Source organism: Pontibaca methylaminivorans (assembly GCF_900156525.1).
Classification (GTDB): domain Bacteria; phylum Pseudomonadota; class Alphaproteobacteria; order Rhodobacterales; family Rhodobacteraceae; genus Pontibaca; species Pontibaca methylaminivorans.
Genome location: NZ_FTPS01000001.1, coordinates 330693 through 442532 on the forward strand (window position 1 = coordinate 330693; position 111840 = coordinate 442532).

109 protein-coding genes, 2 tRNA genes and 2 riboswitches (2 of these 113 running past the window's edge) are annotated in these 111840 nt (G+C 67.1%); of the genes, 48 read left to right on the top strand and 63 right to left on the bottom strand.

Annotated elements, in window-relative coordinates:
- Positions 1-1089, bottom strand: the 5' portion of a protein-coding gene (locus tag B0B01_RS01705) for a hypothetical protein (protein ID WP_076646708.1). It extends 249 nt beyond the left edge of the window; only the first 1089 of its 1338 coding nucleotides appear in the window; it begins with the start codon at positions 1087-1089; its stop codon lies off the left edge, out of view.
- A 32-nt stretch (positions 1090-1121) separates the two neighbouring features.
- A complete protein-coding gene (locus B0B01_RS01710) occupies positions 1122-2711 on the bottom strand; it encodes a S8 family peptidase (protein WP_076646710.1) in 1590 nt (529 codons plus the stop codon).
- A gap of 375 nt (positions 2712-3086) precedes the next feature.
- Between B0B01_RS01710 and B0B01_RS01715 the strand changes: the two genes are divergently transcribed.
- Positions 3087-3752 carry a trimeric intracellular cation channel family protein gene (locus B0B01_RS01715; protein ID WP_076646712.1) on the top strand — a complete coding sequence of 222 codons (666 nt, stop codon included), beginning with the start codon at positions 3087-3089 and terminating at the stop codon, positions 3750-3752.
- A 44-nt stretch (positions 3753-3796) separates the two neighbouring features.
- Here the strand turns inward: B0B01_RS01715 and B0B01_RS01720 are convergent, their stop codons facing one another.
- Positions 3797-4690 carry a LysR family transcriptional regulator gene (locus B0B01_RS01720; RefSeq protein ID WP_076646714.1) on the bottom strand — a complete coding sequence of 298 codons (894 nt, stop codon included), beginning with the start codon at positions 4688-4690 and terminating at the stop codon, positions 3797-3799.
- Positions 4691-4827: 137 nt separating this feature from the next.
- Here B0B01_RS01720 and dctP point away from each other — a divergent pair, with 137 nt between their 5' ends.
- From dctP to truA, 12 genes are all read left to right on the top strand, one after another.
- Complete coding sequence (gene dctP / locus B0B01_RS01725; RefSeq protein WP_076646716.1) at positions 4828-5838, top strand: TRAP transporter substrate-binding protein DctP; 1011 nt, start codon at positions 4828-4830, stop codon at positions 5836-5838.
- A 70-nt stretch (positions 5839-5908) separates the two neighbouring features.
- Positions 5909-6517: a TRAP transporter small permease gene (locus tag B0B01_RS01730; protein WP_076646718.1), complete on the top strand. Its 609-nt coding sequence runs from the start codon at positions 5909-5911 to the stop codon at positions 6515-6517.
- Entirely contained in the window at positions 6514-7794 is a 1281-nt protein-coding gene (locus tag B0B01_RS01735) for a TRAP transporter large permease (protein ID WP_076646720.1), read from the top strand. The genes B0B01_RS01730 and B0B01_RS01735 overlap by 4 nt, the downstream gene beginning before the upstream one ends.
- A gap of 39 nt (positions 7795-7833) precedes the next feature.
- On the top strand, positions 7834-8799 hold the full coding sequence (speB, locus tag B0B01_RS01740; protein ID WP_076649988.1) for an agmatinase: 966 nt from the start codon (positions 7834-7836) through the stop codon (positions 8797-8799).
- A 170-nt stretch (positions 8800-8969) separates the two neighbouring features.
- Positions 8970-9488 carry a hypothetical protein gene (locus B0B01_RS01745; protein WP_076646722.1) on the top strand — a complete coding sequence of 173 codons (519 nt, stop codon included), beginning with the start codon at positions 8970-8972 and terminating at the stop codon, positions 9486-9488.
- 233 nt (positions 9489-9721) lie between these two features.
- The gene (locus tag B0B01_RS01750; RefSeq protein ID WP_076646724.1) at positions 9722-10345 is read left to right on the top strand and encodes a hypothetical protein; all 624 of its coding nucleotides are present in this window, start codon (positions 9722-9724) and stop codon (positions 10343-10345) included.
- A gap of 64 nt (positions 10346-10409) precedes the next feature.
- A complete protein-coding gene (locus B0B01_RS01755) occupies positions 10410-10877 on the top strand; it encodes a carboxymuconolactone decarboxylase family protein (protein ID WP_076646726.1) in 468 nt (155 codons plus the stop codon).
- Positions 10878-10956: 79 nt separating this feature from the next.
- Positions 10957-11571 carry a glutathione S-transferase N-terminal domain-containing protein gene (locus tag B0B01_RS01760; protein WP_076646728.1) on the top strand — a complete coding sequence of 205 codons (615 nt, stop codon included), beginning with the start codon at positions 10957-10959 and terminating at the stop codon, positions 11569-11571.
- A gap of 81 nt (positions 11572-11652) precedes the next feature.
- A complete protein-coding gene (locus tag B0B01_RS01765) occupies positions 11653-13197 on the top strand; it encodes an FAD-dependent oxidoreductase (protein WP_076646730.1) in 1545 nt (514 codons plus the stop codon).
- On the top strand, positions 13194-13634 hold the full coding sequence (locus B0B01_RS01770) for a CopD family copper resistance protein (RefSeq protein ID WP_076646732.1): 441 nt from the start codon (positions 13194-13196) through the stop codon (positions 13632-13634). The genes B0B01_RS01765 and B0B01_RS01770 overlap by 4 nt, the downstream gene beginning before the upstream one ends.
- Before the next feature lie 51 nt (positions 13635-13685).
- Positions 13686-14102: a DUF1284 domain-containing protein gene (locus tag B0B01_RS01775; RefSeq protein WP_076646734.1), complete on the top strand. Its 417-nt coding sequence runs from the start codon at positions 13686-13688 to the stop codon at positions 14100-14102.
- 74 nt (positions 14103-14176) lie between these two features.
- Positions 14177-14944, top strand: a complete 768-nt coding sequence (truA, locus tag B0B01_RS01780) for a tRNA pseudouridine(38-40) synthase TruA (protein WP_076646736.1) — start codon at positions 14177-14179, stop codon at positions 14942-14944.
- 39 nt (positions 14945-14983) lie between these two features.
- Here the strand turns inward: truA and gcvP are convergent, their stop codons facing one another.
- The 3 genes from gcvP to gcvT all read right to left on the bottom strand — a co-directional run bounded on the left by gcvP (position 14984) and on the right by gcvT (position 19523).
- Entirely contained in the window at positions 14984-17833 is a 2850-nt protein-coding gene (gcvP, locus tag B0B01_RS01785) for an aminomethyl-transferring glycine dehydrogenase (RefSeq protein ID WP_076646738.1), read from the bottom strand.
- A 184-nt stretch (positions 17834-18017) separates the two neighbouring features.
- Complete coding sequence (gcvH, locus tag B0B01_RS01790; RefSeq protein WP_076646741.1) at positions 18018-18377, bottom strand: glycine cleavage system protein GcvH; 360 nt, start codon at positions 18375-18377, stop codon at positions 18018-18020.
- 30 nt (positions 18378-18407) lie between these two features.
- On the bottom strand, positions 18408-19523 hold the full coding sequence (gene gcvT / locus B0B01_RS01795) for a glycine cleavage system aminomethyltransferase GcvT (RefSeq protein WP_076646743.1): 1116 nt from the start codon (positions 19521-19523) through the stop codon (positions 18408-18410).
- 107 nt (positions 19524-19630) lie between these two features.
- A riboswitch (glycine riboswitch) is annotated at positions 19631-19691 on the bottom strand.
- A 3-nt stretch (positions 19692-19694) separates the two neighbouring features.
- A riboswitch (glycine riboswitch) is annotated at positions 19695-19782 on the bottom strand.
- Between the two features lie 193 nt (positions 19783-19975).
- Between gcvT and B0B01_RS01800 the strand changes: the two genes are divergently transcribed.
- On the top strand, positions 19976-20866 hold the full coding sequence (locus B0B01_RS01800) for a fructose bisphosphate aldolase (protein WP_076649989.1): 891 nt from the start codon (positions 19976-19978) through the stop codon (positions 20864-20866).
- A 102-nt stretch (positions 20867-20968) separates the two neighbouring features.
- Here B0B01_RS01800 and B0B01_RS01805 read toward each other — a convergent pair whose 3' ends face one another.
- Entirely contained in the window at positions 20969-21448 is a 480-nt protein-coding gene (locus B0B01_RS01805) for a bacterioferritin (protein ID WP_076646745.1), read from the bottom strand.
- A 79-nt stretch (positions 21449-21527) separates the two neighbouring features.
- Entirely contained in the window at positions 21528-23162 is a 1635-nt protein-coding gene (locus tag B0B01_RS01810) for an acyl-CoA dehydrogenase family protein (RefSeq protein WP_076646748.1), read from the bottom strand.
- 120 nt (positions 23163-23282) lie between these two features.
- Between B0B01_RS01810 and B0B01_RS01815 the strand changes: the two genes are divergently transcribed.
- The 4 genes from B0B01_RS01815 (at position 23283) to B0B01_RS01830 (ending at position 27536) form a co-directional block, all read left to right on the top strand.
- Complete coding sequence (locus B0B01_RS01815; RefSeq protein ID WP_076646750.1) at positions 23283-23582, top strand: FtsB family cell division protein; 300 nt, start codon at positions 23283-23285, stop codon at positions 23580-23582.
- Positions 23583-23712: 130 nt separating this feature from the next.
- On the top strand, positions 23713-24723 hold the full coding sequence (gene pdhA, locus B0B01_RS01820; protein ID WP_076646753.1) for a pyruvate dehydrogenase (acetyl-transferring) E1 component subunit alpha: 1011 nt from the start codon (positions 23713-23715) through the stop codon (positions 24721-24723).
- A gap of 16 nt (positions 24724-24739) precedes the next feature.
- The gene (locus B0B01_RS01825) at positions 24740-26176 is read left to right on the top strand and encodes a pyruvate dehydrogenase complex E1 component subunit beta (protein WP_076646755.1); all 1437 of its coding nucleotides are present in this window, start codon (positions 24740-24742) and stop codon (positions 26174-26176) included.
- Between the two features lie 13 nt (positions 26177-26189).
- Positions 26190-27536 (top strand): pyruvate dehydrogenase complex dihydrolipoamide acetyltransferase, encoded by a 1347-nt coding sequence (locus B0B01_RS01830; RefSeq protein ID WP_076646756.1) that lies wholly within the window; start codon positions 26190-26192, stop codon positions 27534-27536.
- Positions 27537-27651: 115 nt separating this feature from the next.
- On the opposite strand, the gene cysE is transcribed toward B0B01_RS01830, so the two are convergent.
- The 6 genes from cysE to B0B01_RS01860 all read right to left on the bottom strand — a co-directional run bounded on the left by cysE (position 27652) and on the right by B0B01_RS01860 (position 32914).
- Positions 27652-28461, bottom strand: coding sequence for a serine O-acetyltransferase (cysE, locus tag B0B01_RS01835; protein WP_076646758.1), 810 nt, complete (start codon positions 28459-28461; stop codon positions 27652-27654).
- Between the two features lie 169 nt (positions 28462-28630).
- The gene (locus B0B01_RS01840) at positions 28631-29704 is read right to left on the bottom strand and encodes an alpha/beta fold hydrolase (protein WP_159438951.1); all 1074 of its coding nucleotides are present in this window, start codon (positions 29702-29704) and stop codon (positions 28631-28633) included.
- Between the two features lie 149 nt (positions 29705-29853).
- A complete protein-coding gene (gene modC / locus B0B01_RS01845) occupies positions 29854-30978 on the bottom strand; it encodes a molybdenum ABC transporter ATP-binding protein (protein ID WP_076646759.1) in 1125 nt (374 codons plus the stop codon).
- On the bottom strand, positions 30975-31670 hold the full coding sequence (modB, locus tag B0B01_RS01850; RefSeq protein WP_076646761.1) for a molybdate ABC transporter permease subunit: 696 nt from the start codon (positions 31668-31670) through the stop codon (positions 30975-30977). Before modB ends, modC begins: the two co-directional genes overlap by 4 nt.
- 7 nt (positions 31671-31677) lie before the next feature.
- Complete coding sequence (gene modA / locus B0B01_RS01855; protein WP_076646762.1) at positions 31678-32439, bottom strand: molybdate ABC transporter substrate-binding protein; 762 nt, start codon at positions 32437-32439, stop codon at positions 31678-31680.
- Positions 32440-32554: 115 nt separating this feature from the next.
- A complete protein-coding gene (locus B0B01_RS01860) occupies positions 32555-32914 on the bottom strand; it encodes a winged helix-turn-helix domain-containing protein (protein WP_076646764.1) in 360 nt (119 codons plus the stop codon).
- 202 nt (positions 32915-33116) lie between these two features.
- Between B0B01_RS01860 and B0B01_RS01865 the strand changes: the two genes are divergently transcribed.
- The 3 genes from B0B01_RS01865 (at position 33117) to B0B01_RS01875 (ending at position 37801) form a co-directional block, all read left to right on the top strand.
- Complete coding sequence (locus B0B01_RS01865; RefSeq protein ID WP_076646766.1) at positions 33117-35663, top strand: membrane-bound PQQ-dependent dehydrogenase, glucose/quinate/shikimate family; 2547 nt, start codon at positions 33117-33119, stop codon at positions 35661-35663.
- 186 nt (positions 35664-35849) lie between these two features.
- Complete coding sequence (gene cobO / locus B0B01_RS01870) at positions 35850-36470, top strand: cob(I)yrinic acid a,c-diamide adenosyltransferase (RefSeq protein ID WP_076646769.1); 621 nt, start codon at positions 35850-35852, stop codon at positions 36468-36470.
- Positions 36470-37801, top strand: coding sequence for a cobyric acid synthase (locus tag B0B01_RS01875; RefSeq protein ID WP_076646771.1), 1332 nt, complete (start codon positions 36470-36472; stop codon positions 37799-37801). Before cobO ends, B0B01_RS01875 begins: the two co-directional genes overlap by 1 nt.
- On the opposite strand, the gene B0B01_RS01880 is transcribed toward B0B01_RS01875, so the two are convergent.
- The 3 genes from B0B01_RS01880 to B0B01_RS01890 are packed head-to-tail and all read right to left on the bottom strand — an operon-like array spanning position 37791 to position 40398.
- The gene (locus B0B01_RS01880) at positions 37791-37934 is read right to left on the bottom strand and encodes a DUF2474 domain-containing protein (RefSeq protein ID WP_076646773.1); all 144 of its coding nucleotides are present in this window, start codon (positions 37932-37934) and stop codon (positions 37791-37793) included. The genes B0B01_RS01875 and B0B01_RS01880 overlap by 11 nt on opposite strands.
- Complete coding sequence (gene cydB, locus B0B01_RS01885; protein ID WP_076646775.1) at positions 37934-38938, bottom strand: cytochrome d ubiquinol oxidase subunit II; 1005 nt, start codon at positions 38936-38938, stop codon at positions 37934-37936. Before cydB ends, B0B01_RS01880 begins: the two co-directional genes overlap by 1 nt.
- Positions 38935-40398 carry a cytochrome ubiquinol oxidase subunit I gene (locus tag B0B01_RS01890; RefSeq protein WP_083945986.1) on the bottom strand — a complete coding sequence of 488 codons (1464 nt, stop codon included), beginning with the start codon at positions 40396-40398 and terminating at the stop codon, positions 38935-38937. The genes cydB and B0B01_RS01890 overlap by 4 nt, the downstream gene beginning before the upstream one ends.
- Before the next feature lie 327 nt (positions 40399-40725).
- Here B0B01_RS01890 and ehuB point away from each other — a divergent pair, with 327 nt between their 5' ends.
- The 4 genes from ehuB to ehuA all read left to right on the top strand — a co-directional run bounded on the left by ehuB (position 40726) and on the right by ehuA (position 43863).
- Positions 40726-41607, top strand: coding sequence for an ectoine/hydroxyectoine ABC transporter substrate-binding protein EhuB (gene ehuB / locus B0B01_RS01895; RefSeq protein ID WP_234967682.1), 882 nt, complete (start codon positions 40726-40728; stop codon positions 41605-41607).
- A 115-nt stretch (positions 41608-41722) separates the two neighbouring features.
- Positions 41723-42394 carry an ectoine/hydroxyectoine ABC transporter permease subunit EhuC gene (gene ehuC / locus B0B01_RS01900; RefSeq protein WP_076646779.1) on the top strand — a complete coding sequence of 224 codons (672 nt, stop codon included), beginning with the start codon at positions 41723-41725 and terminating at the stop codon, positions 42392-42394.
- Positions 42395-43087 carry an ectoine/hydroxyectoine ABC transporter permease subunit EhuD gene (ehuD, locus tag B0B01_RS01905; protein ID WP_076646781.1) on the top strand — a complete coding sequence of 231 codons (693 nt, stop codon included), beginning with the start codon at positions 42395-42397 and terminating at the stop codon, positions 43085-43087.
- Entirely contained in the window at positions 43084-43863 is a 780-nt protein-coding gene (gene ehuA, locus B0B01_RS01910; RefSeq protein WP_076646783.1) for an ectoine/hydroxyectoine ABC transporter ATP-binding protein EhuA, read from the top strand. Before ehuD ends, ehuA begins: the two co-directional genes overlap by 4 nt.
- 7 nt (positions 43864-43870) lie before the next feature.
- On the opposite strand, the gene B0B01_RS01915 is transcribed toward ehuA, so the two are convergent.
- The 7 genes from B0B01_RS01915 to B0B01_RS01945 all read right to left on the bottom strand — a co-directional run bounded on the left by B0B01_RS01915 (position 43871) and on the right by B0B01_RS01945 (position 52501).
- Positions 43871-45067 carry an acetate/propionate family kinase gene (locus B0B01_RS01915; protein WP_076646785.1) on the bottom strand — a complete coding sequence of 399 codons (1197 nt, stop codon included), beginning with the start codon at positions 45065-45067 and terminating at the stop codon, positions 43871-43873.
- A complete protein-coding gene (locus B0B01_RS01920; RefSeq protein WP_076646787.1) occupies positions 45064-46467 on the bottom strand; it encodes a bifunctional enoyl-CoA hydratase/phosphate acetyltransferase in 1404 nt (467 codons plus the stop codon). The genes B0B01_RS01915 and B0B01_RS01920 overlap by 4 nt, the downstream gene beginning before the upstream one ends.
- A gap of 118 nt (positions 46468-46585) precedes the next feature.
- Positions 46586-46813 carry a formate dehydrogenase subunit delta gene (locus B0B01_RS01925; RefSeq protein ID WP_076646789.1) on the bottom strand — a complete coding sequence of 76 codons (228 nt, stop codon included), beginning with the start codon at positions 46811-46813 and terminating at the stop codon, positions 46586-46588.
- Complete coding sequence (gene fdhD, locus B0B01_RS01930) at positions 46803-47618, bottom strand: formate dehydrogenase accessory sulfurtransferase FdhD (protein ID WP_076646791.1); 816 nt, start codon at positions 47616-47618, stop codon at positions 46803-46805. Before fdhD ends, B0B01_RS01925 begins: the two co-directional genes overlap by 11 nt.
- 4 nt (positions 47619-47622) lie before the next feature.
- Positions 47623-50517 (bottom strand): formate dehydrogenase subunit alpha, encoded by a 2895-nt coding sequence (gene fdhF / locus B0B01_RS01935; RefSeq protein ID WP_076646793.1) that lies wholly within the window; start codon positions 50515-50517, stop codon positions 47623-47625.
- Positions 50514-52034, bottom strand: a complete 1521-nt coding sequence (locus tag B0B01_RS01940) for an NADH-ubiquinone oxidoreductase-F iron-sulfur binding region domain-containing protein (protein ID WP_076646795.1) — start codon at positions 52032-52034, stop codon at positions 50514-50516. The genes fdhF and B0B01_RS01940 overlap by 4 nt, the downstream gene beginning before the upstream one ends.
- Positions 52034-52501 (bottom strand): formate dehydrogenase subunit gamma, encoded by a 468-nt coding sequence (locus B0B01_RS01945; RefSeq protein WP_076646797.1) that lies wholly within the window; start codon positions 52499-52501, stop codon positions 52034-52036. The genes B0B01_RS01940 and B0B01_RS01945 overlap by 1 nt, the downstream gene beginning before the upstream one ends.
- A 270-nt stretch (positions 52502-52771) precedes the next feature.
- Between B0B01_RS01945 and B0B01_RS01950 the strand changes: the two genes are divergently transcribed.
- Positions 52772-53542, top strand: coding sequence for a TOBE domain-containing protein (locus B0B01_RS01950; RefSeq protein WP_234967683.1), 771 nt, complete (start codon positions 52772-52774; stop codon positions 53540-53542).
- Between the two features lie 22 nt (positions 53543-53564).
- Here the strand turns inward: B0B01_RS01950 and B0B01_RS01955 are convergent, their stop codons facing one another.
- Positions 53565-54755 (bottom strand): MFS transporter, encoded by a 1191-nt coding sequence (locus B0B01_RS01955; protein ID WP_076646801.1) that lies wholly within the window; start codon positions 54753-54755, stop codon positions 53565-53567.
- 417 nt (positions 54756-55172) lie between these two features.
- Between B0B01_RS01955 and B0B01_RS01960 the strand changes: the two genes are divergently transcribed.
- Positions 55173-56297: an OmpP1/FadL family transporter gene (locus tag B0B01_RS01960; protein WP_076646803.1), complete on the top strand. Its 1125-nt coding sequence runs from the start codon at positions 55173-55175 to the stop codon at positions 56295-56297.
- A 75-nt stretch (positions 56298-56372) separates the two neighbouring features.
- Entirely contained in the window at positions 56373-57254 is an 882-nt protein-coding gene (locus tag B0B01_RS01965) for an ATPase (protein ID WP_076646805.1), read from the top strand.
- 23 nt (positions 57255-57277) lie between these two features.
- On the opposite strand, the gene B0B01_RS01970 is transcribed toward B0B01_RS01965, so the two are convergent.
- The 5 genes from B0B01_RS01970 to B0B01_RS01990 form a co-directional block, all read right to left on the bottom strand.
- Entirely contained in the window at positions 57278-57910 is a 633-nt protein-coding gene (locus B0B01_RS01970) for a TetR/AcrR family transcriptional regulator (protein WP_234967684.1), read from the bottom strand.
- Positions 57911-58038: 128 nt separating this feature from the next.
- On the bottom strand, positions 58039-58956 hold the full coding sequence (locus B0B01_RS01975; RefSeq protein WP_076646807.1) for a homoserine O-succinyltransferase: 918 nt from the start codon (positions 58954-58956) through the stop codon (positions 58039-58041).
- Between the two features lie 124 nt (positions 58957-59080).
- Entirely contained in the window at positions 59081-59569 is a 489-nt protein-coding gene (gene rpsI, locus B0B01_RS01980; RefSeq protein ID WP_076646809.1) for a 30S ribosomal protein S9, read from the bottom strand.
- Positions 59570-59571: 2 nt separating this feature from the next.
- A complete protein-coding gene (rplM, locus tag B0B01_RS01985) occupies positions 59572-60033 on the bottom strand; it encodes a 50S ribosomal protein L13 (protein ID WP_076646811.1) in 462 nt (153 codons plus the stop codon).
- Positions 60034-60197: 164 nt separating this feature from the next.
- The gene (locus B0B01_RS01990; RefSeq protein WP_076646813.1) at positions 60198-60632 is read right to left on the bottom strand and encodes a PaaI family thioesterase; all 435 of its coding nucleotides are present in this window, start codon (positions 60630-60632) and stop codon (positions 60198-60200) included.
- A gap of 159 nt (positions 60633-60791) precedes the next feature.
- Here B0B01_RS01990 and trmFO point away from each other — a divergent pair, with 159 nt between their 5' ends.
- Both trmFO and gluQRS read left to right on the top strand, forming a co-directional pair.
- A complete protein-coding gene (trmFO, locus tag B0B01_RS01995; RefSeq protein ID WP_076649992.1) occupies positions 60792-62159 on the top strand; it encodes a methylenetetrahydrofolate--tRNA-(uracil(54)-C(5))-methyltransferase (FADH(2)-oxidizing) TrmFO in 1368 nt (455 codons plus the stop codon).
- Positions 62160-62163: 4 nt separating this feature from the next.
- On the top strand, positions 62164-63018 hold the full coding sequence (gene gluQRS / locus B0B01_RS02000) for a tRNA glutamyl-Q(34) synthetase GluQRS (RefSeq protein ID WP_076646815.1): 855 nt from the start codon (positions 62164-62166) through the stop codon (positions 63016-63018).
- A 4-nt stretch (positions 63019-63022) separates the two neighbouring features.
- Here gluQRS and hisI read toward each other — a convergent pair whose 3' ends face one another.
- A complete protein-coding gene (gene hisI / locus B0B01_RS02005; RefSeq protein ID WP_076646817.1) occupies positions 63023-63382 on the bottom strand; it encodes a phosphoribosyl-AMP cyclohydrolase in 360 nt (119 codons plus the stop codon).
- A gap of 71 nt (positions 63383-63453) precedes the next feature.
- On the opposite strand from hisI, the gene B0B01_RS02010 reads away from it, so the two are divergent.
- The gene (locus B0B01_RS02010) at positions 63454-63915 is read left to right on the top strand and encodes an iron-sulfur cluster assembly scaffold protein (protein ID WP_076646819.1); all 462 of its coding nucleotides are present in this window, start codon (positions 63454-63456) and stop codon (positions 63913-63915) included.
- 201 nt (positions 63916-64116) lie between these two features.
- Here the strand turns inward: B0B01_RS02010 and B0B01_RS13505 are convergent, their stop codons facing one another.
- Complete coding sequence (locus B0B01_RS13505; RefSeq protein ID WP_268802037.1) at positions 64117-64239, bottom strand: hypothetical protein; 123 nt, start codon at positions 64237-64239, stop codon at positions 64117-64119.
- A 200-nt stretch (positions 64240-64439) separates the two neighbouring features.
- Here B0B01_RS13505 and B0B01_RS02015 point away from each other — a divergent pair, with 200 nt between their 5' ends.
- From B0B01_RS02015 to grxD, 4 genes are all read left to right on the top strand, one after another.
- The gene (locus B0B01_RS02015; protein ID WP_076646821.1) at positions 64440-64835 is read left to right on the top strand and encodes a metallopeptidase family protein; all 396 of its coding nucleotides are present in this window, start codon (positions 64440-64442) and stop codon (positions 64833-64835) included.
- A gap of 91 nt (positions 64836-64926) precedes the next feature.
- Positions 64927-67089, top strand: a complete 2163-nt coding sequence (purL, locus tag B0B01_RS02020; RefSeq protein WP_076646823.1) for a phosphoribosylformylglycinamidine synthase subunit PurL — start codon at positions 64927-64929, stop codon at positions 67087-67089.
- Between the two features lie 87 nt (positions 67090-67176).
- Complete coding sequence (locus tag B0B01_RS02025; RefSeq protein ID WP_076646825.1) at positions 67177-67419, top strand: BolA/IbaG family iron-sulfur metabolism protein; 243 nt, start codon at positions 67177-67179, stop codon at positions 67417-67419.
- A gap of 40 nt (positions 67420-67459) precedes the next feature.
- Complete coding sequence (grxD, locus tag B0B01_RS02030; protein WP_076646827.1) at positions 67460-67819, top strand: Grx4 family monothiol glutaredoxin; 360 nt, start codon at positions 67460-67462, stop codon at positions 67817-67819.
- Between the two features lie 471 nt (positions 67820-68290).
- Here grxD and B0B01_RS02035 read toward each other — a convergent pair whose 3' ends face one another.
- Both B0B01_RS02035 and B0B01_RS02040 read right to left on the bottom strand, forming a co-directional pair.
- Positions 68291-68704 carry a cell division protein ZapA gene (locus tag B0B01_RS02035; protein ID WP_076646829.1) on the bottom strand — a complete coding sequence of 138 codons (414 nt, stop codon included), beginning with the start codon at positions 68702-68704 and terminating at the stop codon, positions 68291-68293.
- A 2-nt stretch (positions 68705-68706) separates the two neighbouring features.
- Entirely contained in the window at positions 68707-69351 is a 645-nt protein-coding gene (locus B0B01_RS02040; RefSeq protein ID WP_076646831.1) for a hypothetical protein, read from the bottom strand.
- Between the two features lie 233 nt (positions 69352-69584).
- Between B0B01_RS02040 and tkt the strand changes: the two genes are divergently transcribed.
- Positions 69585-71603, top strand: coding sequence for a transketolase (tkt, locus tag B0B01_RS02045; protein ID WP_076646833.1), 2019 nt, complete (start codon positions 69585-69587; stop codon positions 71601-71603).
- Positions 71604-71625: 22 nt separating this feature from the next.
- Here the strand turns inward: tkt and B0B01_RS02050 are convergent, their stop codons facing one another.
- A complete protein-coding gene (locus B0B01_RS02050) occupies positions 71626-72597 on the bottom strand; it encodes a DUF808 domain-containing protein (RefSeq protein WP_076646835.1) in 972 nt (323 codons plus the stop codon).
- Positions 72598-72764: 167 nt separating this feature from the next.
- Here B0B01_RS02050 and gap point away from each other — a divergent pair, with 167 nt between their 5' ends.
- Positions 72765-73769, top strand: a complete 1005-nt coding sequence (gene gap / locus B0B01_RS02055) for a type I glyceraldehyde-3-phosphate dehydrogenase (protein WP_076646837.1) — start codon at positions 72765-72767, stop codon at positions 73767-73769.
- A 115-nt stretch (positions 73770-73884) separates the two neighbouring features.
- Positions 73885-74028: a hypothetical protein gene (locus B0B01_RS13245; protein ID WP_200805399.1), complete on the top strand. Its 144-nt coding sequence runs from the start codon at positions 73885-73887 to the stop codon at positions 74026-74028.
- A 73-nt stretch (positions 74029-74101) separates the two neighbouring features.
- Here B0B01_RS13245 and coaD read toward each other — a convergent pair whose 3' ends face one another.
- Positions 74102-74599 (bottom strand): pantetheine-phosphate adenylyltransferase, encoded by a 498-nt coding sequence (coaD, locus tag B0B01_RS02060; protein WP_076646840.1) that lies wholly within the window; start codon positions 74597-74599, stop codon positions 74102-74104.
- 113 nt (positions 74600-74712) lie between these two features.
- The gene (locus B0B01_RS02065; protein ID WP_076646842.1) at positions 74713-75147 is read right to left on the bottom strand and encodes a CBS domain-containing protein; all 435 of its coding nucleotides are present in this window, start codon (positions 75145-75147) and stop codon (positions 74713-74715) included.
- 173 nt (positions 75148-75320) lie between these two features.
- Between B0B01_RS02065 and B0B01_RS02070 the strand changes: the two genes are divergently transcribed.
- The 4 genes from B0B01_RS02070 (at position 75321) to B0B01_RS02085 (ending at position 80164) form a co-directional block, all read left to right on the top strand.
- Positions 75321-76820, top strand: coding sequence for a CoA-acylating methylmalonate-semialdehyde dehydrogenase (locus B0B01_RS02070; RefSeq protein WP_076646844.1), 1500 nt, complete (start codon positions 75321-75323; stop codon positions 76818-76820).
- A 162-nt stretch (positions 76821-76982) separates the two neighbouring features.
- A complete protein-coding gene (locus B0B01_RS02075) occupies positions 76983-77597 on the top strand; it encodes a L,D-transpeptidase (protein ID WP_076646846.1) in 615 nt (204 codons plus the stop codon).
- Between the two features lie 197 nt (positions 77598-77794).
- A complete protein-coding gene (locus B0B01_RS02080) occupies positions 77795-78892 on the top strand; it encodes a flagellar motor switch protein FliG (protein WP_234967685.1) in 1098 nt (365 codons plus the stop codon).
- Between the two features lie 348 nt (positions 78893-79240).
- On the top strand, positions 79241-80164 hold the full coding sequence (locus tag B0B01_RS02085; RefSeq protein WP_076649994.1) for a lysophospholipid acyltransferase family protein: 924 nt from the start codon (positions 79241-79243) through the stop codon (positions 80162-80164).
- Positions 80165-80227: 63 nt separating this feature from the next.
- On the opposite strand, the gene B0B01_RS02090 is transcribed toward B0B01_RS02085, so the two are convergent.
- Complete coding sequence (locus tag B0B01_RS02090) at positions 80228-80974, bottom strand: DUF1223 domain-containing protein (RefSeq protein ID WP_083945988.1); 747 nt, start codon at positions 80972-80974, stop codon at positions 80228-80230.
- Positions 80975-81200: 226 nt separating this feature from the next.
- Here B0B01_RS02090 and acnA point away from each other — a divergent pair, with 226 nt between their 5' ends.
- Complete coding sequence (gene acnA / locus B0B01_RS02095) at positions 81201-83966, top strand: aconitate hydratase AcnA (protein ID WP_076646848.1); 2766 nt, start codon at positions 81201-81203, stop codon at positions 83964-83966.
- A 529-nt stretch (positions 83967-84495) separates the two neighbouring features.
- Here acnA and tsf read toward each other — a convergent pair.
- The 4 genes from tsf to B0B01_RS02115 form a co-directional block, all read right to left on the bottom strand.
- The gene (gene tsf / locus B0B01_RS02100; protein WP_076646850.1) at positions 84496-85371 is read right to left on the bottom strand and encodes a translation elongation factor Ts; all 876 of its coding nucleotides are present in this window, start codon (positions 85369-85371) and stop codon (positions 84496-84498) included.
- Between the two features lie 101 nt (positions 85372-85472).
- Positions 85473-86333: a 30S ribosomal protein S2 gene (gene rpsB, locus B0B01_RS02105; protein ID WP_076646852.1), complete on the bottom strand. Its 861-nt coding sequence runs from the start codon at positions 86331-86333 to the stop codon at positions 85473-85475.
- Positions 86334-86497: 164 nt separating this feature from the next.
- Positions 86498-87364 carry a lyso-ornithine lipid O-acyltransferase gene (locus tag B0B01_RS02110; protein WP_076646854.1) on the bottom strand — a complete coding sequence of 289 codons (867 nt, stop codon included), beginning with the start codon at positions 87362-87364 and terminating at the stop codon, positions 86498-86500.
- The gene (locus tag B0B01_RS02115) at positions 87361-88125 is read right to left on the bottom strand and encodes an L-ornithine N(alpha)-acyltransferase (RefSeq protein ID WP_076646856.1); all 765 of its coding nucleotides are present in this window, start codon (positions 88123-88125) and stop codon (positions 87361-87363) included. Before B0B01_RS02115 ends, B0B01_RS02110 begins: the two co-directional genes overlap by 4 nt.
- Before the next feature lie 241 nt (positions 88126-88366).
- On the opposite strand from B0B01_RS02115, the gene B0B01_RS02120 reads away from it, so the two are divergent.
- Positions 88367-88981, top strand: a complete 615-nt coding sequence (locus B0B01_RS02120) for a histidine phosphotransferase family protein (protein ID WP_076646858.1) — start codon at positions 88367-88369, stop codon at positions 88979-88981.
- A 15-nt stretch (positions 88982-88996) separates the two neighbouring features.
- Here B0B01_RS02120 and B0B01_RS02125 read toward each other — a convergent pair whose 3' ends face one another.
- The 7 genes from B0B01_RS02125 to B0B01_RS02155 form a co-directional block, all read right to left on the bottom strand.
- On the bottom strand, positions 88997-90262 hold the full coding sequence (locus tag B0B01_RS02125) for a glutamate-5-semialdehyde dehydrogenase (protein ID WP_076646860.1): 1266 nt from the start codon (positions 90260-90262) through the stop codon (positions 88997-88999).
- A gap of 110 nt (positions 90263-90372) precedes the next feature.
- Entirely contained in the window at positions 90373-91479 is a 1107-nt protein-coding gene (gene proB / locus B0B01_RS02130; protein WP_076646862.1) for a glutamate 5-kinase, read from the bottom strand.
- Positions 91467-92495 (bottom strand): GTPase ObgE, encoded by a 1029-nt coding sequence (gene obgE / locus B0B01_RS02135; protein ID WP_076646864.1) that lies wholly within the window; start codon positions 92493-92495, stop codon positions 91467-91469. Before obgE ends, proB begins: the two co-directional genes overlap by 13 nt.
- A 27-nt stretch (positions 92496-92522) precedes the next feature.
- Positions 92523-93065, bottom strand: coding sequence for a GNAT family N-acetyltransferase (locus B0B01_RS02140; protein ID WP_076646866.1), 543 nt, complete (start codon positions 93063-93065; stop codon positions 92523-92525).
- 144 nt (positions 93066-93209) lie between these two features.
- The gene (gene rpmA, locus B0B01_RS02145) at positions 93210-93482 is read right to left on the bottom strand and encodes a 50S ribosomal protein L27 (protein ID WP_076646867.1); all 273 of its coding nucleotides are present in this window, start codon (positions 93480-93482) and stop codon (positions 93210-93212) included.
- 11 nt (positions 93483-93493) lie between these two features.
- Entirely contained in the window at positions 93494-94120 is a 627-nt protein-coding gene (locus tag B0B01_RS02150; protein WP_076646870.1) for a 50S ribosomal protein L21, read from the bottom strand.
- 196 nt (positions 94121-94316) lie between these two features.
- Positions 94317-95186, bottom strand: coding sequence for a DUF2059 domain-containing protein (locus tag B0B01_RS02155; protein WP_076646872.1), 870 nt, complete (start codon positions 95184-95186; stop codon positions 94317-94319).
- Positions 95187-95389: 203 nt separating this feature from the next.
- On the opposite strand from B0B01_RS02155, the gene B0B01_RS02160 reads away from it, so the two are divergent.
- Positions 95390-95479: transfer RNA gene (locus B0B01_RS02160), tRNA-Ser, on the top strand.
- A gap of 197 nt (positions 95480-95676) precedes the next feature.
- On the opposite strand, the gene phoB is transcribed toward B0B01_RS02160, so the two are convergent.
- The 10 genes from phoB to B0B01_RS02210 all read right to left on the bottom strand — a co-directional run bounded on the left by phoB (position 95677) and on the right by B0B01_RS02210 (position 107577).
- Positions 95677-96372, bottom strand: coding sequence for a phosphate regulon transcriptional regulator PhoB (phoB, locus tag B0B01_RS02165; RefSeq protein ID WP_076646874.1), 696 nt, complete (start codon positions 96370-96372; stop codon positions 95677-95679).
- On the bottom strand, positions 96354-97097 hold the full coding sequence (gene phoU, locus B0B01_RS02170; RefSeq protein ID WP_076646877.1) for a phosphate signaling complex protein PhoU: 744 nt from the start codon (positions 97095-97097) through the stop codon (positions 96354-96356). The genes phoB and phoU overlap by 19 nt, the downstream gene beginning before the upstream one ends.
- An 11-nt stretch (positions 97098-97108) precedes the next feature.
- On the bottom strand, positions 97109-97906 hold the full coding sequence (pstB, locus tag B0B01_RS02175) for a phosphate ABC transporter ATP-binding protein PstB (protein ID WP_076646879.1): 798 nt from the start codon (positions 97904-97906) through the stop codon (positions 97109-97111).
- Between the two features lie 13 nt (positions 97907-97919).
- Complete coding sequence (pstA, locus tag B0B01_RS02180) at positions 97920-99239, bottom strand: phosphate ABC transporter permease PstA (RefSeq protein ID WP_076646881.1); 1320 nt, start codon at positions 99237-99239, stop codon at positions 97920-97922.
- Positions 99236-100420: a phosphate ABC transporter permease subunit PstC gene (gene pstC, locus B0B01_RS02185; RefSeq protein ID WP_076646883.1), complete on the bottom strand. Its 1185-nt coding sequence runs from the start codon at positions 100418-100420 to the stop codon at positions 99236-99238. The genes pstA and pstC overlap by 4 nt, the downstream gene beginning before the upstream one ends.
- Before the next feature lie 55 nt (positions 100421-100475).
- Entirely contained in the window at positions 100476-101501 is a 1026-nt protein-coding gene (locus tag B0B01_RS02190; protein WP_076646885.1) for a substrate-binding domain-containing protein, read from the bottom strand.
- 117 nt (positions 101502-101618) lie between these two features.
- On the bottom strand, positions 101619-102656 hold the full coding sequence (locus tag B0B01_RS02195; RefSeq protein ID WP_076649996.1) for a sensor histidine kinase: 1038 nt from the start codon (positions 102654-102656) through the stop codon (positions 101619-101621).
- A 257-nt stretch (positions 102657-102913) separates the two neighbouring features.
- The gene (eutH, locus tag B0B01_RS02200; RefSeq protein WP_076646887.1) at positions 102914-104143 is read right to left on the bottom strand and encodes an ethanolamine utilization protein EutH; all 1230 of its coding nucleotides are present in this window, start codon (positions 104141-104143) and stop codon (positions 102914-102916) included.
- Between the two features lie 69 nt (positions 104144-104212).
- A complete protein-coding gene (locus B0B01_RS02205; protein ID WP_076646890.1) occupies positions 104213-106672 on the bottom strand; it encodes a GcvT family protein in 2460 nt (819 codons plus the stop codon).
- On the bottom strand, positions 106669-107577 hold the full coding sequence (locus tag B0B01_RS02210; RefSeq protein WP_076646892.1) for a phosphotransferase family protein: 909 nt from the start codon (positions 107575-107577) through the stop codon (positions 106669-106671). The genes B0B01_RS02205 and B0B01_RS02210 overlap by 4 nt, the downstream gene beginning before the upstream one ends.
- A gap of 212 nt (positions 107578-107789) precedes the next feature.
- On the opposite strand from B0B01_RS02210, the gene B0B01_RS02215 reads away from it, so the two are divergent.
- Positions 107790-108557 carry a DeoR/GlpR family DNA-binding transcription regulator gene (locus tag B0B01_RS02215; protein ID WP_076646894.1) on the top strand — a complete coding sequence of 256 codons (768 nt, stop codon included), beginning with the start codon at positions 107790-107792 and terminating at the stop codon, positions 108555-108557.
- 163 nt (positions 108558-108720) lie between these two features.
- Here B0B01_RS02215 and B0B01_RS02220 read toward each other — a convergent pair.
- Positions 108721-108804: transfer RNA gene (locus B0B01_RS02220), tRNA-Leu, on the bottom strand.
- Positions 108805-108972: 168 nt separating this feature from the next.
- On the opposite strand from B0B01_RS02220, the gene B0B01_RS02225 reads away from it, so the two are divergent.
- Together B0B01_RS02225 and B0B01_RS02230 are read left to right on the top strand one after the other, a co-directional pair.
- Positions 108973-109551, top strand: coding sequence for a YqaA family protein (locus tag B0B01_RS02225; RefSeq protein ID WP_076646896.1), 579 nt, complete (start codon positions 108973-108975; stop codon positions 109549-109551).
- On the top strand, positions 109548-110018 hold the full coding sequence (locus B0B01_RS02230; protein WP_083945990.1) for a disulfide bond formation protein B: 471 nt from the start codon (positions 109548-109550) through the stop codon (positions 110016-110018). The genes B0B01_RS02225 and B0B01_RS02230 overlap by 4 nt, the downstream gene beginning before the upstream one ends.
- A 41-nt stretch (positions 110019-110059) precedes the next feature.
- Here B0B01_RS02230 and B0B01_RS02235 read toward each other — a convergent pair whose 3' ends face one another.
- The 3 genes from B0B01_RS02235 to scpB form a co-directional block, all read right to left on the bottom strand.
- Positions 110060-111094: a hypothetical protein gene (locus B0B01_RS02235; RefSeq protein ID WP_076646898.1), complete on the bottom strand. Its 1035-nt coding sequence runs from the start codon at positions 111092-111094 to the stop codon at positions 110060-110062.
- A 180-nt stretch (positions 111095-111274) separates the two neighbouring features.
- The gene (locus tag B0B01_RS02240) at positions 111275-111469 is read right to left on the bottom strand and encodes a hypothetical protein (RefSeq protein ID WP_076646900.1); all 195 of its coding nucleotides are present in this window, start codon (positions 111467-111469) and stop codon (positions 111275-111277) included.
- A gap of 87 nt (positions 111470-111556) precedes the next feature.
- A protein-coding gene (scpB, locus tag B0B01_RS02245; RefSeq protein WP_076646902.1) for an SMC-Scp complex subunit ScpB crosses the window boundary here: on the bottom strand, positions 111557-111840 show its end. The gene runs 361 nt beyond the window's last position; only the last 284 of its 645 coding nucleotides appear in the window; the start codon falls outside the window, past its right edge; its stop codon occupies positions 111557-111559.

Sequence of the window (111840 nt, forward strand, 5' to 3'; positions counted from 1 at the left end):
GTCGCCCGAGAGGCGCGAGGCCAGCGCGTAATAAAGCGTGCAGGCGCGGTCGTTATGGGTATGGGTGATGGCGATCGGCCCCTTGATGCGCTGCTCGGCGATCACATTGGCGAAGGCGCCGGCCCCGGCGGGCGAACTGGCCGCAAGCCCGTTGTGCGAAAACGCGGCCTGCAGCAGGGTCAGGCTCTGGGGGCGCAGGTGCTGGAGCCGCGAGGCGCAGGCGGTCACGAGTCGCCCGCCAAAGCTGTGCCCGGCAAGATGCAGCCGCTTGTCGCGCAGGAAGGGCTGCGGATCGAGATATTGCGCCAGCATCTGCCCGATGTTCCCGGCGCGGATCTTCATCGGGAAATAGGTGAACTGGTTGAGCAGCCGGGCAATGGTTGCGCGCGGCCCGGCCAGGAATGTGCCCCCGCCGCCGCGCCCCAGCGCCCCGCCGTTCCCGTCGGCGCGCCCGGCCGGACCGGCCAGCGGCTGCGCGCTCGCATGCCAGAGCTGCATCGGGTCGGCCTCGGCGGCGCGACGGATGGCGGCGCACTCGCCCGTGATCTCGGGATCGTCCGGCTGTCCTGCCTCTTCGGCGATCGCCGCCATGCGCTCGAACATCTCCTGCACCAGGGCCGTGCCGGATACGCGCCCCGGATCCCGTGCCGCCGCGCGGGCAAGCCGGCGCAGGCGCAGGTTCGCATTCCCCGGAAGCGCGGCCCGGATCGCCTGCTCGAAGCGGCGTTCATCCAGATCCTGCGGCGCCCCGCCGCCGCCCGCGGCGGCAAGCGCTCCGGTGTCCAGCACCGCCTCGAGCGCGGCGCCGTCGAAATCGGTCGGATATTTCACCGCAGGCCAGGACACACCGGCCACGACGAAGGGGCGCGATGCCGGCAGATGCGGCAGGCAATGGCGCCAGAGCGAGCGATAAAGGCGCAGGGCATGGCTGTGTTCGTTCTTCCAGCCGTGCGAGAGAATCAGCAGATCGCGCGCGCCCTCCTGCTCCATCAGGGCATGGATCGCCCGCAGCGGCTCGATCCCGCCGGTAAGGTGGCCGGATTCGTCGAATGTCAGCCAGACGAAAGGGGTCTTTCCAAGTTCACTCATGACGTTTCACTCCTTGCCGCACCACGGTCGCCTCAGATGGACTGAAGGGCGCGCATCAGGTCGGCCAGCCCCGCGCCCTGAAAGGTCGGCGCGCGGCCAAGGTCGGTCGCGCTGTCCAGCAGAATCCGCTTGATCCGCTCGGGTTGGCCGATGAATTCGCGCCGGATCGACATCAGGGCCGCAATCATGCCCGATACATGCGGCGCGGCCATGCTGGTGCCGGACAGTTCCCGGAAACGGGCGATGGTTGCATCCGACCCCGGCGCGCAGGACACGATCCGCTCGCCCGGTGCCAGAATGTCGGGCTTCAGCCGCCCGTCGATGGTCGGACCCTTGGCCGAGAAATAGGACACGCCATATTCATGCGGCTGGTCGCGATGGGTCGAGCCGACCGTGATCGCGAGTTCGGCATTGCCGGGGTCGGAAATGGTCGAGGCATGGGTGCTCGAATGAAACCGGCTGCGCTCGTCGCTGACAAAGCCGAAGCCCGAGTTTCCCGCCGCCACCACCACGACCACGCCCGAGCGCACCAGCCGGTTCACCTCCTTGCAGATCGGGCTCTGCCCCGCCGCGAACCAGTCCTGCCGGAAGGGATAGCCGAGGCTCAGGTTGAGCCCGTGGATGCGCAGGTTGCGGCCGTATTCGTTCTTCTGCTGCACATAGCCGATGGCGGCGATCACCGCGCTGGTCTGGCCGCTGCCCTGATCCGGCAGCACCTTGAGGCTCATGATCCGCGCAAGCGGTGCGACCCCCTGGATCAGGTCGGGCGGCGCCGCGAGCTGGTCGGTCTGGGGCCGGCCGGCCTCGTCGGCGGCGGCGGTCTCGATCTCGATCGCGCGGACCGTGCCCGGCCGGTCCGGTTCGCCTGCGACGCGGGTTTCCCCGGCGATGATCCCGGCCACGTGGGTGCCGTGGCCGTCGCTGTCGGTCAGCGCCGCAGCGGCCGAATCCGCCGCCGAGGCGTGGCTTTCATCGGTGAAGTCGAAATGGCCAAGCTGCGCCGGCAGGTCGAGCGTGCCATGGGTCGCGAAATGCGGATGGCTGCCCTGGATCCCGGAATCCGCGACCGCCCAGACGATGTTTTCCCCGCGCGCGCCAAAGGCGATCTGCGCGGCGTCGCATTTCACCGTTCGGAACGACCGATAGACGGTGCTGTCGCAGGGCTGATCCAGCCAGATCTTGTAGATCGGCGTGGTGCGGTCCCGCTGACAGGCGCGCGCGATCTGGCGGATCGTGCGTCGCGTGAGCCATCCGAACAGATAGGCTTCGGTAAAGCCCGAGGTCATGAGGTTCAGCCGGTCGCTGCGCGCAAAGGCGGCCCCCGTCCACGGCTCGCTGCCCTGCGCCAGCGCCAGCAGTTCGCGGGTCGTGTCCGGGCGGTCCGCCGGCTCGGCCTCGGCGGCGCGGGCGGGATCGTTCAGATAGGCGGCGACCAGCGCGGCGCGGGCAAAGCGCGAGCCGCCGGGCCAGGCATTGTTCATCTCGATCATGACCGGAAGGCGGCTGTCGCGGCCCGCAAGCCTGCGCTCGCCGTCCAGAACCTCGCGCAGATCGCGCGCGATGCAGCTGTGCTGCAGAACCTGGTTCGGGTCGAACCGGTCGGGGGTGGGTTTGCGGACCATGGTTGCCTCGGCGGGTGCCCTTCCTGCAAACGGCCCGGCCCGGGTGGCGGGAGGGGCCGTCAAGACGCTTGCGGCGCATCGCGGATACGCCCCGCGGCCGGGATCCGGTGCCACCTTGCGGACCGGCACCGGCAGGCGGCCCGCCACCCGCCGGATCATGCCGGAAACACGGGTGGAACAGGGTTGCAAAGGCCGGTATTCATTGGATGATCCGGCAGGCCCGGAATTTTGTCAACTCTTTCGAAATCACCGGCCGGACGGTTTTCGGACACGGGGCCGCCGCGATCCGGCCGCAACGGCGGCGCCTGGACGCCGACCCCGGCCGGCCGCTCGGGACCGGAACCACCGGCGCGATCCGCCGCAGAGGAGCGATCCATGTATGACCTGTTGTCCTCGGTGCTCGATCTCGGTGGCACCTTCGTCTTTGCGATCAGCGGCGGCGTGGCCGCGGTGCGGCGGCGGATGGACGTGTTCGGTGTGCTGGTGCTGGCCTTCGTCGCCGGCAATACCGGCGGCATCACCCGTGACCTTCTGATCGGCGCCACGCCACCGGCGGCGATCTCGACCTGGCACTATGTGGCGATGTCGGTGCTTGCCGGGCTGCTCGTCTTCCTGTGGTGTCCGCCGATCGCCCGGCTGCAGCACCCGGTGCAGTGGTTCGATGCGCTGGGCCTGGCCTTCTTTGCCGTTGCCGGCACGGAAAAGGCGCTCGATTTCGGGCTGAGCCCGGTCATGGCGGCGCTGCTCGGCATGGTGACCGGCATCGGTGGCGGCATGTTGCGGGACGTGCTGGCCAATGACATCCCCGTGGTCCTGCGGTCGGATTTCTATGCGCTGGCGGCGCTTGCCGGGGCGGCGGTGGTGGCGGGGGGCCATGCGGCGGGGGTTCCCCCGCTCCTGCCGGCGGCACTTGGCGCGACGCTCTGTTTCGCGCTGCGTTTCGGCGCGATCCGCTACGGCTGGCACCTGCCGACCGGGCGCTGGCCCCGCAACGGCCGCGTCTCGGACCGCTCGCGCGACCACCCGGACAACAAGCGCTGAGCGGCACCACGGGCCCGAGGATAACGGTCGCCCGCGCGCCGGGCCTAGCCGAGCGCGGCGAGCATGTCCTTCGAGAATTTCTGCACCACCTTCGACGGCTCCGGCTGCCGGCGCAGCGCCAGCCAGAACTGCGAATCCCAGCCGAGCCCGGCCACGCGAAGCTCGCGCATTTCGCCGCGCCCGACCCAGGTGCGGGCGAAATGCATCGGCAGGAAACCGAGGAACCGCCCGCTGCGGATCAGGATCGCCTGCGCCTCCATGTTCGAAACGGTGGCGCCGATCTGGGCATCCGGCAGGTTCGCGAATTCGGTATTGCGCAGATAGCCGCGCACCGAAAGCACATGGCCGCGCAACACCTCGGCCGTCACCTCTCCGGCCGGCAGGTCGAACAGCGGATGATCGCGCCCGCAATAGAGCGCGTGGCGCTCGGAATAGATCGGCTGATAGCTGATGTTGGGCTGGCGGTCGTGGAACGGCCCGATGGCGACGTGGATGTCCCCGGTCTGCAGCCCCTTGGCGAGGATCTCGGGGGCTGCCACCTCGAGGCTGATATGCACCTCGTGTTCGCGGTCGAGAAATCGCGCGATGGCGGCGTGAACCGGCAGATCCGGGTTGTCGCCCTCGCTGTCGACGATGCCGACCCGCAAATTGCCGCTCAAGACCCGGCGCAGGGCGTCGAGATTGGCCTCGCAGCTTTCGACCGAGGCCAGCAGGCGGCGCGCCTCGTGATAGACCTCCTGCCCCTTGCGGGTCACGGCGAAGCCGCCCCGTCCGCGCCGGCATAGCTGGAAGCCGAGCACATGTTCAAGGTCGCGCACATGAGTCGAGATGACCGATGCCCCTGCCCCGATCACCGCCTGCGCCGCACCGAATCCGCCGTGTTCGACGACGGCGCAGAAGGTGCGAAGATTCCTGATTGTATAGTCGCTGATCCGCATGGTTGGTAAGATTACTTCAAAATCTCCGAAACAGACATGTTGTTTTCGTGCTGTTCCTGCCCCTTCCGGTTACGTTAATGACTTGCGATCATGCAGCGGCCTTCATCGGGCAGTTGTGCAAAAAGGGGGAGAAAGACATGAAACAACCATATTTCTGGAAAGCTGCGCTCGGCACCATTGCGGGGGTCATGCTGGCCACGCCGGTTCTGGCCGAACAGTGGAAGTTCGCGATCGAGGAAATCCCGGGCTCGATCATGGACAGCTACGCGCAGGAGTTCAAGCAGCGCATCGAGAGCGCGACCGACGGCGAAGTGACCGTCACGATCTATCCGCTGGGCTCGCTCGGAACGCCGACCGAAGTGGCCGAACAGACCGCCGACGGCATCGTGCAGTTCTCGAACCTCTCGGTCGGCAACCTCGGCACGCTGGTGCCCGAAAGCCAGATCCTGCTGACGCCCTACGCGTTCCCCTCGGACACGGCCGAAGTGGACCGCATCCTCCAGAGCAGCGAGACGCTGAACGGCGACCTCGCCGCCGCCTTCGAGACCAAGGGGCTGAAGCTCGGTGCGCTCTACAGCGGGGGGGCGATGGTCTGGACCACCAAGAAGCCCGTGCACAAGCCCGAGGATCTGCGCAACTTCAAGATGCGGGTGATGGTGTCGCCCCTGCTGCTGAAGGCCTATGAGGATCTCGGCGCGAGCCCGACCCCGGTGCCCTTCGGCGAGGTCTATGGCGCGCTGCAGCTCGGCCAGGTGGACGGCCAGGTGAACCCGCTGTCGGCGATCGAGGAAATGAAGTTCTACGAGGTCTCGAACTACCTGATCTGGGCCGGCGAATCCGACCTCATCACCGCCGTTCTGATCAGCGACGACTGGTTCCAGACGCAGTCGGCCGAGCGCCAGGAACTGATCGAGGAAACGCTGCGCGAGACGAACGAATATATCGGCCCGATCGCCGCCCGCTTCAACGACGAGCGGCTCGACAAGATCAAGGAGGCCAAGCCCGACATCGAACTGATCGAGCTTGACGAGGACGAGCGCGCCGCCTTCCGCGAACGCGCCGAGGCCACCAAGGCCGCGATCGGGCAGGTGGTCAGCCAGAGTGCCGCCGACATGTTCGAGAAGCTGCAGGCCGAGATCGGGCAGTGATGCAATCCGCCCCCGGGGACCGGCGGTGCCGGTTTCCGGGGGCATGTTCCCGCAGCAGGAAGACCACGCCATGACCAAGCGGCCATCGCCCTTCATGCATGTCCTGAATCGGGTCGATACCGGCCTTTCGTGGATCGAGGCCTTCATCGTCGCCACCTCCATGCTGGTGATCGCAATCAACACGATCGCCAATGTGATCAGCCGTTACGTGCTGTCGCACAGCCTCTATTTCTCCGAAGAGCTGAACGAGATCTTCATGGTCACGGTCACCTTCGTCGGGCTTGGCTATGTGACGCGCAAGGGGCGCCATATCCGCATGTCGGCGATCTACGACATGGTGCCCGAGGCGGCGCGGCGCTACCTCATGGCCTTCATCGCCCTGTCCACGGCGGCGGTGATGTTCCTGCTGGCCTGGGAGGCCTGGGAATACGTCGCCAAGGTCGCCGCGCGCGGCCGGGTCACGCCGGCGATGCAGGTGCCGCTCTGGATCACCTATATCGGCGTCGTGGTCGGGCTGGTCCTGACCGGCATCCAGTATCTGGCGACCGTCTGGGTCAACCTCACGCGGCGGGAATCGGTCTGGATCTCGCATGAGGAGACCGACGCCTATGACGACCCCGAACTGATCACGCTGCTGGAACTGCAGGAAGAGCACGACAAGAGGGAGACGACGCCATGACCTGGGTTCTGGTGAGCGTGATGTGCCTGCTTCTCGTGGCGGGCTATCCGATGATGATGCCGCTGCTCGGAGCGACTCTGGTCGCATTCCTGATCTATTTCCCCGAACTCAGCATGCAGCAGATCATCCAGCAGATGATCGGCGGGGTGAAGCCCTCGGCGCTGGTGGCGGTGCCGATGTTCATCCTTGCCGCCGACATCATCACCCGCGGCCATTCCGCCGAACGGCTGGTGGATCTGGTGCTGCGCTTCATGGGCCATGTGCGCGGCGGGCTGGCGATTTCGGTCACCTCGGCCTGCGCGCTGTTCGGCGCGGTCTGCGGCTCGACCCAGGCGACGGTGGTCGCGGTCGGCGGGCCGATGCGCCCGCGCATGCTGCGGGCCGGCTATCGCGACGATTTCACCATGGGGCTGATCGTCAATGCCGCCGACCTTGCCTATCTGATCCCGCCCTCGATCAGCATGATCATCTACGGCGTGCTCTCGGGCACCTCGATCGCCGAGCTGTTCATCGCCGGGATCGGGCCGGGGCTCATCATCGTGGTGCTGTTCTCGGCCTGGTGCTGGTTCGTCGCCTGGCGCCAGCAGATCCCCGTCATGCCCCGCGCCAGCTGGGGCGAGCGGCTGGCGGCGACGCGCCGCGCCCTCTGGCCGCTCGGCTTTCCGGTGCTGGTCGTGGGCGGCATCTACGGCGGGATCTTCAGCCCGACCGAGGCCGCGGCCATCTGCGTGTTCTATGCGGTGATCCTGGAACTGGTGGTGTTCCGCTCGATCAAGCTGCGCGATCTCTGGGACGTGGCGCTCGGTACCGGGGTCATGACCTCGATCATCTTCATCCTGATCGCGGCCGGCGCGGCGTTTTCCTGGATCATCTCCTTCGCGCAACTGCCGCAAGACATCATCGCCGGGCTCGGCCTTGCCGATGCGAGCGTGTGGAAGGTGCTGCTGGCGGTCAACATCGCCTTCTTCCTCGGCTGCATGTTCGTCGATTCCGTGGTCGTGATGCTGATCCTCGTGCCGATCTTTTCGCCGCTGATCGCCGCCGCCGGGCTCGATCCGGTGCTGGTCGGGGTGATCGTGACGCTGCAGGTCGCCATCGGCGCGGCAACGCCGCCATTCGGGGTCAACCTGTTCACCGCCGTCGCCGTGTTCCAGCGCCCGTTCATCGAGGTGGTGCGCGGGGTGCCGGTGTTCCTGCTGATCCTGCTCGGGGTCACGGTGCTGACCATGGTATTCCCCGACATCGCCCTGCTGCTGCGCGACCTCGCCTTCCGCTGAGCCCAGAATTCAAGAAACCCGCAAGGAGACATGATTGCCATGGACAAATCTTCCCACGGCTATGAGGGCGGCCGCCTGAACCTGCCCTTCGTCGGCATCTCGACCTTCGCCAAGCGCCCCTATGTCGAGGACTGGAGCAGGATCGACGCCGATGTGGCGGTGCTGGGCGCGCCTTTCGACTTCGGCACCCAGTTCCGCGCCGGCGCCCGCTTCGGGCCGCGCGGGGTGCGCGAGGCCTCGACGCTGTTCAGCTTCGGCCATGCCGGCGCCTATGACCACGAGGACGACTGCACCTATCTGCCCGAATCGGTGCGCATCGTCGATATCGGCGATGCCGACATCGTGCATACCGACACCACGGCGAGCCACGCCAACATCCGCAAGGGGGTCGAGGCGATCCTCGCCGCCAAGGCGTTCCCGGTGGTGATCGGGGGCGACCATTCGATCAACATCCCCTGTATCGAGGCATTCGAGGGCCAGGGCGACATCCATATCCTGCAGATCGACGCCCATCTCGATTTCGTGGACGAGCGTCACGGCGTGCGCGTCGGCCACGGCAGCCCGCTGCGCCGCGCGGCCGAGAAATCCTATGTGACCGGCATGACGCAGGTCGGCATCCGCAACGTCTCCTCCACCGCGCGCGAGGGCTACGAGGCCGCGCGCAGGATGGGCTCCGACATCCTGTCGGTGCGGCAGATGCGCAAGCTGGGCGCCGAGGGCGTGATCGACCGCATCCCCCAGGGCGCGCGGGTCTATGTCACGCTCGACATCGACGGCTTCTGCCCCTCGATCGCGCCGGGCACCGGCACGCCGAGCCACGGCGGGTTCCTCTATTACGAGGTGCTCGAGATGCTTCAGGCGCTGGCACGGCGTCACGAGGTCGTCGGCATCGACCTGGTCGAGGTCGCTCCGGCCTATGACTCGGGTGAGATCACGTCGATCCTCGCGGCGCAGGTGCTGCTGAATTTCCTCGGTTTCGTATTCCACGAGCGCCAGAAGGGCTGAACCCGCACCCGACGCCGCGTTTCGTGGAACGCCCCGGCCCCGTCGCGGGCCGGGGCGGATTGTTGCCCGTCACCGACCGGCCGGAACCGGAGCGCCACTCCGAACGTTGCAATGGCATCGTTCCCCGGGGCAACATCCATCATCCCCCAACCAGTATCGGAGCCAGCACCATGCGCCTTACACCCAAGCGTCTTGCTTCCGCCACTTCTCTTGCCGCCGCGCTTTGTATTCTCGGCGCGGCCGCCCATGCCGACGACGACGATTACGGCGCCTACATGTTCAAGGGCACCTGCGACGCCTATGCCGCGAACACGGTCGTGAAGGACGTGGGCGACCTTGAACTCGAGGATGACGGTGATACCGAGGAATGGAGCCGCGTCGCGCCCGACGGGGCGGCCATGCCCGATGATCTGCGCGCCGAGGACGAATCGACCAGCCGGATCACCGCCGATGACCTCGCTGCCGGTGGATTCGCGCTTGCCGTCACCCGCCAGGACGAACCCGACGCGCCGCTCGTCGCCTGCGGCGAGTTCCCGCAGGGTATCACCCTGCCCTATGTCGGCGATCTGGCCGAAGTGGACGGCTCGGGCGTGGCCGGGCGCGTCGCGATCGAAGAGCGCGGGAACGGCGTCAGGATCACGACCACGGCGTTTGCCAAGGACGCGGTGCCGCCCCTGCCGCAGGAGTGACCGCACCCGCCCGCACATGCGGGCGCGAAGCCACAAGCTGCCGCTGGTCGGAGGACCGCCGGCCCCTTTTTCATTGCGCGACCATGAAAGCACAGCCGGCAGCGACAGGGTGTCGCTGCGCTTTCACATTGTGCGCCTTCGGTTGGCCGGACAAAGGCCATATAATCGCCCGGGTATTCTGAGTCGCATCGCGCCCGCGCCGCCTGACGCGATGCGCCGGCCGGAGGTTCGCGATGTCGTTTCCCGCCTTTTTCGCCGCCGCGCCGACGATCACCCTGCAGGATCCGCTGGCGGCCTTCCTCGGGATCGGGGACGGGCACATCACCTATTCCTACGGGGATGCGGTCAAGCTGGCCGGACATTCCTGCCCGACGGTCGCGGGGGCTTATCTCGCGCTCTGCCAGGGGTTGCGCGCGCTTTACGGCGCGGACACGCCCGAGCGCGGCGCGATCGAAGTGGCGCTGCCCGAGGCGCCGGATGCGGGGGTGGCCGGGGTCATCGCTTCGGTCGCGACGCTGCTCACGGGGGCAGCCGGGGAAACCGGGTTCGGCGGGATCGGCCCGCAGCGCATGTTTTCGCGGCGCGACCTGCTGCGTTTCGGTGTCGCGCTCGAGGGCACGCTCGGGCTCAGGCGCCGTGACAGCGGGCGCGGTGTGAGCGTGACTTTCGACACTTCCGCAGTGCCGCCGGCGCCGCAGATGCAGCGCCTCCTGCCGCTGGTTCTCTCCGGGCGCGCGAGCCCCGGGCAGCGGGCGGAATTCGGCGCGCTCTGGCAGGAGCGCGTGGCCGCGATGCTGACCACCCATGCCGGGGATCCGGCGCTGGTGCAGCTGCGCGACTGGCCGGCCCCGGGCTGACCCGATCCGGCCCCGGCGCGGGGTTGCCCCGTTTCCGCCGATCCACCCCCATCGGACAAGTCCCATGAAACCCAGACTGGACTATTTCCCCAAGGCCCCCGACCAGATGAAGGGGCTGCTGGCGTTCAACCGGTCGGTCGAGGACAGCGGGCTTGAACGCGGCCTGCTGCATCTGGTCAAGCTGCGTGCATCCCAGATCAACGGCTGTTCGTTCTGCGTGGACATGCACAGCCGCGAGGCGCGCGAGGACGGCGAGACCGAGCAGCGCCTCCATCTGGTCGCCGCCTGGCGCGAATCGCCGCTGTTCACCCCGCGTGAGCGCGCCGCCCTTGCCTGGACCGAGGCCGTCACGCGGATTTCCGAGGGCGGTGTGCCGGATGACCTTTTCGCCGCGACGCGCGAGCATTTCCCGGATGCGGAACTGGTCCGGCTGACGATGGCGGTGTCGGTGATCAATGTCTGGAACCGCCTCAGCGTCTCGTTCCGCGCGATCCACCCGGTGGCGGAGCAGCCGAGCGGGAGGGCGGAGTGAACCGCGAGGGGCGGCCTCGCTTGGCGGCGGTTGCGCGCTACATGTCCGGCATGGATGCAGCAACGACGAGGACAAGAAAGTGAAACTCTATTACATGCCCGGCGCCTGTTCGCTCGCGAGCCATATCACGCTCGAATGGGTCGGAGAGCCCTATGAAACCGTGCGGATCGCCCATGACCGGCTGAAGTCGCCCGAATATCTCGCAATCAATCCGCTCGGTGCGGTGCCGGCGCTCGAACTCCTTGACGGGACGGTGCTGACGCAGAACGCATCGGTGCTGGCCTATCTGGCCGACCGTCACCCGGAGGCCGGGCTCGAAGGCGACGGCACGCCGCAATCCCGCGCCGAGGTGCACCGCTGGTTCGGCATGCTGAATTCGGACATGCACCCGGCGTTCAAGCCGTTTTTCGGCAGCACCGCCTATCTGGGCGACGAGGCGGTGATCGAAAAGACGAAGGACAACGCCCGCGAGCGGCTGGTCTTCCTGTTCGGACTCGTGAATGACGCGCTTTACCACCGCGACTGGATCGCCGGGCATCGGTCGATTGCGGATCCCTATCTTTTCGTCATGACCCGCTGGGCCCATGATCAGGGTATCGACGTCTCGGACCTCGGCGAACTCGCGCGCCACCACCAAACCATGAACGAGGACGCGACGGTGATGAAGGTGCTGAAGGACGAGGGCCTCGCCTGATCCTGCGCCGCACCCTGCACCGCCCGGACCTGTGGGCGGTGCGGCCAGCCGAACAACCGAGGACGTGACAGGAGAATCGACATGGCGACGGGAAACACCAAACCGACCGGTCCCGACCTGACGGCGGGCGTGAGCATATCCGATTTCGATGCCCGCGGCATGCTGGAGGGGCACGTGGACAAGAAGCCGGTTCTCCTGCTGCAGCGCGATGATGGCATCATCGCCATCGATTCCCGCTGCAGCCATTACCATGCGCCGCTAAAGGAGGGGCTCGTGGTCGGGGACACGCTGAACTGTCCCTGGCACCACGCCTGTTTCAGCCTGCGCACCGGAGAGGCGCTCGGCGCCCCGGCACTGAGCCCGCTGTCGCTCTGGAAGGTCGAGGAAAGCAACGGGCGCATCTTCGTTTCCGAAAAACTGCCCAAAACCCGCGAAATTCCGGTCGAACTTGCGGATGGGCCCGGGCGCATCGTGATCATCGGCGGCGGCGCGGCCGGGTTTGCGGCAGCGCAGCGGCTTCGCGATCTGGGCCATGAGGGGTCGCTCACCCTGCTGAGCGCCGAAGAGGATCTGCCGCTCGACCGTCCGAACCTGTCCAAGGATTATCTGAGCGGCGATGCCCCCGAAGCCTGGATGCCGCTGCGCAAGCAGACCTATTACGACAACAAGGCCATCGACCTGCGGCTTTCGACCGAAGTGACCGGGATCGACGTGGCGGCAGGCGAGGTCCGGCTGGGCGACGGCACGAGCCTCGGCTATGACCGGCTTCTGCTCGCCACGGGGGCCGAACCGGTGCGCCTGCCGGTTCCGGGGATGGATCTGCCGCATGTGCACACGCTGCGCTCGATCCGCGACTGCCGTGCCATCATTGACCAGTTGCCGGGCAAACAGCGCGCGGTGGTGATCGGCGCCGGGTTCATCGGGCTCGAGGTCGCCGCATCGCTTCTGAAACGCGGGCTCGAGGTGCATGTGGTCGCCCCCGACAGGCGCCCGCTCGAACGGGTGCTGGGCGCGGAGCTTGGCGATTACATCCGTTCGCTGCATGAAAGGCACGGGGTGATCTTCCATCTTGAAAACACCGTGACCGGCGTGACCGACGGCGCCGTGCAACTGGAAAGCGGCGGCACCCTGCCCGCGGATCTGGTCATCGCCGGGGTCGGGGTGCGCCCGCGCACGCAACTGGCCGAGACGGCCGGAATCCGGGTCGGGAACGGCATCAAGGTGGATCGCTTCCTTGAAACCAGCGCACCCGGCATATTCGCCGCGGGTGACGCCGCCCGCTGGCCGGATGCCGCGAGCGGCAGCGACATCCGGGTCGAACACTGGCAGGTCGCACAGCGCCAGGGCCAGAGTGCCGCCGCGAACATGCTGGGCCTTGCGCGCCCGCATCACGACATCCCCTTCTTCTGGAGCGAACATTACGACGTGCAGATAAATTATGTCGGCCACGCCACCGACTGGGACGAGATCGACATCGACGGCGACATCTCCGCCCGCGACTGCGCCGTGCGCTTCAGGAAGGACGGGCGCGTGCTCGCCATGGCCAGCATCGGGCGCGATCTTGAAAACCTTTGCTGCGCCGCCGGGATGGAGCGCGCGATCATGGGACAGGACAGCCGGGGATGAGCTATTTCGTTCTGGTGACGCTGCATCTTCTTGCCGCGATCTTTTTCGTCGGGACGGTGTTCTTCGAGGTCGTGATCCTTGAATCCCTGCGCGAGCCGCTCGGGCGCGACACCATGCGGCGGGTCGAGGTCGCGATCGGAAAGCGGGCGCGGCGCGTGATGCCCTTTGTCATCATCGTGCTTTATACCGCCGGCATCGGCATGGCCTGGCAATACCGCGCCTCGCTGGCTAACCCTTTCGCCAGCAGCTTCGGCACGCTGCTTTCGCTCAAGATCCTGCTCGCGCTCAGCGTGCTTGCGCATTTCATCACCGCGATCACGCTCGGGCCGCGGGGCAAGCTGCGTTCGCGCCATTTCAAGATGATCCACATAAGCGTCTTTATCCACGTGGTGCTGATCGTGTTCCTTGCCAAGGCGATGTTCCATGTCACCTGGTGAGGGGCGGCCCGGCCTTCGTGTCCCGCCGCGGCGGCGCGGGGAAGGCACCGCATGACGGTCCGGCTTCGTCCCCATCACCTGCTCTGCATGCTGACCTTTTCGGGCCACGGCTATACGCCGGCGTTCACCGCCAACATGCGGGCGATCATGGACCGGCTCGGCAAGGGCGAAGGGATCGTGATCGTCGCCGGCCCCGATGACATCTGCGCGCCGCTGCTGTCGGAACCGGCCCCGCATTGTCACGACGAGGACGTCACCGCGCGCGACCAGGTAGCCGCGCAGGAGGCCGGGGCGCTGCTCGCGGTCACGGTCCGGCCGGGCACGCGGCTTGCGTTGACGCCGGCGCAGATCCGGGAATTGCGCGAGGGCTTTGCCGAGGGGCGGATCCGCACGGGCTGCGCCGGTTGCCAGTGGGAAGACCTCTGCACCGGCGTCGCGGCCGGCAGCTATGCCGGGGCGCAGCTTTGACTCCGCGACCGCCAGGCATCTGCGCCCTGGCGTTGCCCCTTGCGCAGACCGGGGCCGCGCGCTAGGCGCCCCTCATGCCGCGCTATGCTCTCAAGGTCGAATATCAGGGCGCACCCTTCGCCGGGTGGCAGCGCCAGAAGGATCAGCCCTCGGTGCAGGAGGCGATCGAGACCGCGCTTGCCCGGCTCGAGCCGCGCGAACACCGGATCAATGCCGCCGGGCGCACCGATGCGGGGGTGCATGCGCTGGCCCAGGTCGCCCATTGCGACCTGATGCGCGACTGGGATCCATTCCGCCTCATGGAGGCGCTGAACCACCATCTGAAGCCGCTGCCGGTCGCGGTGCTGGACTGCGCGCCGGTTGCGGATGACTGGCATGCGCGGTTCTCGGCGCGGGAGCGGCGCTATCTGTTCCGCGTCCTGCCGCGGCGCGCACCCGCGACGTTCGCGCGCGGGCAGGTCTGGCAGATCGGCCATGCGCTCGACATCGGGGCCATGCGCGAAGGGGCCCGCCATCTGATCGGGCATCACGATTTCACCACCTTCCGCGCCTCGATCTGTCAGGCGGCGAGCCCGGTCAAGACGCTCGACGAGATCACCATCACACAGGTCGAGGGGCTTTCGGGCGCGGAAATCCACTTCCGCCTGCGGGCGCGGTCCTTCCTGCACAATCAGGTGCGCAGTATTGTGGGCACGCTCGAGCGGGTCGGCGCGGGAGCGTGGGAGCCGGATGCCGTGCGCCGCGCGCTCATCGCATGTGAGCGCGCGGCCTGCGGACCAGTGGCGCCGCCGGACGGGCTGTATCTGGCGGGGGTCGCCTATCCCGACGACCCCTTTGCCTGATACAGGCCCCCCGGCCCGGCCCGGCCCCGGCGCCGGCGCCTATTCGGCGGCTTCGGCATAGGCCTCCATCGGCGGGCAGGTGCACATCAGGTTGCGGTCGCCCCAGGCATTGTCCACCCGGTTCACCGGCGGCCAGTATTTATCCACCCCGAAGGAGCCCGGCGGGAAACAGCCCTCGCGCCGGGAATAGGGGCGGTCCCAGTCCTCCATGAGGTCGGCCATGGTGTGCGGCGCGTTCCTGAGCGGGTTGTTCTCGCGGTCCATCTCGCCGGTCTCGATGGCGCGGATTTCCTCGCGGATTGCCAGCATCGCCTCGCAGAAACGGTCGAGTTCCAGCTTGGTCTCGCTCTCGGTCGGCTCGATCATCAGCGTCCCGGCGACCGGCCAGCTCATGGTCGGGGCGTGGAAGCCCGCATCCACAAGGCGCTTGGCGATGTCATCGACGCTCACCCCCGCGCTTTCCGCAAAGGGACGCGTGTCGATGATGCATTCATGCGCAACGCGCCCGGTGGTGCCCCGGTAAAGCACGTCATAGGCGCCCTGGAGCCGGTCCGCGATGTAGTTCGCGTTCAGGATCGCGACCTTGGACGCCTGCGTCAGCCCCTGCCCGCCCATCATCAGGCAATAGGCCCAGGAGATGGTGAGAATCAGCGCGCTGCCATAGGGCGCGGCCGATACCGGCCCCTCTTCACCGCCGGTGGCCGGATGTCCCGGAAGACAGGGGACGAGGTGCTTCTTGACCCCGATCGGCCCCATGCCCGGCCCGCCGCCACCGTGAGGAATGGCAAAGGTCTTGTGCAGGTTCAGGTGGCTCACATCGCCGCCCAGATCGCCCGGCCGGCCAAGCCCGACCATGGCGTTCATGTTGGCGCCGTCGATATAGACCTGCCCGCCGTGCTGGTGGGTGATCGCGCTCACCTCGTGCACGGTTTCCTCGAACACGCCGTGGGTGCTCGGATAGGTGATCATGCAGGCAGCAAGGTTTTCCGAATGTTTCTCGGCCTTTGCGCGGAAATCCTCAAGGTCGATGTCACCGTTGTCGGCGGTCTTGACCGCGACCACCTTCCAGCCGACCATGCGCGCGCTCGCCGGGTTCGTGCCATGGGCCGAATTCGGGATGAGGCAGACATTGCGGTGCCCCTCGCCGTTGTTGCGATGCCATGCGGCGATGGTCAGCAGCCCGGCAAGCTCGCCCTGCGCGCCGGAATTCGGCTGCATCGAAAACGCATCATACCCCGTGATGGCGCAGAGCTTGGCCGACAGATCGGTGACGAGTTCATGATAGCCGCCGGCCTGCTCCGCCGGGGCGAAGGGGTGCATGTGGGCAAAGGCATGCATGGTGATCGGCATCATCTCGGCGGCGGCGTTCAGCTTCATGGTGCAGGAGCCGAGCGGAATCATCGCCCGGTCGAGCGCCAGATCCCGGTCGGCGAGCCGGCGCATGTAGCGCGTCATCTCGGTCTCGGCCCGGTTCATGTGAAAGATCGGGTGGGTGAGATAGTCGCTCGTGCGCAGAAGCTGCTCGGGAAAGCGGTATTCGGGGGTGAAATCGTCGTCGCGGCGGATGATGCCGAAGGCGCGCCAGGCGTCCTCGATGTCGTCGCGCCGGGTGCTTTCATCCAGCGTGATGCCGATCCGGGTCCTGCCGACGCGGCGGAAGTTGATCCCCTCGTCCAGTGCGGATTTCATCAGCGTCGCCTGCAGCGGCCCGACATCGACGGTGATCGTGTCGAAGAACGTGTCCGGTTCGACGCGGAAGCCCGCCTCTTCCAGCCCGCGCGCAAGACGCACGGCCTTGCGGTGGATGCGCTGGGCGATGGCCTTGAGCCCCTCGGGCCCGTGGAACACCGCATACATGCCCGCCATCACCGCCAGCAGGGCCTGTGCCGTGCAGACGTTGCTGGTGGCCTTTTCGCGGCGGATATGCTGTTCGCGCGTCTGCAGCGCAAGCCGGTAGGCGCGGTTGCCGCGGGCGTCGATCGACACACCGACGATTCGCCCCGGCATGGCGCGGGCGTGTTCCTCGCGCGTCGCCATATAGGCGGCATGGGGACCGCCATAGCCCATGGGGATGCCGAATCGCTGGGTGCTGCCCACGGCGATGTCGGCCCCCATGGCGCCGGGTTCCTTGAGCAGGGTGAGCGCCATCGGATCGGCGGCGATCACGCCGATGGCCTTCGCCTCGTGCAGGGCGGCGATCGGCTCGGTGAAATCATGCAGGTGGCCGTAGGTGCCCGGATACTGGAAGATCGCGCCGAACACCGCCGCCGCATCCATCTGCGCCGGGTCGGCCACGATCACCTCGATCCCGAGCGGCGCGGCGCGGGTCTCGATCACGGCGATGGTCTGCGGGTGGCAGTGGTGGTCAACAAAAAACGCCGTCGCCTTCGATTTCGCGATGCGCTGCGCCATGGCCATGGCCTCGGCCGCGGCGGTGGCTTCGTCCAGCAGCGAGGCATTGGCGATCTCGAGCCCGGTCAGGTCGCTCACCATGGTCTGGAAATTCAGCAGCGCCTCGAGCCGCCCCTGGCTGATCTCGGGCTGGTAGGGCGTATAGGCCGTGTACCAGGCCGAGTTCTCCAGGATATTGCGCTGGATCGCGGGCGGCGTCACCGTCCCGTGATAGCCCTGCCCGATCATGCTGGTCAGCACGTCGTTCCTGGCCGCGACCTCGCGCATGTAATGGAGCAGTTCCCGCTCGGACTTGGCCTTGCCGAAATCGAGCGGCTCGGTCTGGCGGATGGCGGCGGGGATGGTCTCGTCGATCAGCGCATCCAGCGTCGGCGCGCCCACGGTCTCGAGCATCTCGGCCATTTCCTCGGGCGAGGGGCCGATGTGGCGCCGGTTGGCGAAATCATAGGGCCGGTAATCGGTCGGTTTGAACGGCATGGTCTTCCCTGCTCTTTCTACAACTGCCGGAGAGCGCGGCAGCGGCGTGAACCATGCCGCCCTGTCCGGCCATGCCCCGGCCGGGTGGCGGGGGCGGGTTGCGACCCCTGCGCCCGCTCCATGCAAGGAAGGCGGATGCAGGGGCCCCGAAGTCACGTCCGGTCGGGATGCCGCCGGCACGACTTCAGGAGATGAAATCCTTGTACGCGGCCTCGTCCATGTAATCCTCCATGGGGGACAGGTCGCTGGGCCGGATCTTGAAGAACCAGGCCTCGCCCTGGGCATCTTCGTTGACCAGGCCCGGGTTCTCGGCCAGCGCCTCGTTCACCTCGACGATCTCGCCGTCCAGCGGCGACATGATCTCGCTGGCGGCCTTGACGGACTCGATCACCACGACTTCGTCCTCGCGCGCCACTTCGGTGTCGACCTCGGGCAATTCGACGAACACCACATCGCCAAGCTGCTCGGCCGCATGTTCGGTGATCCCCACGACGATGAGATCGCCCTCTTCCAGCAGCCATTCATGTTCTTCGGTAAATTTCATGATCTCTTTCCTGGACTCTCTGTTCCGGTGTCAACGCTTGTGTCCTGCCGCGACGAATGGCAGGGGCACGACCTCGACCGGCAGCCGCCGGCCGCGCAGATCGCCGTAAAGACGGGTGCCGGGGCTGGCAAGATCGGCCGGCACGTAACCCATGGCGATCGCTGCGCCCACGCTCGGGCCGAAGCCGCCCGAGGTGATCCGCCCGACGGCGGTGTCGCTGTTTTCATCCGCATGAAGCGGCACGCCCCCGCGCATCGGGGCCCGCCCCTCGGGGCGCAACCCGACGCGTCTGCGCGCGGGGCCGCGTTCAAGATCGGAGAGCACCGCCTCGGCCCCGGGAAAGCCGCCCTCGCGCGCTCCGCCCCGGCGGCGGACCCCGGGAATGGCCCAGCCGAGCCCGGCCTCGCCCGGGCGGGTGGTCTCGTCGATGTCGTTGCCGTACAGGCAGAGCCCGGCCTCGAGCCGCAGCGAATCGCGCGCCCCGAGCCCGGCCAGCTCCACCGCCTCGTGCTCCAGCAGGCGGCGCGCGAAAGCCTCGGTCGCCCCGGCGGGAAGCGAAATCTCGTACCCGTCCTCGCCGGTATAGCCCGAGCGCGTGACCCAGGCCTCGACCCCGTCGAGCGTGAGGGTGCGGATGTCCATGAATCGCATCCCCGCGGCATCGGGGTCAAAAGCCGCGAGCACCAGTTCCGCCAGCGGCCCCTGCAGCGCCAGAAGCCCGCGGTCGGTCACCTCCCGCACCTTTACAGCGGGTTCGAGCGCCGCCTTGAGCCGTGCGATATCGGCCCGCTTGCAGGCGGCATTCACCACCAGGAACAGGTGATCGCCGCGGTTCGCGAACATCAGGTCGTCAAGGATGCCGCCATCAGAACTGGTAAAAAACCCGTAACGCTGCCGCCCCTCGGGCAGGCCGAGCACGTCCGAGGGCATCTGCGTCTCGAGCGCCGCCGCCGCGCCCTCGCCGGACAGGATCACCTGCCCCATGTGGCTGACGTCAAAAAGGCTCGCGGCCTGCCGCGTATGCAGGTGTTCGGCCATGATGCCGGATTTGTATTGCACCGGCAGGCTGTAGCCGGTGAAGTCCACCATCTTGCCGCCGCGTTCCTCATGCAGGGCATGAAGCGGCGTCTGCTGCAGCGCGCTCATACGCCCGGACTCCGGGAGCGGCGGAAATGGCGGAAAATCAGCATAGCGCTGGTCATCATTCAGGCACCTCGTTTCAGACGCGCAACTTGCGCTTCGACACGGTGCCCCCCTGTCCTTTTGCCTGAGATCGTTAATCCCTTCGGCGGGCGCTCGCGCCTCTCTCCAGAGTTCTGTCCGCATGCGGTCCGGTGGCCTGAGAGTTTCCGGGGCATTGCTCCTTCGGCATCGGGTTTGATCCCGATTCTCCCGCATGCGGTCGTATACATAACAGCCGTCCGCGCCGCTGTGAAGCCCCTGCGACACCGGCGCCGCCCTGTCGCGCGGGCCGGCCGGGCGGCTTCGCGGCGTGATGCCGATTGCGCCCCGGGCACCCCTTGCCTATGCAGTGGGTCGGCATGTTCGTTTGACGGCGCGTGCTCATCTATCACGAGGACAGCGAGGAGATCGGAACCATGGATCGCAAACAGGCGGAACAGATGCGCAGCGGCAAGGGATTCATCGCCGCGCTCGACCAGAGCGGAGGCTCGACCCCCAAGGCGCTCGCGCTCTACGGCATTCCCGAATCGGCCTATTCGGATGATGCGGAAATGTTCGCCCTGGTGCATGCGATGCGCAGCCGGATCGTCAAATCCCCGGCCTTCCGGGGCGACCGGGTGATCGGCGCGATCCTGTTCGAGAACACCATGGACCGCGAGATCGACGGCCGCCCGAGCGCGGATTTCCTCTGGCAGGAGCGCGGCGTCGTTCCCTTCCTCAAGGTGGACAAGGGGCTTGCCGACACAACCGACGGCATGCGCCTGATGAAGCCCATGCCGGGGCTCGACGCGCTGCTGGAGCGCGCGGCAAAGGGCGGAATCTTCGGCACCAAGATGCGCTCGGTGATCGACGCGGCCGATACACGCGGGATCGCGGCCAATGTTGCCCAGCAGTTCGAGGTCGGGCAGCAGATCCTCGACCACGGGCTGGTGCCGATCATCGAGCCCGAAGTGACCATCTCGATCCCCGACAAGGCCGAGGCCGAGGCCATCCTGCGCGACGAGATCGCGGCACGGCTCGACAAGCTGCCCGAGGGGGTGGAGGTGATGCTGAAGCTCACGCTTCCCGAGGTTGCGAACCATTACCGGCCGCTGGTCGATCATCCGCGCGTGATGCGGGTCGTGGCGCTTTCGGGCGGCTACAGCCGGCACGAGGCGAACCAGCGGCTGGCGCAGAACGGCGGCATCATCGCAAGCTTCTCGCGGGCCCTGACCGAGGGGCTTTCGGCCGACCAGTCCGAAGCCGAATTCGACCGCGTCCTTTCCGAAGCGATCGACAGCATCTACACGGCCTCCTGCGCCGGCTGATCCCTTCCCGGCCCCGGGCGCGGACCAAGCCGGAACGGCGCGCCCCCGGGCGAGGCGGGCTTCGGGCGGATCACCCGATTTCACCCGTGGCGCGCGCATGGGTCACTCGGCCTCGCCGCTCATGTACTTGGCCATGAAGGTCGGCTCGCCCAGCCGGTCGAGCAGGTCGAGCTGCTGGTCGAGCCAGTCCCAGTGCCCCTCCTCGTCGGTGATGATGCTTTCGAACAGCAGGCTCGTGCCGATGTCGTCGGCCTCGCGGGCGCTGCGCGCGGCCTTGGTGTAAAAGGCGATCGTGTCCTTTTCGTCCTTGCGGTCGGTTTCGAACATGTCTTTGAGGTTCTTTGCGGGCCGCGGGTTCTTCTGCGGCTCCATCACCGGCTCGCCGCGCAGGAACAGGATACGGTCGATGAATTTGCCGGCATGGCCGAGTTCCTCGTTCATCTCCTCGTGCATCCGCCCGGACAGGCGATCGAGCCCCCAGTCGTCCAGCACATGCGCATGAAGCAGATACTGGGTCGCGGCCGAAAGCTCCATCGACAGGGCGGTTTGCAGGTTGGAGAGGCTTTCCTTGTTGTCGCTCATCGGATGCTCCTTGCAGCAGCTTGTGACTTGTCACTGTGGAACTAAGGCGGGTGCGCCGCTTGGCAAGCCCGGGCCGCGCTCAGCCGATCCGCGCAAGGATTGCCGCCTCGTCCAGCCCCGGGCCCGCATATGCGCCGGCGATCCGCCCGCGCCCCTCGGCCAGCCGCGTCGCCACGTAGCCCCCGGAAACCGCGGCCGGGGCAAGCGGAATCAGCGCCGCCGCGCTCATCAGCGTGGCAAGGCTTTCCGCGAAAAGGCGCGCCTCGGCCTCACCCGGCAGGGAGCGCCAGCGGGCGCGGTGGCGCTCGAGCGCGCCGTCATAACCGCGGTCCATGCCCCGCGCCGCGTCAAACATGTGGTCGAGCGCCTCTCCCGCCAGCGGCTGGCGCTGCAACGTGCGCAGGACATCAAGGCAGATCACGTTGCCCGACCCTTCCCAGATGCCGTTGAGCGGCGCCTCGCGGTAGAACATGGGCAGGTCGGTGTCCTCGATATATCCCATGCCGCCCAGCACCTCCATCGCCTCGGCGATCACTGGCACGGCGCGCTTGTTGTTGAGGAACTTCGCCAGCGCGACGCCGACGCGGGCCAGCGCCCGATCCTCGTCGCCGGTTCCGTCGAAGGCGCGCGCCATGGCCATGGCCGATGCCAGCGCCGCCTCGCAGTCGAGCGCGATATCGGCCAGCACCCGGCGCATGAGCGGCTGGTCGATCAGACGGCGCTGGAAGGCGCTGCGTCCGCGCACCCACCAGAGCGCCCGCACCAGCGCCGCCCGCATGAGCCCGGCCGGCGCGATCGCCGTATCGAGCCGCGTGTGATGGACCATCTCGATGATGCGGCGCACCCCGTCGCCTTCGTCCCCGAGGCGAAAGGCGAGCGCATCCTCGTATTCGATCTCGGCGCTGGCGTTGGCGCGATTGCCGAGCTTGTCCTTGAGCCGCTGCAGGCGGATGCCGTTGCGGGCCCCCGAAAGCCAGCGCGGCACGACAAAACAGGTGAGCCCGCCCGGCGCCTGCGCCAGCGTCAGGAATCCGTCGGACATGGGCGCCGAGCAGAACCATTTATGTCCGGTCAGGCGATAGTGATCGCCGTCGCGGACGGCCCGCGTCGTGACGGCCCGCAGGTCCGAGCCGCCCTGCTTTTCGGTCATCGCCATGCCCATGGTGACCGCGCTTTTTTCCGCGACCGGGCGCAGCGACGGGTCGTAATCCGCCGCCGCAAGACGCGGCTGCCAGAGCGCGGCCAGTCCCGGATCCGCCCCGAGCGCCGGCCAGGCGGCATAGGTCATGGTCAGCGGGCAGCAGGTGCCGGGCTCGATCTGGCTCAGCAGATAGACATGGGCCGCGTGCGTCACCTGCCCGCCCGGCGCGCCGTCCCGGGCCGAGGCCGCATAACCGGCCCTTGCCGCCGTCTCCATGCAGTGGTGATAGCCGGCGTTATAGGCGACCTCGTCCAGGCGCCGCCCGCCGCTGTCCCAAGAAAGCAGGCGCGGCGGATCGCGCCGCGCCTCGGCCGCGGCCTGCACCATCGCCGCGCTGCCATAGGCGGCGGCTGCCGTCTCGAGCGACCGGCCCCGGCCGCCGAAATGCGCGACCGCCTCGCGCAGCGGCACATCGCCGGCCCAGAGATCGCGCGTGACCGGCAGAAGCGGCTGGTTCGTAACCTCATGGGTTCGAAGCCCGGAACCTGCCGGGACGGGGCGATTCGGCGCCATGACTCGGGCCTCCTTCCACCAAAGAGGATAGGCGCTGCAGCGGGGATTCCCAAGCGCGATCACCTGTGCAATACTGCGCCCGGATACCCGTCAACGGGTGCAGCACGAGGCAGAGCCATCTTGATCCGTTCCAGCCGCCCGGGGTTCCGCGCCCTGATCTTCTTCACCGTTGCCTTTCTGCTGTGCAGCTATTTCACCTTTGCCGCGGTGCAGGGCGATTACGGGCTGTTCCGCCGCATCGAGATCACCGCCGAGACCGAAACCTTGCGGGCGCAGCTCGCCACGATGCAGGCGGATATCGCCGACATGGAGAACCTCACCCACCGCCTGTCCGATGATTATCTCGACCTCGACCTGCTCGACCAGCAGGCGCGTTCGGTGCTCGGGCTTCTGCGGGCGGACGAACTGGTGATCCGTTGACGGCATGCGTTTGCATACTGCCGCTCTGGACGGGCGGCACGAGCCGAGTCAATATGGTGTGATCATGCGCCCGGATCTGCCGGATCCGCCCACACCGTTATCTGTCCAGACAGAGGGAGATGCAGGCCCCATGGCTGCCCGAACAACCACCCGCAAGACGAATGTCGCCGCCGAGGATCTGAAACGTTACTACCGCGAAATGCTGCTGATCCGGCGGTTCGAGGAAAAGGCCGGCCAGCTTTACGGAATGGGGCTGATCGGGGGGTTCTGTCATCTGTATATCGGCCAGGAGGCGGTGGTGGTCGGGCTCGCCGCCGCGGCCGAGGACGGCGACAAGCAGATCACGTCCTATCGCGATCACGGGCACATGCTGGCCACCGGCATGGATCCGCGCGGCGTGATGGCCGAACTCACCGGCCGCGTCGGCGGCTACTCCAAGGGCAAGGGCGGCTCGATGCACATGTTCAGCCGCGAAAAGAACTTCTACGGCGGCCATGGCATCGTCGGCGCGCAGGTGCCGATCGGCGCCGGGCTGGCATTCGCCGATCAGTACAAGGGAAACGGGCGCGTCACCTTCACCTATTTCGGCGATGGCGCCGCCAATCAGGGCCAGATCTACGAGACCTTCAACATGGCCGCGCTGTGGAAGCTGCCGGTGATCTTCGTGATCGAGAACAACCGCTATGCCATGGGCACGGCACAGAAACGCTCGACCTCCACGCCCGAGCTCTATACCCGTGGCGCGGCCTTCGGCATCCCCGGCGAACAGGTGGACGGCATGGATGTGCTGGCGGTCAAGGAGGCCGGGGAAAAGGCGGTCGCCCACTGCCGCGCCGGCAAGGGGCCCTATATCCTCGAAGTCATGACCTACCGCTATCGCGGCCATTCCATGTCCGATCCGGCCAAGTACCGCACCCGCGACGAAGTGCAGCAGGTGCGCGAGACCCGCGATTGCATCGAACATGTGCGCAGCCTGCTGCTGCAGGGAAAACACGCGAGCGATGACGATCTGAAAGCCATCGACAAGGAGATCAGGGCCGTGGTCAATGAGGCGGCCGAGTTCTCCAAGGACAGTCCCGAGCCGCCGCTGGAAGAGCTCTGGACCGATGTCTATGCCGAAGCCGACCAGCCCGGCGCGTGAGAAGGAGTAGAAACCGATGGCAACCGAAATCCTCATGCCCGCGCTGTCCCCCACCATGGAGGAAGGCACGCTGGCGAAATGGCTGGTAAAGGAAGGCGACACGGTCGCCTCGGGCGACATCATCGCCGAGATCGAGACCGACAAGGCGACCATGGAATTCGAGGCCGTGGACGAGGGCCGGATCGGGCGGATCCTGGTCGCGGCCGGGGCCGAGGGGATCGCGGTCAATACGCCGATCGCCGTGCTGCTCGAGGATGGCGAGAGCATGGAGGACGTGCCGGAACCGAACGCGTCCGCCGCCGCCCCTGCCCCCGCTTCGGCCCCGGCCGCCGCGAAGAAGGCGCCCGCCGGTCCCGCCCCCGCCGCCGGGGACCGCGCGGACAAGGACAATGGCGAGGACAGTGGCGAGGACACGGGCGAGAACACGGGCGCCGGGCAGGAACTGTCGCCGGACTGGCCCGAAGGCACGCAGATGAAGCACCAGAGCGTGCGCGAGGCGCTGCGCGACGCCATGGCCGAGGAAATGCGCCGCGACGAGACCGTGTTCCTGATGGGCGAGGAGGTCGCCGAGTACCAGGGCGCCTACAAGATCAGCCAGGGGCTGCTTGACGAATTCGGCGCGCGGCGGGTGATCGACACGCCGATCACCGAACACGGCTTTGCCGGGCTCGCGGTCGGCGCCGCCTTTGGCGGGCTGCGCCCGATCGTCGAATTCATGACCTTCAACTTCGCCATGCAGGCGATTGATCAGATCGTGAATTCGGCCGCCAAGACGCTTTACATGTCGGGCGGGCAGATGGGCGCGCCGATGGTGTTCCGCGGCCCGAACGGCGCCGCCGCCCGCGTCGCTGCCCAGCACAGCCAGGACTATGCCGCCTGGTACATGCAGGTGCCCGGCCTCAAGGTGGCGATGCCCTATTGCGCCTCGGATGCGAAGGGTCTGCTCAAGACCGCGATCCGCGATCCGAACCCGGTAATCTTTCTCGAGAACGAAATCCTCTACGGGCGCAATTTCGAGGTGCCCGACATCGAGGATTACACCGTCCCGTTCGGCAAGGCCCGGATCTGGCGCGAGGGCACGGATGTCACCATCGTCAGCTTCGGCATCGGCATGACCTATGCGCTCGAGGCGGCCGAGCGGCTGGCGGGTGACGGAATCTCGGCCGAGGTGATCGACCTGCGCAGCCTGCGGCCGATGGACACGGGAACCATCATCCGCTCGGTGCAGAAGACCAATCGCTGCGTCACCGTCGAGGAAGGCTGGCCGCAGGGTTCGGTCGGGAGCTACATCAGCTCGGTGCTGATGCAGGAGGCGTTCGACTGGCTCGACGCGCCGGTGATCAACTGCACCGGCAAGGACGTGCCGCTGCCCTATGCCGCCAATCTCGAGAAACTGGCGCTGACCAGCACCGACGAGGTGATCGAGGCGGTGCGCAAGGTCACCTATAGCTGAGGAGGGACGACAGATGCCGACGGAAATCCTGATGCCGGCCCTTTCTCCGACCATGGAAGAGGGCACGCTGGCGAAATGGCTGGTGAAGGAGGGCGACGCGGTGGCGGCGGGCGACCTTCTGGCCGAGATCGAGACCGACAAGGCAACGATGGAATTCGAGGCGGTGGATGACGGCACCATCGGAAAGCTTCTGGTCGCGGACGCAACCGAAGGGATCAAGGTGAACACCCCCATCGCGGTGCTGCTGGCCGAGGGCGAAGGCGCCGAGGACATCGAAAGCGCCCCCGCCCCGGATTCCGACCCCGCTCCCGCCCCTGCCCCGGCTTCCGGGGAGTCGGGCGATGATGCGGGCCGCGCGGCAAAAGACAGCACGGCCGATGAGCCGTCCTCCCCGGCCCAGGCGGCGGATACGGCCACGGGCGGGGAGGCGCGGATCTTTGCCTCGCCGCTTGCGCGCCGGCTTGCGGCCGAAAAGGGGCTCGATCTCGCGCAGATCACCGGCTCCGGCCCGCGGGGACGGATCATTCGCGCCGATATCGAAGCCGCGCCCGCGCAGCAGGCGAAAGCCCCGGCACATGGCGCCGCGGCACCGGAGGCCGCGCCCGCATCCGCCCCGGCGCCCGCTGCCGGACCCTCGGCCGATATGGTCATGCGGCTTTACGCCGACCGCCCCTATCGCGAGGTCGCGCTCGACGGGATGCGCAAGACCATCGCCGCGCGGCTGGTCGAGGCCAAGCAGACCATTCCGCATTTCTACCTGCGCCGCGATATCCGCCTCGACGCGCTGCTGAAGCTGCGCTCGGAGATGAATGCGCAGTTGCAGCATCGCGAGGTGCGCCTTTCGGTCAATGATTTCATCATCAAGGCCAGCGCCCTTGCCCTGCAGGCCGTCCCCGAGGCGAACGCCGTCTGGGCCGGAGACCGGATCCTGCAGATGGAACCCTCGGACGTCGCGGTGGCGGTGGCGATCGAGGGGGGGCTTTTCACGCCGGTGCTTCAGGACGCGGACAAGAAATCGCTTTCCGCGCTCTCGGCCGAGATGAAGGATCTGGCGGCCCGCGCCCGCGAACGCCGCCTTGCCCCGCATGAATATCAGGGCGGCAGCTTTGCGGTCTCCAACCTCGGCATGTTCGGGATCGAGAATTTCGATGCCGTGATCAACCCGCCGCATGGCGCGATCCTCGCGGTCGGGGCCGGGGTGAAGAAACCGGTGGTCGGCAAGGACGGAGCGCTTGGGACCGCCACCATGATGTCGGTGACGCTGTCGGTCGATCACCGGGTCATCGACGGGGCACTGGGCGCAAAGCTGCTGAAGGCCATCGTCGACAATATCGAGCACCCGCTCTCCATGCTGGCCTGACGGCCGACGTCACAGGGACAAGCGGCTGAACGACAAGCGGCCAAACATGAAAAAGGCGGACCCCGGCCCGCCTTTCCTTCATCCCTGACCGTTAGGAATGGCCCCCCCGCGGCGGTCATTCCTGGCCCGGAAACATCTGGTTCATGCTGACCGAGGGCTGTTCGCAGCCCGATTCGCCCACGATCCGCGCCGGGATCCCGGCCACCGTGGTAAAGGGCGGCACGTCCTTCAGCACCACCGAACCGGCGGCGATCCGGCTGCATTCGCCGATCCGGATATTGCCAAGCACCTTCGCGCCGGCGCCGATCAGCACCCCGTCGCCGATCTTGGGGTGGCGGTCTTCCTTTTCCTTGCCGGTCCCGCCAAGCGTCACCGAATGCAGCATCGACACGTTGTCGCCGACCACCGCCGTTTCGCCGATGACGATGGAATGCGCATGGTCGATCATCACCCCCTTGCCGATCCGGGCGGCGGGATGAATATCGACGCCGAAGATTTCGGATACGCGCATCTGGATGAAATAGGCCAGATCCACCTTGCCGCGGGTCCAGAGCCAATGGCCGATCCGATAGGCCTGGATCGCCTGGTAGCCCTTGAAGAACAGGATCGGCTGCAACAGGCGATAGCAGGCCGGGTCGCGCTCATAGACCGCGACCACATCCGCGCGCGCCGCGTCGATCAGTTCGGGGGCGTCGGCATAGGCTTCCGCCGCGATCTCGCGCAGGATCACCATGGACATCTCGTTCGAATAGAGCTTGGCCGCGAACCGGTAGGACAGCGCATTCGCCAGTGTCTTGTGGTGCAGGATACAGGCATGGACCAGCCCGCCCATCAGCGGCTCGTTGCGGATGGCCTCCTCCGCCTCGTCGCGGATGCGGTCCCAGACCGGATCGACCGAGGCGACCTTTCTGCACGTTTCAGCCATGACGACCTCTCTTTCGTTGCGCGTCTCTTATTATCCTACAGGAAAATGCGCCAGACCGAAACCGCGGGCCGGACCGCCGCGCGGGGGGCCGGCATGAAACCATGAACCGTCCCCGCGCAAGCCCGTCCCGCTTCAAGCCGGGCCGCAAGACCCGGCGCCGCTCCCCGCCCTATTCGGCCGCCTTCCAGGCGCAGTTGCCGAGGAATTCATCCTCGCCGACATCATCCGACGCCACCAGCCGGGTGCTGTCGTCGCGGCACACCACCGTGTAATCGCCAAGCCCGGCGATGTCGGCAAGAATCTGGTCCCACTGGCGATATTGCACCGTGTGTCCCTGCCCCGGATAGACCGTGGCGCGCACCACGTTCCCGAGCGCCTCCTGCCACTGCGCCATTTCCGCGACCGGCACGCTTTCGTCATCCTCGCCCCAGTAGAGATAGGCCGGCGCGGTGATCTTTTCCGCATCGGCCACCGCATCGTCGCCGCAGGGGCGCAGGTATTCGGCCGCAAGCGCCGTGGCATTGCCAAGCTGCCCGTTCACATAGAAGGACCGCGTCGCATCGGCATAGGCCTGCGCCTGCCAGCCCGGGACGATCAGCACCGGCGAATCCGGCACGCCCCACCAGTCCTTGGGGCTATGCGTGAAATCCTCGAGCTGCGCCGCCATGTCCTCGAGCGAGAGGTCGCAGTTGGCGGGCTCGGAGCGGGTCGGCAAGGTGCGTGATACGGCAGCGGCCAGATGCAGCGAAGTCACCCGCTCCGGCGCCGTCGCGGCAAGATGCGCGGCATAGGCGCCCCCGCCCGAGATCGCGACGATGGCGAAGTCATCCACGTCGAGATGATCGAGCACATAGAGGATCTCGGCGGCGTAATCGCTGTAGCCGAGTTCCGGGTTGAAGGGCGATTCCCCGAATCCGTTGCGCTCGACCGAAATCATCCGCAGGCCGAGCGATTCCCGCAGCGAGCGGTTGAATTCGGTCAGCTGGAACGCGGCGAGGCTGGTCCCCTGCCCGCCCAGAAACACCACGGCGCGCCCCTCGGGGTCGCCTTCGTCGATATAGAACACCGGCCGCCCGTCCAGAACGAGCTCGTGAACCTCGGCTCCGATGTGGTCGAATCCGTTGGCGATCTCGAGCGCCTCGGGATCGGGCACGGTTGGCTGCGGTTGCGCCAGCGCCGGCATGGCAAACAGCGCCCCGAGCATTCCGGCCGCAAGCCCCGCAGTGATGTTGTGATCTGTCATCCTGTGTCCTTTCATACCCGCCTGCCGGATCCGTCCCGCGCCCGACTCTGCCCGGTCACTCTAGCCCGACCTTGCGGGTTTGTCGCCCGATGCGGCCACCCGGTGCGGCAGATGGGCGCGGCCGGATTCGGGGCTGCGCATGGCTTTCGTCACGCGGTCCGGGGAATGTCGCAGAAGGGCGTGCCGATGTCCTCGGGCGCATGCGAGAGCGACTTCGCGATGGCGACCAGCCGCGCCCCCGGCCGGACGTCGAGCGCGCTGCAGGAGCGATGGGTGATGCGCGACAGCAGCGCACCCGCCGCCGTGTTGAGCCGCACCACGACGACATTGCCATCCTCGTGCAGGGATTCGACCACGCCGGGCAGCATGTTGAGGGCGGAAAGCCCCGCGGGGCGCTCGCGCGCGAGGATCACGTCCGAGGCGGCGATGCGCAGCCGCAGCCGCGCGCCGGGCCGGGCGTTGACCAGGGGCAGGAATAGCGCCACGCCGCCGGCGTCGAGTTCGGTGATCCCGTCCGCGTGATGCCGCAGCACCCGCGCCGAAATCACCGCCCCCGCCTCGCGTCCCGCCCCCGCGACCGCCGCCGGCGCCGAGAGCACCTCGGCCGCCGGTCCGATCTGCAGAAGCCGCCCCCGCCCGAGCAGGGCAACCGTGGTCGCGATCCGCGCGACCTCCGGGGCGGAGTGGCTGACATAGAGCATCGGCACCCGCAGTTCATCGCGCAGCCGTTCGAAATAGGGCAGGATCTCGGCCTTGCGCGCGTCATCCAGCGCTGAAAGCGGCTCGTCCGCCAGGATGAGCCGCGGCTCCGCCAGAAGCGCGCGGCCGATGGCGACGCGCTGCCGCTCGCCGCCCGACAACGTGCCCGGCATGCGCCCGACAAGCGGCCCGATGCCCAGCATCTCGATCACGTCGCTTTCGCGCCGCGCCGCCGCCCACGATCCGGGGCGGGACCTGCCGCGCAGGAACCAGCGGCCATAGCGCAGGTTCTGGCGAACAGTGAGATGGGGAAACAGCCGCCCGTCCTGAAAGATCACGCCGAGCCGGCGGCGATGCGCGGCCACCGAAATGCGCCGTCCGGTGTCGCTCAGCACCGTTCCGTCGAGCGTGATGCGCGCGTGTTCGGGGTGAAACAGGCCCGCAACCGCGTTCAGCACCGTGGATTTCCCAGCGCCCGACGGGCCGAACAGCACCGTCACCCCCTTTGGCGCCTCGAAGTCGAGGTCGACATCAAAACCGGCAAAGCGGTGGCGGAGGGCGACCGAGAGCGTCATCGCGCAGCGATCCGTCGGGCGATGCGCCGCGCGAGCCACTCGGAGAGGATCAGTGCCCCCATCGCCAGCACGACCGCGACCAGAACAAGGCGCGCCGCCGCCGCCTCGCCGCCCGGCACCTGCAGGAAGCTGTAGATCGCCGTGGGCAGGGTCCGGGTCTCGCCGGGGATGTTGGACACGAAGGTAATGGTGGCGCCGAATTCCCCCATCGCCTTGGCAAAGGCAAGGACCGCGCCGGCCAGCACGCCGGGCAGGATCAGGGGCAGCGTCACCGTGATCCAGACCCAGAAACGCGAGGCGCCGAGGCTCCCGGCGGCGGCCTCGAGCCGGGGGTCCACCGCCTCGATGGAAAGGCGGATCGCCCGCACCATGAGCGGAAAGGCCATCACCGCCGCCGCAAGCGCCGCGCCGGTCCAGCGAAAGGAAAACACGATGCCGAACCAGTCATGCAGCCAGGGGCCGAGAAATCCCCGCCGCCCGAAGGCGACAAGCAGAAGATAACCGGTCACGACCGGCGGCAGCACCAGCGGCAGATGGACAAGCCCGTTCAGCATCCCGTGCCCCGGAAAGCGCCAGCGCGCCAGCGCATGGGCGACGAACAGCGCCACCGGCAGGCTCGCGATCGTGGCCCAGAAGGAGACGCGCAGCGACAGGCGCAGCGCGCTCCATTCCTCGGGGCCGAGCCAGTCCATGCGCGCCTCAGTTCAGGGTCTCGAAACCATGTTCTGCGAAGATCCGCGTGGCGTCGGGGTCACGCAGCGCGTTGAAGAAGGTGTCGTCCGCCCCGTCGCCGGCCGCTTTCAGCAGCGCCGCCGGATAGCTTACCGGATCGTGGCTGTCGGCGGGAAAGGTTCCGATCACATGAACCGCCGGTTCGGCCGCCGCGTCGGTGGCATAGACGATTCCGAAGGGCGCCTCGCCCATCGCGACGAGCGCAAGCGTTGCACGCACGTTGTCCGCCTGCGCGACCGACCCTTCCACCTCGTCCCAAAGCCCGAGACTGGTCAGCGCCTGCCGTCCGTATTGCCCGGCCGGGACCGAGTCGACCAGCGCCATGGCGAGTTTTTCGTCACCGATCAGCCCGGCCAGATCCGTATCGGCGTCAAGCGTGAGCGGAGCAACATCGTCGTCATGGGCGACCAGGACAAGCGTGTTGCCCAGAAGATCGACCCGGCTGTCGCCGGCGACCTCGCCGCCCTTTTCGACCTCGTCCATCCATTCCTGCGAGGCGGATATGAAAATGTCGGCCGGCGCACCGCCGAGGATCTGCCGCGCGAGCGCGTTCGAGCCGGCATAGCTGACGAGCACCCTGTCGCCGGTCTTTGCCTCGAAATCGGTCACAATCTCGTCAAGCGCGGTCTTGAGCGAGGCGGCGGCAAAGACCACGACCTCCTCTGCGGCGGCAGGCAGTCCGCCCCCGATTCCGATCAGCAGGGCAAGGGCGGCACTCGCGTTGCGCATGGCTAAAGCTCCGTATGGGTCCGTATGATGATAGTGGTGCGTGCGGGACGGGTTCGTGGCCTGGCGTTATGTCCCGTGGAACATATCGAAACCGCGCAGGCGCGCAAGCGGAAAATCAATCCGCCTTGCGGGCAAGCAGCGCTTTCATGCGCGCGATCCGCGCCGCGTTGACCTCGGCCGCCGCGGCCTCAATGGCTTCGAACAGTTCGAGCACCTCGCGCCCGACGGCGGTCAGGCGCGCATGGCCGCCCCCGGCCCCGCCGCGGCTGCTCTGCACGAGCGGCTCGCGGAACATCGCGTTCATGTCCTCGACCAGCGACCACGCACGTTTGTAGCTCATGCCCATCTCGCGCCCCGCGGCCGATATCGACCCGGTGCGCTCGATGCCCGCAAGCAGCGCCGCCTTGCCGGGACCGAGCTTGTCGGTGTCCGAGAAATAGAGACGGAGGAAGAATTCAGGATGCAGCCTGGCCATGGCACAGCTTCGCCGATCGGCGCCCCGGGAGCAATCCGGGAGAGGCACGCCCCGCGGGGAACCACGGAAAAATCGGGGAAATCAACCCTGTCCGGGCGCGGCGCGGCGGAAAATCATGGAACCGAGGCGCTGACGGGGCGTTGAGTCAATCGGACTGCACCGGAGCGGGCCGAAGCGCAACGGATAATGAACGGAGCCGACAGTGTATCGCATCATCATTTCCCTGCTCGTCTTTCTTGTCGGTCTGATCGTGACGGCGGGGGGGATATGGCTCGCCGCGGTGGGCGGCTCCTGGTTCTATGTCCTGCTCGGCCTGCTGTTGCTTGGTGCGAGCGTCCTGACCTGGCGGCGCAACCGTTTCGGCATCGGCCTTTACGGGGTGACGCTGCTGCTGACGCTGGTCTGGTCGATCGGCGAGGCCGGTTTCGACTGGTGGGCGCTGGCGCCGCGCGGAGCGCTTCTGGCGGTGCTCGGCGTGCTGATGCTGCTGCCGTGGATGGTGCGCGCCATGCGCCCCGAATCCGGGCGTGAAGGGGCGCGGGGCGGTTATGAGCTCAATAGCGGCATCCTTGCCCTGTCGCTCGTGATCGCGGGCGGAGTCGCGCTCTATTCGGCCTTCTCGAACCCCCATGACACGCCGGGCAACCTGGGCGAGCGGGTCACGGTGGCCGCGGACCAGCCCGACGCGGGCGTGCCCGATGGTGAATGGTGGGCCTATGGGCGCACCAATGCCGGGCAGCGCTATTCGCCGCTGGCGCAGATCACGCCGGAAAATGTCGGCGCGCTCGAGGTCGCCTGGACCTATCGCACGGGCGAGACCCGCAGCGGCGTCGACCCCGAGGAGACCACCTACGAGGTCACGCCGCTCGTGATCGACGACACCATGTATATCTGCACCCCGTTTTCCACCGTGATCGCGCTCGATGCCACCACCGGCGAGGAGAAATGGCGGTTCGATCCGCAACTGAAACAGCCGCCGACCGCGACCACCCAGCACATGACCTGCCGCGGCGTGTCCTATCACCGGGCTGAAGCCGGGGATTTGCCCGACAATGTCACCCTGGCCACCGGTGATGCGGCGCCGGCCTCCTCGCCCGACGAACTTGTCGCGTCGAGCGCCGCCGAGGCAACCACCGATGCCGCCGGCGTGCCGCAGAACGTGGTGACGGGCGGCGCGGAGGCCGGTGCGCCCAATCCGGTCGTCACCCGCAAGGACGTGCCCGAGGACGTGACCCTGCCCGGCCAGTGCCTCGAACGGCTGTTCGTGCCGACATCGGACGGGCGGCTCATCACCATCAGCGCGCAGACCGGCGAGATCTGCCCGGGCTTCGGCGGCGGGAACGGCACCATCAACCTCTGGGCGAACATGCCCAATATCACGCCCGGGTCGTTCTATGCGACATCGCCCCCGATCGTCACCGAAAGCCTGGTCATCGTGAACGGCGCGGTGAACGACAATGCCTCGGTCGCCTCGCCCTCGGGGGTGATCCGCGCCTATGACCTTTATACCGGGGAACTGGTCTGGAATTTCGACAGCAAGAACCCCGATGCGACCATGCCGATCGCCAATGACGAGGCCTACAGCCACAACGCCCCGAATTCCTGGAGCGTGGCCTCCTATGACCCCGACCTTGACCTGATCTATCTGCCCATGGGCAACGAATCGCCCGACCAGTACGGCGGCGGGCGCGGTGAGAACACCGAGCGGTTCTCGTCCTCGATCCTGGCGCTCGATGCCTCCAGCGGGCGGGTGGTCTGGGATTTCCAGACCGTGCATCACGACCTCTGGGATTACGACGTTCCCGCCCAGCCGAACCTGATCAACCTCGAGATCGGCGGCGAAGCGGTCCCGGCGCTCGTGGCGCCGACCAAGCAGGGCGAGGTCTTCGTGCTGAACCGCGAGACCGGCGAGCCGGTGCTGCCGGTTTCCGAACAGCCCGCGCCGCAGACCACGGTCGAGGGCGACCATGCCGCCCCGACCCAGCCGCATTCGGCGTTGAGCTTCATGCCGCCGGTGCTGCGCGAGGCCGACATGTGGGGCACCACGCTGTTTGACCAGCTTTACTGCCGCATCCGGTTCCGCCAGCTCGACTACGAGGGGCCCTTCACCCCGCCCACCGAGCGCGGCACGCTGGTCTATCCCGGCAATTTCGGCACCTTCAACTGGGGCGGCGTGGCGGTCGATCCGGAACGCGGGATCCTGTTCGGAATGCCGGTCTACCTTGCCTTTACCGTCACCATGGAAAAGCGTGCCGACGAGATGTCGCGTGTGGTGACGCAGGAGGGCGACCCGATCTTCAACGAGAATTTCGGCGCCCCCTATGCGGCGATGATCGGGCCCTTCACCTCGCCGCTCGGCCTGCCCTGCCAGCAGCCGCCCTGGGGCTATGTCGCGGCGGCGGACCTGACCAGCGGCGACATCCTTTACCGCCATGTGAACGGAACCGTGCGCGACCTGTCGGGGCGGCTTGCGCTGCCCTTCGAGATGGGCGTGCCGGGAATCGGCGGGCCGATCATGACCGCGGGCGGTGTCGCCTTCCTGTCCGGGACGCTGGACGATTACGTGCGCGGCTATGACGTGAACAGCGGCGAGGAGCTCTGGCGTGCGCGCCTGCCCGCCGGGGGCCAGGCCACGCCCTCCACCTATGAGGGTGCGGACGGGCGGCAGTATCTGGTCGTGGTCGCGGGCGGCCACGGCTCGACCGGCACGCGCCCCGGAGACAGCATCATCGCCTATGCCCTGCCCTGAGCGGGGCGGGCGTGCGCGCGGCGCAAGGAAGGGGGCGCTGCCCCCTCTTGGCCTGCCGGCCAATTCACCCCCGGGATATTTCTGCCAGAAGAAGGCCGGGCGACTGCGGCGAGGGGGGTTGTCCTGCAGGCCCTCGGCCTGCGATAGTGCATGATCCGATCCCCTTTATGCCGAGCGAGTGCCGCCATGACCGAACCCAGCGCCGAGGAGGCCGCCGCCCACGCGGCGAAAAAAGCAAAGATCAAGGCGGCGCGCGACCGGATGATGGAGGAGAAAACCGGCGAAAAGGGGCTGGTCATCGTGCTGACGGGCCCGGGCAAGGGGAAAAGCTCCTCGGCGTTCGGCATGATCCTGCGCTGTCTTGCCCACGGGTATCCCTGCGCGGTGGTGCAGTTCGTCAAGGGCGCGCGCTACAGCGGGGAGCGCGACCTGATCACGGCCCGGTTCGGCGATCTCTGCGCCTTTCACACCATGGGCGAGGGATTCACCTGGGAGACGCAGGATCTGGCCCGCGACCGCGCTGCCGCCGGTGCCGCCTGGGACAAGGCGAAGGAGCTGATCCGCGACAGCCGCAACCGCATGGTTCTGCTGGACGAGATCAACATCGCGCTGCGCTACGAGTACCTCGACCTGCAGGAGGTGGTGGGTTTCCTTGCCGCCGAAAAGCCGCCCATGACCCATGTGGTCCTGACCGGGCGCAACGCCCGGCCCGAACTGATCGCCGCCGCCGATCTGGTCACCGAAATGACGGTGGTGAAGCACCCCTTCCGCGCAGGTATCAAGGCGCAGCCCGGCGTCGAGTTCTGATGCCCGCCGTCATGATCCAGGGCACCGGATCGGATGTCGGCAAGTCGCTTCTGGTTGCGGGGCTTTGCCGGGCGGCGCGCCGGCGCAGGATCACGGTGCTGCCGTTCAAGCCGCAGAACATGTCGAACAACACGAGGCTTTCCGCCGCCGGGCATGAAGTCGCCACTGCGCAGGCGTTGCAGGCGCTGGCCTGCGGGGCCGCGGCGGACAGTGACATGAGCCCGGTCCTGCTGAAGCCGCGCTCGGAAACCGGCTCGCAGGTCGTGGTGCAGGGCCGGCCGCTCGGGGCATTCGCGGCGCGGGATTATGCCAGGCTGAAACCGCAGCTTCTGGACGCGGTGCTGGCCAGTTTCGCACGACTCCAAGCGCGGGCCGAGCTTGTCATCGTCGAGGGAGCGGGCAGCGCGGCCGAGGTCAATCTGCGCCGGGGCGACATCGCCAACATGGGATTTGCGCGTGCCGCCGGTGTGCCCGTGGTGCTGACCGGCGATATCGACCGCGGCGGCGTCATTGCCCAGATCGTCGGCACGCGGGCGGTGCTCGACCCGCAGGATGCGGGGATGGTTCATGGCTTTATCATCAATCGCTTCCGGGGTGATCCCGATCTTTTCCGTGAGGGCTGCCGGATGATCGAGGAACGCAGCGGCTGGCGCAGCTTCGGCGTGCTGCCCTGGTTTTCCGACGCGCGCCTGCTGCCGGCCGAGGACACGCTGGCGCTTTCGAGCGGCGGCGCCAATGCCGGCGGCGGGGGAAGGCTGCGGATCTGCTGTCTTGCCCTGCCGCGCATCGCCGGTTTCGATGCGCTGGATCCGCTGCGGCTGGAACCCGACGTGCGGTTTTCCATGGTTCAGCCCGGCGAGGCCATCCCCGAGGTGGCTCTGGTCATCATCCCTGACAGCGCCGCGCCGCAGGCCGACCTTGCCGTTCTGCGCGCCGAGGGCTGGGACGTGGACCTTCGTGCGCATCATCGCCGTGGCGGGCGTATCCTCGGGCTTGGCGCGGGCCGGCTGATGCTGGGACAGCGGCTCGCGGAGCCGGGCGGCGCAGACGTTCCGGGGCTCGGCCTTTCCGAGGCGGATGCGGCGGACGGGCGGATCGAGGGCATGGCGCGGGCGGAGGTCCTTGCCGATGACGGTTTCCGGCGCCGCTGGCTGTCCCGCCTCGGCGCCACGCCGGTGGTCCGCGACTGGGGGCAGATGCTGGACGAGGTGCTCGACCGGCTGGCCGAACATGTCGAGGCGCATCTCGATGTATCCGCGATTTTCGCGCTTGCGCAGCAGGCAGGGGCCGGTGTCGCCGAACGCTCCGCACCCGGCGCAGTCAGGCGGTGAGCCCGGCCGAGTTCATCAGCAGCCGCAGCAGCAGCGCGATGATGCCAAGCACGAGCACCCCCGCGACCCAGAACAGCAGCATCCAGCCGATACGGCGCAGCCAGAGCCCGGCCCTGCCCCCGCGCCCGGTCATCAGTAACCTTCCTCCGGTTTCACCTTGCCGCGGAAGACGTAATAGGACCAGCCGGAATAGGCGAGGATGATCGGAATGACGATCAGTGCCCCGACCAGGGTGAAGCCCATGCTCGATTCCGGCCCGGCGGCCTCCCAGATCGACACATCGGGCGGGATGATATTGGGCCAGAGACTGATTGCGAGGCCGGAATAGCCGAGGAACAGCAGCAGCAGCGCCAGCCCGAAGGGTGCCGCCTGCCGCTGCCCGGAAAGCGCGCGCAGCAGCAGCCAGGTGGCCAGCACCACCAGCACCGGCACCGGGGCGAAATAGAACAGGTTCGGGGTCGAGAACCAGCGCGCCGCCACATCGGGATGTTCAAGCGGCGTCCAGAGGCTGACGGCGATGATGGCAAGGAACACCGCGCCGGTGACCGGACGGCCGAGGTCGCGCATGCGCGCCTGCAGGTCGCCCTCGGTCTTGAGCACGAGCCAGGTCACCCCGAGCAGCGCATAGGCGATCACCACCCCGAGCCCCACGAACAGGTTGAACGGGGTCAGCCAGTCGAGCGGCCCGCCCGCATGCACGCCGTTCTCGACCCGGAAGCCGCTGATGAAGGCGCCGAGCGCCACTCCCTGCGTGAAGGCGGCCGTATAGGATCCGGCGGCAAAGGCCCGGTCCCAGAAGGGACGGTGCGCATCATCCGCCTTGATGCGGAACTCGAACGAGACCCCGCGCCAGATCAGCCCCACCAGCATCAGGATGAAGGGGATGTAAAGCGCGCTCAGGATCACCGCATAGGCCAGCGGAAAGGCCGCAAAAAGCCCCGCTCCGCCCAGCACGAGCCAGGTTTCGTTCCCGTCCCAGATCGGGGCGACGCTGTTCACCATCAGGTCGCGGTCCCCACGCCGGCGCACGAAGGGGAACAGGATGCCGATGCCGAGATCGAACCCGTCGGTGATGACATACATCATCAGCCCGAAAGCGATGATGAGGGTCCAGAGAAGCGGAAGGTCGAGGGTCATCGGTTGTCTCCCCCGGTGTCGGGCCCAGTGTCGGGCCCAGTATCAGGCCCGGTGTCGGGGCGGCCGGCCGGGCCTTCGACCGCCGAAAGCGGCCGCGCGGGCCGTGCGTCCGGGCGCTGGCGGGGCCGGCCCTCGTCGGTGCCGAGCCGCGGTCCGCTCGCCACGAGCCGCAACATGTAGCGGGTTCCCGCGCCGAAGACGACGAAATAGACCACGATGAACACCACGAGCGAAACCGAGAGCATCAATGTCGAGTGATCCGAGACCGCGTCCTTCGTGCGCATCACCCCGTGGACGATCCAGGGCTGACGTCCGATTTCAGTCGTGAACCACCCGGCAAGCAGCGCGATGAGCCCCGAGGGCCCCATCACCAGCGCGAAGCGCAGAAACCATCCCGGCTGGTAAAGCGTGCCGCGCCAGCGTCGCCAGACACTCCAGATCCCGAGCGCCAGCATGAGCACCGCAAGCCCCACCATTACGCGGAAGCTCCAGAAGATGATCAGCGAATTCGGCCGGTCCTCGGGCGGGAAATCGGCGAGGCCCGGATACTGCCCGTCGAGGCTGTGGGTGAGGATCAGGCTGCCGAGGCGCGGCACCTCGAGCGCAAAGCGCGTCTCCTCGGCCTCCATGTCGGGCCAGCCGAACAGGATCAGCGGCGCGCCCTTGCCGGGTTCGTTGCGCCAGTGCCCCTCCATCCCGGCGATCTTGGCCGGCTGGTGTTCGAGCGTGTTGAGCCCATGCAGGTCGCCGATCAGGATCTGCACCGGCGTGACCAGAACCACCATCCACATGGCCATGGAGAACATGCGCCGCACCGGCTCGCTGTCGTTCCTGCGCAGCAGATGCCAGGCCGCCGCGGCGCCGACGAAAAGCGCGGTCGAAAGAAAGGCGGCCGTGGCCATATGGGTCAGCCGATAGGGAAACGAGGGGTTCATGATCACCGCGAACCAGTCCACCGGCACCACCTTCCCGTCGATGATCTCGTGACCCTGCGGCGTGTGCATCCAGCTGTTCGAGGCCAGAATCCAGAACGAGGAAATCAGCGTCCCGAGCGCCACCATGATGGTCGCGAAGAAATGCAGCCCGCGCCCGACCCGGTCCCAACCGAACAGCATCACCCCGAGAAACCCGGCCTCGAGAAAGAAGGCGGTCATCACTTCATAGGCCAGCAACGGCCCGGTGATCGAACCGGCAAAGGTCGAGAAATGGCTCCAGTTGGTGCCGAACTGATAGGCCATGACGATGCCCGAGACGACGCCCATGGCAAAGTTGACCGCAAAGATTCCCGACCAGAAACGGTAAAGTTCGCGGTAGGCGTCCCTGCCCCGCCACAGCCACAGCCCCTCGAGCACCACGAGATAGCAGGCGAGCCCGATGGTGATGGCGGGAAAGATGATATGGACGGAAATGGTAAAGGCGAACTGAATCCGCGCCAGTTCGAGAGCACCAAGTCCAAACATGTGGAACGCTCCTGCATCGCCCGTGACCACAGCCGCCCCGGGGGCCGGATCGCCTCATCCCGCCGGGGCCGCATTCGAAACCCACAGCTAGTGCAACCCGGCGCGCCGGAAAGCCGGGCCGCGGCGGGACGCCCGGAAATCAGTGCCCCCGCGCCAAGAGGTCGCAGCTTTTCGGGCGCATTTTGCGCGACCGATCCGCCCGCACCGACCCGCGGCCGCAAGGCCGGAGCCGACGGCGCACCGAGAATTACCTGCGGAAAGCTTTGACATTACTTTGTTCAGCTATTTATATTCCTTAGCTAAACCACATTATGGGAGGGAATAACTTTGACACTCAAACAAAATTTCAATCCGGTACGGTTGTTTGCACCGGCAGCGCTGGCCGCTGCCGGGATCGTTTTCACCGCCGCGCCCGCGGTCTCGGCCAGTCTTGAGGAACTGCAGGACGAGGGCACCATCCGCATCGCCGTCGCGAACGAGATTCCCTATGGCTATGTCGATCCCGCCGGCGAGGCCAAGGGCGCCGGGCCGGAAACCGCGATCCACATCATGGAAGAGCTTGGTATCGACAATATCGAATGGGTTCCCACCGATTTCTCCTCGCTCATTCCCGGGCTTCAGGCGGGACGGTTCGACATGGTGGCGGCCGAGATGGCGATCCTGCCGCAGCGCTGCACCAAGGCGCTGTTTTCCGAGCCGAACAGCTCCTATGGCGAGGGGCTTCTTGTGCTGAAGGACAATCCCAAGGACATCCACGCCTATACCGATTTTGCCGAGCGCGACGACCTCAAGGTCGCGATCATGGCCGGTGCGGACCAGCTTGAATTCCTGCAGGAACTCGGTGTGGCCGAGGGGCAGATGGTGACCATCTCGGCGAATTCCGACGCGGTTTCGGTGGTCTCCACGGGTCGGGCCGATGCCTATGCGGCGACCGGGCTCACCGCCGCCGACCTTGCCAGCAAGTCCGACGCGGTGGAACTGGCCGAGAATTTCGAGGATCCGGTGATCGGTGGCGAACCGGTGCGCAGCTGGGGCGGATTCGTCTTTGCGCAAGGCTCCGAGGATCTGCGCGATGCGGTGAACGAGGCGCTCGCGCAGTACAAGGAAACCGACGACTGGGCCGAGACGCTCAAGAGCTACGGCTTCAGCGATCAGGATCTTGCGGATTCGAACGAACGCAGCACCGAAGAGCTCTGCGCGGCGCAATGATGCCGATGCGGCGGGCGACCGCGCGCGGCCCGGCCGGCGACACGGGCCGCGGCACGGGCCGCGGCACCGGGACAGACACCCCGGTGCCCGGCGCTGACCGGCCCGGGCCCGCGCCATGAGCTGGAGCGAATATCTCCCGGTGCTCTGGCAAGGGGCCTGGGTGACGATCCAGCTCACCTTCTGGTCGACGATCCTCGGTGCCGTGCTCGCCTTTGCCGCCGGGCTTGGCCGGCTTTCGCATCGCGCCCCGCTCAGGTGGCTTTCGGTCGCCTATATCGAGATCTTCCGCGGCACCTCGCTGCTCGTGCAGCTGTTCTGGCTTTATTTCGCCCTGCCGCTCATCGGCGAGGCCATCGGCATCAACCTGCGGATGCCGCCGGTGGTCACCGGGGTGGTGGCGCTTTCGCTCAATATCGGCGCCTACGGGGCCGAGGTGGTGCGCGGTGCGGTGCAGGCCGTGTCGCGCCGCCAGCACGAGGCGGCGAAGGCACTGAACTTTACCCCGCGCCGGGCGCTGCTGCGCATCATTCTCCCGCAGGCCGTGCCCGAGATGATGCCGCCGTTCGACAATCTCGCGATCCAGAACCTGAAGGACACGGCGCTCGTGTCGCTGATCGCGCTTGGCGACCTGGCCATGCGGGCCGAGCAGTTGCGCAACTTCACGCAGGATTCGGTCACGATCTATTCCATGGTGCTGGTGATGTATTTCGGCATGGCGCTGGTCCTGACGGCGCTGGTGCGGCTGCTTGCGCACAGCCTCGGGCGCTGGCGCACGGGAGGGACATAGATGCTGTTCGGAATCGAATGGGACGCCAGCAGCAACTGGTCGCTTGCCGTCTCGATCCTGCCGATCCTGTTGCGCGCCATGGTGGTGACGCTCCATGCGGCGGTGCTCGGCTTTGCGATCGCGATGGTGCTGGGGCTGGTGCTGGCGGCGCTGAAGGCCGCGCCGGTGCGGCTGGTCTCGTGGCCCGCGCGCTTCGTGGCGGAGTTCCTGCGCGACACGCCGCTGCTCGTGCAGCTTTTCTTTCTGTACTACGTCCTGCCCGAATTCGGCATCGTCCTGCCGGCCTTCATGACCGGGGCGGTGGCGTTGGGGCTGCAGTATTCCGCCTATCTGGCCGAGGTCTACCGCGCGGGGATCGAAGCCGTGCCGCGGGGCCAGCTCGAGGCCGCGCGGGCGCTCGACCTGGCGCCGCGGCGCACCTTCACCCATATCGTGCTGCCGCAGGCGATCCCGCGCATCATCCCGGCCATGGGCAATTACCTCGTCTCGATCACCAAGGACGTGCCGGTTCTGTCGGTCGTGACCGTGCTCGAGATGCTGAACGTGGCCAAGATCATCGGCGACCGCACCTTCAACTATCTCGTGCCGCTCACCATGGTCGGGGCGCTTTACCTTGTCATGACGCTGATCGCCGCCCGCGGCGTGCGCTGGCTGGACATGAAACTGCCGAAAACCGGGATTGCATTGCGATGAGCGAACCGATCATCACCTTCGACGACGTCAGCAAGCGTTTCGGCGCGGTCACCGTGCTGGACGGGCTGGATTTCAACGTGGCCGAGGGGGAAAAGGTCACCATCATCGGCCCCTCCGGCTCGGGGAAATCGACGATCCTGCGGATCCTGATGACGCTCGAGCCGATCTCGGGCGGGACGGTCTGGGTCGACGGCGAACCGCTCTGGCACGAAAAGGCGGCTGACGGGTCGCTGAAGCGCCCCTCCGAGCGCCACATGCGCCACATGCGCACCAAGCTCGGCATGGTGTTCCAGAGCTTCAACCTGTTTCCCCACATGAGCGTGCTGCGCAACATCACCGAAGCGCCGGTGCAGGTGTTGAAGCTGTCGAAGGCGCAGGCGCGCGAACGGGCGGGCGACCTGCTCGAGATGGTGGGCATGAGCGATCACCGCGACAAGTTCCCCAACCAGTTGTCCGGCGGGCAGCAGCAGCGCGTGGCGATCGCGCGGGCGCTGGCGATGCGGCCCAAGATCATGCTGTTCGACGAGCCGACCTCGGCGCTCGACCCCGAACTTGTCGGTGAGGTGCAGGAGGTCATCCGCCGGCTGGCCGACGCCCATGACCTGACCATGCTCATGGTCACGCACGAGATGCGCTTTGCCCGCGAGATTTCGGACCGGATCTGTTTCATCGACAAGGGGCGCATCATCGAGGACGGCCCGCCCGAGGCCATCTTTTCCGATCCGCGCGAAGAACGCACGCGCGAATTCCTGGGCGCCCTGCTCGGCGAGGGTTGAGGCGCGCTCAGCCCCTGCCCGGCCCGCCGGGCCCGGCGCCGCGCAGGATCGCAAGGGCCTCTTCGGCGATGATCTGCTCTTCGTCGGTCGGGATCACGAGCGTGTCGATCCGCGCGCCTTCCGCCCCGATCCGCAGGGCATTGCCCGCATTCGCCGCCGCGTCGAGCTCGACCCCGAGCCAGGCCAGACGCTCGGCAACCGCCGCGCGGATCTGCGGCTGGTTTTCCCCGATCCCGGCGGTAAAGACCAGCACATCAATGCCCCCGAGCACCGAACCGAGACGCGCCACCTCGCCGGCAATGCGGCGGGTGAAGACCTCGATCGCCTCGGCGGCCTCCGGGCGGGTGCTGGCGAGCAATTCGCGGGAATCGGCGCTGATCCCGGACAGCCCGAGCAGCCCGGACTCGTGATAAAGCATCCGTTCGACCTCGCCCAGTGACCAGCCGCCGGGGCCGAGAAGGTGCAGCAGGAGGCCGGGATCGACCGAACCGGGCCGGGTCGCCATGGGGATGCCCTCGAGCGTCGAAAACCCCATGGAGCTTGCCCGGCTCAGCCCCCCGCTCATGGCGCAGAGGCTCGCGCCGCTGCCGAGATGCGCCGCCACCACCCGCGCCCCGCCGGCACCGAGTTCGGCAAGCCGGCGGGCGATCCAGGCATAGGACAGCCCGTGAAACCCGTAACGCTTCAGCCCCTGATCATGGAGATGGCGGGGAATGGCATAGCGCCGCTCGATCGGCTCCTGCATCATGTGAAAGGCCGTGTCGAAAGAGGCGCTCTGCATGACCTCGGGCCGCAGGCGGCGGATCGCCTCGATCAGTTGCACGCATTGCGGCTGATGCAGCGGGGCGAGGCGCTCGAAATCGCGGATCCGCGCGAATACCTCGTCCCCGATCGGCGCGGGGCCGGCAAACAGGTCGCCCCCGTGCACGACGCGATTGCCGATGATCGCGGTCCGGTCAAGATCGACATGGCGCGCCATCTGCCCGAGCGCCTCGCGCAGCAGCGCCACCATGTCGCCGCGATCGGCGGCGGCAAGGGGGTGAACGTGGCGCTCGCCGCCGAATTCCGCCCGCAGCGCGAAAGGCGCGCCGCGAAAGTCGATGGTGGCCGAGCCGATGCGCAGCGGCACATCTTCGGCGCGGAAGAGCCCCATCTTGATCGTGGACGAGCCCGGATTGACGGTGACGATCAGATCCCGGGTCATCGCACCGCCCCCTGCCGGCGGGCGGCGGTGATCTTGGCCAGCGCGACCGACGCGATCCGCGCCGTCAGCGGATCGGACCGGCTGGTCAGCACGATCGGCACCCGCGCCCCGAGCACGAGTCCCGCCGCCGTCGCCCCGGCGAAATAGATCAATTGCTTGGCCACCATGTTGCCGGCCTCGAGATCGGGAACCAGCAGCACATCGGCCTGCCCGGCCACGGGCGAGCATATGCCCTTGGTCGCCGCCGCCTCGGGGCTGATCGCGTTGTCGAAGGCAAGCGGCCCGTCCACCAGCGCGCCGGTGATCTGCCCCCGCGCCGCCATGACCGTGAGCGCGGCGGCATCGAGCGTGGCCGGCATGGCCGCGTTCACCGTCTCGACCGCAGCGAGCACCGCGACCTTCGGCTCCGCGATGCCGAGCAGGCGCAGCAGGTCGACCGCGTTCTGGCAGATGTCGCGCTTGTGGTCGAGCGTCGGCTGGATGTTCACCGCCGCGTCGGTCACGATCAGCGGTTTGGGATAGGCCGGCACGTCCATGGCATAGACGTGGCTCAGCCGCCGGTCGGTGCGCAGGCCGCCGTCGCGCGCCAGCACCGCACCGAGAAGCTCGTCCGTATGCAGGCTGCCCTTGACCAGCATCGCGACCCGGCCCGAAGCGGCAAGCTCCACCCCCCGCGCGGCGGCGGCGTGGCTGTGCTCGACCGGCTCGATCGCGAAGCCGTCGAGCGAAACGCCCGCCTCCTCGGCGACCCTGCGGATCCGGGCCTCGGGGCCGATCAGCAACGGCTCGATCATGGCGTCCTCGCGCAGTTCGACCGCCGCCAGCAGCGCCCCCCGCGAACAGGGATGCACAATGCCGGCCCGCATCCCCGGCAGGCCGCGGGCGTGTTCGACATAGGTCTCGAAAATGCCCGGGCGGATCAGGGCAAGGCGCGGCATCGGCACCGCCGGCCAGCTGACCTTGCGCGCCGGGGCCTTGACCAGCGCGGTCCCGCTCAGCACCTCGCGGCCGTTCTGGTTCGTGCATGTGGTCCTGAACCGCAGCCGTTGGCCGGGCAGTTTCTCCGTCACCTCGACCCGCGCGGTGATCGTGTCGCCGGGCGCGACCGGGTGCACGAAGTGAAGCTCCTGCCCCAGATAGACCGTGCCCGGCCCCGGCAGCCGCGTGCCGAGCACCGCCGACACCATCGCCGCGGTCCACATTCCATGCGCGACCACATGGCCATAGATGTCGTCGGCGGCAAAGGCCGGGTCGAGATGGGCCGGGTTGCGGTCCCCCGACACGGCGGCGAACAGGAAGATATCCTCTTCGCTGATGGTGCGGGTCAGGACATCGCTGTCACCGACCCCGATCCCGTCATAGACGTGATTGACGAGATGCTCGTTCTTCGTCCCCGCCATTGCCGCACCCCTTCCGCCCCGAAACAAGACATGGTGGATACTGCGTTCGATCCCGGGAACGGGCAACAGTCAAGGCCAGAGATCCGGGCGCGGCGGGATCGGGCGCTGGCGTCAGGCGTCAGGCGTCCGCGGCCGGGCGGCGGATCTGCGCCGCCGCCTCGATCACCAGCGGGCGGAGATCCTCGCCCCCGCTTTCCAGATAGGCCAGAAGCTGGCGGCGCATCCGCGGCTCCCAGAAATCGTTGATATGGCCGGCGACGCCCGCGGCGGCCTCTTCCGCCGGCATGGCGGTTTCCATGAACATGGAGATCTGGTTGGCCATGGTGACCATCTTTTCAGGCGACATCGGCTTTGTCCTCTCGGATGATGCGTTCGGGATGGGTGAAGATTTCGAAACCCGCGTGACGGGCAAGGCCGATCAGCGTGAGCCCCGATTGCGCGGCCATGCGGACCGCGGCGCTTGTCGGGGTGGAAATCGCGATCAGCACCGGGATGCCGGCGGCGGTGGCCTTCTGCACGATATCTGTCGAACAGCGGCAGGTGAGCAGCGCGGCGCCGCGCGCGGGGTCGCCCGCCCCCGCGATCACCGCGCCGATCAGCTTGTCGAACGCATTGTGACGGCCCACGTCCTCGCGGGCCACGATCACGCCCGCCTCCGGGGTCCAGAAGGCGGTGCCGTGAACCGCGCGCGTCAGGTCATGCAGGGGCTGATGATTTTCGAGCGCGGCGATGGCGCCGAGCACCTCGTCCGCCGGGATGCGGAAATCCGAGGCGGGCACCGGATTGGGACGGCGCATCGCCTCTTCGAGGCTTTCGATACCGCAAAGCCCGCATCCGACCGGCCCCGCCATGGAGCGGCGCCTTGCCTGCTGGCGCGCGGCGGCGCCGTCGGCAAGCCATATCTGCAGGTCGATGCCGAGCGGCAGTTCCACCGCGGTGATCGATTCGATCTCCTCCGGGGTGGCGATCCCCTCGGTCAGGCTGAAGCCGCGCGCGAAATCCTCGAGATCCGCCGGGGTGGCCAGCATGACCGCATGGGTCGAGCCGTTATAGCTCAGCGCCACCGCAACCTCGGCCGGCAAGTCCCTGTCTCCACGTTCAAAACTGCCCGCCCGGAATGCCAGGCGGGCATGGGCCCGATGGGTGTTCATCGGCTCATTCCGCCGCGGTGACGATCCGGCGGGACATGCGGGTGAGCTCCTCCTGTTCCTCCTGCCAGTCGGTCGGCCCGTTCGAGGGCGCAACCTGCACCGCCGTCACCTTGTATTCCGGGCAGTTGGTGGCCCAGTCGCTCGAGTCGGTGGTGACGACGTTGACCTGGTTGAAGGGGTGGTGGAACGTCGTATAGACCACGCCCGGCGCCACCACATCGGTGACTTCGGCCCGCAGGGTGGTTTCGCCCGCCCGGCTGTTCATCCGCACCCAGTCACCATGGCGGATGCCGCGATCCTCGGCATCATGGGGGTGGATCTGGAGCACATCCTCACCGTGCCAGACCATGTTCGCCGTGCGCCGCGTCTGGGCGCCGACGTTGTACTGCGACAGGATCCGCCCGGTGGTGAGCAGCAGCGGGAAGCGGCGGTTGGCCTTTTCCTCCGACGGGACATAACCGGTGCGGATGAATTTCCCCTTGCCGCGCACGAAACCGTCGACATGGACGATCGGCGTGCCTTCGGGCGCCTCGTCGTTGCAGGGCCATTGCACCGAGCCCAGCTCGTCGAGCCGTTCATAGGTGACCCCGGCAAAGCTCGGCGTGGTCGCGGCGATCTCGGCCATGATCTCGCTCGGGTGGGTATAGGTCCACTCCGCGCCCATGGCATTGGCCAGCATCTGGGTCACTTCCCAGTCGGCGTAACCCGATTGCGGCGCCATCACCTGGCGCACCATGTTGATGCGCCGTTCGGCGTTGGTGAAGGTGCCGTCCTTTTCAAGGAAGCTCGACCCCGGCAGGAAGACATTGGCGAAATTCGCGGTCTCGTTCAGGAACAGGTCATGGACAATGACCAGCTCCATCGCCTTGAGCCCGGCCGCGACATGCTGCGAATCCGGGTCGGATTGCATGATGTCCTCGCCCTGACAGTAAAGCGCCTTGAAGGTGCCGTCCACCGCCGCATCCAGCATGTTGGTCACGCGCAGGCCCGGCTCCGGGTCGATCGGAACGCCCCAGGCCCGTTCGTAGATCTCGCGCACGTCCTTGTTCTTGACGTGGCGATAGCCCGGAAGCTCGTGCGGGAAGGATCCCATGTCGCAGGAGCCCTGCACGTTGTTCTGCCCCCGCAGCGGGTTCACCCCGACGCCGGGACGGCCGATATTGCCGGTCAGCATGGCAAGGTTCGCAATCGCGATGACCGCGGTCGAGCCCTGCGCATGTTCGGTGACACCGAGCCCGTAATAGATCGAGGCATTGCCCCCCGTGGCATAAAGCCGGGCGGCGGCGCGGATTTCCCCGGCGGGAACGCGGCTCATCGCCTCGACCGCCTCGGGACTGTTGGCGGCATCGCTCACGAATTCGAGGTAATCCTGGAACTCGTCCCAGTCGCAGCGTTCGCGGATGAACGCCTCGTTATAGAGCCCCTCGGTCGCGATCACATGGGCCATGGCGGTGATCACCGCCACATTGGTGCCCGGCCGCAGCGCAAGATGATGCACCGCGTCGTAATGCGGGCCGTCCATGGTTTCGGAGCGGCGCGGATCGACCACGATCAGCTTCGCCCCCTCGCGCAGGCGCTTCTTCATGCGCGAGGCGAAGACCGGGTGCGCGGCGGCCGGGTTCGCGCCGATCAGCAGCACCACATCGGTATCGTCGATCGAGACGAAGTCCTGCGTGCCGGCCGAGGTGCCGAAGGTCTTGCCCAGCCCGTAGCCGGTCGGCGAATGGCAGACCCGCGCGCAGGTGTCGGTATTGTTGTTGCGCAGCACCGCACGGGCGAATTTCTGCACCAGATAGGTTTCCTCGTTGGTGCAGCGGCTCGAGGTGAGCACCCCGGCCGACTTGCGGCCGTATTTGTCCTGAATCTCGCGCAGGCGCGTGGCGGCAAAGCCGATCGCCTCGTCCCAGGAGACCTCTTTCCACGGCTCTTCGTAACTGTCGCGGATCATCGGCTTCAGGATGCGGTCCTGATGGTTGGCATAGCCATAGGCAAAGCGGCCCTTGACACAGCTGTGCCCCTCGTTGGCCTTGCCGTGCTTGTAGGGCACCATGCGCACCAGTTCGTCGCCCAGAAGCTCGGCCTTGAAGGTGCAGCCGACCCCGCAATAGGCGCAGGTGGTCAGCACGGTGCGGTTCGGCAGCCCGATTTCAAGCACCGACTTTTCGGTCAGCGACCCGGTCGGGCAGGCCTGCACGCAGGCCCCGCAGGAGACGCATTCCGAGCTGAGGAAATTGTCGTCGAGCATCCCCGGCTGCATCCGCGCATCCCAGCCGCGCCCGTTCATCGACAGCGCAAAGGTGCCCTGGATGTCGTTGCAGGCCCGCACGCAGAGATCACAGGCGATGCATTTCGCCGGGTCGTACTGGAAATAGGGGTTCGAGGTATCGACCTCCAGAAACTGCGGGTTCGGCTTGCCGTCCGCTGTTTGGGGTTCGTAATGGGTGGTCATGCCACCGCTTTCAGGTGCCTTGTAACGGACCTCGCGCAGCCCGACCTGCGCCGCCATCGCGTGCAGCTTGCAGTCGCCGTCCGAAGGCGAGGTCATGCGCTCCTGCGGGTAGTCGGAGACGTAAAGCTCCATCACACCGCGGCGCAGCTGCTTGAGGCGCGGGGTCTGGGTATGCACCACGAGCCCCTCGGCCGCCGGCGTCGTGCAGGAGGCCGGGGTGCCGCGCCGCCCGTCGATCTCGACCAGGCACATGCGGCACGAGCCCCAGGCATCGAGGCTGTCGGTCGCGCAGAGGCGGGGAATGTCGACGCCGGCCTCGGCAGCGGCGCGCATGAGGCTCGTGCCCTCGGGCACGCTCACGCTCTCGCCGTCGATGGTCAGCGTCACCATGGTTGTCGATTTCGACGCAGGGGTTCCGAAATCGTGGTCGGGAAGAATGAAATCTCTCATTCGGCTGCCTCCCTGGCTTTGATCCCGAAATCATCGGGAAAATGGGTGAAAGCGGACATGACCGGATAGGGCGTGAAGCCGCCGAGCGCGCAGAGCGAACCATCGGTCATGGTCTGGCAGAGGTCGGTGAGCAGTTCGACCGCCGCCCCGTCGCCCTCGGCAATACGGTCGATGGTCTCGACCCCCCGCACCGAACCGATGCGGCAGGGCGTGCATTTCCCGCAGGATTCGACTGCGCAGAACTCCATCGCGAAGCGCGCCATCTTCATCATGTTGGTGCTGTCGTCGAAAACCACGAGCCCGGCATGGCCGATCAGCGCATCCTGCCCGGCGTATTCCTCGTAACCGAAGGGCGTCTCGAACTGGTGCGGGGCAAGGTAGGCGCCAAGCGGCCCGCCGACCTGCACCGCCTTGACCGGGCGCCCGGACAGCGTGCCGCCGGCAAGGTCCTCGACGATTTCGCGCAGCGGCATGCCGAAGGCGGTCTCGTAAAGCCCGCCGCGCTTCACGTTGCCGGCGATCTGCAGCGGGATCGTGCCGCGCGACCGGCCGAGCCCGAAGCTTGCGTAGAACTCGGCGCCGCGCTCCATGATCACGGGCACCGTGGCGAGCGAGATCACGTTGTTGACCACGGTCGGCTTGCCGAGGAAACCTTCAAGCGCCGGCAGCGGCGGCTTGGCGCGCACCACGCCGCGCTTGCCCTCGAGCGAATTCAGCAGCGAGGTTTCCTCGCCGCAGATATAGGCACCGGCACCGATGCGAATCTCGAGCTCGAACGCATGGCCGGAGCCGAGCACCGAATCGCCAAGCAGCCCGTTTTCGCGGGCAAGCCGGATCGCGGCACCGAAGACCTCGTTCGCATCCGGGTATTCCGAGCGCGAATAGACATAGCCCCGCGTCGCCCCGACGGCGATCCCGGCGATCACCATGCCGGCGATCAGGGTCAGCGGATCGCCCTCCATCAGCATCCGGTCAGCGAAGGATCCGCTGTCCCCCTCGTCGGCGTTGCAGATGATGTATTTCCGGTCGGCCTGCGCGCCGAGCACGGTGTTCCACTTGATGCCGGTCGGGAAACCCGCGCCGCCCCGGCCCCGCAGGCCGGAATCGGTCACTTCCTGCACGATGGCGGCCGGTTCCATCCCGAGCGCGCGCTCGAGCCCGCGGAGCCCGCCGGCCTCGCGGAAGGCGGCAAAATCGAGCGGGTCGATGATGCCGCAACGGGCGAAGGTCAGGCGGTTCTGCCCCTTCATCCAGGGCAGGTCCTCGGTCAGGCCGAGCGCCTTTTCACCGCCATCGAAAATCTGCGCGACCTCTGCCGGCGTCATCGGGCCGAAGGCACGGCGGCCCTCGGGCGTCTCGACCTCGACCAGCGGTTCAAGCCAGACCATCCCGCGCGAACCGTTGCGCCGGATCGTCACATCCACGCCGCGCCGCCCGGCCTCGGCCCGGATGGCGGCGACCACGGCTTCAGCACCGAGCGCCTTTGCCGCCGCGTCGCGGGGAACCCAGATATCCATCAGCGCACCTCCGCCACGAGTTCATCGAACCGGGCCGCGTCCACCCGCCCTTCGACCCGGCCATCGACCAGCATCGACGGCCCGCAGGCGCAGAGCCCGAGGCAATAGACCGGCTCGAGCGTCACCCGCCCGTCGGGGGTGGTGTCGTTCCAGCCGATGCCGAGCCTGTCGCGGACGTGATCGGCCAGCGCATCGGCGCCGAGCGCCTGGCAGGCTTCCGAACGGCAAAGCTTCACCACATGGCGGCCGACCGGTTCGCGGTGAAAATCGTGATAGAAGCTCACGACGCCCTGCACCTCGGCGCGGCTCATCCGCAGCGCCTCGGCGATCGGCGGCAGGGCTTCCTGCGGGATATGGCCGAAATTTTCCTCGACATCGTGAAGAATCGGCAGCAACGGGCCTTCGCGGTCGCGATGACGCGCGATGATTTCGTTGACCGGCCCGGTGATGGTGGGATCGTCCTGCATGACTGGCCCCTGTTCAAGTTCCAAAAGAAAATCGCCTCGGCACCGCCTGACGCGATGTCGGCCTTGCCCCGGCACATGGTCTGGGCTCAAATGGGGCCGTCTTTTCCGCTACCCGGAGCCCCGTCGTGACTGTCAGCCCTGTTTGCCGTTTTCCGCTATTCGCCCTTCCACGATTTCTGCCGATGGCTGTTCGATGAGTGAGTCTTACCGCTATATACCAGATTATACAACGCCTGTTGAGGCCCGGCCATGACGGTGCGGGCATCCATCATGCTGAAGAGCGACGAAATGCCCGCGGTGGGGCGCGATCGCATACGCCTGCTTGAAGCGGTCGGGCGTCACGGCAGCATCACCGGCGGCGCAAAGGAGGTCGGGCTCAGCTACAAGGCGGCCTGGGATGCGCTTGACGCCATGGCCAATCTGTTCGGCAAGCCCCTGCTCGCAAGCCGCACCGGCGGGCGGGCCGGCGGCGGCACCACGCTCACCCCGGCCGGCATCCGCGTGGTCGAGGCCTATCACCGGCTCGAGGCGGGGCTTGAACAGCTTTTCTCCAGCATCGAACCCTCGCTGGCCGAGGCCGGCATCCAGCCGTTTCATCTCGTATCGGGGCTGCTCATGAAAACCAGCGCACGCAACGCCCTGCGCGGCACCATCACCAATATCTCCAGCGGCACGATCACCTCGGACGTCACCGTGGCGGTGAGCGACGTGGCGACGATCCATGCGCTTGTCACCAACGAAAGCGTGCGCGAACTGGGCCTTGTGCCCGGGCGCGAGGCGATCGTGCTGATCAAGGCGCCCTTCGTGATCGTTGCCCCGGGTGAAACGCCGCCCGTGGTCTCGGCGCACAACTGCGTCAAGGGCACGGTGCTGCGCTGCGAGACATCGACCCTGAACGCCGAGGTCGTGCTCGACATCGGCAGCGACAAGACGCTGGTCGCCGTGATCACCGCCCAGAGCGCCGAGGCGCTCAGGCTTGAACCCGGCATGACCGCCCATGCGCTGTTCGACGCGGCGCATGTGCTGATCGCGACCGACTGACAGCGCGGCCGCGGCGCCCGGGTCAGGGCGTTTCCGGCTCGGGCGTCATGAAATATAGCACGTAGCCGATTGCCAGCGGCACGAGAAAGGTCAGGAACACGACCGAAAACACCGCCGGCGGCGCCCACATCGATTCGGCCATGCGATATATGGGCCGGGTCACGAACTGCATCACCGCGACACCGCCGATGGCGATCATGTTCAGAAAGGTAACCCCCCGCCCGAGCAGCGGCATCGGGATGAAACTGCGCCCGTGCGCCATCATGAGCGCATATCCCACGCCGGAAAACCCGATCAGCCCCAGCAGCAGCGCCGCCGGAATCAGCCCGGCAGCCGGAAACAGGACCAGCAGGGCAAGCACCATGACCGTCACCCCGGTCAGCCCGAGCGCGGCACGGCGCAGGCTTCCGGCCAGCCGCACCAGCGGCGCCACCAGGAAATTTCCAAGCACCATCGCCAGCCCCATGCCAAGCGTGACGAACCCGATCGCGTGATCATCGGCACCAAAGACCTCGGACACATAGGGCGCGGCCCAGAGCCCGCGCAGGGCGGCCGGAACCGCGTAGATCAGGAAGAACAGCGGCACGAGAAACCAGAGCGCCCGGATCCGCAGAAGCGCCGCCGGCGAGCCGCGCGTGCCGCTGGTGTCGAGCCGCTCGGGATCGCGCACCAGAAGCAGGATCGCGAGCGCCATCATGAGGGTGATCGCCGAAAGCCCGAACTGCGTGCCGCGCCAGCCGACGGTCTGGATCGCCCAGACGAGCGGCGCCGCGCCAAGAATATCCCCGAAGGAGCCGACCGCGACGGCAAACCCGGCAAGCGGGCCGAAGCTCGCCACCGGATATTCCCGCGCAAAGATGTAATAGGCCCCCATCAGGGCCGGCGCGCAGCCCGCCCCGAGGAATGTCATCGCGACATGCAGGTGCCAGGTCTCGGTGGCCAGCCCGAAGATCAGCGCACCCCCTGCCCCGCCGACCGCCATCAGCACCGCCACCGTCCGGCGCGGCCCGAAACGATCGAGCCCCCAGCCGACCGGAAGCTGCACCAGGGCGAAGGCCAGGAACCAGAGGCCCGACGACAGCGCAAGGTCATCCGGCCCGACGCCGAGCTCGCGGCCCAGCACCGGCGACATGACGGCAAGGAACACCCGGTAGAACTGGCTGAGCACATAGCTGAGCACGATGGTGAAGGTTCCAACCGAGATCCGCGGCATGAGACCGGTCCTTTTCGTCCGGGAAAGATGCTCCTGTCTGCCCCAGCCGCCAGCCGGCCGCAACCAATGGCCGGCGGGCGGCACGGAGGAGCCGGGACGATCCGGCGCCCCGTGCGAGGACGGATGCGCGCAACTGGCCACGCCCCCCGCCCGGCCGGCAGCGCCAGCGCAAGTCGCCCCGGCCGGAGCGGACGGACAGCAGGGCGCGAACCACCCCGGGGGCCGGAGCCGCGGCACCTGTCGCGTGCCCTGTATCGCAAGGCATTGTTCTGATTAAAGAAACAGAACGGAATGCCTGACGCGGGGCCGCAACCGGCGCCCCGGGCGGCGAAGCGTCAGGCTTCCGCTGCGGCAAGCTGTCGTTGACCGGCGGAAATATGCTGATAACGTCGCAACTCTTATCGGGAGAGGACAGAGATGAAGCATGTGATCCTTGGTTGCGGGGCATTGGCGCTGGCCGCGGGCGCGGCGCAGGCGGAGCGGCTGGACCGGTCCGGCCAGTCGATCCTGCCGATCTTCGAGCCCGGCAATTACGCCGAGGTGTCATTCGGCAGCGTCAACCCGTCGGTTTCGGGCGGAATCGGGCCGCTCGGCTCGGGCAACATGACGCGGCGTTTCTGGCAGGCCTCGGTGGCCTACAAACAGCAGCTGACCGAGGCGTTCAGTCTTGGCTTCATCTACGACCAGCCCTTTGGCGCCCATGTCGATTACCCGACCGGAACCGGCTATCCGCTGGAAGGAACAAGGGCGCGGCTGCGCAGCAACGCCTTTACCCTGCTCGGGAACTACCGTTTCGAAAACGGCTTCGGCATCCATGGCGGGTTGCGCCTGCTTCAGCAGCGGGCGAGCGCAAGGGTCGCGGTCTCGCCATATTATACCTATGACGTGAACGGCACCTCCGACGAGGGGCTCGGCTATGTGGTCGGCGTGTCTTATGAAAAGCCCGAGATCGCCCTGCGCGTGGCCCTGACCTATAATTCCGAAATCAAGACCCGCCTGCCCACGACCGAAACGGTCGAGTCCGTTCTGGGATCGTCCGGCCCCATCCACAGCACCACGCCGATCACCACGCCGCAATCGGTCAACCTCGATTTCCAGACCGGCATTGCACCCGATACGCTTCTGTTCGGCGGCATCCGCTGGGTTGACTGGTCCTCCTACACGATCGACCCGATCAGCTATCCCGACCGTTGCGGCGCCCCGCTCGCCAGCGCCGACTGCGCGCCGCTGATCTGGTACCGCGACAACTCGCTGACCTATACGCTCGGCCTCGGGCGCAAATTCACCGAGGCCTGGTCGGGCTCCATGGCGGTGACATACGAAAAGAACGACAGCGTCACGCCGGCCTCGAACCTCGGGCCGGTCAGCGGCTCCTGGGGGCTGACGCTCGGGGCGCGTTACGAAACCGGGCCCTATATCGTGTCCGGCGGGCTGAACTACACCTGGCTTGGCAACGTGACGACCAATATCGGCGACTTTTCCACCCGTTTCGAGGGCAATCACGCCGTCGGCCTTGGCCTCAAGCTCGCCTACCGGTTCTAGCTCGCCGCCGCCTTTGCCGTTTGACCGCCGCTTGCGCGCTGGCTAGGAAAGCCCGCGAACATGAGGGAGCGGCGGATGCTGTATGAAAGCGCAGGGGCCTGGCGGCAGGCCGCGAACAAGCGGGTGCTGCTGTTCGGCATGTCGGGGCTCGGCAAGACCCATGTGAGCCAGATGCTGCGCGATTCGGGGGACTGGTTCCACTACTCGATAGATTACCGCATCGGCACCCGCTACATGGGCGAATACATCACCGACAACGCCAAGATCGAGGCGATGAAGGTGCCGTTCCTGCGCCAGTTGCTGATGACGGATTCGATCTATATCGGCTCCAACATCAGTTTCCACAATCTGACGCCGGTTGCGGCCTATCTGGGCAAACCCGGCGACCCGGCGCGCGGCGGGCTTCCGATCGGGGAATACCGCCGCCGCCAGGAACAGTTCCGCACCGCCGAAATTCACGCGCTGCTCGACACCGAATATTTCATCGACCGCGCGCAGCGGCTTTATGACTATCCGCATTTCGTCTGTGACACCGGCGGCTCGATCTGCGAATGGGTCGATCCCGCCGATCCTGACGACCCGGTTCTGACGGAACTGTCGCGTCATGCCCTGCTGGTCTGGATCAAGGGCGATGCGGCCCATACGCAGGAACTGGTCCGCCGCTTCGACAAGGCGCCCAAGCCGATGTCCTACCAGCCCCAATTCCTGTCGCAGGTCTGGGAAGCCTACCTTGAGGAAAGCGGCTGCACGGAAACCGGCGTCGATCCCGACCAGTTCATCCGCTGGACCTATGCGAAGGCGCTGGCCCATCGCCAGCCGCGCTATGAGGCGATGGCACGGAACTGGGGCGTGACGGTGACGGCGGATGCGGTCTCGGCCCTGCGCGACGCGGCGGATTTCGAGGCGCTGGTGGCCGATGCGATCAGCGCCCGCGGGCAAACGCCGCCGGAGGGCTGACCGCCCTGCCCGGTTCCCGGACGCTAATCCTGCGGGATGACGCCGAGCCCGCGCAGATAGGTGCCAACCCCGCTTTTCAGGACTTCCTCGGGGGTGAGCGAGGGGTGATCCTTCAGATCGCCCCGCACGAACAGCTGCGCCACGCCGTGGCTGAGCGCCCGGATATGGGCGCTGACCAGCTTGATCGGCTGGCGCTTTTCCGGCGGCAGGCGGCGCGACAGATCCGCGGCAGCACGCTCCAGCACCGCATGGGCCGCGCCGGCGGCCTCGGCCAGTTCGGGGGTGCGGTCCTGGGGAATGCCGCTTTCGTACATGGCCACATAATAGCCCGGGTTGTTGAACATGAAGGACAGATACGCCTCGCCCATGGCGGCGAATGCCGCGCGCGGACAGGGTTGCCCGTCGCCATAGGCATCCGCAAGGCATTCGGCGAAGCTGGCGTATCCCTCGCGCGCACATTCGGTCAGGAGATTGTCCCGCCCGGAAAAATGCCGGTAGACCGCCGCCGGAGTCACTCCGGCCTTGCGGGCGGCCTTCGACAGGGTGAACCCCTCCGGCCCCTCGGTCTGGATCAGTTCGAGCGTCACCTGAACCAATGCCTCGCGCAGAGACCCGTGGTGGTAGCCACGTTTCCTTATGGTCGAGGCATGTGTCATGCGCGCCGGAAGCGCGGTTCGGGTCCGGATCCCATACTGCTGCAGAAAGTCATGTGCCTGCCGTTTCCTGTAACTGCATGTTCCCGGATATGTATATGCGCCGGGCGGGGTAACAAGGAGGCCGGCTTTTATTTGCCGATCTGCGTGATGTCGAATGGCGTGGTCTGGTAGATCTCGTTGATCCAGTTGCCATAAAGAAGATGTGCATGACTTCGCCAGCGATTGAGCGGCGGCCGGCCCGGATCGTCGTCGGGGTAGTAGTTGATCGGCACGTTGATCGCAACGCCCGCCGCCACGTCGCGGTCGTATTCGCGCTTGAGCGTATCGCTGTCATATTCGAAGTGGTTGAAGATATAGAGCGCGCGATGCGCCCTGTCCTCGACCAGGCAGGGGCCGACCTCGTCGCTTCCCAGCAGCGTGACGAGGCCCGGCGCGGCGTCGATCTCGGCCTGGCGCATCTCGGTCCAGCGCGACACCGGGATCACGCAGGTGTCGGAAAACCCGCGCAGATAGGGCGAGGCCGGGACCAGGTTGCGATGCGGAAAGCAGCCGAAGGCCTTGTGCGGCAAAAGATGTTTCGTCACGCCGTGAAAATGGTGGATCATCGCCATCCCGCCCCAGCAGACGCCGAAGGTCGAATGGACGTTGGTTTGTGTCCAGGCGAAGATCTCGCGCAGTTCGTCCCAGTATGTCACCTCGTCGAAGGACAGATGTTCGATCGGCGCGCCGGTGATGATCAGCCCGTCGAGATGGCTGTCGCGAAGCGCGCGGAACGGCTGGTAGAAGCTTTCCATGTGATCGGCGGCGACATGGCGCGACTCGTGGTCGCTCATGCGGATCAGAACCAGTTCTATCTGCAGCGGCGTGGCCCCGATCAGACGCGCGAACTGCGTCTCGGTCTCGATCTTCATCGGCATCAGGTTGAGCAGCCCGATGCGCAGCGGGCGGATGTCCTGCCGCCCGGCCTCGTCCTCGGACATGACCATGACCCCCTCGCGGGTCAGGACATCGTAGGCGGGCAGATTTTCCGGGATCTTGATGGGCATGGTGCTGTGCTTCTGGTCGGGATGCAGCGGTGATAGTCGCTTGCCGCATGACTGCCAAGGCCGTGCCAAGGCAAAAGGGCCGCGCAACGGCGCGGCCCCCCGTTTTGTCGTCGCGTCGCGGCAATCAGCGCTTGGAGAACTGGAAGCTCTTGCGCGCCTTGGCCTTGCCGTATTTCTTGCGCTCGACCACGCGGCTGTCGCGGGTCAGGAAGCCGGCGGCCTTGAGCGATGCGCGAAGCGTCGGGTCGTAAAGCTGCAGCGCCTTCGAGATCCCGTGCTTGACCGCACCGGCCTGCCCCGAAAGCCCGCCGCCCTTGACGGTGGCGTTCACGTCGAACTGGTCCTCGACCCCGGCCACCTGGAACGGCTGGCGCAGGATCATCTGCAGCACCGGGCGGGCGAAATACCGGTTCATTTCCTTGCCGTTTACCGTGACCCGGCCCGAACCCGGGCGGATCCAGACGCGGGCGACGGCATCCTTGCGCTTGCCCGTGGCATAGGAGCGGCCCAGATCGTCGCGCTGGGGTTCGCGGTCGGGCCCGGCCTCCTGCAGCACGGCACCCTCGGTCACGGCTGCCTCGAGTCCCTCGAGTGTCTTGATCTCTTCGGCCATTGTCATGCGCTCCGCGTGTTCTTCTTGTTCATCGCCTTCACATCCAGCACCTCGGGCTGCTGCGCCTCGTGGGGATGGTCGGTACCGGCATAGACGCGCAGGTTGGTCATCACCTTCCGGCTGAGACGGTTGCCCGGAAGCATCCGCTTGACCGCCTGCATGACCACGCGTTCGGGATGTGCACCTTCAAGGATCTGCTGCTTGGTGCGCGACTTGATCCCGCCCGGATGGCCGGTGTGCCAGTAGACATGTTCCTCGCGCTTGCGGCCGGTCATCTGCACCTTGTCGGCGTTGATGACGATCACGTTGTCGCCCATGTCCATATGCGGGGTGAAGGTCGGCTTGTGCTTGCCACGCAGGCGCATGGCGACGATCGAGGCAAGACGGCCCAGAACGATGCCCTCGGCGTCGATCAGGATCCATTTCTTGTCGATATCTGCTGGTGTGGCAGAAAAGCTTTTCATGGCAGGAGATTCCTGTTTGAGAGTCGCATCAAGGCGCCGGGGCCGGCGGAATACGCGGCGCCCCGGTCTGATGGCGGGGATTTACGGCCTTACCGCAACACAGTCAAGGCCGCCCGGGCAGAAATTATCCCGCTTTTCCAGCCACCTGCGTATGGGGTGTCAGATTACCCCACATCCGGGCGCGGCGCGGGCGGAATCGAATAGGTCAGCGTCGCACGTGCCACCGGCGCTTCGTTTCCTTCCGAACGGATCAGCACATCGCCGACCGCAAGCGTGCGGCCGAGCTTGAGCAGCTTCGCCCCGGCCAGAAGATCGCGCCCGGCCGCGGGTTTGCGCATGAAGTCGATCGAGCAGTTCGTCGTCACCGCAAGCGCCTGCCGCCCGATCATGGCCAGCACCAGCGCATAGACCGCCACATCGGCCAGCGCGAACATCACCGGCCCCGAGACCGTCCCGCCGGGGCGCAGGTGACGCTCATCGGTCAGCAGCCGCAGCGTGATCTCGCCCGGCGACAGCCGCTCGATGCGGAAATCATCGCGCACCTGCGGAAACACCTCGTCGAGATAGGCGGCAAGTTCGTCGCGCTCCAGAACCAGCATGGTCGGCCTCCCGTGGTCATTCATGGCTGCTAGGCGCCCCTGTCCCGGTGACATGACCCGCGAGGAGCCTGAATGGCAAGCCGGCAGTCACATCCATCCGGATCGCTGCGAGGCCCGGAAAGCATTGCGCCCGGCCCGGCCACGGCCTAGATGCAGGGCATGAGCGAACCGCTTCATATCGTCGGCGCCGGCATGGCCGGATCCGAGGCCGCGTGGCAGGCGGCGGAGCTCGGCGTGAAGGTGGTGCTGCACGAGATGCGCCCCGCTGTTGCGACCTTTGCCCACAAGAGCGGCGATTTCGCCGAGATGGTCTGTTCCAACTCCTTCCGTTCGGATGACGACGAACAGAATGCGGTCGGCCTGCTGCATTGGGAAATGCGCGCGGCGGGCGGGCTGATCATGACAAGCGCCGACGCGCATCGCCTGCCGGCCGGCGGGGCGCTCGCGGTCGATCGCGAACTCTTCGCCCGGACCACCACCGAAACGCTGCGTGCCCACCCCAACATTTCCGTGTCTTATGAGGAAATTGACGCGCTCCCTTCATCCGGTCACTGGATCTTTGCCACCGGGCCGCTCACGTCCCCCGCGCTGGCCGAGGCGATCATGGCCGAGACCGGGGCCGAGGCGCTGGCCTTCTTCGACGCCATCGCCCCGATCGTCCATTTCGACAGCATCGACATGTCGCGCGCCTGGATGCAGTCGCGTTACGACAAGGGCGAGACCGAGGCCGAGCGCACCGCCTATCTGAACTGCCCGCTCGACCGCGCGATCTATGAAGCCTTCATCGACGCGCTGCTCGCGGCGGAGAAGGCCGAATTCCGCGAAGGCGAGACCGCCGGCTATTTCGACGGTTGCCTGCCGATCGAGGTCATGGCCGAACGGGGCCGCGACACGCTGCGTTTCGGCCCGATGAAACCGATCGGCCTGACGAACCCGCATGCGCCGGACAACAAGCCCTATGCGGTGGTGCAGTTGCGCCGCGACAATGCGCTCGGCACACTCTATAATATGGTCGGCTTCCAGACAAAGATGAAATACGGCGCGCAAGCCGATGTTTTCAGGATGATTCCGGGGCTCGAAAACGCCCGTTTCGCGCGGCTCGGCGGGATCCATCGCAACACGTTCCTGAACTCTCCGCGCCTGCTCGACGGGCAGATGCGGCTGCGCTCGCGGCCCGGTATCCGCTTCGCCGGGCAGATCACCGGGGTCGAGGGCTATGTCGAAAGCGCCGCCATGGGGCTGGTTGCGGGCCGGATGGCGGCGGCGGAGATGCTGGGGCGCGAACTTGCGCCGCCGCCGCCCACCACCGCGAGCGGCGCGCTCATCACCCATATCACCGGCGGCGCCGAGGCGCGCAGCTTTCAGCCCATGAACGTGAATTTCGGCCTCTTCCCCCCGGTCCCGGAAATCAGGGGCGGACGGCGCGGCCGACGTGAACGTTATCGCGCCTATACCGACCGCGCCAAGGCCGACTGGCAGGGCTGGCTGCATCACGCGGCACATGAGCCCGCTCCTGTAACCGACTGACATCGTGATATTCACAACCCGATTTGCACCGTCGCCCACCGGCCCCCTGCATCTCGGACATGCCTATTCCGCATTGCTTGCGCATGACATGGCGCGGGCCGCGGGCGGGCGGTTCCTGCTGCGGATCGAGGACACCGACACGGGCCGCACCCGCCCCGAATGGGAGGCGCTCATCTTCGAGGATCTGCGCTGGCTCGGGCTCGCCTGGGAAGAGCCCGTGCTGCGCCAGTCCGAACATCTGCCCCGTTATGGCGCGGCCCTCGCGCGGCTCGCGCGCGCGGGGCTTCTCTATCCCTGTTCCTGCAGCCGCAGCGACATCCGCGCCGCGCTTGCCGCCCCGCAGGAAGGCGTGCCCGCCGGTCCGGCCTATCCCGGCACCTGCCGCGGGCGTTCCATGGCGGACCGGCGGCCCGGCGATGCGCTGCGGCTCGACATGGCGCGGGCGCTCGAACATGTGGCCGGGCATCCGCCGCCCACCTATCGCGAAAGCGGCCCGTTCGGCCCGGGTGTGCACGAAGTCAGCCCGGACGAACTGCTGATATCGGTCGGCGATCCGGTGCTTGCGCGCAAGGAGATCGGCACCCCCGCCTATGTGCTGGCCGCGACGGTCGATGATGCGCATCAGGGCATCAGCCATGTGATTCGCGGCGCCGACCTGATCCCGACCACGGCGCTCCAGCGGCTGCTGCAGACGCTGCTTGGCCTGCCGACGCCGCAATACCACCATCACCGCCTGATCCGCGACGAATCGGGGCGCCGGCTGGCCAAGCGCGACGATGCCCGCGCGATCGCCGCCTGGCGCGCCGACGGGGCGAGTCCGGTCGACATCCGCGAACGGGTCGGGCTCGGGCGCGGCTAGGGCGTCAGGACTCGGGTGTCATCAGTTCGACCTCGGCCCCGCCCCGCAGCGCCGTATAGAAGCAGCTGCGCCGGTTGGTGTGGCAGGCCGGCCCGTGCTGGCGCACCAGCGCCAGCAGGCAGTCGCGGTCGCAGTCGATGCGCAAGTCAACCAGTTCCTGCACATGGCCCGAGGTCTCCCCCTTGGCCCAGAGCGCGCCGCGCGATCGCGACCAGTAGGTGACACGCCCGCTGTCAAGCGTTGCGCGGATCGATTCGCGGTTCATCCAGGCCAGCATCAGCACCTCGCCCGTGGCCTCTTCCTGCGCGATACAGGGAAGCAGGCCGTTGCCGTCGTATTTCAGCGTGTCTGGATCGAATGGCATAATCGGCCCCCTGCCCTTTTTCCCGATGAGGTTCTGCTCTATCTATGGGGCACAGCGGGAAAGGAACAGCCATGGCCGCCAACAGCGATCTGATCAAGCTCTATTCCGGGCGCATTCTGGCGCTTGCGGCCGATATCCCGCATCTCGGAACGCTTGCCTCACCGGATGCGAGGGTCAAGCGCCGCTCGCCCCTGTGCGGGTCGACCGTGAGCGTGGACCTGCGCATCAAGGACGGGCACATCGTCGAGTTCGCGCAGGACGTGAAAGCCTGTGCGCTTGGCCAGGCGGCCGCGGCGGTGGTCGGCGCCAATGTGGTCGGCGCGACCGAGGCCCGGATCCGCAAGGCGCGCGATCAGCTTCTTGCCATGCTGAAGGACAATGGCCCGGTGCCGGACGCGCCTTTCGACGGGCTCGAGGTGCTGCTGCCGGCGCGCGATTACACGAATCGTCATGCGTCGATCATGCTGAGTATCGAGGCCACGCTCGAAGCCTTCGAAAAGGCCGAGGCCGCCGCCGCGCAAAGCTGCGCCTGACGCGCACGGGGCGGACCTTTTGCGCCGGCGATCCGCCGTTTCCGGGCCACGGTACGAAAGAAAAAGCCGCCGCTTGCCAGACGGCAGCGGCGGCAGGTCAAGCGTCGCGACCCATCGCCGGAGCCGGCACCGCTCAGTGGGCCGGCACGGGCGGCAGGAGACAGGCAGGGGCAGACCGCGACACAGGCAGAAACCCGAAAATCAGAATATGGCCGGAAGGTGCAGCGCGACCAGCAGCATGACCATGAGCGAGGCCGCCCCGATCGCATCCGAAACCAGCGTCACGCGCGAACGCCGCAAGGCCCCTTCGATCTGCTTTCTCATGCTGCGTTCCCTTCCCGTCCGTATCCGTTAAGCATTTGTTGATGGTTTGTTCTCATATTTTTCCCGGGCTGTAAAGAACATTTTAAGAACACTTTCGTCCTGTCCGCCGGTTTCACTGCGACGATGCGGTTTTCCATGGCTTTCGACCCGGCATCGGAGCAGAGTCGGCGCGGCGGCGCGGTTCCGAAAACAGGCAGGCAATGAACGAACGGGAACAGAACACGGACGACATCCACACGCTGGCGCAGGCCGCGCTCGACGCCCTGCCCGCCCCGTTCCGCGATGCCGCGCAGCAGGTCGCCCTGCGCACCACCGACTGGCCGGGAGAGGACATGCTCGCCGAGTTCGGAATCAGCGATCCGCTTGAACTCACCGGCCTGTACGAGGGGATCCCCCTGACCGAGAAATCGGTTTTCGATCAGCCCTCGGCGCCGGACACGATCTGGCTGTTCCGCCAGCCGATCCTTGCCGAATGGCGCGAGCGCGGCGATGTGACGCTCGGCGCCTTGGTCGCGCATGTGCTGGTGCACGAACTTGCCCATCATTTCGGCTGGAGCGACGCCGACATCGCACATATCGACCGCTGGTGGGAATGAATTTGGCCGCGTTTGGCCGCGCTGGGCCTTTCGCCCGGGCGATCCTTGCAGTAAAGGGTGCACGCAACCTGACTGCTGGGGAAATCATCAGATGCAAGAGCCTGACATCACGCCCGACCTGATCGAGAGCCACGGGCTCACGCCGCAGGAATATGACGACATCCTGCGCATTCTGGACCGCACCCCCACATTTACCGAGCTCGGCATCTTCTCGGCCATGTGGAACGAGCACTGCAGCTACAAATCCTCGAAGAAATGGCTGCGCACCCTGCCCACCACCGGCCCGCAGGTGATCTGCGGCCCCGGCGAGAACGCGGGCATCGTCGATATCGGCGACGGACAGGCCGTCGTGTTCAAGATGGAAAGCCACAACCACCCGAGCTATCTCGACCCCTATCACGGCGCGGCGACCGGCATCGGCGGCATCCTGCGCGATGTGTTCACCATGGGCGCGCGGCCCTTCGCGGCGATGAACGCGCTGTCCTTCGGCACGGTCACGCATCCGAAAACCGCCGAACTGGTCCGCGAGGCGGTGGCCGGCATGCGCGACTATGCCGGCACCGTGGGCGTTCCGACTGTCGGGGGCGAACTGCGCTTTCATGCGGCCTATGACGGCAACTGCCTTGTGAACGCCTTTGCCGCCGGGCTCGTCGATACCGACAGCATCTTCTATTCCGCCGCCTCGGGCGTCGGCATGCCGGTGGTCTATCTCGGTGCGCAAACCGGGCGCGACGGGGTCGGCGGCGCCACCATGGCGAGCGCCGAATTCGACGAGGCGACCGAGGCCGCGCCGCCCTCCGTCCAGCAGGGCGATCCCGATACCGAACGGCGCCTGATGGAGGCGACGCTGGAACTGATGGCCACCGGCGCGGTGATCGCGATCCAGGACATGGGGGCCGCCGGCCTCACCTGTTCGGCGGTCGAGATGGGCGACAAGGGCGGGCTCGGCATGAAGCTCATGCTCGACAAGGTGCCGCAGCGCGACGCCGACCTCAACGCCTACGAGATGATGCTGTCCGAAACGCAGGAGCGCATGCTGATGGTGCTGCGCCCCGAAAAGGAGGCCGAGGCGCGGGCGATCTTCGAGAAATGGGATCTGCATCACGCCGTGATCGGCGAAACCACCGCCGATGACCGTTTCGTCGTGCTGCACAACAACGAAACCAAGGCCGACCTGCCGCTTTCGACCCTTGCCGGTTCGGCCCCCGAATACGACCGCGAATGGGAGGCCCCGGCCTTTCCCGAGCCGCTGGAGGAAACCTTCGACATCGACCCGATCGAGGGGCTGCGGGCGCTGATCGGTTCGCCGAACTACTGTTCGAGACAATGGGTCATCGGTCAGCTTGAAAACGAGACCGCCGCGAACCTGCTGCTGCGCGGGCCGGGCCACGGCGCCGGCATCGCCCGGGTTCCGGGCGGCGACAAGCTGCTTGCCTTCACCAGCGACGTGACGCCGCGCTATGTCACGGCGGATCCGCTCGAGGGCGGCAAGCAGGCGGTGGCCGAGGCGTGGCGCAACCTCACCGCGACCGGTGCCGTGCCGCTTGCCTGCACCGACAACCTGAATTTCGGCAACCCCGAACGCCCCGAGATCATGGGCCAGCTGGTCAGCGCGATCCGCGGCATCGGCGCGGCCTGCCTCGCACTCGACATGCCGGTCGTGTCGGGGAACGTCTCGCTTTACAACGAGACCGACGGCCGGGCGATCCTGCCGACGCCCTCCATCGGCGCGGTCGGGTTGCTTGCGGACGAGAGCGAGGTCATCGGCTATGATGTCGGCGAGGGGCATCAGCTGATCGTGATCGGCGAGACCGAGGGTCATCTCGGGCAATCCGCCCTGCTGGCCGAGATGTTCGGCCGTGAAGAGGGCACGCCGCCCCCGGTCGACCTGGCCGCCGAGCGCCGCAACGGGGATTTCATCCGCGAGAACCGCGCCCTGATCCGCGCCTGCACCGATCTTGCCGATGGCGGGCTCGCGCTCGCGGCCTTCGAACTGGCCGAACCCGAGGGGCTTGGAGTCACGCTCGACCCGGTGCCGACCGCCCTGCTGTTCGGCGAGGATCAGGCGCGCTATCTCGTATCCTGCGATTTCGACCAGGCCGAGATGCTGATGATCGCCGCCGGAAAGGCCGAAGTGCCGATCGCCTGCGTGGGCCGGCTTGGCGGCAAGAGCTTCCGCGTCGGCAAGTCCGAGGCCCCGATGGCCGAGCTTTCCGCGCTTTACCGCGGCGCGCTCGAGGGCGCGATCGCCTGACCCGGGGCATCCCCGCGACCCCGTGCCGCCGGCCTTGCAGGCCGCAGCGGCACGGCTTACATCCTTTCCGACTGTGAGGAGTGCATCATGGCCATGGAAGCCCAGGAGATCGAAGACCTGATCCGCGCCACCTTTCCCGACGCCACCATCAGGATCACCGATCTTGCCGGCGACGGAAACCACTTTGCCGCCGAAGTCATCGACGAAAGCTTCCGCGGACAGAACCGGGTGCAGCAGCAACGCGCGGTCTATGCCGCGCTCAAGGGCAAGATGGACGGTTCCCAGGGCGAATTGCACGCGCTGGCGCTGACCACCAAGGCCCCGGACTGACCCATTTCGGCAAAGACACGCAAGAGACGAGGATATTCTCATGACTGCAAAGACCCGGATCGAAGACACCGTAAAGGCCAATGACGTCGTGCTTTACATGAAGGGCACCAAGGACATGCCGCAATGCGGATTTTCCTCGCGCGTGGCCGGGGTGCTGAATTACATGGGCGTCGATTATGCCGATGTGAACGTCCTTGCGGACGAAGAGATCCGCCAAGGCATCAAGGATTACTCCAACTGGCCGACCATCCCGCAGCTTTACGTCAAGGGCGAATTCATCGGCGGCTGCGACATCATCACCGAGATGACCCTTTCGGGCGAACTTGATACGCTGTTCGACGAAAAGCAGGTGACCTACAACAAGGAAGCCGCCGACAAGATCCGCGAAGCCAACAGCTGAGACGGTGAAGCCGGCCCCCTTTCCGGCGATGGCGTTGACTTTCTGCGGGCGGGGCTCGGTGCTTTGCTGCGCGCGGGCCTGATGGTCGAGCCTGCCCCCTGCCGGCGGCCTGATGGGCCCGGTGCTCTGCTGTCGGCGGCTTGATCGCAAGACACCGCAGTGCGCGGGCGCAGCCGGATACCACGCGCAGGCGGGCGGCTGGATGGCAGGTATATCCGAAAGGGCGATATCTGGAACGCCCTTGGGGCGCGCATCTGGAACGGCCCCCTCTTGAGTGAGAGGCGGGCCGTTGGCGGGCATCCGAAGGCCGAATCCGAAAACAGCCCCTCCCGCGTTTAGCGGGGCAGCCCGCCGGAGCGCCCGGATGCCCTGCAACATACTCTGCAACCGGGCGGCATTCCCGTCCGGTCCTGCATGGCGTTACCCGCACCATCCTGTCGAAACGGCGCTGATGGGCACCGACATGCCCGGTTACGGGCCGTCCGGTTGCTTGCCGCGGATGCCGTCCAGCGCATCGCCCGCGGATTCTTCCATCGCATCGGCCAGCGCCTCGATCCGCGCGGCAAGCTCTGCGAGCGTATCGACCACCGCGCCCGGCACCACCGGCACCTCGACCCGTTCCGGGACCGGCGCCGGGCGCGCCTGCAGCCTGGCAAGTTCGGTTTCCGCCGCGCGGGCCCGTTCCTCGAGCGCGACGGTCTTGTCGGCCAGCAGGAGCCCGGCCATCAGCAGCATCCGCGCCTCGGGCATCCGCCCGATCTCCTGCGAGACCACCTGCGCCTCGTTGTCGAGCAGCCGCGCGGCGGCCTCGAGATAGGGTTCTTCCCCGGCCTGGCAGGAGACCTCGAAATCGCGGCCGCCGATCTGGATGATGAGTTCGGGCATCTTCAGTGTTCCTCCCCTTCGGGCAGATCGGCCGTGCCGGCAAGCAGCGATTCAAGCCGCGCCAGCACCGCGTTGGCCTCGGCCAGTTCGGTGGCCCGCGTCGCGCGCAGCCCCTCGATCTCGGCCGCCATGGCCTGATTGACCAGTTCGGGCTCTCCGATCCCCGACTGGTTGGCGTGGCGCAGCGCCTCGTTGCTGGCGCGCAGCGTGTCATTGGCCTTGCGCAGCCGCTGCAGATCCGCGTCGAGCGCGGCCAGCGCCCCGGTCTGCGCCGCGAGTTCCCGGCGCAGTTGCGCAGATCCGGCACCACCACCCTCGCCGCCCTCGCCGCCCTCGTCGTCGCCGTCCTCCTCCCCGGTCTGGGCAGAGGCCAGTTCCTCGGCGTGGCTGGCCCGCTGGCTGCGCAGCCGCTCCTTCAGGCGGCGGACCCGCGCCTCGAGCTGGGCATTGGCGGTCCTTTCCTCGTCAAGAGCCGCCTCGAGCGCGGCGAGTTCCGGCGCCGCACCGAGCGCGGTGTCCGATTCCGCATCCGGACCCGTGCCGCCGGACGGCCCCGCCTGGCTTCTGGCCGCGAGAATGTCGCAGGCCCTGCCGACACGTTCCATGGCAGCCATGACGCGGCGCTGCAAATCGTCGATCTCGCTCATCCCGGCACCTTTTTCCTGCGCCTCGCGTCGATCCCGCAGCCTGGTTCTGTCAGACACGAATCGTCGTCAGGCAGTCTCAATCAGCATTTGCCAATATCTGCTTAAAATGCCTCTCCTTCGCTTTCAACCACTTGGCGCATTCGGCGGCGCCTGCAATGCCGCTTGCGCTTGAACTTTCAGGGGCCGCTGCATATGCAGCAACCACATGCCGACATGGTGAAAGGAAGCGTCCCGTGGATCTGAACGCCCTGCGCAAAGCAAACCCCGACCACTGGTTCAAGGCCGCCGCGATCCGCGCCCTGACGCTCGATGCGGTTCATGCCGCCAATTCCGGCCATTCCGGCATGCCCATGGGCATGGCCGATGTTGCCACGGTCCTGTTCGAGAAGCACCTGAAATTCGACGCGGCCCGCCCCGAATGGCCGGATCGCGACCGTTTCATCCTCTCGGCCGGTCACGGGTCGATGCTGCTTTACGCGCTGCTCTACCTGACCGGGAACCCGGATATCACGCTCGAGGAAATCCGCAATTTCCGCCAGCTCGGCGCAAAGACCGCGGGCCACCCCGAGAACACGCTCGCACGCGGGATCGAGACCACGACCGGGCCGCTCGGCCAGGGGGTCGGCAATGCGGTCGGCTTCGCCATCGCCGAGGAAATCCTGCGCGCCCGCTTCGGAAGCAGGATCGTCGATCATTACACGTACGTGATGGCGGGCGACGGCTGCCTCATGGAGGGCATCAGCCAGGAGGCCATCACCCTGGCCGGGCGGCAGAAACTGTCGCGCCTGATCCTGCTCTGGGACAACAACAACATCACCATCGACGGCAAGCGCGAGCTTTCCGACACCACCGACCAGCCCGGGCGCTTCCGCGCCGCCGGCTGGGAGGTGATCGAGATCGACGGCCACGACCCGGCCATGATCGACGACGCGCTGACCCGCGCGCGCCACAATGACCGCCCGACCATGATCGCCTGCAAGACCCATATCGGATTCGGCCATGTGGCGCAGGACACGGCAAAGGCGCACGGGGCCCTGACCGACGACCAGCAGCTTCTCGATACCAAGGCCGCCTATGGCTGGACCGGCGGCCCCTTCGAGGTTCCGGCCGAGGTGAAATCCGCCTGGGAAGCGATCGGCGCGAAGGGCGCGCCCCTGCGCGACGACTGGGAGGGCCGCCTTGCCGCCCTGTCCGACCGCAAGCGCGCCGAGTTCGAACGTATCGAGGCGGGCGAGGCCCCCAAACGGCTTGCGGCGACCATCCGCGCGCTCAAGAAGCAGATGAGCGACTCCGCGCCCAAGCTCGCGACAAGGGCAAGTTCGGAAAAGGTGCTCGAGGTCGTCAACCCGATCATGGCCGAAACCGTCGGCGGCAGCGCCGACCTCACGGGGTCGAACAACACGCTGACCGCGGATCTCGGGATTTTCGACCTGGACAACCGCAAGGGGCGCTACATCCATTACGGCATCCGGGAACATGCCATGGCCGCGGCGATGAACGGCATGGCGCTGCACGGCGGCATCCGCCCCTATGGCGGCACCTTTCTCTGTTTCACCGATTACGCCCGCCCGTCGGTGCGGCTCGCGGCGCTGATGGAGATCCCGACCGTCTTTGTCATGACCCATGACAGCATCGGCCTGGGCGAGGACGGCCCGACGCACCAGCCGGTCGAACATCTGGCCATGCTGCGCGCAACGCCCAACATGCGGGTGTTCCGCCCCGCCGATACGATCGAGACCGCCGAGGCCTGGGAACTCGCGCTGACCTCGACCCGGACGCCCACGGTGCTGGCACTCACCCGGCAGGGCCTGCCCACGGTGCGCACCGAACACACGACGCGCAACCTGACCGCGCGGGGCGCCTATGTTCTGGCCGATGCGGTGGGCAAGCGGCAGGTGATCCTGATCGCGACCGGATCCGAGGTCGAGATCGCGCTCAAGGCGCGCGACCTGCTGCAGGCGCAGGATATCGGCACCCGCGTCGTCTCGATGCCCTGCATGGAGCTTTTCGCCGAACAGGAGGACAGCTATCGCCGCCGCGTGCTGCCTGCCGGTGCGGTTCGGATCGGCATCGAGGCCGCCGTGCGGCTCGGCTGGGACCGCTGGCTTCTGGGCGAACGCGGGCGCGAGGGCAAGGCCGCCTTCATCGGCATGGACAGCTTCGGCGCCTCGGCTCCGGCCGGTGACCTGTTCCGGTTCTTCGGCATCACCGCCGATGCGGTGGCGCAAAAGGCGCGCGACCTGCTGGGCTGATGCCGGCCCCGGCTAGCGGCGGCTAGCGACCGATGAGCCGCCGCACCCCGCGCGCCGCGTTGCGCGCGAGGGGCATGGCGATCTTCTGAACCAGCGGCAGCAGCACAAGACCGGCCCCAAGCCCGAGCATACCCCCGGCGGCGGCCTCTCCAAGCCACATCCCCGCGGCGGCAAGCGGTTCGGGCAGCGGCGCCGCCACCATCGCCCCGATGTCATGCGCCAGCGCGGCCGGCCCGTCCAGGCCCAGGTCCGCAGACCCGTGCAGCAGGATCGCCCCGCCCACCCAGAGCATCGCCGCCGTGCCGATCGTGCTCAGCAGTTGCAGCGCATGGGGCATTGCGCGCACGATCACGCGCCCCGAGGCCCGAACCGCACCACTGCGGCCGCGCCGTGCGAGGAACAGGCCGAAATCATCGGCCTTCACGATCAGGGCGACGCTGCCATAGACCAGCGCCGTTATCCCGATGGCCACGACGGCGAGGACGAGTGCCTCCTTCCAGATGGTCTCGTGCGGGATGGCGGCCAGGGCGATGGTCATGATCTCGGCCGAGAGAATGAAATCCGTGCGGATGGCGCCCCGGGCTTTCTGCTCCTCGAGCGCGACGGCGCCCGCCACCTGTTCTTCGGCCTTGTCATGGCCAGAGCCGAACGCATGAACGATCTTTTCCGCACCCTCGAGCGACAGATAGGTTCCCCCCAGCATCAAGAGCGGCGTGATCAGCCATGGCGCAAACCCCGAGAGCAGCAGCGCGACAGGAAGCAGATAAATCAGCTTGTTGCGCAACGATCCTCTTGTGATGCGCCAGATCAGCGGCAGTTCCCGCGCCGGCGCGATCCCGTGGACATAGCGCGGCGTAACCGCCGCATCGTCGATCACCACACTTGCGGCCTTGGCCCCGGCCATGCTGGCCTGGCCAGTGATGTCGTCGAGCGATGCCGCCGCAAGCCGGGCAATCGCCGCAACATCGTCAAGCAGCGCGAGCAGCCCGCTCATCGCTGCCCCGCCCTGCCCGCCCGGGGCCGGGACCGGGCCGCGGCTGCCTCTGCGCCGCTCGCCGGGGTTTGCGCTAACACGCTCATAATGCGGCTTTTCCTCCCTTTTTATCCGCGGACCTCCCGGCTATATCCCCAAGGAACCCCGGATCAGGAGCGAACAGAGTCATGACCATCAACGTCGGCATCAACGGATTTGGCCGTATCGGCCGCTGCACCCTGTCATATATAGCCCAGAGCGGACGTGACGACATCCGCGTGGTCAAGGCCAACGCGACCGGGCCGATCGACACGGCGGCGCATCTGCTGCGGTACGACAGTGTGCACGGCCGCTTTCCCGGCGAGATCAGGACCGGCGAGCGCATGCTCGACCTCGGCCGGGGCGAGATCGAGATGTTCTCGACCTATGACCCGAACGAGCTCGACTGGTCGGGCTGCGACGTGGTGCTGGAATGCACCGGCAAGTTCAACGACGGTGAAAAGGCCAATGTGCACCTGCAGCGCGGGGCGAAATCGGTCCTGCTTTCGGCTCCGGGCAAGAATGTGCAGAAGACGGTGGTGTTCGGCGTGAACGAGGACACGCTGGAAAAGGGCGACGTGATGGTGTCGAACGCCTCCTGCACCACCAACTGCCTTGCGCCGCTCGCCAAGGTTCTGGACGAGGCGATCGGCATCGAGCACGGCATCATGACCACGATCCACGCCTATACCGGCGACCAGCCGACGCTCGACCGCCGTCACAAGGATCTTTATCGCGCCCGCGCCGCCGCCATGTCGATGATCCCGACCTCGACCGGAGCGGCGAAGGCGCTGGGCGAGGTGCTGCCGCGCCTCAAGGGGCGGCTTGATGGGTCGGCGATCCGCGTGCCGACGCCCAATGTCTCGGCCGTGGACCTGACATTCCGCGCCGCGCGCGACGTGACGGTCGAGGACGTGAACGCCGCCGTGGCAGATGCGGTCAAGGGCCCGATCGGGCGCGTGCTCGGCTATGACAGCGAACCCAAGGTGTCGATCGATTTCAACCACACCGAGGAAAGCAGCGTCTTCGCCCCCGACCAGACCCGCGTTGTAGACGGGCGCATGGTGCGGGTGCTGGCCTGGTATGACAACGAATGGGGCTTTTCCGTGCGCATGGCCGATGTGGCGGTGCTGATGGGGCAGTTGAACGGCTGACGGCCGTGGCGCCCCGCTCCCGCTCATGGTCCGGGCTCCCGGCGCGGCGACGCGCCGGACAGGCGGCCCGCCCGATGGTGGCCCGTCCGATGGTGGGCCGCCCGATGGTGGGCCGATGACGCTGGTGCGCTGGCTTGCGCTTGCCCTGCTGCTTGGCGCCCTGCTCGCGCTCGAGCTGCTGGTTTTCGGCGGCACGCATCTTGTGTTTCTGGCCCGGCGGCTTTTCGATCTGATCGAGTGGATCGCCTTCTGGCGCTGACGGGCGCGCGCGTAACGCCCGCACCGTCCCCCCGTCTACCATCACCGTCTGGACAGACCCGCCCCGGCGGCGGTCAGCCCCGTCCCAGCCGCTCGAGCAGGGCCGTGTTCACGCGGGGCGTCACGAATTTCGAGACATCACCGCCAAGGCGCGCGATTTCCTTCACGAGCTTGCTCGCGATCGCCTGATGCTTGGCATCGGCCATGAGGAACACCGTCTCAATCGTGTCGTCGAGCACGCGGTTCATGCCGACCATCTGGTATTCATATTCGAAATCGGTCACCGCCCGCAATCCGCGCAGGATGATCTGGGCGCCCACGTCGTTCGCGCAGTCGATCAGCAGGTTCTCGAAGGGATGCGCCACGATCTCGATCCCGGTCTGCCGGCTGAGCGCCTCGCATTCGTGTTCGATCATGGTCACGCGCTCTTCGAGCGAGAACAGCGGCCCCTTGTCCCGGTTGATCGCGACACCGATCACCAGCCGGTCCACGAGCACGGCGGCGCGGCGGATGATGTCCATATGTCCCAGCGTGATCGGATCGAAGGTTCCGGCATAAAGTCCGATGCGCATCCGATGGCCCCCTGTCGGTCAAGCAACGGGGCGCACACGACCACAACCGCCGGCGCGGATCAAGCCGTCTTCGGTCGCCATGCCGGCGGGGGCCGGCATGGCCGGCATCCAAATCACCGTCCCATGATCATCCGTTCCAGCGCCTTCTTCTCCATGGCGGTTTCCGAAAGCAGGGCCTTGATCACGTCGCCGATGCTGACGAGCCCGACCATCCGGCCATCCTCGACCACCGGGATATGGCGGAAGCGGCCTTCGGTCATGCGCTCGAGCAGTTCCTGCGCGCTGGCGCTGGTGGTGCAGGTCTCGACCCGCGCGGTCATGTATTCGCTCACCTTGCCGGACAGGCAGGCCGGACCCGTTCCAGCAAGTTCGCGCACGATGTCACGTTCGGAAAGCATGCCGTCGGGCACCTCGCCATTGGCCGAGACCACGACCGACCCGATCCGGTGCCGGGCGAGAATCACCGCCGCCTCGGCAACGGTCGCATCGGGGCTGACGGTCAGAATCCCGGCCTGCGGCTTTCCCTTCAGGATCTGCTGAACAAGCATGGCGCGAACCTCCGCAACATTATTTCGTGTATGAAATCTTCAGGGCAACAACAGAAAAAGTCAAGCGGTTGTGCAGGTGCAGAAATATCCGGCGGCGCTCCGCGGAGAGCGCCTCCCCTGTTCAGCGGAGTCATGCTCGCCTATCCTCGCCTCATAGCCGAAGGGAAACTGCCATGCGGGAACTGACTCACTACATCGACGGACAGCATGTCACCGGAACATCGGGGCGCTTTGCCGATGTCTTCAACCCGGCGACCGGAGAGGTGCAGGCGCGGGTTCCGCTCGCAAGCGCCGAGGAGGTCGCGCAGGCTGTCGAGGGCGCCGCGCGGGCACAGCAGCACTGGGCCGGCGTCAATCCGCAGCGGCGCGCCCGGGTATTGATGGAATTCGTCCGCCTGCTCAACCGCGACATGGACAAGCTGGCCGAAGCCCTGTCGCGCGAACATGGCAAGACGCTTCCCGATGCGCGGGGCGACGTGCAGCGCGGGCTCGAGGTGATCGAGTTCTGCATCGGCGCGCCGCATCTGCTCAAGGGCGAATACAGCGGCAACGCCAGCCGCGGCATCGACATCTATTCCATGCGCCAGCCGCTCGGCGTGGTCGCCGGCATCACGCCGTTCAACTTTCCGGCCATGATCCCGATGTGGAAAATGGGCCCCGCCATCGCCTGCGGCAATGCGATCGTCATCAAGCCGTCGGAACGCGACCCCACGGTGCCGCTGATGCTGGCCGAACTGATGTCCGAGGCCGGGCTTCCCGACGGCGTGCTTCAGGTGGTGAACGGCGACAAGGGGGCGGTCGATGCCCTGCTCGACAGCCCCGTCATCCAGGCGGTGGGCTTTGTCGGCTCGACCCCGATCGCCGAATACATCTATGCGCGGGGCTGCGCGAACGGCAAACGGGTGCAGTGTTTCGGCGGCGCCAAGAACCACATGATCATCATGCCCGATGCCGACATGGACCAGGCCGCCGATGCGCTGGTGGGTGCGGGCTATGGCGCGGCGGGCGAACGCTGCATGGCCATATCGGTCGCCGTGCCCGTGGGCGATGCCACCGCCGACCGGCTGATGGAAAAGCTCGTCCCGCGGGTCGAGGCGCTGAAGATCGGTCCCTATACCGGCGGCGACGACGTGGATTTCGGCCCCGTCGTCACCGCGGCCGCGCGCGACAATATCGCCCGGCTCGTGCAGTCGGGCATCGACCAGGGGGCGGAACTCGTGGTGGACGGGCGCGATTTTCACCTGCAGGGCTACGAGAACGGCTTTTTCGTCGGTGCGCATCTTTTCGACCACGCCACCACCGAAATGGACATCTACCGCAAGGAAATCTTCGGCCCGGTGCTCACCACCCTGCGCGCGCCCAGCTACGAGGATGCGCTCGCCATGGCCTCGAGCCACGAATACGGCAACGGTGTCGCGATCTTTACCCGCGACGGCGACACCGCCCGCGATTTCACCGAACGGGTGAATGTGGGCATGGTCGGGATCAACTTTCCGATCCCGGTGCCGCTGTCCTATCACAGCTTCGGCGGCTGGAAGAAATCGGCCTTCGGCGATCTGAACCAGTATGGCCCGGATTCCTTCAAGTTCTACACCAGGACCAAGGTCGTGACCTCGCGCTGGCCAAGCGGCATCCGGGAAGGCGGTGATTTCAGCATCCCGGTGATGGAGTGACCGCCCTTAGGGGGTTGAGCCTGGCGCAAATCCGCCACAGACCGGCCCCGCCCCTGTGGGAGAGTTATCACATCCGCGCGAAGCTCCGTTCGTCATGCTTCATTTCCACCGGGCGCAGGAATATATTGCGCAACAATTTCATTGGAACTTCAGGGCAGTCACATGTCAGATTCGCGCTTTTCCCGCCGTCGCGTCCTTCTTGCCGGAGGCGCGGTCCTGTTCACACCCGCCATCCTGCGGGCGCAGGACGTGCCAATGCCGGTCGACGAGGCCTTTCCGGCGGTCGAGCCGGCCATCCGCGACCAGTATCCGGTCAAGCGCAACAGCTCCGCCTTCATCTGGCAGGACTGGCGCGACCATTTCGATTCGCTCGGCAAGGGGGCAATTCTCTGCGACACCGTGAGCCGCGCGGTCCATTACTGGGGCGGGGACAACGAGACCTATCGCCTTTACCCGACCTCGGTTCCCATGAGCGACGAACTGACCAAGCGGGGCTATACCAGCGTCGTGCGCAAGAAGGTCGGCCCCACCTGGACGCCGACCGCCAACATGCGCGAACGCGACCCCTCCCTGCCGGCCTTCATGGACGCGGGCCCGGGCAACCCGCTCGGCACCCATGCGATGTACCTGACCTGGCCCGCCTATCTGATCCATGGCACCCATGACACGCGCAAGATCGGGCGCCAGAGCAGCTCGGGCTGCATCGGGCTTTACAATCCGCATATCAAGCAGCTTTTCGAACTGACCGAGATCGGCACCCAGGTGCGGATCATCTGATCCGCCGCACAGCCGCAAGCGATGGAAAGCGCCCTGTCCGGGGCGCTTTTTTCGTTGCCGGAAACGGGTTGCACGGCGTTCCCCGGACCGGGCCGCCAAGGCCCTGCCCGATGGGCCGGCCCGGACCACGCTAGGACTTTCTTCATTCCTTTGCCGCTAGTGTCGACACTCCATGACTGAAAGGCGCGGCTGATCGTATGAGGGTGACCATGCAGGAGCGGAGTGCAACCACGGACCTGCCCGCGCGCCGGGCGGACAAGGCGGCCGCGGTCGCGGTGCCGCCCGTGTCTTTCGGCCCGAGCGAAAAGGCCGCGATCGTCGTGCGCCTGCTGCTGAACGAGGGCGCGGATCTGCCGCTTGAGGACCTGCCCGAGGATCTCCAGCTGCGCCTCGCGCGGCAGATGGGGCGCATGGGGCTGATCGAGCGTCATGCGCTCGAAGCGGTGGTCGAGGAATTCGCCCAGGCGCTTGACGGAATCGGGCTGACCTTTCCGCGCGGCATCGCCGAGGCGCTTTCCGTGCTCGACGGCACCATCAGCGCCGAAACCGCCGAGCGCCTGCGCAAGGAGGCCGGGGTGCGCCGCGCCGGCGATCCCTGGCTGCGGCTCCAGGCGCTGCCGCTCGACGAGTTGAAAACCATCGCCGAGACGGAAAGCACCGAAGTGGCGGCGGTGCTCCTGTCCAAGCTCGAGACCGCAAAGGCCGCCGAACTGCTGGGCCACCTGCCCGGCCCGCTCGCACGCCGCATCACCTATGCGATCTCGCAGACCGGCGCCGTCACCCCGGATGCCGTTGATCGCATCGGCCTTTCGCTGGCAAGCCAGCTTGACCGGAAACCGCCGGTCGCCTTTGCCCATGCGCCGGACGAGCGGATCGGCGAGATTCTTACCCAGTCGGCAAGCCTCACGCGCGACGACATGCTGAGCGGCCTTGACGAAACGGATGCCGAACTGGCGAAACTCGTGCGCCGGGCCATTTTCACCTTTCCCCATATTCCGGCCCGCGTGACACCGCGCGACGTGCCCCGCGTGATCCGCGCGGTGGAGCAGGACCAGCTGATCGCGGCGCTGACCGCCGCGAAGGACGACCCCGCCAGCGCCGCGGCGGCCGATTTCCTTCTTGCGAATCTCTCGACCCGGATGGCCGATTCCCTGCGCGAACAGATCGAGGAACGCGGCACGGTGCGTCCGCGCGACGGTGAAATCGCCATGGGCGCGGTGGTCGCCGCGATCCGCGACCTTGCACGGGCGGGAGAAATCGAACTGGTCCCTCCCGGGGAAGAGACGCCGGACTGACACCTCCCGCCCCCCGCGCTGCGCCGATTTGAGACGGGCAGACGGCATGGCTTGCCGCATTCACGGCCGGCCGGATCAATCGCGATACGCGACCCGCGACGCAACGCAGCGCAGGCGGGACGGCATCCCGCCGGGGTTGCGGATATGCGGCGTCGCGCGCAGGACCGGCGCCATTCGTCGCTGGCGCATGCGCGCGCGCCCCTTCATGCCTGCCTGGACGATCCACCATCCCCGGGCCGGTCAACCAGTCGCGCAGCGCGGTGCGGTGCGCGCACGCGCCCCATGCTTGTCGTGCCGCTGCTGCGCGTGTATCTGCGGCCTGTCGAATGTTTTCCGTTCCGGGCGATCATGGCGAATGAAACCGAACCCCTTCCCTGGTCGCGGCGTGCGCGTTACTGGACAAGCGATTTTTTCCTGCGGAACCTGATCCGTTTTGCCGGGCTCGTGCCCTATGGCTGGCGGGTGCCGATGATGGGCCGGCTGACCGCGCGGCTGGCCCCGCTTGCGGGTTACGACAAGCGGGTGCGCGCCAATCTCGCCCATGCCTGCCCCGGCCTGCCGGAGGCGGAAATCCGGCGCCTTTGCCGCGCCGTCCCGGACAATGCCGGGCGGTCCATGATCGAGCTTTATGCCGGGCGCCCGTTTCTCGAACATGCCCGGGCCGCGCCGATCACGGGGCCGGGATTTGCCGCGCTCGAAGCGGCACGCGTGGCCGGGCGGCCCGTCATCCTGATGACCGGCCATATCGGCAACTACCTGGCCGGGCGGGCCGGGCTCGCGGCGCGGGGGTTCGAGATGGGGGTGCTTTACCGGCGCATGAGCAACCCCTATTTCAACGCCCATTACGTCGCGGCGCTGCGGCGCACCGGCGAGCCCCTGTTCGAGCAGGGCCCGCGCGGCATGATCGCCATGGTGCGCCACCTGCGGGCGGGCGGGATGATCGCGATCGTGGGCGACACCTATGTCCACGGCGGCGCGCCGCTGCGGTTCTTCGGCCAGATCGCGCCGACATCCACCGTCCCGGCCGAGCTTGCGCTCAAATACGGCGCGGCACTCATCCCCGCCTATGCGCTGCGGGCGGCGGACGGGCTGAATTTCGACCTGGTGGTGCAGGAGGAGATTCCCCACAGCGACCCGCTGACCATGACCCAGGCGATCAATGACGGGCTGGAACAGGTGGTGCGTGCCCATATGGATCAATGGTTCTGGATCCACCGCCGCTGGAAGCCCTGGCTGACGCCCTCTGCCCGGGTGACGGCGCCCGAAGGCTGACGCCGAGACCGCGCCCCCCGCGCCAAGGGGCGGGCGCAAAAGGCCGGCGGGCGAACGCCCGGGTCAGCGCACCCGAGCCGCGGCGATGATCGGGCCCGGCCCCTCGCGCTGGATCAGCACCGCCGCCGCCGCCTCGCCCGGAAGCTCGGTGCTGAGGTCGAGCGGCGCGCGCCCGTCCCAGCGTTCGAGCGTCTCCCATTCCTCGACCACGTTCACATAGTCGATATGGTGCCCGGCATTCTCGCCGCCGGTGATCTCGACCCGCCGCAGCGGCGCATAGCGCACGAGCTGCACCAGAAGCGCCCCGCCCTCGGGCAGGCGGCGCAGCACATGCGCCCGCAGCCGCAGCCTGTGCCCGGTCCGCTCGGCGTTCAGCACCATGCCGACGGGACGGCCGCGCTCGACCATGATCCGTTCGGCCAGTTTCATGGGGCGTGCGCCGGCAATCACATGCTGGCCGCCAACAACGATCTGGGGCGTATAGATCATGCTGCTGCCCTCCATCCGCGCATAGGCTTTCTGCCGCTCGGTGTGATGGGGGCGGGCAAAGGCATCGACCCAGCCGAGATAATCCCAGTAATCCACATGCAGCGCGAGCGGAAGCACATCCTCGCGCCCGGCCAGTTCGGCCAGCATGGCATCGGCCGGCGGACAGCTTGGACAGCCCTGCGAGGTGAAGAGCTCGACGACCACGGGGCCCGCCTGCGCCGCCCCGTCCGGCACCGGGACGATGGGAGCGGCTTCCTGCGCATGAGCGAAGCTTATCAACAGGAAACAGAGGCCGGCGGCAAGGCAGAGGACTGGCTTCATCGAATGCGGCTCACCTTCGTTGCGGTCCCCGGTCTAGCGGTGCGCCTCTGCGGGCACCAATCAATCTTTGTTGAGAAAGGGGGTGGTCGAGAAACGGGCTGGCATTAGTGTATACATTTGCATACATGATAGCGGAAATTACCCGTTGCTATTGAAGCCACGGGCACGTTGATACAGACAAGATACCAGCCAGCCCGGACATTCCCAGAAGAAAGAGACCCGAATCATGCCAATCGTTGTTGGAAAGGAAAGCTCCGCCAGCCGAAGAACCCTGAACGTCAGCGGCCGCGACTATGCCTATTACTCGATTCCCGCCGCGAGCGAGGCGGGGCTTGGCGATTTCACCCGCCTGCCCGCGGTGCTGAAGGTCGTGCTCGAGAACATGCTGCGTTTCGCCGACGGCAAGACCGTCACCCAGGACGACATCCGCGCCTTTGCGACCTGGGCCGAGAACGGCGGCCGCAACCCGCGCGAGATTTCATATCGCCCGGCCCGCGTCCTGATGCAGGATTTCACCGGCGTGCCGGCGGTGGTCGATCTTGCGGCCATGCGCGACGGGATCCGGGCCCTGGGTGGCAAGGCCGAGCAGATCAACCCGCTGAACCCGGTGGACCTCGTGATCGACCATTCGGTGATGGTCGATGAATTCGGCACGCCCCGGGCCTTCCAGGTCAACGTGGAGCGCGAATACGAGCGCAATATCGAACGCTACCAGTTCCTGAAATGGGGCCAGAGCGCATTTGAAAATTTCCGTGTCGTGCCGCCGGGCACCGGCATCTGTCATCAGGTGAACCTTGAATACCTGTCGCAGACGGTCTGGACCGACACCGACCAGAACGGCGAAACCGTTGCCTATCCCGACACGCTGGTCGGCACCGACAGCCACACCACCATGGTGAACGGGCTCTCGGTGCTCGGCTGGGGCGTCGGCGGGATCGAGGCCGAGGCGGCGATGCTCGGCCAGCCGATTTCCATGCTGATCCCCGAGGTCGTGGGCTTCAGGATCACCGGCGCGCTGCGCGAGGGGGTGACGGCGACCGACCTGCTGCTGACCGTGGTGCGGATGCTGCGCGAACATGGCGTCGTCGGCAAGTTCGTCGAATTCTTCGGCGAGGGGCTCGACCACATGCCGCTCGCGGATCGCGCGACGATCGGCAACATGGCGCCCGAATACGGCGCCACCTGCGGCTTTTTCCCGATCGACGACGAAACCCTGCGCTACCTGCGCCAGACCGGCCGCGAGGAAGAACGCATCGAACTGGTCGAGGCCTATGCCCGGGCGAACGGCCTCTGGCGCGACAAGGATTACGAGCCGGTCTATTCCTCGGTGCTGGAGCTTGACCAGGGCGACGTGGTGCCGGCGATCTCGGGCCCCAAGCGGCCGCAGGATTACGTGGCGCTCGACAATGCCGCGAGTGCCTTTCACGATTACGTCTGCAGCACCCGCGACCTGCCCAAGCCCAAGGACGACACCACCTCCCGCTGGGGCGGCGAGGGCGGCGCCTGCAAGCCCGAGCACCTGCCCGGCCACCGCGGCCATTACAAGTCCGGCAAGGTCGAGGGCGAGGATTACTATCTGCATGACGGCTCGGTCGTGATCGCGGCGATCACCTCCTGCACCAACACCTCGAACCCCTATGTGATGATGGCCGCGGGGCTCGTGGCGCGCAAGGCGCGCGCGCTCGGCCTGACGCGCAAGCCATGGGTCAAGACCTCGCTCGCGCCCGGGTCGCAGGTGGTGGCCGAATACCTGCGCAGCGCCGACCTGCAGGAGGATCTGGATGCGCTCGGCTTCAACCTCGTCGGCTTCGGCTGCACGACCTGCATCGGCAACTCCGGTCCGCTGCAGCCCGCGATCTCGCAGTCGATCACCGACAACGATCTCATTGCCGTCTCGGTGCTGTCGGGCAACCGCAACTTCGAGGGGCGCATCTCGCCCGACACGCGGGCGAATTATCTGGCCAGCCCGCCGCTGGTCGTGGCCTATGCGATCGCCGGCGACATGAACATCGACCTGACCCGCGATCCGCTGGCGATGGACAAGGACGGAAAACCGGTGTTCCTCAAGGATATCTGGCCGACCACGAAGGAAATCGCCGAGATGGTGGAATCCACCGTCACCCGCGAGATGTTCATCGACAAGTATTCGGACGTCTTCAAGGGCGACGACCGCTGGCGCGAGATCGAGACCACCGACAGCGAAACCTATGACTGGCCGCCGCAGTCGACCTATGTGCGCAATCCGCCCTATTTCCGGGACATGAGCCCCGAACCCGGCGAGATCGACGACATCAAAGGCGCGCGCATCCTCGCGCTGCTCGGCGACATGATCACCACCGACCATATCAGCCCCGCCGGTTCCTTCCGCGATTCCTCGCCCGCCGGGCAGTATCTGCTGGAGCATCAGGTGCCGGTGCGCGCCTTCAACTCCTACGGGTCGCGGCGCGGCAACCACGAGGTGATGATGCGCGGCACCTTCGCCAATATCCGCATCCGCAACGAGATGCTGGACGGGATCGAGGGCGGCTATACGTTCGGTCCCGACGGCAAGCAGACCTCGATCTATGACGCGGCCATGGCCTGGCAGGATCAGGGCGTGCCGCTCGTGGTGATCGGCGGCGAACAGTATGGTGCGGGGTCGTCGCGCGACTGGGCCGCGAAGGGCACGCTTCTGCTCGGTGTGCGGGCGGTGATCGCCGAAAGCTTCGAGCGCATCCACCGCAGCAACCTTGTCGGCATGGGGGTGGTCCCCTTCGAGTTCACCGGCGGCGACACGCGCGCGACGCTCAAGCTCAAGGGCGACGAGAGCTTCACCATTGAGGGGCTCGAAACCGTGACGCCGCAGGCGGATGTGCCCTGCACCATCACCTATGGCGACGGCTCGACCCGGGACATCACGCTGAAGTGCCGGATAGATACCGCGATCGAGATCGAATACGTCAAGCACGGCGGCGTCTTGCATTACGTGCTGCGCGATCTGGCGAAGGCCTGACCCTGTCGTCATCGGCCTGAAAGACCGAAAAGCCCCGGCAGCGCCGGGGCTTTTTCATTGCGCCGCGAATTCACTGGGGCCCGGTTTCCGTGCCGGGAACCGGTGCCGTCCCGCCCCGCGCGAGGCGCAGGCCGCGCCGCGAGGCCCGGCGTAGGATTCGGCAAGCTACCAGACAGGAAATTCATGGCAGGTAAGGAATCCATGACTGTTTCCCATCACGCAAAAAGCGCATGTTGAAGCTGTTCCGAAGATTACTCTTCGCAAGAGTTACCGGTGAAAGACCCTTGCAATATCAAGGTGTTCTGATCCGGCTCCGGTTCCGGCGCGTATTGCTCCGCGTCGCGGTCGGCATATTTGACTTGCCCACACTCCCCTGATGACACGGGCGGTCAAAAGCGTGCGGGGTTGCATCCGATGGTGCAGCCCCGCATTGCTGTCCGATGGCCGCAGGCGCCGCGCATTCGGGGCATCTGACATGCAAAAGGGCGGCCCGAAGGCCGCCCATTTCATGGCTCCGCTTTGTCGTCGGTCAGCCCTGAACGGCCTTGGCGACCTCGGAGGCGAAATCCTCGTCCTTTTTCTCGATCCCTTCGCCGACGGCCAGACGGGCAAAGCCGGTGATGGTCGCGCCCGCCTCTTTCGCTGCCGCGCCGACGGTCAGGTCGGGGTTGATCACGAAGGACTGGTTGAGCAGGGTCGATTCCGCGACGAACTTGCCCATGCGTCCCTCGACCATCTTTTCGATCACCGCTTCGGGCTTGCCGCTTTCGCGGGCGATTTCCATCTGCAGCTGGCGTTCCTTCTCGACCACCGCCGGGTCAAGCTCCGCCTCGCTGAGCGCGGCCGGGTTCACCGCGGCGATATGCATGGCGACCTGACGGCCGAAGGCCTCGTCCCCGCCGCTCAGCGCCACCACCACGCCGATCTTGCCCATGTCGTCGGCAGCAGCGTTGTGGATATAGGAAACGACCGTGTCGCCTTGAACCTGCGCCATGCGGCGCAGCGTCATGTTCTCGCCGATGGTGGCGATCATCGCGGTCACGGTGTCCTCCACCGTCTTTCCGCCCAGATCGGCCGCTTTCAGCGCCTCGATATCCGCAACATTGACGGCGGCCCCGGCAATGTCGGCCACCATCTTCTGGAAATCGGCGTTCTTGGCGACGAAATCGGTTTCCGAGTTCACCTCGACCGCGACGCCCTTGCCGCCCTCGACCCTGACCGCGACCAGCCCTTCGGCGGCGGTGCGGCCGGATTTCTTGGCCGCCGTCGCCAGACCCTTGGTGCGCAGCCAGTCGATCGCGGCTTGCATGTCGCCACCGGTTTCCGTCAGGGCCTTCTTGGCGTCCATCATGCCGGCACCGGTGGTGTCGCGCAGTTCCTTGACCATGGATGCAGTAACTGCCATCGCTGGGTTCTCCTCAAGACAGCTTGGGGGCAGCCGGGCCGCCCCCTGTTTTCAATAACCTGTCGCGCCCGCAGCGGGCGCGCCGCTGCGCAAGGGGCGCGTCAGCTCCGGGCGGCTTCGGCAAGCGCGCGGGCGGCGGCGTCGATGTCGCTCGCCTCGCCCTCGTCCGCGGCGGGTGCCGCGGTTTCGGCCTCGGCGGCGGTGTCGTCCTCGGCCAGCGCCTCTTCGACCGGGGCCTCTTCGAAGGCGCCGATATCGACTCCGGCGGCGCCCAGTTGGGCGCTCATGCCGTCAAGCGCCGCGCGGGCGACCAGATCGCAGTAAAGCGCGATGGCGCGGGCCGCGTCGTCGTTGCCCGGAATGATATAATCAATCCCGTCGGGCGCGCAGTTCGTATCCACCACGGCCACGACCGGAATGCCGAGCTTGTTCGCCTCGCTGATCGCCAGCGCTTCCTTGCGCACGTCGATCACGAACAGCAGATCGGGCAGCCCGCCCATTTCGCGGATGCCGCCAAGGCTTGCCTGCAGCTTGCCCTGGTCGCGCTCCATCCCGAGGCGTTCCTTCTTGGTCAGCCCGGCAAAGCCCTGCTCGGCCTGCTCGTCGATCTGGCGCAGGCGCTGGATCGACTGCGACACGGTCTGCCAGTTGGTCAGCGTGCCGCCAAGCCAGCGGTGGTTCATGTAATACTGCGCCGACTTCTCGGCCGCCTCGGCGATCGGCTGGCTGGCCTGCCGCTTGGTGCCGACGAACAGCACCCGGCCGCCCTTGGCCACGGTGTCGCGGATCACCTGCAGCGCCTGGTCGAGCATCGGCACGGTCTGCGTCAGGTCAACGATGTGGATGCCGTTGCGCGCGCCATAGATATAAGGGCCCATGCGCGGATTCCAGCGCTGGGTCTGGTGGCCGAAATGCACGCCGGCCTCAAGCAGCTGACGCATGGTGAACTCGGGAAGAGCCATGTTCGTTTCCTTTCCGGTTTGATCCTCGGCGGGGCATCCGACGCGTTTCGCGCCAACCGGCGGACCGGACGGGGATGTCTGTCCCGAACGGCCCAACCCCGCCTGCGGGTTGAATGCCCCCGCTTAGGTCATCACACCGGAATGTGCAAGGGCGCAGCCGTATTTCACGCGCGATCCGGCCGGGCAGGCAGGTGCTCGCGCAATTCGCGATGCCCGGCCTCCACCGCGGCGCCGGCCTGCGCGGCAAGCGTTTTGCGATCCGCGAAATCCCGGACGCGAAGCGGCGCGTGCAGGATCACGCCGACCCGCCCCCCGCGCGGTGCCGCGAGCACCTTGAGAAGATGGGGGGCAAAGTCCATCTCGCCCCACCAGCCATGAAACCGCGGCGAAGCGGCACCGCCCATCAGGGGCGGTGCGGCGTAAAAGACGCTCGCCGGCTGCACCGCGAGCCGATCCTTCAGCGCGGGAGACAGGAACGCCTGAAACAGCGTGCTCTTGAACGGCAGCACCTGCAGGCCGTCGGTCGATGTGCCCTCGGGAAAGAACAGCAGACGATGCCCGGCCAGCAGGCGCGTTTCAAGCAGCGCGGTCTGCGCCCGGGCCTCGCGCCGGTCGCGGCGGATGAACAGGGTGCCGGTCGCCCGCGCGAGCCAGCCGATGCCGGGCCAGCGCGCGACCTCGGATTTCGACACGAAATAGATGCAGTCCACCGCATTCAGCACGAAGATATCGAGCCATGACGAATGATTGGCCACCATCGCCCCCTGCCCGCCCATGGGATGCCCCCGGATGAGAAGTTCGACGCCGAGGATCCGCAGCGCGTTGCGGCAGACGAATTTCGTGATGTGGGGCGTGACCGGGCGGCGCAGCCCGCACAGCGGCCGCTCGGCCAGCCGCAGAAGAAGCAGCACCCCAAGCCCGCCAAAGACCAGCAGGACCAGCGCCGGGCCGCGAAGGGTCACGCGCAGCCAGCCGGCAAGGCCGGGAGGCGGGGCCGGATCGGGAACGGCCTCGTTCCAGCTTTCGCTCATGCGCCGCGCGCACCCGCGTAGATCCGCGCGCGCGCCTGGTCGAGCCGGCGGGTATCCAGCAGCAGGCAGACATCGGTGGTGTTGAAGGCATGGTCGAGCCAGGCCCCCTCGCCCACCATGCCGCCAAGGCGCAGATAGGCCTTGATCAGCGCCGGCATCGACACCATGGCGGCGCGCCGGTCCAGCTTTTCGGGCGGCAGGCGGTCCATGGCGACGAAGTGATCGGGCCGCGCGCGCACGCGCAGGTCGGGCGGCGCGAGGTGGTGATGATGCAACGCCGAAAGCGGCTGCGCGAGCCGTTCGGGATCGGTGCCGTGAAAGCTCGCCACGCCGAACAGGATTTCGATTTCATGCTCCGCGACATATTCGGCAAGCGCGTTCCAGAGATGATACATCGCCGCTCCGCCCCGGTAGTCGCGATGCAGGCAGGACCGCCCGAGTTCGAGCAGGCGCCGCCCGCCGCGGCGCAGCGGCGCAAGATCATATTCATCTTCGGAATAGAACTGCCCCGCCGCGCGCGCCTGATCCTCGCGCATCAGGCGATAGACCCCGACCACCTGCCCGCTGTCGTCATCCTGCAGAAGCAGATGATCGACGAAAGGATCGAAGCGGTCACGCTCGATCCCGGCCGCGTGATCGACCAGCGTCCCGCCGCCGCCAAGCTCGCGCACGAAGACGTCATAGCGCAGCGCCTGCGCGGCGCGCAGGTCGTCCTCCGTCGCGGCAAGCCGGACGGAAAATGCAGGGGCCTGCGCTGGCATGGCATGTCGCGACACTGGTCTGCTCCGTATTCCCGGGCGCTGATAGCCCAAAGCGGCGGGGCGTGGCAATCGGCTGGACCAAGAGCATTCCATTGCGCCCCAACACGCGCTATGCCAGCAAAAGGCCCGGCCGATTGCGTCGCACACAGACACAAAGGCAGATATCGGCCGCAACCTGTTGTTTTTACCGAGTAAGGGCGCAGCCGCCGGGCAAGGGCGCGGACGCCCGGAGGATACCCCCATGAACGAGGCGCGCTTCAGCCTGGCCGAACTGATCGGCTCGCGCATCTGTCACGATCTGATCAGCCCGGTCGGGGCCATTTCCAACGGCCTTGAACTGCTCGAGCTTTCGGGTCAGCCCCGCAGCCCCGAGATCGACCTGATCGCCGACAGCGTCCGCAACGCCGGCGCCCGGATCCGCTTTTTCCGCATCGCCTATGGTGCGGCCGGCAACGAATCCCTCAGCAGCGGTGAGGTGCGGGACATACTCGCCAGCGCCACTTCCGGCACGCGGTTCACGGTGCATTACGCGCCCGAACGGCCGCAGCCGCGCGCCCTGCTGCGGCTCGCGTTCCTTGCCATGCAATGCTGCGAGACGGCCATGCCGCGCGGCGGCGATCTGACCATCGGGACGGCGGGCGCCTCCTGGCAGGTCACGGGCGCGGGCCCGCGGATCGAGCCCGATGCCGCGCTCTGGGCCCTGCTCGGGCGGGACGCAGACCCCGCCGCGGGAGATCCGGGGCGGGCGATCACGCCGGCGCAGGTGCAATTCGCGCTGCTGCCGGCGCTGGTGAGGGCGGCGGGGCGCGCCCTCGTGCCCCGGATGTCGGACCAGGCGGTTTCGCTGCGGTTCTGAGCCGCGCCGGCCCGCTCAGGGCCGCGTGGTGCCGTTGCCGCGCACGAGATACTTGAAGCTGGTCAATTGCTCGGCACCGACCGGACCGCGCGCATGCAGCTTGCCGGTCGCGATCCCGATCTCGGCCCCCATGCCGAATTCACCGCCATCGGCGAACTGGGTCGAGGCGTTCTGCATCAGGATCGCGCTGTCGAGCCGGGCAAAGAAGTGCTCGGCCGCCGCCTTGTCCTCGGTCACGATGCAATCGGTGTGGCCGGACCCGTATCGGCGGATATGGGCGATCGCCCCGTCGATGTCATCGACCACCCGCGCCGCCATGACGGCATCGAGAAACTCCTGCCCCCAGTCGGAATCGGTCGCGGCAGTGGTTCCCGCCACCCGGTCGAGCGGCGGGGCGACGCGCATCTCGATCCCGGCGGCGATGAGCGCCGAAACCGCATCGGCCCCGATCGTGTCGGCGATGTCGCGGTGCACGAGCAGGCATTCGGCGGCACCGCAGATCCCGGTGCGGCGGGTCTTGGCGTTCAGCACCACGGCGAGTGCCTTTGCCGGATCGGCCTTCTTGTCGAGATAGACATGCACGATGCCCTCGAGATGGGCAAAGACCGGCACGCGGGCCTCGCGCTGGACCAGCCCGACCAGCCCCTTGCCGCCGCGCGGAACGATCACGTCGATATGGTCGGTCATGGCCAGCATTTCGGACACCGCCGCGCGGTCGCGGGTCGGGACCAGCTGGATCGCGTCCTCGGGCAGGCCGGCGGCGCGCAGCCCCTCGATCAGGCAGGCATGGATCGCCCGCGCCGAATGGAAGCTTTCCGAGCCGCCGCGCAGGATCACCGCGTTCCCCGCCTTGAGGCAGAGCGCCCCGGCATCCGCCGTCACGTTGGGGCGGCTTTCATAGATCACGCCGATCACGCCGATCGGGGTGCGCACCCGCTGGATATGGAGCCCCGAGGGCACGGTCCATTCCGCGATCACCGCGCCGAGCGGATCGGGCTGGGCCGCGACATTGCGCAGCCCCGCGGCGATCGCTTGCACGCGGGTCGGATCCAGCATCAGCCGGTCGAGCATCGCCGCCCCGAGCCCCTTGTCCCGCGCAAAGGCCAGATCCTGACCGTTGGCGGCGATGATCGCGTCCGCCTGCGCCATGATCGCATCGGCCGCGGCATCGAGCGCGGCGGCGCGCGCCTCGCCCGGGGCGGTCGCAAGCTGGGCGGCAGCGCTGCGTGCACGGGCGCCGATGTCGGTCATCAGCGCATGGATGTCGTCGAGATCTTTCATGCGTTTCACCTCATGAGCACCGTATGAACACCGTATGAACACCGTCGCGTCGTCAACTTTACGCCTCCGGCGGGGATATTTCGGGCCAGAAGAAGCCTCTGGCCGGGGCATCAGAGCGCCATGTCGTCGCGGTGGATCAGCACCGCGCGGCCCGGATAGCCGAGTATGGCCTCGATCTCGTCGCTGTGGCGGCCGCGGATACGGGCCGTTTCGGCAGAGGTATAGCGCGTGAGCCCCTGCCCCAGCTTGTGCCCGTCCGGGTCGAGAATGGCAACCGGCTCGCCGCGCCCGAAGCGCCCGCTGAGCGCGGTGATGCCGGCGGGCAGCAGGCTCTTGCCGTTCTTCAGCGCCGCCGAGGCGCCGGGGTCGATGGTGATGGTGCCGCGCGGTTTCATCGCCGCGATCCAGCGCTTGCGCGCGGTCTGCGGGTCGAGCTGGGCAAGGAACCATGTGGCAGGCGCGCCTTCCGCAAGCTGCCGCAAGGGGTTGTCGCGGGATCCTTCGGTGATCGCCATGGCGCAGCCCGCCGCGGTGGCAAGCTGCGCCGCCAGCAGCTTGGTCTTCATCCCGCCCTTGGAAAGGCCCGACCCCGCATCGCCGGCCATGGCCTCGATCTCCGGCGTGATATGGTCGATATGGTCGAAGCGGCGCGCGGCCGGATCGCTGCGCGGGTTGCCGGAATAGAAACCGTCCACGTCGGAGAGCAGGATCAGCTGATCCGCACCGAGCGTCACCGCGACCTGCGCGGCGAGCCGGTCGTTGTCGCCATAGCGGATTTCGTCGGTGGCGATGGTATCGTTTTCGTTGACGATCGGCACGGCCCCGAAGCCGAGCAGCGCCTCCATGGTGGCGCGGCTGTTGAGATAGCGCCGCCGGTTGCTGCTGTCGTCGAGGGTGACGAGAATCTGCGCGGCGGTGATGTCGTGGCGGGCGAGCGCCTCTTCATAGGCGCGGGCAAGGCGGATCTGGCCGACCGCGGCGGCGGCCTGCGACTGTTCGAGCGCCAGATCGCGCGCGCCGAGCCCGAGCACCCCGCGCCCGAGCGCAATCGAGCCCGAGGAGACCAGCACCACGTCCTTGCCCTGCGCCTTCAGCCAGGCGACATCGTCGGCCAGGCCGCGCAGCCAGCCGGCCCGCAGCCGCCCGCTCGCCCCTTCGACCAGCAGAGCCGAGCCGACCTTGACCACGAGGCGGCGCGCGTCACTCAGGGCTGCCATGGGTGATCCTCTCCGGCCTGTTCCCGCTCCGCGGGCCTGATATGGGGGCGCAGCGCGCGCAGAAGATCGCGGATCCCCTCGCCGCTCGCGGCCGAGATCGCGAATACCGCCTGTCCGCTCGCCGCCTCGAGTGCGGCCTGCGCCTCGGCCCGGGCCCCGGCATCGAGCGCGTCGATCTTGTTCAGGGCGATGATGCGGGGTCTTGCGGCAAGACCCGCGCCATAGGCGGCAAGCTCCTGCAGGACCACGCGATAATCCTGCGCGACCCTGTCCGATGTCGCATCGACCAGATGCAACAGCACGCGGCAGCGTTCCACATGGCCGAGAAACCGGTCGCCGATGCCGCGTCCCATATGGGCGCCCTCGATCAGGCCGGGAATGTCGGCGATGACGAACTCCGCGCCGTCGACGGCCACGACCCCGAGATTGGGATGCAGCGTGGTGAAGGGATAATCGGCGATCTTCGGCCGTGCGTTCGAGGTGGCGGCGAGAAAGGTGGACTTGCCCGCATTCGGCAGGCCAACGAGCCCCACATCGGCAATCAGCTTGAGCCGCAGCCAGAGCGTCCGCTCGACCCCGGGCTGGCCGGGATTGGCGCGGCGCGGCGCCTGGTTGGTCGCGGTCTTGAAACGCAGGTTGCCGAACCCCCCGTTGCCGCCACCGGCCAGCAGGACGCGTTCGCCGGGGCGGGTCAGGTCGGCGATCACGGTCTCCTGGTCCTCGTCGAGGATTTCGGTGCCCACCGGCACCTTCAGGACAATGTCGGCGCCGTTCCGGCCGGTGCGCTGGCGCCCCATGCCGCCCTGCCCGTTGCCGGCAAAGAAATGCTGCTGATAGCGGAAGTCGATCAGCGTGTTCAGCCCCTCCACCGCCTCGGCATGGACCGAGCCGCCGTGGCCGCCGTCCCCGCCGTCGGGCCCGCCGAATTCGATGAATTTCTCGCGGCGGAAGCTGACCGCACCCGCGCCGCCGGCGCCGGAGCGGATATAGACCTTGGCGAGATCGAGAAATTTCATGCCGATGCTCCGAATATGCGCGCGATGTCAGCGTTTCAGCCGGCAGCTGTAGGTCCAGGTCGGCACTGTTTCATTGCGTGCCACGCAGAAGCTTTCGGCATCGCCCAGATACTCGAACCCGCAGTGGATCAGCACCCGCGCCGAGGCCGGGTTGTCCTGGAACACCGATGCGAACATGGTCTCGCTGCCGAGCGGATTGGCATTCACGAGCGCCTTGACCGCATCCGAGGCGAGCCCCGTGTTCCAGTAAGCCGGCGCGACCCAATAGCCGACCTCGGACTGGTTGCGGTCGAGCTTGGCCAGCGAGACGACACCCATCACCTCGGCACCGCCGGATTTGGTGCCGTCCATGACCCAGACATCGCTCGGCCGGTCGCGGGCCATGGAGCGTGCGACAAAGGCTTCGGTCGTGCCGGACGGGAGCGGATGCGGAATCGCGGTGGTCATCCGCGCGAGCCGCTCGTCGCTCGTGTGGCGCTCGATCAGGTCGGTGTCCGTGCACCGCAGCGGGCGCAGGTCGAACCGTTCGGTCCTGATGACGGGCTGCGGTATGATCGTCTCGATCTTCATACGGTGTTGTCCTCCCTTGCAGGCGGGTCGTCGGCACTGCGGCCGCGCGCCATGCCGAACGTCGCGCGCCTGTCCTTTCGGGGGTCGGCAAACGAAAAAGGACCGGCGCCGCCGGTCCCCGTTCGCAAGCTTGCCGATGGCGGCTTATTCGGCAGCGGGTGCGGCTTGTGGAAGCACGGATACGAAGGTGCGCCCCTTCAGGCCCTTGTGAAAGGTCACCGCGCCGGATTCGGTGGCAAAGATCGTGTGATCGCGCCCCATGCCGACGCCCTCGCCCGGCCAGAAGCGGGTGCCGCGCTGGCGCACGATGATGTTGCCCGGAATGGCCGATTCGCCACCGAAGAGCTTGACGCCAAGGCGCCGGCCGATGGAATCGCGGCCATTGCGCGACGAACCGCCTGCTTTCTTGTGTGCCATGGTCTCTCTCCTTATTCCTTGGCCAGCGATCTGGCCTGTTCGACCCAGCCGTCACGCTCGATCCGCCCGCCGAGCGAAAGCTGCTCGTTGATGGCGGCGATGTCGGCGTCGTTCCAGCCGGCGATCTGGGCAAAGCTGGTGATGCCGGCCCCGTGCAGCTTTTTCTCGAGCGCCGGCCCGACGCCGGTCAGCTTCTTGAGATCGTCGCTCCCGGCAGCGGTGTCAACGGTGCCCTTTGCCGCGCCGCTCGATGCCGAACCGTCCGCCGCACCGCGCGGAGCCGAGCCCGCGCCCACCGCGGCCTTGACGCCCGAATCGGCCGCACCCGCGGACAGTATATCGGTCACGCGCAGCAGCGTCAGCTTCTGGCGGTGGCCCTTGGTGCGCTGGCTGCCGTGCTTGCGGCGGCGCTTGACGAAATGGATGAGCTTCTCGCCCTTGATCTGGTCGATCACCTCGGCCTGGACGGCCGCGCCCTCGACCAGCGGCGCGCCGATCACCGGGCTGTCGCCGCCAAGCATCAGAATTTCGTTGAACTGGACCTTCTCGCCCGCCTCGGCGGCGAGGCTCTCCACCCGCAGCACATCGCCCGGGTGCACCCGGTACTGCTTGCCGCCGGTCTTCAGAACCGCAAACATGGTCTTTTTCCCTTTGCTCCGCGTCCTGCGGTCTCCGGCTTGCCGGATGTTCGCGGCCCTGACGGCCACCTCGGACAGCGCGCCCCGCCGAACCGCGAAGCGAATGACATGAAACCGGGCACGGCAGAGCGCGACCCGGTGCGCAGCTTATGACGGCCGGACGCGGTGCTGTCAACTGCGCCGTCACAAGCTGCGATCAGATATCCTGCTGCGGGCGCTGATCGGCCATGCGGCCGGCCAGAACCTCGAAGCGGTTGGCCAGGATCTCGAACTGGACCGCGTTCAGCAGGCGATAGACCTCCTGCATCTCGGGCTCTTCCAGAGCTTCGGCATAGGCGCGCAGATCGGTATCCGGGAACTCCGCATAAGTCCGCGCCGCATTGGCGAGTGCGGAGCGTTCGAGCACCGCGCCAAGCTCGTCCGCCTGTTCCTCCATCAGCGCGCGCAGCCCGCCTTCGTCCATGGGCAATTCGATCACCCCGGCATCGCGCGCCGCCAGCATGAAGCGGATCTGGATCTCCTGAAGCGCGCGCAGGCTGGTGCCCGAACCGTCGATGGCATCGTTCATCCGCGCCAGAATCTCGACCCGCGCCGCATCCCCGCGCTCGAGCTGCTGCAGGGCCTGTTCGCCCTCGGCCTCGTCCGCCGCGTCGTTTCCGCGCATATGGGCGCGGTTCTCGGCCTCGACCAGGCGCTTGCCGAGATCGCCGCCATAGAACCCGATCGCATGGTCGAGCGGCCCATCCCCGAGCGTCGGCTCAAGCAACTCGAGCGCAAGCTCGCGCATGGTGGCGGTGTCGAACACCTCCTGCGCGAGATGATCCCAGTCGGCACCGAAGGAATCCTCCTCGAGCCCGAGCATCGCCGGCGCGTTCTCGGCCGCCTGCGCAAGCGAATCGAGCGCGACGTCAAAGCCGGTGACGGCCAGGAAATCCTCGACCCGTTCGCGCTCGGCCGCCGCAAGGGGCAGCGCCGCGGCCAGGGCGAGCATCAGACCGGCCGCGAACCGCAGCAGCAGGTGCTGCGCGGGGCGCAAATGGGGGGTGGCGATCGTTATCGGTGTCATGATCCGGCAGCGTAGCGGTTTTGCCCGGCCAGACAAATGAAATCGTCCGCGCCCCCGGCGCAGGCGGGCCGCAGACCGGCTGCGGGAGATTGGCCGCAGGAGACCGGCTACGGGCGGATGACAGGACGGCGGCCGGCAAAGCCGGAAATCTCCCTTGCCAGGCGCGGCGATCCCGTTTAGAGGACGGCCAGCCAGACTCCCGCGGAGAGGTGCCGGAGCGGTCGAACGGGGCGGTCTCGAAAACCGTTGACCCTTCACGGGGTCCCAGGGTTCGAATCCCTGTCTCTCCGCCACTTCGGTATAAAACCGGGAACGCCGATTGCCGCCCCCGGGTGGCGGGCGACGGAAGGCAGCGCCGCAGATGCGCGGGGGATGGCCGCAGTCGTGCCGTGCGGGTCTGGTCGCGCTTCCGGCCGACCTTCCGGCCCGCGGATGACGGCGCTGCCGGCGGAGCCGGGGCTGTCCCTGCCCTCGCGCCGGCCGCCGGCTGTCAGCCGAGCGCGTAGCCCATCCCGCGCACCGTGCGCAACGGGTCGGCGCCGCCATGCCGGCAAAGCGCCTTGCGCAGCCGCCCGATATGAACATCGACCGTGCGCTCCCCGACATGGATCTCCTGCCCCCAGACCTGGTCAAGCAGGCGTTCGCGGCTCAGCACGCGGCCCGGCTTTTCCATCAGTGCGGCCAGGAGCCGGAATTCGGTCGGGCTCAGCTCCAGCTCATGGCCGGCCCGGGTGACGCGGAAGGTGCCGCTGTCAAGACGCAGATCCCCGTATTCCAGCGCCCCGCCCGCCGAGGCAGGGCGCACCCGGCGCAGGCCGGCGCGGACCCGGGCCATCAGTTCGGCCATGGAATACGGCTTGCTGACGTAATCGTCGGCGCCGGTCTCCAGCCCGCGCACGCGGTCAGGCTCGTCCGAGCGGGCCGAGAGCATGATGACCGGGATCGTCCGTGTCGCGGGGTCGGCCTTCAGGCGGCGGCAGACCTCGATCCCCGACAGGTTGGGCATCATCCAGTCGAGGATGACCAGATCCGGCGCGGCCTCGCGGATCAGCAGCATCGCCTCCTCGCCATCGCCGGCCTCGGCCACGCGGTACCCTTCGGCGGCAAGGTTATAGGCCACCACGTCGCGCTGGGCGGGCTCGTCCTCGGCCAGCAGGATCAGCGGCGTCACGGGGTCGACTGCCATATGCCCCCCTGCGGCTGCGCGTCCGGCGGCTGCGAGGTATGGTCGGCCTTCGGGCGCTCGTCATCGGGCAGCGCACCGGTGACAAGATAGATCACCTGCTCGGCGATGGAGGTGACGTGATCGCCCATGCGCTCGATGTTCTTGGCGATGAAATGCAGGTGCATGCAGGCCGAGATGGCGCGCGGATCCTCCATCATGTAGGTGAGGAATTCGCGGAACAGGGTGTTGTACATCTGGTCGATGTCATGGTCGTCCTGCCGCACCCGCTCGGCCAGAACCGCATCGCGGCGGATGAAGGCATCGAGCACGTTCTTCATCTGCAGCCGCACCGCGTCGCCCATGCGCCGGATGGAGCCTGCCCCGCCCTCGATCGCCGGCAGCGCGGCCAGCACGGTCGAGCGCTTGGCGAGGTTCTTGGCATAGTCCCCGCAACGTTCCAGCGCGGCGGCGATCTTCATCGCGGCCAGCACGGTGCGCAGATCGGCGGCCGCCGGTGCGCGCAGCGCGATCAGGCGCGCGGCCTCGGCGTCGATCTGCTGTTCCAGCGCGTCGATGGCCTTGTCTCCCTGGCGCACCGCCGCGGCGAGTTCGGCGTCGCGGGTCTCCAGCGCGCGGATGGCGTCCATGATCGCCACTTCGACCAGCCCGCCCATGCGCGCCAGCAGGGCCTCGATCGTCTCGAGGTCGCGGTCGAAGGCCGTGGCGATATGTTGTCCCTTTTCCATCAAAGCCTCCGTCAGCCGATTCGGCCTGTAATATAGTTTTCCGTGCGCGGATCGACAGGGTTGGTGAAGATCGCGTCGGTCTCGCCGTATTCGACCAGCTCGCCCAGATGGAAGAAGGCGGTGCGCTGGCTGACCCTTGCGGCCTGTTGCATCGAATGGGTGACGATCACCACGGAAAAATGTTCGCGCAACTCGTCGATCAGTTCCTCGATCTGGGCGGTGGCGATGGGGTCGAGCGCCGAACAGGGCTCGTCCATCAGCAGCACCTCGGGCGCGGTGGCGATGGCGCGGGCGATGCACAGGCGCTGTTGCTGGCCGCCCGAGAGGCCGGTGCCGGGGGCGTGCAGGCGGTCCTTGATCTCGGTCCACAGCGCGGCGCGGCGCAGGGATTTTTCCACGATCTCGTCCAGTTCCGCGCGCGACGCCGCCAGCCCGTGCAGCTTCGGCCCATAGGCCACGTTGTCGCGGATCGACTTGGGGAACGGGTTCGGCTTTTGAAACACCATGCCGACGCGGGCGCGCAACTGCACCGGGTCGACGCGCGGGTCGTGGATATCCTCGCCGTCGAGACGGATCTCGCCCGCGACCCGGCAGGTGGCGATGGTGTCGTTCATCCGGTTCAGGCAGCGCAGGAAGGTGGATTTCCCGCAGCCCGAGGGGCCGATGAAGGCCGTGACCGTCCGGTCGGGGATGTCCACGCTGACATCCCGGATCGCGTGGGTGTCACCGTAATGGACCTGCACCGACCGGGCGGTGATCTTGCTGAGGGTGGCGCCTGTCTGCGCCTGTGGCATCCGCATGTCGTTCATCCGGGTCTCCATGTTACCAGCGGCGCTCGAAACGCCGGCGCAGCAGGATGGCCGCTGCATTCATCACCAGCAGAAAGACCAGCAGCACGATGATCGCGCCCGAGGCACGCTCGACAAAGGCCGGGTCGCTGCGCTGGGTCCAGTTGTAGATCTGCGCCGGCAGGGCCGAGGCAGGGTCGAAAAAGCCCTCGGGCGGGGCGGCGGGGAATTCGCGCACAAAGGCCACCATGCCGATCAGCAGCAGCGGCGCGGTCTCGCCCAGGGCCTGCGCCAGACCGATGATGGCGCCGGTCAGGATGCCGGGCGCGGCCAGCGGCAGCACGTGGTGGAACACCGCCTGCATGCGCGAGGCCCCCACCCCCAGCGCCGCGTCGCGGATGCCCTGCGGCACCGCCTTGAGGCTGGCGCGGGTCGCGATGATGACCGTGGGCAGGGTCATCAGCACCAGCACCAGCCCGCCGACGATGGGCGCCGATTGCGGCAGCCCGGCGAAGTTGATGAAGATCGCGAGCCCCAGCACCCCGAACACGATCGAGGGCACCGCCGCGAGGTTGGCGATGTTGACCTCGATCAGGTCGGTCCAGCGGTTCTTTGGCGCGAATTCCTCCAGCCAGATCGAGGTGGCCACGCCCAAAGGCAGCGCCAGCCCCAGCACGATCAGCATCATATAGGCCGAGCCGATGATGGCGACGCCCAGCCCCGCCGCCTCGGGGCGCAGGTCCGAGGCATCGCCCGCGGTCAGGAAGGCAAAATTGAAATCCTTGGACATCATGCCCCCGGCCACCATCGCATCGGCCAGCAGCAACTGGCCGGGCGTGACGTTGCGGTCAAGCTGGGCGCTGTCCATGGTCACCCGGCCCTTCAGATAGCCGTCGATGCGGCCATTCGCCAGCAGCGAGGCGTCGATGGTCCGCCCGACCAGATCCGGGTCGGCCAGCACCTTGGCGCGCAGTTGCGCCGGGGCCTCCTTGGACAGCATGGCGGCGATCTCGGCATCCGTCAGGCCGTCGATGGCGATGCCGGCATCGGCGACGGCCTGCTTCAGCGCGGCCTCGATCACCTTGGCATAGGACAGCGTGGTGACCTTCCTCATCACCTCCGGGTCGCGGGTGCCGGCGGGGTCCAGCACCGAGGCCTCCAGCGCCACGGGGATGTGGACATGGGTCTGGCGAAACGCCCCCAGACCCGAGGACAGCACCGACGTCAGCAGCATCAATAGCGCCGCCACGCCGATCAGCACCGCCGCCAGCCCGAAGCCGCGAAAGCGGGCCTCGGCCGCCCGGCGCCGCGCGGTGCGGGGGTCGCGGGTGAACAGGGACGGATGGGGGGTCATTCGTATTGCTCCCGATAGCGGCGCACGATCACCAGCGCCAACACGTTCAGCGCCAATGTGATGACGAACAGCGTCAGGCCCAGTGCAAAGGCAACCAGCGTTTCCGGCGCGGCAAAGTCGCTGTCGCCGGTCAACTGGCTGACGATCTTGACGGTGATGGTGGTCATGGCCTCGAACGGGTTGAGGCTGAGGCGGGCGGCCGCCCCCGCCCCCAGCACGACGATCATCGTCTCGCCAATGGCGCGGCTGGCGGCCAGCAGCACCGCGCCGACAATGCCCGGCAGGGCGGCGGGCAGGATCACCTGGCGGATGGTCTCGGACCGGGTGGCGCCCAGCGCCGAGGCCCCGTCATGCAGCGCACGCGGCACCTGGCTGATGATGTCGTCCGACAGCGACGACACGAAGGGGATCAGCATGACCCCCATCACCAGCCCCGCCGTCATCACCGAGGACGCGCTGGTGCCCAGGCCCAGCGGCTGCGCGAACCAGTCCCGCAGCAGGGGGCCGACGGTGATCAGCGCGAACAGGCCGTAGACGATGGTCGGGATGCCGGCCAGCACCTCCAGCGCCGGCTTGACCACCGCACGCATGCGGCGGCCGGCATATTCGGACAGGTAGATCGCCGCCAGCAGCCCGACCGGCACCGCGAAAGCCAGCGCGATCAGGCTGATATACAGCGTCCCCCACAGCAGCGGCAGGATGCCCAGTTGCGAGTCCCCCTGAAACTGCGGCGCCCAGGTGGCCGAGAAGAAGAAATCCCGCCAGTCGTAGAGGGCAAAGAAGTTGCGGGTCTCGAACAGCATCGACAGCACGATCCCCGCCGTGGTGGCGATGGCGATGGTCGAGGCGAGGATCAGGAACCCCATCACCCCGCGCTCGACCGCGTTGCGGGCGCGAAAGCGGGCGGTGCCGCGATGCAGCGACCAGCCAAGGCCGGCCAGCGCCGCCACCCCCATCGCGACCGCGACGGCCGGGCCGGACCAGCCGGCCAGCCGCGCCAGCAGCAGAACCGCCAGCGCCGCGCCCAGCGTGGCCTGCACCGCCGCCCAGCCGTAATGGCCGGGCAGCGAATGCAGGGCGCGGATGTCGCCCCCGGCGCTGGCCAGCGCGCGGGCGCGGCCAAGACCATAGGCGCAGGCGACCAGTGCAAGACCCGCCGCGAAAAGCCAGAATTCGGACATGGTGCCTCCGGTCGGCGGGGGCGGTCCGGGCTGGTGCCGGACCCGCCCCGCTGTCTCAGTCCAGCGTGACCTCGTCGGCGACGGCGGCCTGCGCCCTGGCCAGCTCCGGGTCGGGCACCAGCCCGTATTCGGCCAGCGGGCCGCCGGGGCCGGCGATGTCGTCGGCGACGAAGAATTCCGCATAGTCTTTCAGGCCGGGGATCGCGTCGATGTGCGCCTTCTTGACGTAGAAGAACAGCGGGCGCGAGACCGGGTATTCGCCCGAAGCGATCGTCTCGGTCGAGGGGCTGACCCCGTTCATCGTCGCAACCTGCAGTTTCGAGGCGTTGTTTTCATAGAAGGACAGGCCAAAGACGCCGATGCCGTCCTTGTCGCTGGCGATGCGCGAGAGCGTCTCGGTATAGTCGCCGTCGATCTCGACCGCGCGGCCATCGGTGCGCAGGGCGGTGCAGGTCTTGCCGGTATCGTCGCCGACCAGCGCCGCCAGTTCCTCTTCGGCGCCGCTGTCCTTGCAGCCGCGCTCGATCACGTTGAGGTCGAAGACCTCGCGGGTGCCGTGCTTGGTGCCGGGGATGAAGGCCATGATCGGCTGCGCCGGCAGGTCCGGGTTCACCTGGTCCCAGGTGGTGGCGGGGTTGGCGACCAGTTCCCCGTCGACGACGACCTGCGCGGCCAGCGCCCTGTACCAGTCCTCGGGCGTGAAAGCGAAAGCCTCGCCGTTGATATCCGACGCAAACACGATCCCGTCATAGCCGAACCGGACCTCGATGATGTCGGTCACGCCGGCGCTCGCGCAGGCCTCGACCTCGCTATCCTTGATGCGGCGCGAGGCATTGGCGATGTCGATGGTGTTGTCGCCCACACCCTCGCAGAACTTCTTGAGCCCGGCGGAGGAGCCGCCCGATTCGATAACCGGGGTGGGGAAATCGGTGTTCTCGCCGAAGATCTCGGCCACGATCGCGGCATAGGGCAGGACGGTGGACGATCCGGCGACCTGCACCTGATCACGGGCGGCGGCAGCGCCGCCGGTCAGGGCCGTCGCAAGAGCGAAGAACGAAAGGGTCTGCTTCATGCGGGACATGCTGTCTCCTGTTGCATCATGTCGATCGCCGGGATGGCGACCGTCACGCACAGCCCTAGCCGCGTTTTGTAACAGTCTGATGACAGTCCGGTAACGTTTCGATAAAGTCTGTCCGCCTCAGCCCCGCGGCAGAAAGACCGAGACCCGCGTGCCCTCGCCGAGCGTGCTGGCGATGCCGAGCCGGCCGCGATGGCGGTGGATGATATGCTTGACGATGGCCAGACCGAGCCCGGTGCCGCCCTGCCCGCGCGAACGTGACGGATCGACGCGATAGAACCGTTCGGTCAGACGCGGCAGATGCTGCGGCTCGATCCCCTGCCCCTGGTCAACGATGTCGATGCGCAGCATGTCACCGGTGTCGTCCGGCAGGACGGCGATGGTGACCCGCTTTCCCCGCCGGTCGTATTTGATCGCATTCTCGACCAGGTTCTGGACAACCTGCGTGATCTGGTCGGCATCGGCGGGAATGGGCGGGACCGGCGTGTTTTCGGCAATCTCCAGCGTCACGCCGGCGGTTTTCGCGACCGGGCGCAAGGCATCGACGACCCCCGCGACCAGCCGGGGGATATCCACCGGCATCTCCGGCCGCTCGCGCTCCCTGGCCTCGGCCTGCGAAAGCGACAGCAGGTCGCGCACGAGGCGGGACATCCGCGCAGCCTCGGCCTTCATGGTCTTCAGGAACCGTGTGCGGGCCGCCGGATCGTCGCGGGCCGGCCCTTCGAGGGTCTCGATGATTCCGACGAGCGCGGTCAGGGGGCTGCGCAGTTCATGGCTGATATTGGCGATGAAATCGCGGCGGAACTGGGTGACGAACTCCCGTTCCGTGATGTCCTCGAAAGCGCAGATCACCATGGTTTCGGAAGCGATGCGAACCGGTGTGACGGTGACGAGATAGCTGATCGCATGCGGGGCCCTGAGAACCTCGTACCGGATCTGTTCCCGGATCTGTTCGGGCCCGCCCCCCTGCAGCGCCCTCTGGATCGCGGCCAGCAGGGCCGGCTGACGCAGCCCGATGGCATGGTCCCGCCCGATCTGTTCCGCCCCCAGCAGGTCGGCGCCCGGCGCGTTGGCGGCCGCGATCCTGCCGTCCGGGTCGATGACCACGAGCGGCAGCGGAACGGCGCCGAGAACCTCGCCAAGTTCGCGACTGTTCATCTGGTCCATCCGGTGGCCTCTTCGGGACTACGGTTTCCGCGCCAGCCCGCGCATCACCCGCCGTTCCGGCTGCGCGATGTTCCTGACATGGGGCTCCGGGATTGGTAACGGCGGGTTCCGTGTCCGGCAAGTTCTCCTGCATTCGCCGCGCCCCGTCATCGCGGCGCGCCCCCGGGGGGTGCACCCGGCCGTCCTGCGGCCGAGGTGCTCCGGCCTTCCGCCGGCCCGCCAGGTGGCGTCGAAGCGCGGCCGCCCGGTCAGGCCGGCGCCTCGTCCCCTTCGGCCGGTTCCGGGTTTTCGGCGCGGGCGAGCGCCTCGGCCTTCGGCACCGAGAGCCAGACCGCGAGGATGAAGCCGGACACCCCGCCCAGCAACTTGCCCAGCACCAGCGGCAGGATCATGGTCGGCTGGAAATTCGCGGAAAAGGCCAGGTGATCCCCAAAGGTAAAGGCCGCGCAGACCGCGAAGGCGATGGCCAGCACCTTGTCGCGCGGACGCATCATGCCGACCAGCCGATACATGGCGAGGATATTCGCCGCCGCCGCCAGAAGCCCCGCCGTCCCTTCGGGCGAAAGCCCGATGCGCGAGCCGACCGCCTTCATCGGCCGGTCCAGATATTTCGTCAGCAGGTAGACCATCGGAAAGGCCCCGGCGAGCATGATCCCGATATAGCCCGCGATCTCGAGCGCGCGGAACTGGTCCGCCTCGTCGGCGATGATCGGGTCGAACCCCCAGTGCCCCAGCACCGCGCTGAAGAAGCCCGTGAAATATTCGACGATCGAGGCCACCAGAACCAGCGTGATGCCGGCATACATGATGCGCCCGAACCACAGGAACCCGGCGATCATCGCATCCGGCGCAAAGCGCAGGCCGAGCGCGATCGCGACGCAGAAGGCGATGAGCGGCGCAAGATTGTGCAGGATGCCGCCAAGACCCATGGTGATCTGGTGCGAGGCGGCGGCGGTGGTCGAGACCTCGGGCCGGATGTCGAGCCCGGCCAGAGAGATCAGCGCACAGGCGATGAACACCCCGATCGGCACCGAAAGGATCCCCGACATGATGCCGAGCGCCATGTACTTGTGGTCGCGCTTTGCCAGCATGGCCAGCCCGACCGGGATCGAGAAGATGATGGTCGCCCCGGAGGTGAAGCCGACGATGGTGGCGACCATCCACGCATCGCGCGACCCGGCAAGCGCATCGGCAAGCTGATAGCCGCCCATGTCGACCGCGATCACCGTCGTCGCGGCGATCGAGGGATCGGCCCCGATCAGGGCAAAGAGAGGCCCGACCGCCACGCGGATGAACTCCGACAGATAGGGGATCGACGCCATGATCCCCGCCACCGGAATGAAGATCGGCCCGATGGAATGAAGCCCCTCGATGAATTCCTTGCCCAGCCCGGTTTCCGAATTCCGGATCGAGGCGATGGCCCCCGCGACCGCGCAGGCCATGATGATATAGATCACGTAGGTTCCGATCGATGCCATGGTTCCCTCCCTGATGGCGTTCAGTCCCGGACAGCCGGTGCTCCCTATCGCCGGCAGGCCGGTTTGTCGTCAGATCCTGATGCGTTCTCCCTTCGGGTCGTAGAGGCTCCGCATATGCAGGTCGGCCGGGACCGTTTCGTTCGCAACGACAAGCTCGTAGCGCCCCGCGCCGAGCCAGGCGTCATCGACCCCGCCGGGATTGCGCAGATAACCATAGCCGATCGGATGGCCGACCGTGTAGCCGAAGCCGCCGCTCGTCAGATAGCCGACCGGTGCGCCGTCGCGCAGGATCGTCTCGCGCCCGAGCAGCACCACATCGGGGTCGCGGGTGGTGAAGCAGACCAGCCGTTTCGCAAGCGGGGCCGCCGCCGTGGCCGCAGCGGCCTCGCGGCCGATGAAGGGCGTGTCCCGCCCGAGCTTCACCGCCCAGCCGAGCCCGGCCTCGAAGGGTGAATCGTTCGGCGTGATGTCGGACCCCCAGGCACGATAGCCCTTTTCAAGCCGCAGCGATTCGATCGCACGATAACCGGCCAGCCCGAGCCCGTGCTGCGCACCCGCCTCCATCAGCGCGTCGAACACATCGCCGGTGCCTTCGAGCGGCACGTGAAGCTCCCAGCCGAGCTCGCCGACATAGGTCACCCGCAGCGCCCGCAACCGGTGGCCGGCGACAGTGATCTGCCGCATATGGCCGAACGGAAAGGCGCCGTTCGAGACATCGGCATCAGTCACCGCCGACAGCACGGCGCGCGCGCGCGGCCCCATCAGCGAAAGCGTGCCCCAGGCTTCGGTCACGTCCTCAAGCGTCACATCGGCATCAGCCGGCAAGTGATTGTTTATCCAAGCGAAATCATGCGTTCTGGAACCGGTTCCGGTGACGACATAGAAGTGGTCCGGCGCAAGCTGCGCCACGGTCAGGTCGCATTCGATCCCGCCGCGGCTGTTCAGGATCTGCGTATAGGTGAGGCACCCGCCCCCCCGCGCCACATGGTTCGCACAGACATGTTCGAGCGCCGCCGCCGCATCCTTTCCGCGCAATTCGTATTTCGCAAAGGAGGACTGGTCGAACAGCCCGGCGCGCTCGCGCACCAGCGCATGTTCCGCCCCCACGGCCCCGAACCAGTTCGCCCGCCCCATCGCCGGAATGTCGCGCGCCTCGAACCCCGCCGGCGCGAACCAGTTCGGCCGCTCCCAGCCGAGCTTGGACCCGAACACGGCGCGGTGCTGTTCCAGGCGCTCGAAAAGCGGCGAGATGATGCGCGGGCGCGCGCTTTCGTATTCCGCATGCGGATAGCCGATGGCGTAGTGCTTGCCATAGGCTTCGAGCGTGCGCTCGCGCACCCAGTCGCGGTCGCGGTGCAGGCCGGAAAAGCGGTTGATGTCCACGACCCAGAGGTCGAGCGGCGCCTCGCCCCGGATCACCCATTCGGCAAGCGCCCAGCCGGCGCCGCCCCCGGCGGCGATGCCGAAGGCGTTGAACCCGGCGCCGACGAACATGTTGGCACATTCCGGCGCCCGGCCAAGAATGAAATTCCCGTCCGGCGTAAAGCTTTCGGGACCGTTGATCATCTGTTTCAGCCCGGCCTCGGCCAGCACCGGAACGCGGGCGATGGCCTGCGTCATGTGCTGCTCGAAATGGTCGAAATCGTCGTCGAACAGCTGGAATTCCCAGGGCTCGGGCACATCGCCCCCGGGCAGGCCCGTGTTCCATGCCTGCGGGTCCGGCTCATAGCCGCCCATCACCAGCCCGCCGACCTCTTCCTTGAAATAGACCCGCCGGTCCGGGTCGCGCACGGTCGGCGTGTCGCTCGCCAGCCCGTTGATCCGTTCGGTGATGATATACTGGTGCTTCACCGGCTGCAGCGGCACCGAGATCCCGGCCTTCGCGCCGATCTGGCGCGCCCACTGCCCGCCGCAGTTGACCACCGTTTCGCACTCGATGCGGCCCTGGTCGGTCAGCACGGCGCGGATGCGATCCTTGTCCATCTCGAAGCCGCTGACATGAACGCCCTCGAAGATGCGCGCCCCGTGCATCTTCGCCCCCTTGGCCAGCGACTGCGCGATGTCCGAGGGGTTTGCCTGCCCGTCGGTCGGCAGCCACGAGGCCCCGATCAGATCCGACACATCCATGAGCGGCCACATGCGGGCGACCTCTTCGGGCGAGACAAGATGCATCTCCATGCCGAAGCTGCGCGCGGTGGTGGCGAGGCGGCGATATTCGGTCCAGCGTTCCTCGTTGGTCGCAAGGCGCAGGCAACCGGTCATCTTCCAGCCGGTCTCGAGCCCGGTCTCGTCCTTCAGCCGCTTGTAGAGATCGACCGAATATTTCAGCACCTGCGTGATCGAGGCGGAGGACCGCAACTGCCCGACCAGCCCCGCCGCATGCCAGGTGGACCCGGAGGTGAGCTTGCCCTGTTCGAGCAGCACGACTTCGGCCTTGTGATCGCGGGCCAGGTGATAGGCCGTCGAACAGCCGACGATCCCGCCGCCGATGACGACGATCCGGGCATGGGTGGGAAGGGCAGTTGTCATTCTTCGCGTCCGTATTCCGTGTGATAGGCATCAAGCGCGGCGGCGAGCCGCTCGAGGTTTTCATCCGTATAGGCGACGTAATCGGTGCCGGGAGCATCGAGATGATGTTCGGAAACCATGCTCCACATCGCCTCCCGCAGCAGCGAGACGCATTGCATCGCCGCGAGCGAACGCTTCAGGTCGCGATCCGGGCTCCGGTCGAAATAGATGCCGAGCAGTTCCTCGGATTCCTCCCGCGAGAAGGAGGCATTGGACGACAGCCCGGCAAGGTCGAACATGGGGGTGGAAAATCCGGCATATTCGAAATCAATGATCCAGAACCGCTCGCCGTCATCAAGCAGGTTCGTCGGCAGGAGGTCGTTGTGACCGAACACGATCGGCAGCGGCATCTGCGCCGCCTCGAGTTCGTTCGCCAGCGCGACGAATTCGCCCAGGCGCGGTTTCATCCGGCTGTTTGCGGCCTCGAGCGTGCGCGCATAATCCCGCACCACGTGAAAGGGCCAGAACAGGAAAGCCGTGCCCGAGACATGATGGGGCATCTCGTGGTGAAAGCGGCGGATGATGTCGGCAATCCGGCCGAGATTGGCGCGCACGGCGGGCTCGTCGCAGGTCTTGGCATCAAGATAGCGGCTGACCAGAACCCCGTCCCCGTGGTATTCCACCGGCGGTGCAAAGCCCGCCGCCTCGGCGGCGCAGGCGGACATGATCTCGCGCTCGCGCTGGACGTGATGAAAGGGGTAATCCTCGCCAAAGCGCACCACGTGACCGCCCGCCTCGTCGCGCACCAGCCAGTTTTCGTTGCTGATGCCGCCCATGAGCGGTTGCACCGTGATCGCGCCCTTCCACAATGGCAGATCGCGAATCCGTGCGAATGACACCTCGGGGATTTCCTCGTGACCCGACATGCGCCCTCCCAAGCCTGACGTTCAGGAATATCAGGACCAAGCGTCGGTCAAAAACGGTCACAGGTCAACAGATTTTGTGGTATTTCAGTCATGCCCTGATCCGGAATTGCCGGCCGGTCCGGCTCTCCGTTGTCAGGGCGACCGGGAATTACGACAGTTGGCATGACACGGCAGCCAATTCGGACAGGCAGCGACAGGCAGAGGGCGACGCCATGAACCACTCCCCCCGCCACGACCGGATCCTTGCCCTTCTGCGCGACCGGGGCACCATCGGCATCACCGAGCTTGCCGGGTTGCTCGGTGTTTCGGCCGAGACGGTGCGCCGCGACATCCGGGCGCTTTCGGCGCGCGGCGATGTGTTGCGGATGCACGGGGCGGTGGGGCTGCGGGCGATGATGGGCGAGGCTCCGTTCGAGCGGCGCATGCGCGAAAACCCCGAGGCAAAGCGACTGATCGCCGCCACCATTGCCGCCACCATCAGCGACGGGGATTCGGTCATGCTGGACACCGGCACCACCACGAGCTTCCTGGCGCAGGAACTGCTCGGCCACCGCCGTCTGACCGTGGTCACCAATTCGTCGGATGTCGCGCGCACCCTCGCCACGATGAACGGCAATCGGGTGCATATGGCGGGCGGCGAACTGCGCAGCGATTCCGGCGCGGCCTTCGGCATGGCGGCGCTTGAATTCATCGCCCGCTTCAGCGTCGATCACGCGATCATTTCGGCCGGGGCGGTGGATGCCGCGACCGGGATCATGGACTACGCGCTGGCCGAGGCGGAATTCGCCCGCGTGGTGCTTGCCCGCGGAGCGCGCCGGGTGGTGATCACCGATTCAAGCAAATTCGGACGCCGCGGGCTGGTGCAGGTCTGCGATTTCAGCGGCATCGACGAGCTTGTCACCGAAGCCCCGCCCCCCGCCGCGATCGAGGACGCCCTTGCCCAGGCGGGCGCCGAACTCGTCCTGGCCGCAACGGGCTGACGTGCGCCGCACACCGCCGTCACGCCGGGCCGAAATGCGGCAGGGCGCGCGATCGTGTTACCCAGATGCGTAATAAAGGCCATATTCTGGCGGAAATTTTTATGATCAAAGGGCACAAAGCCCCTTATATCATGCACTTTTCCAGAAACCGGCGAAAAATTCATGGTGCGGGTGGTCGGAGTCGAACCGACACTCCTTGCGGAAAGGGTGTTTGAGACCCTCGCGTCTACCATTTCGCCACACCCGCGGACCCAGGCGCAGCCGCGCCCTGTCCTGACTGCGCATTCTCTAGCCCCGCTCCCATCGCAGGTAAACAGGGAAGTGACCGGCGCCGCCCGTAACCACCTTCGCGCAGCGCGCTTGACCGCGGGCGCATGGCATGCTTCCTGCCGCTGATCCACCTGCGGAGGTCTTCATGCTGCGGCGTCTTTATGATCGGACCATGCGCCTTGCGGATCATCCGCAAGCGCTCTGGTGGCTGGCGCTGGTCGCCTTTGTCGAAAGCTCGGTCTTTCCGATCCCGCCCGATGTGCTGATGATCCCGATGATCCTCGCGCGGCCGTCAAGGGCCTGGCTGATTGCCGGCGTGGCGCTGGGCGCCTCCGTGCTCGGAGGAGTGCTGGGCTATGCCATCGGCGCGCTCGCCTTCGAGACCATCGGCCGGCCGGTGCTCGAGGCACTCGGGCAGACCGAGGCCATGGCCCTGTTCAACGAGCGGTTCAACGAACACGGGTTCTGGGCGGTGCTGATCGCGGGCGTGACGCCCTTTCCCTACAAGGTGATCACCATCATGTCGGGCTGGACCGGTCTGCCGCTCGGCATCTTCATCGCCACGTCGCTGCTGGCGCGGGCCTTGCGTTTCTTTGCGGTTGCCGCTTTGCTGCAGGTTTACGGCGCCCCGGTGCGCCGGTTCATCGAACAGCGGCTCGGGCTCGTGTTCACGGTCTTTGTCGCCCTGCTTCTCGGGGGATTCATCGTGGTGCGGTATCTGTGACGCGCAATCTGCTGATCCTGCTTGCCGGGCTGGGCTCGGCGGCCCTGCTGCTCGGCGCGCTCGCCTTTCAGTACCTGGGCGGCATGGCGCCCTGTTCGCTGTGCATCTGGCAGCGCTGGCCGCATGGAATCGCGATCCTGATCGCAGCACTGGCGCTGATGTGGCCGGGCCGGCTCCTGCCGGCGCTCGGCGCGCTTGCGGCGCTCGCCTCGGCGGTGATCGGGCTCTATCACACCGGGGTCGAGCGCGGCTGGTGGGAAGGGCCGGCCACCTGCACCGCCAGTTCCGCCGACGGCATGAGTTCCGCGGAGCTGATGGCGCATATCATGGCCGCGCCGCTCGTGCGTTGCGACGATGTCGCCTGGGAGATGTTCGGCCTCTCCATGGCAAGCTGGAACGCGGTGGCTTCGCTCGTGCTGGCGGCGCTCTGGCTTATGGCTGCGGCACGGCGACCGGCCCGCGCCTGATCGCCCTGCGCGTTTCGCCCCGGACCGCCGCCCGTCCGCCGTCAGCTTCCGCTGCGCCGTGCGGCCGGTGATCCGCCCCGGCCATCTGCCTTTCCCTGGTTCTTGCGGCGGCCCTCGATCAGCCCGTGCAGCAGCGGGATGATGTAATCCTCCATGAGGTCTTGCGAGGCTTCGGGAAGCGCCATCTCGCCCAAGGGCGCGTCGGCCGGCGGCAGGGGGTCTTCGAACAGCGTCGCGCGGTCGAAATAGCGTTGCGCGACCGCGCGGTTTCCGGGTTCGAACTCTGCCATCACGCGCTCGCGCTCGGGCCGCGCCATCAGCAGGCTGCTGTGCCGGTTGCTGTTTTCGCGCAGCTCCGCGTCGATCCGGTAAAGGACGCGGATCAGTTCGCGCCGATAGGGGCTGGGCGCCCGGTCCAGCGGCATCCGGCGGGCAAACTCCGCGACCGGCGGTGACAGGCTCGAATTCACGCGCCCCGGCTGTGTGAACCCGTCCAGGTCGTCAAGGCCGAGGTGACGGCAGAAGGCGGCAATCGGCCCGCCCGGCATCTGTGCGCGCTCATGCACCGTGAGGCGGATATTCTCGCCCCCGAACAGGGTTTCGAGATGGCGGATGTAGGAATCGTAATGAATCCAGTGAAATTCATGGCGCCGATCCATGAATTCGGGAAAGGTCAGGTGGCTGAAACGCGGTTTCCACTGCCATTTGATGTTCTGGTAATACCAGCTTTCCAGCCAGAGATCCTGCCGGCGCAGGGTAAAGATGACCCGGACATCGAAATGCTCGCGGAAGCGCGCAAAGATGGAGAGGTCCTTCTGGAAACAGATGTTTTCGTCGCTGATGATCGCCGAGTGGATGGCCGGCCCGGCCTCGGCCTGCTGCCGGATCATCCGGGCGGCATCCGCAACCGGGCGTTCCCCCTCGACAAGGGCTTTTACCAGCGCCGTCTGCCGTCCGACGCCGTTGACCGGCAGATAGCCATGCTCGCGAAGCCTGTCGTTGTTGCGGGCGAGAAAGCTCTGGGTTGCCGAGGTCGCGGTTCGATGTGCTCCGATATGCAGATAAAGCGTGCGCACGATAGGGCATGGTCCTTGCTGGACGATCCGCAAGGCGCGGGCGTTGCGGCTGCAAGGGCGAAAACCCAAGGCAGCCGGCATCTGCACCGTGCAGACCATCGGGTTCCGTTTTTCCAAAACCGGAAACTATTTACCTGAAAACCGACCCTTTGCGCCGCCCTGGCGGCAGGTCATCCACGATCAGCGCCGCAAAAGGCGCAGCAGGCGCATGGTCCGGCGCTGGTTGCCGAAGGCACCACCGGCCCTGCCCCGGGTCACATCATTCGCAGCCGCACGACCGCCCCGCGATGCAGCCGCCCGGATCCCGTGATTGACACCGGAACTCACCAGCCGGCGCAGAGCGATCCGCAGGATCATGGTCACGAGGCGATTCATCTCTCGAAACTCCGGGCTCACCGCATGCCGCCAAGACTGTCATGCCCGGGCGGAAATTTCAATTCCCGTCCCGTCCATCGGCGGTTTTCAGTCTTCGAAAAGCTCGCTCTGGCCGCGGCCCGCCTCTTGCGCCTCGGCATCGTCCGCATCCCGGGGCATGAGCGGCACCATGCCGGGCGGTGCGGTGCTTTCCAGCAGGCCGGCCGCGCGCAGTTCGGCCAGCCCCGGAAGGTCGCGCGCGGATTCCAGGCCGAACTGATCGAGAAACGCCTCGGTCACCACGAATGTCACCGGGCGGCCCGGGGTCATCTTGCGCCGGCCAAGGCGGATCCAGTCGAGTTCAAGCAACTGGTCGATGGTGCCGCGCGACA

Coding starts and splice junctions, on each gene's coding strand:
- B0B01_RS01710 (WP_076646710.1), bottom strand. CDS start 2,711: ATGGTCCGCAAACCCACCCCCGACCGGTTCGACCCGAACCAGGTTCTG.
- B0B01_RS01715 (WP_076646712.1), top strand. CDS start 3,087: ATGTATGACCTGTTGTCCTCGGTGCTCGATCTCGGTGGCACCTTCGTC.
- B0B01_RS01720 (WP_076646714.1), bottom strand. CDS start 4,690: ATGCGGATCAGCGACTATACAATCAGGAATCTTCGCACCTTCTGCGCC.
- dctP (WP_076646716.1), top strand. CDS start 4,828: ATGAAACAACCATATTTCTGGAAAGCTGCGCTCGGCACCATTGCGGGG.
- B0B01_RS01730 (WP_076646718.1), top strand. CDS start 5,909: ATGACCAAGCGGCCATCGCCCTTCATGCATGTCCTGAATCGGGTCGAT.
- B0B01_RS01735 (WP_076646720.1), top strand. CDS start 6,514: ATGACCTGGGTTCTGGTGAGCGTGATGTGCCTGCTTCTCGTGGCGGGC.
- speB (WP_076649988.1), top strand. CDS start 7,834: ATGGACAAATCTTCCCACGGCTATGAGGGCGGCCGCCTGAACCTGCCC.
- B0B01_RS01745 (WP_076646722.1), top strand. CDS start 8,970: ATGCGCCTTACACCCAAGCGTCTTGCTTCCGCCACTTCTCTTGCCGCC.
- B0B01_RS01750 (WP_076646724.1), top strand. CDS start 9,722: ATGTCGTTTCCCGCCTTTTTCGCCGCCGCGCCGACGATCACCCTGCAG.
- B0B01_RS01755 (WP_076646726.1), top strand. CDS start 10,410: ATGAAACCCAGACTGGACTATTTCCCCAAGGCCCCCGACCAGATGAAG.
- B0B01_RS01765 (WP_076646730.1), top strand. CDS start 11,653: ATGGCGACGGGAAACACCAAACCGACCGGTCCCGACCTGACGGCGGGC.
- B0B01_RS01770 (WP_076646732.1), top strand. CDS start 13,194: ATGAGCTATTTCGTTCTGGTGACGCTGCATCTTCTTGCCGCGATCTTT.
- B0B01_RS01775 (WP_076646734.1), top strand. CDS start 13,686: ATGACGGTCCGGCTTCGTCCCCATCACCTGCTCTGCATGCTGACCTTT.
- truA (WP_076646736.1), top strand. CDS start 14,177: ATGCCGCGCTATGCTCTCAAGGTCGAATATCAGGGCGCACCCTTCGCC.
- gcvP (WP_076646738.1), bottom strand. CDS start 17,833: ATGCCGTTCAAACCGACCGATTACCGGCCCTATGATTTCGCCAACCGG.
- gcvH (WP_076646741.1), bottom strand. CDS start 18,377: ATGAAATTTACCGAAGAACATGAATGGCTGCTGGAAGAGGGCGATCTC.
- gcvT (WP_076646743.1), bottom strand. CDS start 19,523: ATGAGCGCGCTGCAGCAGACGCCGCTTCATGCCCTGCATGAGGAACGC.
- B0B01_RS01800 (WP_076649989.1), top strand. CDS start 19,976: ATGGATCGCAAACAGGCGGAACAGATGCGCAGCGGCAAGGGATTCATC.
- B0B01_RS01805 (WP_076646745.1), bottom strand. CDS start 21,448: ATGAGCGACAACAAGGAAAGCCTCTCCAACCTGCAAACCGCCCTGTCG.
- B0B01_RS01810 (WP_076646748.1), bottom strand. CDS start 23,162: ATGGCGCCGAATCGCCCCGTCCCGGCAGGTTCCGGGCTTCGAACCCAT.
- pdhA (WP_076646753.1), top strand. CDS start 23,713: ATGGCTGCCCGAACAACCACCCGCAAGACGAATGTCGCCGCCGAGGAT.
- B0B01_RS01825 (WP_076646755.1), top strand. CDS start 24,740: ATGGCAACCGAAATCCTCATGCCCGCGCTGTCCCCCACCATGGAGGAA.
- B0B01_RS01830 (WP_076646756.1), top strand. CDS start 26,190: ATGCCGACGGAAATCCTGATGCCGGCCCTTTCTCCGACCATGGAAGAG.
- cysE (WP_076646758.1), bottom strand. CDS start 28,461: ATGGCTGAAACGTGCAGAAAGGTCGCCTCGGTCGATCCGGTCTGGGAC.
- B0B01_RS01840 (WP_159438951.1), bottom strand. CDS start 29,704: ATGACAGATCACAACATCACTGCGGGGCTTGCGGCCGGAATGCTCGGG.
- modC (WP_076646759.1), bottom strand. CDS start 30,978: ATGACGCTCTCGGTCGCCCTCCGCCACCGCTTTGCCGGTTTTGATGTC.
- modB (WP_076646761.1), bottom strand. CDS start 31,670: ATGGACTGGCTCGGCCCCGAGGAATGGAGCGCGCTGCGCCTGTCGCTG.
- modA (WP_076646762.1), bottom strand. CDS start 32,439: ATGCGCAACGCGAGTGCCGCCCTTGCCCTGCTGATCGGAATCGGGGGC.
- B0B01_RS01860 (WP_076646764.1), bottom strand. CDS start 32,914: ATGGCCAGGCTGCATCCTGAATTCTTCCTCCGTCTCTATTTCTCGGAC.
- cobO (WP_076646769.1), top strand. CDS start 35,850: ATGACCGAACCCAGCGCCGAGGAGGCCGCCGCCCACGCGGCGAAAAAA.
- B0B01_RS01875 (WP_076646771.1), top strand. CDS start 36,470: ATGCCCGCCGTCATGATCCAGGGCACCGGATCGGATGTCGGCAAGTCG.
- B0B01_RS01880 (WP_076646773.1), bottom strand. CDS start 37,934: ATGACCGGGCGCGGGGGCAGGGCCGGGCTCTGGCTGCGCCGTATCGGC.
- cydB (WP_076646775.1), bottom strand. CDS start 38,938: ATGACCCTCGACCTTCCGCTTCTCTGGACCCTCATCATCGCTTTCGGG.
- B0B01_RS01890 (WP_083945986.1), bottom strand. CDS start 40,398: ATGTTTGGACTTGGTGCTCTCGAACTGGCGCGGATTCAGTTCGCCTTT.
- ehuC (WP_076646779.1), top strand. CDS start 41,723: ATGAGCTGGAGCGAATATCTCCCGGTGCTCTGGCAAGGGGCCTGGGTG.
- ehuD (WP_076646781.1), top strand. CDS start 42,395: ATGCTGTTCGGAATCGAATGGGACGCCAGCAGCAACTGGTCGCTTGCC.
- ehuA (WP_076646783.1), top strand. CDS start 43,084: ATGAGCGAACCGATCATCACCTTCGACGACGTCAGCAAGCGTTTCGGC.
- B0B01_RS01915 (WP_076646785.1), bottom strand. CDS start 45,067: ATGACCCGGGATCTGATCGTCACCGTCAATCCGGGCTCGTCCACGATC.
- B0B01_RS01920 (WP_076646787.1), bottom strand. CDS start 46,467: ATGGCGGGGACGAAGAACGAGCATCTCGTCAATCACGTCTATGACGGG.
- B0B01_RS01925 (WP_076646789.1), bottom strand. CDS start 46,813: ATGTCGCCTGAAAAGATGGTCACCATGGCCAACCAGATCTCCATGTTC.
- fdhD (WP_076646791.1), bottom strand. CDS start 47,618: ATGAACACCCATCGGGCCCATGCCCGCCTGGCATTCCGGGCGGGCAGT.
- fdhF (WP_076646793.1), bottom strand. CDS start 50,517: ATGAGAGATTTCATTCTTCCCGACCACGATTTCGGAACCCCTGCGTCG.
- B0B01_RS01940 (WP_076646795.1), bottom strand. CDS start 52,034: ATGGATATCTGGGTTCCCCGCGACGCGGCGGCAAAGGCGCTCGGTGCT.
- B0B01_RS01945 (WP_076646797.1), bottom strand. CDS start 52,501: ATGCAGGACGATCCCACCATCACCGGGCCGGTCAACGAAATCATCGCG.
- B0B01_RS01950 (WP_234967683.1), top strand. CDS start 52,772: ATGCTGAAGAGCGACGAAATGCCCGCGGTGGGGCGCGATCGCATACGC.
- B0B01_RS01955 (WP_076646801.1), bottom strand. CDS start 54,755: ATGCCGCGGATCTCGGTTGGAACCTTCACCATCGTGCTCAGCTATGTG.
- B0B01_RS01960 (WP_076646803.1), top strand. CDS start 55,173: ATGAAGCATGTGATCCTTGGTTGCGGGGCATTGGCGCTGGCCGCGGGC.
- B0B01_RS01965 (WP_076646805.1), top strand. CDS start 56,373: ATGCTGTATGAAAGCGCAGGGGCCTGGCGGCAGGCCGCGAACAAGCGG.
- B0B01_RS01970 (WP_234967684.1), bottom strand. CDS start 57,910: ATGACACATGCCTCGACCATAAGGAAACGTGGCTACCACCACGGGTCT.
- B0B01_RS01975 (WP_076646807.1), bottom strand. CDS start 58,956: ATGCCCATCAAGATCCCGGAAAATCTGCCCGCCTACGATGTCCTGACC.
- rpsI (WP_076646809.1), bottom strand. CDS start 59,569: ATGGCCGAAGAGATCAAGACACTCGAGGGACTCGAGGCAGCCGTGACC.
- rplM (WP_076646811.1), bottom strand. CDS start 60,033: ATGAAAAGCTTTTCTGCCACACCAGCAGATATCGACAAGAAATGGATC.
- B0B01_RS01990 (WP_076646813.1), bottom strand. CDS start 60,632: ATGCTGGTTCTGGAGCGCGACGAACTTGCCGCCTATCTCGACGAGGTG.
- trmFO (WP_076649992.1), top strand. CDS start 60,792: ATGAGCGAACCGCTTCATATCGTCGGCGCCGGCATGGCCGGATCCGAG.
- hisI (WP_076646817.1), bottom strand. CDS start 63,382: ATGCCATTCGATCCAGACACGCTGAAATACGACGGCAACGGCCTGCTT.
- B0B01_RS02010 (WP_076646819.1), top strand. CDS start 63,454: ATGGCCGCCAACAGCGATCTGATCAAGCTCTATTCCGGGCGCATTCTG.
- B0B01_RS13505 (WP_268802037.1), bottom strand. CDS start 64,239: ATGAGAAAGCAGATCGAAGGGGCCTTGCGGCGTTCGCGCGTGACGCTG.
- B0B01_RS02015 (WP_076646821.1), top strand. CDS start 64,440: ATGAACGAACGGGAACAGAACACGGACGACATCCACACGCTGGCGCAG.
- purL (WP_076646823.1), top strand. CDS start 64,927: ATGCAAGAGCCTGACATCACGCCCGACCTGATCGAGAGCCACGGGCTC.
- B0B01_RS02025 (WP_076646825.1), top strand. CDS start 67,177: ATGGCCATGGAAGCCCAGGAGATCGAAGACCTGATCCGCGCCACCTTT.
- grxD (WP_076646827.1), top strand. CDS start 67,460: ATGACTGCAAAGACCCGGATCGAAGACACCGTAAAGGCCAATGACGTC.
- B0B01_RS02035 (WP_076646829.1), bottom strand. CDS start 68,704: ATGCCCGAACTCATCATCCAGATCGGCGGCCGCGATTTCGAGGTCTCC.
- B0B01_RS02040 (WP_076646831.1), bottom strand. CDS start 69,351: ATGAGCGAGATCGACGATTTGCAGCGCCGCGTCATGGCTGCCATGGAA.
- B0B01_RS02050 (WP_076646835.1), bottom strand. CDS start 72,597: ATGAGCGGGCTGCTCGCGCTGCTTGACGATGTTGCGGCGATTGCCCGG.
- gap (WP_076646837.1), top strand. CDS start 72,765: ATGACCATCAACGTCGGCATCAACGGATTTGGCCGTATCGGCCGCTGC.
- B0B01_RS13245 (WP_200805399.1), top strand. CDS start 73,885: ATGACGCTGGTGCGCTGGCTTGCGCTTGCCCTGCTGCTTGGCGCCCTG.
- coaD (WP_076646840.1), bottom strand. CDS start 74,599: ATGCGCATCGGACTTTATGCCGGAACCTTCGATCCGATCACGCTGGGA.
- B0B01_RS02065 (WP_076646842.1), bottom strand. CDS start 75,147: ATGCTTGTTCAGCAGATCCTGAAGGGAAAGCCGCAGGCCGGGATTCTG.
- B0B01_RS02070 (WP_076646844.1), top strand. CDS start 75,321: ATGCGGGAACTGACTCACTACATCGACGGACAGCATGTCACCGGAACA.
- B0B01_RS02075 (WP_076646846.1), top strand. CDS start 76,983: ATGTCAGATTCGCGCTTTTCCCGCCGTCGCGTCCTTCTTGCCGGAGGC.
- B0B01_RS02080 (WP_234967685.1), top strand. CDS start 77,795: ATGAGGGTGACCATGCAGGAGCGGAGTGCAACCACGGACCTGCCCGCG.
- B0B01_RS02085 (WP_076649994.1), top strand. CDS start 79,241: ATGGCGAATGAAACCGAACCCCTTCCCTGGTCGCGGCGTGCGCGTTAC.
- B0B01_RS02090 (WP_083945988.1), bottom strand. CDS start 80,974: ATGAAGCCAGTCCTCTGCCTTGCCGCCGGCCTCTGTTTCCTGTTGATA.
- acnA (WP_076646848.1), top strand. CDS start 81,201: ATGCCAATCGTTGTTGGAAAGGAAAGCTCCGCCAGCCGAAGAACCCTG.
- tsf (WP_076646850.1), bottom strand. CDS start 85,371: ATGGCAGTTACTGCATCCATGGTCAAGGAACTGCGCGACACCACCGGT.
- rpsB (WP_076646852.1), bottom strand. CDS start 86,333: ATGGCTCTTCCCGAGTTCACCATGCGTCAGCTGCTTGAGGCCGGCGTG.
- B0B01_RS02110 (WP_076646854.1), bottom strand. CDS start 87,364: ATGAGCGAAAGCTGGAACGAGGCCGTTCCCGATCCGGCCCCGCCTCCC.
- B0B01_RS02115 (WP_076646856.1), bottom strand. CDS start 88,125: ATGCCAGCGCAGGCCCCTGCATTTTCCGTCCGGCTTGCCGCGACGGAG.
- B0B01_RS02120 (WP_076646858.1), top strand. CDS start 88,367: ATGAACGAGGCGCGCTTCAGCCTGGCCGAACTGATCGGCTCGCGCATC.
- B0B01_RS02125 (WP_076646860.1), bottom strand. CDS start 90,262: ATGAAAGATCTCGACGACATCCATGCGCTGATGACCGACATCGGCGCC.
- proB (WP_076646862.1), bottom strand. CDS start 91,479: ATGGCAGCCCTGAGTGACGCGCGCCGCCTCGTGGTCAAGGTCGGCTCG.
- obgE (WP_076646864.1), bottom strand. CDS start 92,495: ATGAAATTTCTCGATCTCGCCAAGGTCTATATCCGCTCCGGCGCCGGC.
- B0B01_RS02140 (WP_076646866.1), bottom strand. CDS start 93,065: ATGAAGATCGAGACGATCATACCGCAGCCCGTCATCAGGACCGAACGG.
- rpmA (WP_076646867.1), bottom strand. CDS start 93,482: ATGGCACACAAGAAAGCAGGCGGTTCGTCGCGCAATGGCCGCGATTCC.
- B0B01_RS02150 (WP_076646870.1), bottom strand. CDS start 94,120: ATGTTTGCGGTTCTGAAGACCGGCGGCAAGCAGTACCGGGTGCACCCG.
- B0B01_RS02155 (WP_076646872.1), bottom strand. CDS start 95,186: ATGACACCGATAACGATCGCCACCCCCCATTTGCGCCCCGCGCAGCAC.
- phoB (WP_076646874.1), bottom strand. CDS start 96,372: ATGGCAGTCGACCCCGTGACGCCGCTGATCCTGCTGGCCGAGGACGAG.
- phoU (WP_076646877.1), bottom strand. CDS start 97,097: ATGGAAAAGGGACAACATATCGCCACGGCCTTCGACCGCGACCTCGAG.
- pstB (WP_076646879.1), bottom strand. CDS start 97,906: ATGAACGACATGCGGATGCCACAGGCGCAGACAGGCGCCACCCTCAGC.
- pstA (WP_076646881.1), bottom strand. CDS start 99,239: ATGACCCCCCATCCGTCCCTGTTCACCCGCGACCCCCGCACCGCGCGG.
- pstC (WP_076646883.1), bottom strand. CDS start 100,420: ATGTCCGAATTCTGGCTTTTCGCGGCGGGTCTTGCACTGGTCGCCTGC.
- B0B01_RS02190 (WP_076646885.1), bottom strand. CDS start 101,501: ATGTCCCGCATGAAGCAGACCCTTTCGTTCTTCGCTCTTGCGACGGCC.
- B0B01_RS02195 (WP_076649996.1), bottom strand. CDS start 102,656: ATGAACAGTCGCGAACTTGGCGAGGTTCTCGGCGCCGTTCCGCTGCCG.
- eutH (WP_076646887.1), bottom strand. CDS start 104,143: ATGGCATCGATCGGAACCTACGTGATCTATATCATCATGGCCTGCGCG.
- B0B01_RS02205 (WP_076646890.1), bottom strand. CDS start 106,672: ATGACAACTGCCCTTCCCACCCATGCCCGGATCGTCGTCATCGGCGGC.
- B0B01_RS02210 (WP_076646892.1), bottom strand. CDS start 107,577: ATGTCGGGTCACGAGGAAATCCCCGAGGTGTCATTCGCACGGATTCGC.
- B0B01_RS02215 (WP_076646894.1), top strand. CDS start 107,790: ATGAACCACTCCCCCCGCCACGACCGGATCCTTGCCCTTCTGCGCGAC.
- B0B01_RS02225 (WP_076646896.1), top strand. CDS start 108,973: ATGCTGCGGCGTCTTTATGATCGGACCATGCGCCTTGCGGATCATCCG.
- B0B01_RS02240 (WP_076646900.1), bottom strand. CDS start 111,469: ATGAATCGCCTCGTGACCATGATCCTGCGGATCGCTCTGCGCCGGCTG.